The following is a 115,343-nucleotide window of genomic DNA, read 5'->3' on the forward strand; positions in this document are numbered from 1 at the left end:
CTGGCTTGATCGGGTTTGGTAAGACTAGTCCGGGCACGCTCTGTTGCGCCATCAGGCGCCGCATCCAGCCAGCGTTTGGGGTTCGAATAACACTCTGTTGCAACCCGCGCGCCCTTAAGCGTCAAACGACCATGTGCGCCAGGGCCAATTCCTATGTAATCGCCATAACGCCAATAAATCAGATTGTGGCGGGACTGCGCACCATCCCGTGCGTGATTTGATACCTCATAGGCTGGCAGCCCGTATTGATCGCAGACATCCTGCGTCAACGTAAACAAATCGGCCCCTAGATCTTCATCAGGCAAGCCGCTTAACTTCCCAGCATTATACCGATCCCCGAAAGCGGTCCCCTGTTCAATCGTCAATTGGTAAAGGGAGAGGTGATCGAGTTGCAACGATAACGCCTGCTCCAATTCCTGCCGCCATGTTTCAAGAGTTTGCCCCTGACGCGCATAGATAAGGTCAAAACTGACCCGGTCAAATGTCTTGCGGGCAATCTCAAATGCGCGCATCGCCTCATCCGCTGTATGCAGACGCCCCAGACGTTGCAGGTCGGAATCACTTAGCGCTTGAATGCCCATAGAGATCCGGTTGATGCCACCATCCCGGAATGCCCGGAAACGCCCGACTTCGACAGAACTCGGATTCGCTTCCAGCGTGATTTCCAGATCGTTGGCGCAGGGCCAGTTTTTCCGTATTCGCTCAATGATTTGCGCGACCGTGTCCGGGTCCATCAGACTCGGTGTACCGCCACCAAAAAATAAAGAATGCAGCACGCGCCCTGGTGTTTCACCGGCGGCGCGATCCAATTCTTTCAGATAAGCGTTACACCATTCCTGCTGATCAATAGACCGCGACACGTGGCTGTTGAAATCGCAATAAGGGCATTTGGCTTCACAGAATGGCCAGTGCAGATAAAGACCAAACCCACCCTGTTCCCAGTCTTCAGCCAAAGCAACCTGCAATCAATTTGCCAAAAGCATCCGCGCGATGACTAATGCGGTTTTTCTCACTGGGTTCCATTTCCGCGAAAGTTTCATCATACCCATCGGGCTGAAACATCGGATCATATCCATGACCAACCTGGCCGCGAATAGGCCAGACCAATGTTCCGTTCACAGCACCCTCAAAAACCTCGTCATGACCATCCGGCCATGCCAGCACCAGTGTTGCTCGAAACCTTGCCCGGCGTGGATGTCCGGCGTGTTTAGCTTCAAGCATATTGTGGGTCTTTGTCATAGCCATGATGAAATCGCGACCATCCGGAGTTTCTGCCCAATCCGCCGTCAAGACCCCGGGCTGGTTATCAAGTGCCTCAACTTCTATGCCTGAATCGTCGGCCAAAGCGGGCAATCCGGTCGCGTCCACAGCTGCACGGGCTTTGATGCGTGCATTCCCGACGAAAGTTGTTTCGGTCTCTTCTGGTTCCGCCAGATTCAGGGACGCTGCACCGACCACGGCCACACCAAATGGCGCGAACAATTGTTCCATTTCTTCGAGCTTGCCCGCGTTATGGGTCGCGATCAGGATTTGTTTGGCGTCAAACCGTCTGCTCATGCGGTGGCTGCTTTCTGGGCTGCTGCCAGTTCGGACACACCTTTTTCAGCCAGATCCATCAGGGCGTTCATTTGGTCACGGGAAAAGACGGACCCTTCGGCGCTCATCTGAATTTCAATCAGTTGATGTGATCCGGTCATGATGAAATTGCCATCCACGCCTGCCTCGGAATCCTCAGGATAATCAAGATCAAGAACCGGCTGTCCGGCGTAAATACCACAGCTTATCGCCGCGACCGGATCTGGCATCGGATCACTCGTCACGTCTCCCGTCTTGATCAGTTTGTTGACCGCCAGGCGTAAGGCGACCCAACCCCCGGTGATCGACGCACAGCGTGTACCGCCGTCCGCCTGCAAAACATCACAGTCTACTGTGATCTGGCGTTCGCCCAAGGCCACACGATCCACACCGGCCCGCAAAGAACGCCCGATCAAGCGTTGGATTTCAACGGTACGCCCACCCTGTTTTCCAGAGGCTGCTTCACGCCGCATTCTTGTATTTGTGGCGCGGGGCAGCATGCCATATTCAGCAGTGACCCAGCCAAGGCCCGATCCTTTTATAAACGGTGGAACGCGATCCTCGATGGTGGCAGTGCAAAGTACATGCGTGTCACCCATCTTGATCAGGGCACACCCTTCGGCATGTTTCGTGAAATCCGTTTCGATCGAAACAGTTCGCATTTCATCAAGGGCTCGATTTGAAGGGCGCATGAGGTATCCTTTACTATATACTCTCCGATACCTTTCCCACGTACTTGGATGCAACCCCGATTGAATTCTGTTCCTCTTATGCTTTTATGCAACCTCAGTTAGGATGCCACTATGAAAGAAACGCCAAATATTCTGGGAGAGATGAACGACCGCTCGCGTGAGGTGTTTCGCCGCGTTGTCGAAGGGTATCTTGCGGATGGGGCGCCTGTTGGATCGCGTACGCTGACTCGCGATTTCAGCGAAAAAGTCAGCGCCGCCACAATTCGAAATGTGATGCAGGACCTGGAATACCTTGGTTTGCTGGACAGCCCCCACATCAGTGCCGGGCGGATACCGACCCAACAAGGGCTTCGCATGTTTGTTGATGGTTTGTTGGAAATCGGCAATCCTGATGAGACCGACCGCGAAAAAATCGACGCGACACTGGGATCCGACGAGCAGGACGTGAGCGGTCTGTTGGATCGCGTTGGCTCGGCGCTGTCGGGTGTGACACATGGGGCGTCATTGGTTTTGACCCCAAAACGCGAAGCGCCCATCAAACACATCGAGTTTGTGTCTCTGTCTCCTGACCGCGCGTTGGTCGTTTTGGTGTTTGCCGATGGTCACGTCGAAAACCGCTTGTTCACACCACCACCCGGACAAACACCGAGTTCCATGCGGGAGGCGGCGAATTTCCTGAACGCATTAATCGAAGGCAAAACTCTGGGCGAATTGCAAAGCACAATTCAGACCGAAATCAGCTCCCGCCGGCAGGAAATCGATTCGCTTGCTCAGGCATTGGTGAAAAGTGGCTTGGCGGTGTGGGAAGGTGAGGGGGATCAGATAGAGCGGCTGATTGTGCGCGGCCGGTCGAATCTGTTGACCGAAGATGGCGAATCCGAAGATCTCGACCGCATTAGAAGCTTATTTGACGACCTTGAACGCAAGCGTGACATAGCCGAATTCCTCGAACTGGCCGAAGGCGGCGACGGTGTGCGCATTTTTATTGGTTCTGAGAACAAACTTTTTTCACTTTCGGGTTCCTCTCTGGTGGTTTCCCCATATATGAACGCTGATCGTAAGGTTATTGGTGCTGTTGGTGTCATTGGTCCGACGAGACTGAATTATGGACGCATTGTGCCAATTGTGAATTATACGGCGCAGCTGGTTGGAAAGCTGATCTCAGACCGGAGCTAGAGGTAAATTATGGCGGAACCCAAGAACAACGAGTTTCTGGACGACATCGAAGATGCGGAAGCAGAAGCTTTTGCAGAAGAAATGGAAGAGATTGATGATGAGGCGCTAGCGATGGATCAAATCCGCGCGGAGCGTGACGATCTGCGTGACCGGTTCATGCGTGCCTTGGCTGATGCGGAGAATGCCCGCAAGCGTTCAGACCGTGATCGGCGTGAGGCAGAGAATTACGGTGGCTCCAAATTATCTCGCGACATGCTGCCGGTGTATGATAATCTCAAGCGCGCGCTTGAAACCGTCACTGACGAACAAAAGGCCACCAACTCCGCTCTGATCGAAGGGATCGAGTTGACCATGCGTGAGCTGCTGAGTGTGTTCAAGAAACACGGCATAGAAGTGATTGCTCCGGAGGTTGGTGATCGCTTTGATCCGCAACACCATCAGGCGATGTTCGAAGCGCCAGTGCCCGGCACCAATGCGGGTGACATCATTCAAGTTGCTGCCGAAGGTTTCATGCTCCACGATCGGTTGCTGCGACCTGCTCAAGTTGGCGTGTCCTCAACACCCAAGAGCTGAACGAGTCAAAACGAGACGTAGAAGGGGTGGTCAGGATTTGGCCGCCTCTTTCAGTTTATAAAGCATGTCCAGCGCTTGTTTGGGCGTGAGCTCATCAGGATGAACGTCGGCCAGGGCATCCTCAAGTTCGGTTGATTTTGCACGGGCAGGTGGCGTGGTTGCCACAGCAGAAAACAAAGGCAAGTCATCAATCAGGGTCTTTTGCGTCGCGCCACCCTCCCGCTCGCCTTTCTCAAGCGCATCCAACACTACACGTGCGCGGGCAATGACTGTAGCGGGCAGGCCTGCGAGTTGTGCAACTTGCACACCATAGGATCTGTCTGCCGCGCCCTTCTTAACTTCGTGCAGGAAGATAACCTCGCCCTCCCATTCCTTCACAGTCACCGTCGCATTATCAACACCGGACAATTTTCCAGCCAACGCGGTCATCTCATGATAGTGAGTGGCAAATAAAGCACGGCTCCCGTTCACATCATGCAGGTGCTCCAGGGTCGCCCAGGCAATCGACAGCCCATCATAAGTTGCCGTTCCGCGTCCAATTTCGTCCAGAATAACCAATGCACGGTCATCGGCTTGATTCAGGATCGCTGCTGTCTCGACCATTTCAACCATAAAGGTTGATCGACCGCGTGCCAGATCATCGGAGGCACCCACCCTGCTGAAAAGTTGGCTGATCAATCCGATGTGCGCCGTCCGGGCAGGTACGAAACTACCGATCTGTGCCAGCAAAGCGATAATCGCGTTTTGACGAAGGAACGTGGATTTACCGGCCATATTGGGCCCGGTGAGCAGCCAGATGTTTGCACTCTTTTCTTCTGCGCTCAATTTGCAATCATTTGCAATAAACGGCTCCCCTGAACCAGTCTTGAGAGCGTGCTCAACAACAGGATGCCTGCCGCCTTCGATTTCAAAAGCGCGGCTGTCATCAACCTGTGGGGCCACCCAATTTTCTGTAACCGCCAGTTCGGCCAATGCGGTTGCCAAATCAAACTCTGCCAAACCACCCGCAGTTTGTACGATTTTTGCTGCGTCATCCAGAACATGGTTGCGCAGAGTTTCAAACAGTCGCTGCTCAATTTCCAGCGCGCGACCACCTGCATTGAGGATCTTTGTCTCCATTTCGGAGAGTTCAACAGTCGTGAACCTCACCTGATTTGCGGTGGTCTGGCGATGAATAAAGGTCTCGGACAAAGGTGGGGACAGCATTTTATCCGCATGCGTGGCGGGGGTTTCAACGAAGTACCCAAGGACGTTGTTATGTTTGATTTTGAGAGACGAAATACCCGTGTTAGAGACGAATTCGGTTTGCATTTGTGCGATCACACTCCGGCCTTCATCGCGCAGCTTGCGGGCTTCGTCCAGCCCCTCATCAATGCCCGGTGCTATGAAACCACCATCTCTGGCAAGCAGGGGAGGCTCTGCAACCAACGCTGTCTCCAGGTGATCAATTAAAATGCCATGACCCTCCAAGGATCGTTGAGCATATCTCAAGAGATCCGGCAGATCGGATTTTGCCAGATTAGTATGCAGCATTTCCGCCTGCACTAATCCATTTCGAACACTGGCCAGATCCCTCGGGCCGCCACGGTTCAAAGACAGGCGCGAAAGCGCACGATCAAGGTCGGGAACCTTACGAAGTTGCTCACGAATGTCCTGACGTTGCACTTGCGTGTCGCTTACCCAAGCAACGGCGGCCAAGCGGTCACGTACTGTGTCCAAAACACGCGATGGGCTCGAAAGACGCTGTTCCAGAAGGCGCGCGCCCCCGGCCGTGACGGTCTTGTCAATCACTGAGAGCAAAGATCCGGCCCGGCCACCTGACAGGGTTTTTGTCAGTTCAAGGTTGCGTCGTGTTGCGGCATCAATTTGTACGGTGCGGGTTTCTGCCTCTTTTTGCGGGGGACGCAACAGAGGCAGCTTTCCTTTTTGAGTGATTTCCAGATATTGCAGCACGGCGCCCATCGCCGCGACTTCTGATCGCTCAAACGTACCAAATGAGTCTAGCGTTTCGATCTCAAAAAGGTTGCAAAGCCGGTTCTCTCCGCTGGTGCTGTCAAAGGCGGAACGCGCGAGGCCCGTCAGAGCGATGCCGAAGTCATTCGCAATGTCGCGCATGTCCGCTTCTTTGGTCTCGCTCACGATCAATTCAGAAGGCGCCAAACGCGCCAATTCCGGTCCCAGGCGCGGGAAAGCCAAAGGCATTACATGAAACGCGCCCGTGGAAATGTCGACCCATGCGAGGGCCTGTTCGTCTCTAACTTGGGCAAAAGCGGCCAAATAGTTGTGTTTTCGAGCCTCCAGGAGACTTTCTTCGGTCAAGGTTCCGGGGGTCACCAACCGCACCACATCGCGTTTTACGACCGATTTTGAACCCCGCCGTTTTGCTTCTGCCGGGCTTTCCATTTGTTCGCAAACGGCGACACGAAACCCCTTGCGTATCAGGGATAACAAATACCCTTCCGCGGCGTGAACCGGAACACCGCACATCGGAATGTCGGCTCCGTTATGTTTACCGCGTTTGGTCAGCGCGATGTCGAGCGCCTCAGACGCGGCGACCGCATCCTGAAAAAACATCTCATAGAAATCACCCATACGATAAAATAAAAGGGCGTCCGAATATTCGGCCTTCAATTCCAGATATTGTGCCATCATAGGCGTGACGGTCATGCGAAGCCCCCCGGCGGTTTTGCCAGACCTTACAAACGCGGACGCGCAGGTAAAAGCAACAAATGCTGCCTGCTTGAGGCGGCGCGCGCGCTGGGCTAGAGGTTATGGGCTCTGAACATCAACAAAGGCCGCCTTCCTATGTCAAAATCCCGCGTGACCCCCGAAGAGGCACTGGCCTTTCACCTCGAACCCACACCCGGTAAATTTGAGATCACGGCAACCGTGCCAATGACAACGCAGCGTGATTTGAGCCTTGCCTATTCACCCGGTGTTGCGGTGCCTTGTGAAGCGATTGCTGAAAACCCCGAAACGGCCTACGATTATACCAACAAGGGAAACCTTGTCGCGGTCATTTCCAACGGTACGGCGGTTTTGGGTCTGGGCAATCTGGGCGCGCTGGCGTCAAAGCCGGTCATGGAAGGCAAGGCGGTTTTGTTCAAACGCTTTGCTGATGTGAATAGCATCGATATCGAACTCGATACCGAAGATACGGATGCCTTTATCAATGCTGTGAAATTGATGGGCCCGACTTTTGGCGGCATCAACCTTGAAGACATCAAGGCACCGGAATGTTTCATTATCGAACAACGTCTCAAAGAAGAGATGGACATCCCGGTCTTTCACGATGACCAGCACGGTACGGCGGTGATCTGTGCTGCGGGGTTACTGAATGCGCTCAAGATTTCCGGCAAGAAGATAGAAGACGTTCGGATCGTGCTGAATGGTGCGGGTGCGGCGGGCATTGCGTGTCTTGAACTGCTCAAGGCGATGGGCGCGCGCCATCAGAATTGCATCATGTGTGATACCAAGGGCGTGATTTACCAAGGCCGGGCGGAGGGGATGAACCAGTGGAAATCAGGTCACGCTGTCGCCACTGAAATGCGCACACTCAAGGATGCAATGCAGGGCGCAGACGTCTTCCTGGGCGTTTCGGTGAAAGGTGCAGTAACGCAAGAAATGGTCACAAGTATGGGTGAAAACCCGGTGATTTTTGCCATGGCGAACCCTGATCCTGAAATCACGCCTGAGGAAGCGCATGAAGTTCGTCCGGACGCAATTGTCGCCACCGGCCGCAGCGATTATCCCAATCAGGTGAATAACGTTCTGGGGTTTCCATATCTGTTTCGTGGGGCGCTCGATATCAATGCCCGCGCAATTAATGATGAGATGAAGATTGCCTGTGCCCATGCGCTTGCCAACCTCGCGCGCGAGGATGTGCCAGATGAGGTGGCACTTGCCTATGGTAAAAACCTGTCTTTTGGCCGCGATTACATTATCCCCACACCCTTTGATCCGCGTCTGATCCATCGGGTGCCCCCGGCGGTTGCGCAAGCTGGCATGAACACCGGGGCAGCGCGGCGTCCAATCATCGACATGGACGCTTATGAGCTTTCTCTGAAGTCGCGCATGGATCCGACCGCAAGTATTTTGCGCGGGATCAACACACGGGCGCGTGCCAATCAGGCCCGTATGATTTTTGCCGAGGGTGACGATCCACGCGTTTTGCGCGCTGCGGTGATGTATCAACGTGCTGGGCTTGGCAAAGCACTGGTTGTAGGACGTGAAGATGACGTTAAGGCAAAGCTCGAAGCGGCGGGGCTTGAGGGTGCAAACCGTGAGATCGAAATCGTAAATGCGGCCAATACGACCCATTTAGAGACATATAAGCGGTTTCTCTACAATCGACTTCATCGCCGCGGTTTTGATGCACCCGATATTCACCGGCTCGCAGCGCGCGACCGGCACGTGTTTTCTGCGCTTATGCTTGCCCATGGACATGGTGACGGTTTGGTAACGGGCGCGACTCGGAAATCTGCCCATATTCTGGACCGCATCAATCACGTTTTTGACGCGGACAAGGATAACGGGGCAGCGGGTATAACGGCGCTTTTGCACAAGGGCCGGATCGTTTTCATTGCTGACACCATTGTCAATGAATGGCCCGATGAGGAAGACCTTGCCAATATCGCGGAACGTGCCGCCACGGTTGCCCAGAACATGGGGTTGGAGCCGCGCGTTGCGTTTGTCAGCTTTTCGACCTTTGGATACCCGGTGTCAGAACGGGCGGAAAAGATGGCCAAAGCGGCGGATGTGCTGGATCAACGTGGCGTCAGTTTCGAATATGAGGGCGAGATGACCGTGGATGTGGCGATGAACACGCGGGTGCAGGAAAGTTATCCGTTTTCGCGCTTGACTGGTCCCGCCAATATCCTTGTTGTGCCCGCACGTCATTCTGCCAGCATTTCGGTGAAGCTGATGCAGGAAATGGCGGGTGCGACCGTTATTGGTCCAATCCTCGCGGGTGTCGATGGATCGATTCAGATTTGTTCAACCGGGTCGACGGCCAATGACATTCTCAACATGGCTGTATTGGCCGCCTGCAAGGTTGGTTAGGGCCTAGCTTCCCGCGAATGGCGCCGCATTGCCCCAGAGTTCTTTGACACGCGCATCCCTGCCGCAAGCGTTGCGGTAGGCCGTGTAGGCATTGGATTTTCGCTTGGGGCCGAACCTGGTGATGATCAGCTTCGAGCTTTTGTAGTAATCTTGGTGATAGGCATCTGCCGGATAGAATTCTGATGCGCGCAAGATAGGTGTGACAATCGCTTGCCCCAAATCATTCTGGGCCTTGCCGATGGCTGCTTTGGCGACACGTTCTTCTGATGCGGAGCTGACGAAAATGGCGGTGCGATAGCTGTCACCCCGATCGCAAAACTGTCCACCTGCATCGGTTGGATCTACGGAGCGCAAAAACAGATCCAACAGCGCGCGTTGGTTAATCACGCTGGGATCATATGAGATTTGAACTGCCTCATAATGCCCTGTGCCGCCTGATGTTACCTGTTTGTAAGTCGGATTCGGCGTTGTGCCGCCTGCAAAGCCCGACACCGCCTCCGTAACACCTTTGACCTTTTCGAAGTCTGCTTCCACGCACCAGAAACACCCCCCTGCGACGATCAGCGTTTCCAATTCCGCAGCATGAGATTTGTGGGTTTGTGCCACAAGACCAAGTGCAATCATTCCGGCCAAGGCAATGGACTTCAACGTGTCGCGTTTAAGCATTTCGTGTCTCCTTTGTGCTCAGAATGAAACGCCAATGCATTTGTCGCAACTCACGAGCCTGCGATATCACGGGCAGGTGAAATGTGTTTATGTCTTGGCATTTCCTGATCAGCTTTTTAGCGTGTTTTGAAACATCAAAGGTGATCTGGCTTGCCGAATGAAACAAAATACGTTGCTGGAAAGGCCCGGTAATGCGGATCGCCATGTGGTCCGGACCCCGCAATTTGTCCACTGCGATGATGTATAGTTTCGGCGCGCGGGCTGATTTTGCGGTAATGGATGAGCCGTTTTACGCGGCATATCTGGCGCAGTCTGGAGCGGATCACCCGATGCGGGACGAGATTCTAGCGAGCCAGCAAACTGATCCAGAAGCCGTAGCGTCACTGTGTACCCAAACGAAGGGGACGCCGCATCTTTATATGAAGCACATGCCGCACCACATGTTGGACGGGTTTCCACTCGACTGGGCTCTGGATTGCGTCAATATCCATCTGCTGCGTCACCCGGCGCGGGTCATTGCCAGCTATGCGGCAAAACGGGAATCGCCGACGTTGGAGGACATCGGATATGCGCAACAATTGACGCTATTCGAAACCTTGGGCGGCGTGGTCATTGATAGCACCGATATCCGCGCTGATCCCGAGCGCGCACTAGGACGGTTGTGCGATTCAATTGATTTGATGTTTGATCCAGCGATGCTTCGTTGGCCTGCGGGTCCCCGCGCAGAGGATGGGGTTTGGGCGGCGCACTGGTACAATGCGGTTCACAAAAGTACCGGTTTTGCCGGTGCCGAAGCGCCGCTGCCCGATCTAGAGGGGCAGGCAGCAAATGTGTTGGCACAAGCACTTCCGATTTATGAAACGATGAGCGGCCATGCGCTCAAATAATGCGTTTTATTTCAGACGGCGCTCGCGTGCGGCCAAAAGCTTCAGGCGCAGTGCACTCAATTGAATAAAGCCTGCTGCGTCTTTTTGGTCATAAGCACCTGCGTCATCTTCAAATGTCACATGCGCTTCGGAATAGAGGCTGTGATCCGACCAGCGGCCCACAGTCCGGACGTGACCTTTGTACAATTTCAACCGAACGGTTCCACAGACATGGGTTTGTGACGCATCAATAGCGGCTTGCAGCATCGTGCGTTCAGGGCTGTACCAGAAACCATTGTAAATCAGTTCGGCATAGCGCGGCATCAATTCATCCTTGAGGTGCATCGCCCCGCGATCCAGCGTGATCGATTCGATAGCGCGGTGCGCTTCGAGCAGGAGCGTGCCACCCGGCGTTTCATAGATTCCACGCGACTTCATGCCGACAAAGCGGCCCTCAACCAGATCAAGGCGGCCACATCCGTGTTTGCCGCCCAGTTCATTGAGTTTGGTCAGAATGGTCGCGGGGGACATGGCCTCGCCGTTTATGCTGACAGCGTCACCTTTTTCAAATCCAACTTCGACGTATTCGGGCGTATCGGGCGCACTCTCAGGGCTAACCGTGCGTTGGTAAACATATTCGGGCGCATCAACAGCGGGGTCTTCGAGGACTTTGCCCTCTGAAGAGGTGTGCAGCAGGTTGGCATCGACACTAAAGGGCGCCTCACCACGTTTGTCCTTTGCGATCGGGATCTGGTTTTTTTCGGCAAAGTCGATCAGTTTGGTTCGGCTAGAGAGGTCCCATTCCCGCCACGGTGCGATCACTTTGATATCCGGGTTTAACGCATAGGCGGCAAGTTCAAACCGGACCTGATCATTGCCTTTGCCCGTCGCGCCGTGGGCCACCGCATCTGCGCCGGTTTCTTCGGCGATTTCAACGAGGCGTTTGGAAATCAACGGTCGCGCAATTGAGGTACCAAGCAAATACAGGCCTTCATACACTGCATTGGCACGAAACATCGGAAAGACAAAGTCGCGTACGAATTCTTCGCGCACATCTTCGATGTAGATTTGCGAAGCGCCCATCAACTCGGCTTTCTTGCGCGCCGGTTCGAGTTCTTCGCCCTGACCAAGATCAGCCGTGAAGGTCACAACCTCGCAACCGTATTCGGTTTGCAGCCATTTCAGAATGATTGATGTATCCAGGCCGCCGGAATAGGCGAGGACAACTTTTTTGGGCGCAGACATTGAGTTCTTCCTTAGTCACATTTGCAGCAGCCGATACCGGGTTTTATGGATCGCAGCAAGGTTGAACCGCGTTGACCAAATGTGGATGCGCCCCTAGAGATCAAAGACCCAATGGATCAAAAGGAGTGGGCGCATGGCCCCGACTGATTTCGTACAGGCGGCCAAGGCGGCCGAACACGAAATGCGCGCGGTGTTTCCAGCCACGCCACTGCTTCGAAATGATCACCTGTCTGATCGGTTTGAAGCAGACGTCTGGCTCAAGCGCGAAGACCTGAGCCCGGTGCGATCCTATAAACTGCGGGGCGCTTTCAATGCCATGCGCAAGGTCATTCCGGGCCAATCTCTTTTTGTCTGCGCCAGTGCGGGCAATCACGCACAGGGTGTTGCGTTTATGTGTCGGCATTTTGGTGTGCAGGGTGTCATTTTCATGCCAGTCACGACTCCACAGCAGAAAATCCAGAAGACGCGCATATTTGGCGGGGATCAGGTCGAAATTCGCCTTGTTGGAGACTATTTCGACAAAACGCTGTCGGCTGCCCAGACGTATTGTCATGACGCTGGCGCGCATTTTCTGTCACCGTTTGACGATGAGGATGTGATCGAGGGTCAGGCGTCGGTAGCTGTTGAAATTGAGGCGCAATTGGGTCGCGTGCCTGACAGGATTGTTTTGCCGGTTGGTGGCGGTGGTTTGTCCGCCGGTGTGCGTAGCTATTTTGCGGATCAATGCGCCTATACTTTTGTTGAACCGACAGGGGCGCAGAGTCTTGGCTTTGCCTTGAAAGAGGGCGCGCCGGTAGATGTTTCCCCGATCAACAGTTTTGTGGATGGGGCTGCCGTTGCCAAATTGGGCGCGCGCACGTTTGAACGTTTAAAAGGTGTTGTATCGGGTGATGTGATCCATTTGTCCGAGGACCGCATATGCACCACCATTGTTGAGATGTTAAATGTCGAAGGCATCGTTCTGGAACCCGCGGGGGCCTTGGCGATCGAGGCTTTGTCGGATCTCGCCAATGTCATCAAGGGCAAATCGGTCGTTTGCGTTGCGTCGGGCGGTAATTTTGACTTTGAACGCCTGCCTGAGGTCAAAGAACGTGCGCAGCGGTATTCCGGTGTCAAAAAATACTTCATTTTGCGCATGCCGCAACGTCCCGGTGCGTTAAAGGAGTTCTTGAGTATTCTGGGTCCTGATGATGACATTGCCCGGTTTGAATACCTCAAGAAATCTGCGCGCAACTTCGGATCTGTATTGATTGGTATCGAAACAACGCGGCCGGAAAATTTTGCGAGATTTCTGGGTGAATTGGACACCGCCGGGTTCACCTATACCGACATCACCAATGATGAGACGCTGGCACAATTTGTCATTTGAGGAGTGTCGATGCGATTTGAAGACAAAACTGTTGTCATTACTGGCGGGGCCAGCGGTATTGGCGCAGCATTGGCACTATTGTTGTCGCAAAAAGGGGCGCGGGTCGCGATTGCGGATCGCAATGAAGATTTGGTCCAAACGGTTGCATCACGAATTGGCTGTTTGGGGTTCGTGTGCGATGTGTCGCAAGAAGACCAAATCAAACGTCTGGTCCGCGACGCTTCCGATGCGCTGGGCGCGATAGAAGCATTCGTCTCTAATGCGGGCCTTTTTGGTACCCAGTCTGGTCATGCCGCCTCTGCACCGGATGAAGTATGGATGCAAAACTGGTCCGTTCACGTTATGGCTCATGTTTATGCCGCGCGCGCCTTATTACCTGAGATGCTGGCGCAGGGATCAGGTTATTTCATCAACGTCGCCTCTGCCGCCGGTTTGCTCAATCAAATCGAAAACGCCGCCTATTCCGCTACGAAACAAGCTGCCGTGAGTTTCGCGGAGTCGCTTGCTATCACCCATGGCGATGACGGGATCGGTGTTTCGGTGGTTTGTCCGCAATACGTCGCGACGCCTTTGATTGGTCTGGACAACCGAGATGCGATAGAGGCTGATGGGTTGCTTACCGCGCAAGAGGTCGCTGAAGCCATCATCAGCGGTGTTGAGACAGATCGGTTCATGATTTTACCACATCCCGAAATAGCGGAATTTGCGCAATCTCGAGCACGAGATCACGATACATGGATTACTGGGATGCAGCGCCTGAGAGCCAAGTCGCTGGCTCAGTTAGGGCCTGAACGTGCAGCGGAACTTTATCGGCTCGTCTAGCTTGCAAGCTTTAATGACACTTCATTGACAAAAATCGCACGGGACTGATCATACGAGCGTATAATTTCATCCACATCGACATAAGAAGAAGCATCCTTGGATACCGCGGTTTCCCCGGCCTGGCAAAGGCCAGAGAAATGCTGAAATCCCAAACTGAGGGCGCTGCCCTTTAGAAAATGCAATTTCTCTTCGAGGTCGGTTTGGTTTTCCTTTTTTGACAGCTCTGAGATGGCATCGTCGACCTCGTCCAAAAACAATTCGATGACCTCATCAAAATCTTCAGCGCCAACTTCGTCACGCAGCGTTAAAACTCTGTCCCAGTCAATCATCTCGCTCTCCATCATCTGGGGCGGAATGATGCGGCCAACATCCTAAAATCTGGTATCCGTGAATGAATCCTTTTAGCCGAATTTTAGTTTCACCGAGTGTTAATCATGCTGGTTTAATCACCTACATAGATTTGAATAGAGATTTCCGTGTCAGATAGATCACCCATACCCGGCGAAATGGTTTGTTCCGATAATCGGGACGAACCGATGCTGGTTCTGGTTGTGGACGACAGCCGCCTTCAACGGAAAATCCTTTCGAGTTCACTTAAGCGTTGGGGCTATCGCGTAATGGAAGCTGCTTCTGGTGAAGCGGCGATGGAAATTTGCGCCATCCATTCTCCGGAACTGGTTTTGAGTGACTGGATGATGCCGGGCATGTCAGGCATTGAATTTTGCAAGGCATTCCGAGAGACCTCCGGAGAGGGGTACAGTTATTTCATCTTGCTGACCTCCAAGAGTGAAAAAAACGAAGTTGCCGAAGGTTTGGACGCTGGTGCCGATGACTTTCTGACGAAACCGGTGGATGCGCATGAATTGCGCGCGCGTATCACCGCAGGCGAACGCATTTTGGCTATGCAACGGGAACTGACACTCAAGAACTTGATGATCACCGACACTCTGGATGAGTTGCAAAGACTCTACGATTCTCTTGATGGGGACCTTATCGAGGCCAAAAAACTGCAACAGTCGCTTGTCCCAGAACGTTTCAGATCGTTCGATGAAGGTGACTTGTCACTGCATTTGCGCTCTAGCGGTCATGTTGGCGGCGATTTGGTCGGATTTTACCCGGCAGCTGCGGGACATCTTGGTCTCTTTGCAATTGACGTTTCTGGTCATGGCGTAAGCTCCGCATTGATGACGGCGCGGTTGGCCGGCTATCTGTCAGCGACTGCTCTTGATCAAAACGTTGCACTTCAAAAACTGCCTGACGGAAGTTTTTGCTCGCGGCCGCCCTCTGAGGCTATCAAGACGCTGAATGAACTGGTGCTAGGTGAGATGGAGACAGAGCACTATTTCACACTTATGCTGGTCAATATTGATCTGAATACCGGAAAGGTCTTGATCGGTCAGGCCGGCCAGCCCCACCCCGTCATTCAACGAAAATCCGGCGCTATCGAGCAGGATGGATCCGGTGGATTCCCTGTAGGTCTGATCTCGGGGGTGGATTTTTCCCAGTTTGAGCTGCAGCTTCATCCCGGAGACAGGCTTGCGATCCTGTCAGATGGCGTCACCGAGTGCCCCTTGGCAGATGGGACGCTTTTGGGTGAGGAGGGACTCGAGTGGATTTTGATGAAACTCCAGACGACGGCGGGCGCAGCTTTCTTTGATGCTTTGATGGTCTCACTGACCGAGGTATCGGGCCTGCGTGAATTCCCCGATGATGTTTCTGGTTTGCTCTTTGAATATCGCGGGCCCGTTCAGCCAAAATAGCGCGTCACGAACATCCTATCTCCATCATTGCCCATTAAAGCCACTGCCTCTTGCGGCGATACAACCAGCGTTTCATGGTCCGCCTCTATCGGTGCGCTGAGGGGGTAGACCGGGCGCGCAACAAATACGTGACATATCTTTTCCGCCCAAAGATCATAATCTGGCATGAACGCAAATCTACGGAACGTTCCCAGTCTGCGCGGGCTGGAAATACGCCATCCTGTCTCTTCCATGACTTCGCGGTGCAATGCTTGAATGGCGCTCTCGCCTGCGTCAATTCCGCCGCCCGGTAGCTGGATGTCAACGATATCCGCGATCTGTACAGTCAACAGGATACCGCCATCAAGCGGTAAAATTGCATAGGCGCCAGGCCTTCTGGTGTAACGTTGGTTTGCGTGTGGTGCATGTCCGACGCGCATGATCATTCTGGCTCGCCCTCTTTTCATCGCTCGCAAGACGTTTATATGGTGCCGGTATGCCAACCCTTTGGCGATAAGGAAACCCCAATGACACTCGGACATCAGATCGCGTGGGACGATACGGTCCTGCCATTTCAACTCGACGCCAGCGATATTCGGGGACGGATTGCGCGGCTGGACGGGGCGTTGAATGGCATCCTGAAACAGCATGACTATCCACCACAGGTCGAGGCTCTGGTGGCGGAGATGGCTGTCCTGACCGCTTTGATTGGTCAAACCATCAAACTGCGCTGGAAACTGCAATTGCAGGTCCAGTCAAAAGGCGCCGTGCGCATGATTTCTACTGACTATTACGGCCCCGAAAAGGATGGTGATGTGGCGCGTATCAGAGCCTATGCGAGCTATGATGCGGACCGGTTGACCGATGAACCGCCCTTTGATCAGGTTGGTGAGGGTTACTTTGCGATCATGATTGATCAGGGCAAAGGCATGACGCCGTATCAAGGGATCACGCCCCTGGAGGGGGGTTCGCTTGCAGCCTGTGCCGAGACCTATTTTGCACAATCTGAACAGCTGCCAACGCGGTTCGCGTTAAGTTTTGGGAAATCCACGGAACCCGGTGTACCTGAGCACTGGCGGGCCGGGGGTGTTATGTTGCAGCACATTCCCAAAGCCTCGCCTTTTGTCGCGCAGGGCGAAGGGTCGGGTGAATCGCTGTCCGCATCCGATCTGGTACACGACGATGAGGCTGAAAACTGGAACCGGGTTAACATTCTGCTCGATACGGTCGATGATCTCGAACTTATTGGTCCGAGTTTGGGTCCAAATGACTTGTTGTTGCGCTTGTTTCATGAAGAGCAGCCAAGGGTCTACGATGCGCAGGCTGTACAATTTGGATGTACCTGTTCAGAGGATCGTGTACGCCAAAGCTTGTCGATCTATTCGGCGCGCGACATCGAAACCATGACGACCGATGCAGGACGGGTGACCGCGGACTGTCAGTTCTGCGGTGCGCATTACGACCTTGATCCCGCCTCGGTTGGGTTCGAGGCCCAGCAGGATGACGCGTGATCTCCATGCGCTCCGGGCGGCTCTTGAACGTCCGGGGCGTGCATCATCGGATTTTGACCTGAATCCGGAAACGGTTCTGCCTGCTGGGCGGAAATTGCGTCCGGCGGGCGTTCTGGCGCCGATTATACGAAAACATGACGATTTACATCTACTGCTGACCAAACGGTCGTCTGCTTTGAAACACCACCCTGGTCAGATCGCATTTCCTGGCGGCAAACAGGATGAAACTGATGCCGATGTTATTGCCGCAGCGCTCCGGGAAGCACATGAAGAAATTGGCCTGCCCCAGGATAAAGTAGAAGTCCTGGGCAGCCTGCCGGCGCATGAGACGGTGACGGGCTTCCTGGTCACGCCCGTTATTGGTTTTGTAACGTCGCACTTCGACATCACACCCGAAAAAGGCGAGGTGGATGAGGTATTTTCCGTCCCGCTCGCGCATGTGCTGGACGAGGCCAAATACGTTGTTCAATCGCGGCGCTGGCGAGGATCAAATCGATCCTACTATGCGGTTCCCTATGGTCCCTATTACATCTGGGGTGCAACTGCGCGTATGCTGCGCGCATGGACCGATCAGATCTCACGATAATTCCACCAGACACGGCGTGGCTCAAGAATGCGCCCCTGCAATCTGTGTGTCGCGCAATCAGTATTGAGGGCGCAAAGATCTACTTTGTGGGCGGTTGTGTCCGGGATGCGATTTTGGGTGTGCAGGGCTCTGACATTGATCTGGCCACCGACGCGACACCGCATGACGTGACAAGACTGGCACGGGCAGCTGACTTCAAAGTAGTCCCAACCGGGATTGAGCATGGAACGGTCACGGTTATTGCCAACGGAACGGGGTATGAAATCACAACGTTTCGAAAGGACGTGAAGACACATGGCCGTCGCGCCGAAGTGGAATTTTGTGCCGATATCGCATCAGACGCAGCTCGACGGGATTTCACGCTTAACGCATTATACGCAACGCCGCAGGGGGAAATCTTGGATCCATTGGGAACCGGTGTTGAAGACTGTCTGGCAAGGCGCATCAAGTTCATTGAAGATGCCGGCGCGCGTATTCGCGAGGATTACCTGCGCATTCTGAGGTATTTTCGGTTCCATGCCTGGTATGCCGACCGTGAACAAGGGTTTGACGCGGATGCTTTGGATGCCGTCGCGCAGAACGCGCAAGGGTTGGAGAGTCTGTCCGGCGAAAGAATCGGTGCGGAGATGCGCAAACTGCTCTCCGCTCCGGATCCAACGCGGGTCGTCGCGACGATGCAGCAGACAGGCACTTTGCAGCGCATACTGCCGGGAAGTGACAGCGCGATGTTGTTTCCAGTTGTCCATCTAGAGGCGCGTTTGAATGCCCCTCCGGATTGGCGTCTGCGTTTGGCAGCCTTGGATGGCGACGCCGTCAGCACTCGTTTGCGGTTGAGTCGCCGAGACGCAGAGGTGCTGGACAGACTGCGCGCGGCTATGGGCGATATGATGCCTGTTGCCGAAGTTGCCTATCGCTATGGCGTCGAAATTGCCAGCGGCGCGCTTGTCCTGCGGGCCGTTTTGGCAAATCAACCACTGGAGCCGGCAGCACTCATTCCCTTGGAAACAGCAGCACAAGCGCAGTTTCCAGTGAAGGCCAAAGACCTGATGCCGGGTCTCAGTGGTAAGGCGCTGGGCGAGCGTTTGGACGCGCTTGAACGGCATTGGGTGGCCTCGGATTTTCAGCTCACACGAGATGAGTTGATGACACTTGAATGAAACGGTCGACAAATTGCTATTCGTTTTGTAGAAGCGACGTCATGAATACGGAGGAATACGAAATGTATCGCGGGATCTGGTTCGGCTGAAGCCGACATAACCCAGTTCGCTTAGGCTCTGCAGCGCAGCGCCCGATCATTTTGCATATTCCATCGTAAGGCTTCCCGCTATGTTCCGTTTTTTCGAACAACTTGTTGACCCCTATACCGCCTATTCGGACACGGATAATCCGCCGCAAAAATTGTGGCCGTTTCTTTGGCAATTCTCTCAGCCGTTCAAAGCGGTCTTTTTCTGGGCGGGTTTGATGTCCATCATCGTGGCCGCGATTGAGGTTGGTCTGATCTATTACATGGGCCGGGTTGTGGATCTTTTGGAAGGTGATCCGGCGGCTTTTTGGGACGCATACGGACTGGAGCTGGGGCTTGCCGCGCTCTTCATCTTGCTTGTTCGACCGCTGCTGCAAGCACTCGACGTGGCACTCCTCAACAACACCATCTTACCCAATTTCGGGACACTGATCCGGTGGCGCGCGCATCGGCAGGTTTTGCGGCAATCAGTCGGTTGGTTCGAGAATGATTTCGCTGGTCGTGTGGCCAATCGGATCATGCAGACACCGCCAGCAGCGGGTGAAGTTGTGTTTCAGGTCTTCGATGCCATCTCGTTTTCGTTGGCGTATTTGCTGGGGGCAGCGATTTTGCTGTCGACTTCGGATCCGCGGTTGCTGTTGCCGTTGCTTGGGTGGTTCGGTCTGTATCTGCTCCTGTTGCGATGGACAGTGAAACGCGTTGGGCCCGCGTCACAAGCGGCGTCAAATGCGCGCTCGCTGGTGACCGGCCGGGTGGTTGATGCCTACACGAATATTCATTCCGTCAAGATGTTCGCGCATCATGAACAGGAACTCGAGTATGCCAAAGAGGCCATCGAAGAGACACGCGTCACTTTTCAGAAGGAAATGCGCATTTTCACGGTGATGGACGTGACCCTTGTGGCGCTCAACGGGATGCTGATCATTGGCGTGGTGGGTTGGGCAATCCTATTGTGGTCTCAGGGGTCGGCCAGCGTCGGTGTCGTCGCGGCAGCCACGGCTCTCAGTCTGCGCCTGAATGCGATGACGGGGTGGATCATGTGGGCGCTGACCACGTTTTTCCGAGAATTAGGCGTTGTGGCAGAAGGCATGGAGACCATCGCGCAGCCCATCACCCTGACCGATTCTGCTGATGCAAAGCCATTGCATCTGACGCAAGGCACCATTGAGATTAAACAATTGTCTCACCACTATGGGCGTGACTCGGGCGGATTGGATCGGATCAATCTGACGATCCGGCGGGGAGAAAAAATTGGTCTGGTTGGTCGTTCCGGGGCGGGGAAGTCCACGCTTGTTAAACTGTTGTTGCGGTTTTACGACCCCGAAGGCGGTCAGATCCTGATCGATGGGCAAGACATCACAAAGGTCCAGCAGGATAGTCTGCGGTCCGCCATTGGTATGGTGCAACAGGACAGTTCGCTTTTGCACAGATCTGTACGAGACAACATTCGTTATGGTCGAACTGATGCCAGCGAGTCGGATGTTTTTGCGGCTGCGAAACAGGGGCAAGCGCATGAGTTTATCCTGGACCTTGAAGACCCTGAAGGACGCAGAGGATACGAGGCCCAGGTTGGTGAACGTGGCGTGAAACTCTCTGGCGGACAGCGCCAGCGGGTAACGTTGGCGCGGGTGATACTGAAGGACGCACCGATCTTGCTGCTGGATGAGGCGACCAGCGCGCTTGATAGTGAAGTTGAGGCGGCCATTCAGGATACACTCTATGGGATGATGGAGGGAAAAACCGTGATCGCCATCGCGCACCGGCTTTCCACGATCGCACAGATGGACCGGATTCTTGTGCTGGATCAGGGGCGCATCGTTGAAGATGGCAGCCATGACGCGCTTTTGGCCCGGAGTGGACTATATGCTCAGTTCTGGGCCCGGCAGTCGGGCGGATTTTTAACCATCGAGGAGGCGTCGTGAGAATATCTGACTGGATCGACGCTTTTCGTTCCGCAGAAGGCCCGCCGCCTGAGACATTGGGCGGTTTCATGCGCTGGTGTCTTTCCGGATCATGGCCTGCGCTTTGGCTGGCTGCCTCTTTCTCCGCGGCGGCGGGGGCGATGGAGGCCGGCACGGCGCTGATCCTCGGGATGGTCATCGACGCAACTGCGAGAACAGGACCAGAGCAGTTTTTTCAGGGTGAGAATTTGGTCGTCATAGGCGGCGCGATCGGGTTCTTTCTCATCGCGCGGCCCCTGTTGTTTGGACTGTCTGCTTCTGCCAATGCGATCATCGTGCAACCCAACGTAAACCCGCTTGTGTTATCGCGACTGCACCGCTGGACTCTGGGTCAGACCGTTGGATTTTTTGACGATGATTTCGCGGGCCGGATTGCGCAAAAACAGATGCAGGCCGCGCGCGCTGTCACCGATGTCGTATCCGAAGCGATCAATGTGGTGGCCTTCGCCCTCGCGTCGCTGGTTGGATCGGTCCTTTTGTTGTTTGCAATCGATTGGCGGGTTGCGTTGGGTTTTGCGGTCTGGCTGGTGGCCTATTTCGCAATGATCAACTGGTTTTTGCCGCGGATCCGCAAACGGGCAGCCGGACGTGCCGGCGCGCGCGCGCTGGTGTCTGGCCAGGTGGTCGACACAATTACCAACATCAAGACAGTTAAGCTTTTTGCCCATGCCGAACATGAAGACCGCGCGGCACTGGGTGCAATGCAGGCGTTCCGATTCCGTGCTTTGGAATTTGGGTACCTGGCGGCGGGGTTTCGATTCGCATTGATGACCTTGGCGGGTGTGTTACCGGTTTTGCTGTTGGGTGGCACGATCATGCTGTGGCAGGCCGGGCAGGCATCGCAAGGGGATATTGTGGCAGCCGGTGCGGTAGCGATCCGGATCGCTCAAATGACAGGCTGGGTCAGTTTCACACTCATGGCGATTTACTCCAATATCGGTGAGATCGAAGATGGTATTCGTACCCTGACGCCCCGCAACCGTGTCGAGGATGACGCAGACGCCTGCGACCTCATAGTTCCGAATGGTGAGATTCTGCTGCGCAACCTCGGGTTTGCTTACGGGCGGGATAAGGGCGGTGTTCGGGGCATCGATCTGAAAGTCCACGCTGGTGAAAAAATTGGCATTGTCGGCGCGTCTGGTGTTGGTAAGTCCACGTTGGTTGCATTGCTTTTACGGCTTTATGATGCGGAGGAGGGCGCGATAGAGATCGACGGGCAAAACATTACCAAGGTCTCCCAGGAAAGCCTTCGGCGCAATATCGGGATGGTGACGCAGGAGACCGCGATGTTCAACCGATCTGCCAGTGACAACATCATGTATGGTCGTCCGGATGCAACACCTGAGGAGGTCGTGGCTGCTGCTCGGAAAGCCGAGGCCCATGATTTCATCCTTGATCTGGTCGATCATAGAGGCCGCACAGGATATGATGCTCATCTGGGCGAAAGGGGTGTCAAACTGTCGGGTGGGCAACGCCAACGCATCGCCCTGGCGCGTGCCATTCTGAAAGATGCGCCAATTTTAGTGTTGGATGAGGCGACCAGTGCTTTGGACAGCGAGGTCGAGGCATCGATTCAAGCCGCACTTGAGCGTGTCATGGAAGGCAAAACGGTTCTCGCAATTGCGCATCGCCTTTCGACGCTGACCGAGATGGACCGCATCATTGTAATGGATGACGGTCAAATCGTGGAAAACGGCAATCACGATACACTCCTGGCGCAGGGCGGGCGCTATGCACAGTATTGGGAACGCCAGTCGGGTGGCTTCATCAGAACGCAAGCCGCAGAATAAGGGCTGTTGTATCGGCGCGTCCTGCCGTAAGTCCGGCGCCATGACAGAGATAACAATTCAACGACTTGGGCTGCAGGGCGACGGCGTTGCGGACGGGCCGGTCTATGTACCATTGAGCCTTCCGGGCGAAATCGTTGAGGGCACGGTTGTGGGTACAACTCTGCGAGACGCCAAGATCGTTCGGCCGTCTGATCGTCGCGTTACTGCGCCGTGTCGCCATTTCAAATCCTGCGGTGGATGCCAGTTGCAACATGCGGATGACGCGTTTGTTGCGGAATGGAAGGTGGATGTGGTGCGAACCGCCCTGCATGCGCATGGGTTGGATGCTGATTTCCGGCCAATCGTGACGTCCCCGGCTCGATCGCGCAGACGCGCGGGTTTTGCAGCCAGGCGCACGAAAAAGGGCGCGATGGTTGGGTTTCATGGGCGCGCTTCCGACACCATTGTGCCAATCCCGGATTGTACTCTGCTTGATCCGGCGCTCTTGAAGGGTATACCCGCAGTTGAAGCACTCGCGGTGATCGGGGCCAGCCGAAAAACCGCTCTGTCGGTGATGATCACAAACACCACAAACGGCCTTGATGTGGCAATAACCCAGGGCAAGCCTTTGGACGGTCCGCTGCGGCAGCACTTGGCAACGGTGTGTCACCAGTTCCGGTTGGCGCGGTTAACCTGGACTGGCGAGGTGGTTGCGATGCGTGCGCCCCCCGTGCACATGATTGACGGTGTGCCGGTCACTCCGCCGCCGGGAGCATTTTTGCAAGCAACGGCGCATGGTGAAACGGCACTGATCAATGCCGTTTGTGACATCACACAGAACGCCCGCCGCGTCCTTGATCTCTTTTCAGGCTGCGGCACTTTTTCGATACCGATGTCGCGTCATGCAGCAGTCCATGCCATCGAAGGCGATCACGACATGACGGATGCGCTGGATCAAGCATGGCGTAAAGCGCAAGGCCTAAAGACGATAACCAGCGAAACCCGGGACCTTTTTCGGCGCCCGCTCTTGCCCGATGAAATGAGCAAAGTGCAGGCCATCGTGCTAGATCCGCCGCGGGCAGGTGCCGAGGCACAGGTCGCAGAAATCGCAAAATCGCGAGTCCCTAGAATCGCTTATGTCTCGTGTAGTCCGGCGAGTTTTGCGCGCGATGCACAAAAGCTCGTAAACGCTGGGTTTTCCCTCGATTGGATTCAGGTTGTCGACCAATTCCGGTGGTCAGCACATGTGGAACTTGTCGCCAGCTTCACCGCTGCCCATATGCCCGGATAACGGATGAGGAGATTTCGATGACGCTGCGCGAAAAACTGGACGTTTGGCTGGACCAAACCTGGGTGACCAACCTCGTGATGGCGGTCATTATGTTCAACGCGATTATTTTGGGTATGGAAACCTCGCCTGAACTTATGGCGTATGCAGGCGGTTTGATCGTGGCCCTGGACATTGCATGTCTTGGGTTTTTTGTCGCCGAAATCATGCTGAAAATCTTTGCACGCGGGGGGCGGTTTTTCAAAAGCGGCTGGAACCTGTTTGATCTGGCGATTGTCGCTGCGGCTTTGGTGCCGGGTTCACAAACCATGTCCGTGCTGCGAGCCCTGCGTATCCTGCGGGTACTTCGGGTCATTTCGGTGGCCCCGCGTTTGCGCCGCGTGGTCGAGGGATTCGTCACCGCATTGCCGGGCATGGCCAGTGTTTTCGTTTTGATGGCAATCATTTTCTATATCGGCGCGGTGATCGCCACAAAGCTGTTTGCGCAGAGTTTTCCAGAGTGGTTTGGATCCCTGCCGATGAGTGGGTACACGCTGTTTCAAATCATGACCTTGGAAAGCTGGTCCATGGGAATCGTTCGCCCGGTGATGGAGGTCTATCCCTATGCCTGGGCATTTTTCGTTCCCTTCATCATGATCACTACCTTTGCCGTGGTGAACCTCTTGGTGGGTTTGATCGTGAATTCGATGCAGGATGCGCATCAGGAAGAGGCAGGAGCGGTTACGGATGCTTATCGTGACGAAGTATTGACCCGCCTGATTGCGATTGAGAAACAATTGGAAAAAAAATCCAATTCCTGACAAATTTGTGAGGTTGATTAACTGCTCATCCATGATAGCTGTGCGAAAAAAGAGCAGAACGTCGGAAAGACAAACGGGACAGCATAAAATGCGTCGCAGAGACTTGATATTATCCTCCGCAGCCGCCGTTGCGTTGAGCGGATGTTCGGGCAGCTCCAAGTTCCGTCGATATGACGGACCGGAGGTGACTTTTCTGGTGGTCAACAAAGATGCCCGCAAGATGCATTTGCTTCACCATCAATCGCTGCTCAAGAGCTATGATATCCATCTGGGTTTCGCACCAGTGGGGCACAAGCAGTTCGAGGGTGATGGCCGAACACCAGAAGGCGTATATCGGATTGATCGTCGTAACCCAAATTCTGATTTTCATCTCTCGCTGGGCATCTCATATCCAAACGTAAATGATGTTGCGGCTGCTAAGGCCATGGGCAAATCCGCGGGCGGCGACATTTTTATCCACGGCCAGAAGAACCCTTTTAAATCAGATTCAAAAGACTGGACTTGGGGTTGTATTGCAGTTTCCAACGATGAGATCGAAGAGATTTACGCAATGGTGCGTGACAATACACTGATTGCGTTGAACCCTTAAACCGGACCAGTGCTGAAAGCGGAAGCAGGGCGGCCTGTCACGAGTGTCCACCAGATTTTACCGTTTGATTCCTGAAACCAGGCAAATCCCATTTGCGTTGCATCCGGCGACAGGATGACACGCTGGGTGTCGGGTTTCTCCATCCACGCCCCAAGTGTCTCAAGTTCCGATTCGTAGGTTTCGGATATGTTTTCACCTACCAGGCGTCCGTTATATCCAACACGTTGTATCCGGTCGATCGGAGAAGAACCGTCTGAACCAAAGTGCCATGGCCGGTTTTGGACCGACATATCGCGAGAGTGCGTTGCCGCTGCCGCGTTCAGCTTAGAGTCCATTTCCAATGGTGCCTGACCGGACGCACTGCGCAGTGAATTGATGGCATCCAACATCCGGAACTGGATTTTACCTGTGTCACCGCGACCGATTCGGTATATTTTACCCGAGCTGTCGTTGAAGCTGGAAGACGGCGCACAGGCCGCCAGCGCCAGCCCCAATGCGAGAAGAATCGAAAACAGCCGCATTTTGGCACTCCTTTTGCGTTGAGTTAACGCATATATTGCGATGCGTTGTAATTCAAACGCACATCCGCGACCCAGTGCCAGATGACGAGTGTTTGATTTGCGACTGCGGCTTTCGCGCAATAGAATGCGTGCAAATTGAGAATAGCCTATGTTTATGGAGGCATCAGATGTCAGAGAAACCTTTCGAATTAACAAGTCGCCGCACTTTCCTCGCTGGCAGTGCTGCCATGCTTGCAACGCCTGCAATTGCGCAAGATGCGTCATCAGTGAACTCATCCGCAACAACCGAAGGCGAACGCGACCTGAATGAAGTGGTGCCGCGCAATATTTCCAGTTTCCGCTCGTTGGACTGGCAACCCTATTTTTCAGACCTGCGAAACGGCGCTATTCTTGTCGACATAGACAGTCGTGCCCTGCACTATTGGGCGGAAGATGAAAGCTTTTACAAACTATACCCGTCAAGTGTACCGTTGACAGAAGAACTCACGCGACGTGGACGCACCAGAGTGACACAAAAGGTCGAAGGTCCAAGTTGGCGCCCGACACCATCTATGCTCAAGCGCAATCCAGAGTGGCCAGCCTATATTGGGCCAGGGCCAGATAATCCATTGGGAACGCACGCGTTGTACCTGAGCTGGACCTATTATCGTATCCATGGGACGCATGACACACGCAAAATCGGGCGGCAGTCTTCGAATGGCTGCATCGGTCTCTACAATGAGCATATCTCAGAGCTATTCGCGCTTTCGAAGGTCGGAACACAAGTGTTGCTAATTTGACGACATCGCGACCGATCTGAGAATTGATTTCCGAATCCAGTTTGCAATGAGCGAGGTATGATGATTTACAAAGAGTTACGAGGTAAGTCTTGGGTGCGTGCTATCGCTTTGCGTTGCACGCCGTTTCTGGAGGTTATGATATGAAAAAACTCGTTCTCGCAGCTGCACTGACAGCCGCAGCATCGACAGCACACGCAGGTTCGCTTGCTGAGCCAGTTGTTGAAGCACCAGTCATCGTGGAAGAAGCATCAGGTTCGTCCACGGGCGTTCTGCTGCCGATCCTTCTGCTGATCGTGGCTGCTGCAGCACTTTCCTAATAACGGATAGTATTGCAATGAATCAAAAAGGCGGCGCACTGCGCCGCCTTTTTACGTCTGGATCTACCGGCTTTTTATGTGATCCAGCCCTCTAGATTGTCGTCAATTACGTTCGATAACGCCGTGATATGGGCCTCGTCGTCGTTGAGGCAAGCGATATACGTAAAATCCTCACCGCCAGCCTCTTCAAAGCTTTCTTTGATTTCCTCGTTTATCTCTTCGAGTGTTTCAATGCAGTCAGCGGAAAAAGCCGGCGCACAGACCGCAATGTTCTTTTTACCCGCTTCTGCCAAGCGGGCTACTTCCTCCACGGTATAGGGTTGCAGCCACTCTTCAGGTCCGAATTTGGACTGGAAAGTCGTGCATATTTCGGTGTCTTGCCATCCCAGCCGTTCCTTGAGCAGACGCGTCGTTTTCTGGCACTGACAATGGTAGGGATCTCCCTCCATAAGGTATCGAATGGGAACTCCGTGATAGGAACACACTAAGATGTCCGGTCTTTTTTCGGCCCGCGCATAGGCGCGTTCGATGGATTGTGCTAAAGCCTCGATATAGTCGGGACGATCAAAATAGGGTTCTACGGTGCGGGTCACAGGCTGCCACTTTTCGTAAATTAGTGACCGAAAGAACTCGTCATTCGCAGTCGCTGAAGTTGCACCAGCATAGTGCGGATAAAGGGGGAAAAACAATATCTTACGGCATCCCGCAGCGGTCATTTCAGCGACTTTGGAACGTGTCGACGGATTGCCATAACGCATGCAGAAATCGACCATGACACTGTCGCCATGCCGCTTGTGCATCTCACTTTTGATGCTGGCGGTTTGCGCCTTTGTGATGGTCATCAAGGGGCTTTCGCCTTCAGCCTCATTCCAAATGGATTTATAGGCCGCACCGCTGGAAAAAGGCCGTTTGGTCAGAATAATCAACTGCAACAGCGGCTGCCAGATCCAGGGACTGTAATCAATAACGCGGCGGTCTGACAGGAATTCGTTCAGGTAGCGCCGCATCGACCAGTAATCGTAATTGTCAGGGGTCCCGAGGTTCGCCAGCAAGATCCCGATCTTTGGTTTTGCAATTGCCGGATGATCGTCCTTGGCGTGTGCCGGGCGAATGTTCACGGTGGCAGAGGCGCTGCTGTCCAGCATGTTTGATCCTTCTGAAGCGGGTTCTGCCTCAGATAGACGGTTTTCGGCGGGCGTCAATCAGACAAAGGCGTTTCCGGCACCGCCAGCGCATCCGCGAGACGCTGTTTGGCTGATCCCGGTCGCAATGGTTTTTGTTGGCTGTCATCCGGGGCCCAACCCGTCAAAAAAACCATTTCAAACGTCGCCTTGATTCGCTCTTCGGACGCAGCGAAATGCTCAGAATAATGCTGGGAAGCCTGTTCAAAAACCTGTCGGGACGTGTATCGGCGTTGTCTTGCTTGTAACGCGTTACTTTCACCCATCGCCCGCAAATCCCGCATCAAATGCCACATATCATTATATTCGACGGTCAGGCTAAAGACGTCTGCCACCGGCAGGGCAAGGCCCGCACGCTGCAAGAGTGCACCCAGATCACGGATTTCCCCCATCGGTACCACGCGCGGCGACAACCCGCCCGTCAGAGCAATTTCGGCTTGCCCGAGACAGCTGCGCAACTCTTCGAGCGTCTGCCCGCCCAGAGTTGCGACAATCAAAAGTCCGTCAGATTTCAAGGCGTGTCGGCATTGGATCAATTGGCCGACGGGATCGTTCGCCCAATGCAACCCCATGGCATGAATGATCAAGTCATGTGCGTCTGTCGAAAGATCGAGTATGTGGCCATCCGGACAAAATGTCGCGTCGGGCATACGGGAGGCCCAAACCTGTGGAAAAGGCGTCACAATCGCTGGTTTCGTAAACGGCCTGTTAACCAACAATAGACGATCTTGCACTTCGTCTGCCGCGGCTTCCTGCAAAAAGAAAGCAGAGGCGCGCGCGCGATGCAGCCGCAGCATATTTAAATCTGTCAAAGCATTGGGTGTGGTCATATTGGGGAGAATAGGGTGTCAGAACTGAGTTTTCAAACAGCGGTCTCGTTGATTTATCCACCGCGCTGTCTGGGATGCGGTGATAAAGTCATGAGTGACTTTGGTCTATGTGGATCCTGTTGGAGTGACACGCAGTTTATCGGGGGCGCGATCTGTGACTGCTGCAGCGCGCCACTGCCGGGAAATGATACGGATGACACACTAAAATGTGATGACTGCATGAAGACGTCGAGGCCTTGGACAAGTGGGCGATCTGCCTTGCTCTACAGAGGCAATGGGAGGCGGCTTGTTCTGGCGCTCAAGCACGGCGACAGACAAGAAATTGCGAAACCCGCAGCGAAATGGATGGCCCAGGCAATATCAGATATCCCACAGAGCAACATGATCATCGCGCCCGTTCCCCTGCATTGGACACGGATGGCGAAACGTCGTTACAATCAGTCTGCTTTGCTGGCGCAAGCGCTTGCCAGACATACCGGTTTACCGGTTTGCCCGGATCTTTTGGTGCGCAACAAGCGCACGAAACCGATGGAAGATATGACCAAGGAACTCCGGTTTTCATCCGTGAAGGGAGCTATTTCAATCCATCCACGAAGACGGCATCGTTTGGTGGCACGCCCCGTTTTGATCGTAGACGATGTGTTGACGTCGGGTGCGACTTTGGCAGCATCCGCGGACGCCTGTATTGCAGCGGGGTCAGGGCCGGTATACGTCGTGACCCTAGCACGCGCGGTTAAGGATGCCTAAGTCTCCATCCAGCGCATCGCGCACAAAGGAATGGAAGACATGCAAAACGTTGAAATCTACACTTCGCCGCTGTGCGGGTTCTGTCATGCAGCAAAACGCTTACTGAAGCAAAAAGGCGTGGAATTTTCGGAAGTTGACGTGCTGAGAGACCCTGGCCGCAAACCAGAGATGATCCAGCGCGCGAATGGAGGACGCACCGTGCCACAGATTTTTGTGGGAGAGACCCACGTCGGCGGTTGTGATGACCTCTTTGAGTTGGAACGGGCGGGCAAACTCGACAGCTTGCTTGCCGTGCAATGAAAACCGCTCTGCTGCAACTGAACGTGACGGATGACCCGGTTGCCAATTTGGCGGTGACACTGGGATATCTACGCGACGCTGCGGCAGAGGGGGCTGAATTCATCCTTACGCCAGAAGTGACGAACTGCCTCTCGACCAGCCGTGCACATCAGAATGCGGTGCTGCAATATGAAGAAGACGATATCACGCTGGCCGCCTTGTGCCATGAGGCGAAGGCGTTGGGGATATGGCTTTTGATCGGGTCGCTTGGGTTAAAAACGCATGACGCAGATGGCCGGTTTGCGAATCGATCCTTTATGATCACGCCAGAGGGTAAGATTACGGCGCGATACGACAAAATTCATATGTTTGATGTGGATGTTACGCCGGAGGAAACATGGCGCGAATCGGAAGGATACAGGCCCGGGACGCAGGCTGTATTGGCGCACGCGGACTTTGCACCTATCGGCATGACCATTTGCTATGACCTGCGGTTTCCCAAATTGCATGCGTCCTTGGCAAATGCTGGCGCACAGATCCTGACGGTCCCAGCCGCATTTTCTCCGGTCACCGGGGCCGCTCATTGGCATACGCTTTTGCGGGCCCGGGCAATTGAGACGGGGTGTTTTGTGCTCGCCCCGGCGCAGACTGGCGAGCACCAAAGCGAAAATCACAAGACGCGCCGGACATATGGGCATTCGCTCGTTGTAACCCCGTGGGGTGACATTCAATTGGACGCAGGTGATGCGCCGGGCGTTTACATGACGGACCTTGATATGGGAGAAGTGAGGAAGGCGCGGGGCCGCGTGCCCAGCCTTGAGAATGCACGACCTTTTGATGGACCGTAATGAACGAAGACCGAAATGCTTTGGCAATTGCGCTTTTCAGCGAAGTGCTCGCGGCCGATCAGATGGTGCGGGCGCGGCTAAGCCGTGTTTTGCCCAAAGGCATGGAAATATCACATTTTTCGGTTTTGAACCATCTGGCGCGTAATGCGGTGGAGCGCACGCCGGCGCAACTCGCCGAAACCTTTAACGTCACGCGTGGCGCCATGACTAATACGCTGAGCAAACTAGAATGGGCCGGGTATGTGCATATTCGTCCTGATTGGGACGACGCGCGTCGCAAAATGGTGGCGATCAGTCCGGCAGGGCGACATGCGCGTGATCATGCTGTCGGGTCCATCACGCCCGTTATCAATCAGGTCGTCGAAAAGCTCGGGGACGACAAAGTGCGCGAAGCGCTTCCGATTCTGCGTGAGATCAGACTCCAACTGAGCGAAAAACCCTAGTCGGGTTTCACACTGGCGGTTACGTAATTCACACTCAGATCGCGGTCTGACAAACGCCATGACCATGTCAGAGGATTAAAAACAAATCCCTTGCGATCCACCGGATCCAGGCCGGCGTTCCGCATCAGATCGAAGAGTTCGTCGGGCGTGATGAATTTCGACCACTCATGTGTACCCTTCGGCAGCCACCGCATGACATGTTCAGCACCAATTATCGCCATCATGTAGGATTTGGGATTGCGATTAAGCGTTGAGCAAATGTGCAATCCGCCGGGTTTCAGAAGTTGGCGGCAGGCAATCAGATAGTCGATGGGCGATGCGACATGCTCTACCACCTCCATGTTCAGAACCACGTCAAATTGCTCACCCTGCGCTGCCATGTCTTCGGCAGTCGTGTGGCGGTAGTCAATTTTTAACCCGGATTGTTCTGCGTGGATTTGTGCAACAGGGATGTTGCGTTCGGCAGCGTCTGCCCCAACCACATCCGCGCCCAGACGCGCCATGGGTTCAGCCAATAGCCCGCCGCCACATCCGATATCCAAGATTCGCAAGCCGCTGAAAGGGCTGCTCGCCGTGAGATCGCGGTCAAATTCGCCGGCAATCTGCGTGGTGATGTAATCCAGGCGGCAGGGGTTCAACATGTGCAGCGGTTTGAATTTCCCGTTTTCATCCCACCATTCCGCGGCCATTGCCTCAAATTTGGCGATTTCCGACGGGTCAACTGTGGTTTGAGGCGCTTGCATTCTTATCTCCATATGCTCAAGTGCATTTTCGTATTATATAGGCCAGTAATGGACAAATTCTCGGACCAAAAGCGCGCAGTACAATATCTGTATCCGCCGATCGACCCGTTTGATCAGCGGATGTTGGATGTTGGTCAGGGACATAAAGTCTATCTGGAGCAATGCGGCAACCCAAACGGTATCCCGGTTGTGGTTTTGCATGGTGGTCCGGGCGGCGGATGCAGCCCCGCGATGCGCCGTTATTTCGACCCCGAAATTTACCGGGTGATTCTGTTTGATCAGCGTGGATGCGGACGCTCGCGCCCCCACGCCAGCGTGACGCACAACACCACATGGCATCTGGTTGCTGACATTGAAACCATACGTCGTAATCTCGATATCGACTATTGGATCGTGTTTGGTGGCAGTTGGGGCGCGACACTGGCGCTGATTTATTCGCAGGCCCATGCTGACCATGTGCGTCACATCATACTGCGCGGCGTATTCCTGATGACGCAGGCCGAACTGGATTGGTTCTATGGCGGAGGCGCGGGCAAATTTTGGCCCGAAGTCTGGGAACGTTTCACGGCGCTGGTTCCCGAGGATGAACGTGGTGATTTGATCGAGGCGTACAACCGTCGCCTGTTTTCGGGCGATATTCCTTTGGAAACGCGATTTGCCAAAGCATGGTCAGCCTGGGAAAACGCGCTGGCCTCGATACATTCGTCCGGTTCGACTGGCGATAGCCCCGGGGAATATGCACGTGCCTTCGCGCGGCTTGAAAACCACTACTTCTCGAACGCTGGATTTCTTGAGTTTGACGGGCAAATTCTGGCGCATGTGGGACGTATCGCACATATTCCCGGCGTGATCGTACAGGGGCGTTATGATATGATTTGCCCGCCCGACAGCGCGCATGCGCTTGCCAAGGCATGGGGCAACTGCGACCTGAAAATCGTGCGTAACGCTGGTCACGCGTTGTCTGAGCCAGGCATCAGCGCCGAACTTGTGCGCACAATGGATCGGATTGGTGGTCGATGACGACACGCCGATCAAACATTGACAGGCGGGCGCTTTTTGCCTCGGGTGCTGCGGCCGCGCTACTGGCGGCCACCGGTGTTTCTGCGCGGACTTCACCGGTGCAGGGAGGACATCTTCGCATCGCACTGTCCGGGGCGTTGCGTACCGATCGTTTTGATGCGCGCATGGCGCATGGGCTCTTCATGCAAGTCGCCATGGTTGGTGCGGCTTTCGAGACACTGACTGAAGTCTCTGCGGATGGTACATTGCGCGGCGAGCTCGCAACCACTTGGCATGGTAGTACGGATGCTATGGTCTGGGAGTTTGATTTGCGTCAGAACGCAGTGTTTCACAACGCCAAACCCTTTGATGCGGAAGATGTGCTTGCATCATTCGAAATCCATGCGGGGGCTTTGCTGTCCGATATAAAGCAGATCGAAGTCCTGAATCTGCACAAGATCCGGATCACGCTCTCAACGCCGGACACGGGTTTCCCTTACCGTTTGAGTGATCCAAGAACGGTCATCTATCCCGCCGGGCATATTGAGCAAGCAATGGCTGACGGCATCGGAACCGGCATGTACCGTACGCATCGGTTTATTCCTGGCCGCCAGTTTGTTGGTGAGCGTGTTGGCGAGCACTACAAGGACCGAAATGCGGGTTGGTTTGACAAAGTTGAACTCGTATCGCTTCCAGCCGACGCGGTGCGGGCGGAAGCATTGCGCGATCACTTTGTGGATGCAGTTGATCTGACACATTCTGCTGATTTGCGTGGGCTGGATGATATTACGATTCTTCCGGAAGAAAACTTCATGACATGCGCGGTGCGCAAAGAGCTTGCTTTGCCAAACAACGTCGGAACGCGCTGGCCCTTAGACAATTTGCGCGCTGCGCAAAGGTGGTGGATGGCCTGACGCGATCGGGGGTTGCAGACTCCGCGAGGCAAGCGTATATGGATTTAAATAGCGGCATGTTCGGGTCCAAACCAAACATTCCACCGGAACACGATACGGGCCGCGCGCCCGTTTTTTTGTGTCTGAAAGAAAAATGACAAACGATCTGATTGCAAAAGCTGCCATCGACCGCCGCATGGCCGAGATCATCACTCCGGTGATCGAGGATCTGGGGTTTGAGCTCGTGCGCGTGCGTCTGATGTCGGGAAAGTCGACTATTTTGCAGATCATGGCGGATAAACCTGAAGGCGGTATCGAAGTCGATGACTGTGCTGTGATCAGTCAAGCAGTGAGTGCAATTCTGGACGTCGAGGATCCTATTTTGGACGAATACACATTGGAAGTGTCCAGTCCGGGGATAGATCGCCCCCTGACGCGTCTGAAAGACTTTGAGATGTTCGAAGGATATGAAGCAAAGATCGAAACGGGTGAATTGATTGATGGGCGCCGCCGATTCAAAGGCGCACTGGCCGGTATTGAGAACAATGAAGTTCTGATCAACCTTGATGAAGGTACGATTGGCCTGAAATTTGACTGGCTGTCGGATGCCAAACTGGTTCTGACGGACGATCTGATCAAGGAAATGCTACGCCAGCGCAAAGCGTCTGGCGCGATTGATGAAACCAAGTTTGATGAGATAGAGACGGAAACGTCTGCTGAGGGAGACCAATAAATGGCCATTACATCTGCAAACCAACTTGAGTTGTTGCAAACCGCCGAGGCTGTGGCGCGTGAAAAGATGATCGACCCGGTGTTGGTGATCGAGGCGATGGAGGAATCGCTCGCCCGCGCAGCGAAATCTCGTTACGGCGCGGAAATGGATATTCGCGTTGCGATTGACCGCAAGACCGGCCGTGCGACATTCACCCGTGTGCGGACCGTGGTCGAGGAAGAAGAACTGGAGAACTATCAGGCGGAGTTTACCGTCGAACAAGCCAAGCAATACATGGAAAACCCCGAGGTTGGTCAGCAGCTGGTCGAGGAAGTTCCGCCGGTGGAAATGGGTCGGATCGCCGCACAATCCGCCAAGCAAGTGATTCTGCAGAAAGTCCGCGAAGCGGAACGTGATCGTCAGTTCGAAGAGTTCAAAGATCGTGCGGGCACAATTATCAATGGCCTGGTCAAGCGTGAGGAATATGGCAACGTTATCGTGGATGTGGGGGCTGGCGAAGCCATCCTGCGCCGCAACGAAAAAATTGGCCGTGAATCCTATCGCCCGAATGATCGCATTCGTGTTTACATCAAGGACGTGCGCCGCGAGCAGCGCGGGCCGCAGATTTTTTTGAGCCGTACCGCACCTGAGTTCATGGCCGAATTGTTCAAGATGGAAGTGCCGGAGATCTATGACGGCATCATCGAAATCAAGGCGGTTGCCCGTGATCCTGGATCGCGCGCAAAGATTGCGGTGATTTCTTATGACGGGTCGATTGATCCGGTTGGTGCCTGCGTTGGTATGCGCGGCAGCCGTGTTCAGGCGGTGGTGAATGAATTGCAGGGTGAAAAAATCGACATCATCCCCTGGAACGAAGACCAGCCCACATTCCTTGTGAACGCGCTGCAGCCTGCGGAAGTGTCCAAGGTTGTTCTGGATGAAGAAGCCGGAAAAATCGAGGTCGTTGTGCCTGAAGAACAGTTGAGCCTTGCCATCGGCCGTCGTGGACAAAACGTGCGTCTGGCGTCGCAACTGACCGGTCTGGATATCGACATTATGACCGAAGAGCAGGAAAGCGCGCGCCGTCAGGCCGAATTTGAACTGCGTACCAAGCTGTTTATGGACAATCTCGATTTGGACGAGTTCTTCGCGCAACTTCTGGTGTCCGAAGGATTCACCAATCTGGAGGAAGTTGCTTATGTCGAGCTCGAAGAACTTCTGGTGATTGATGGCGTGGATGCGGATACGGCTGCAGAACTGCAAGCGCGTGCGCGTGATGTTCTTGAAGCGCAAAATAAAGCGGCACTGGAAAATGCCCGCGCGTTGGGTGTCGAAGACAGCCTGGTTGAATTTGAGGGGCTGACTCCCCAAATGATTGAAGCATTGGCCAAAGATGATGTCAAAACGCTCGAAGATTTTGCAACCTGCGCGGATTGGGAATTGGCCGGGGGCTGGACGACAACAGATGGTGAGCGCACCAAGGACGATGGTGTTCTGGAGCCCTTTGATTTGTCTTTGGAAGAGGCGCAGAATATGATTATGACGGCGCGTGTTATGTTGGGTTGGGTTGATCCGGCAGAGCTTGAAGCGGCCGCTGAAGAAGAAGTTGAAAGCGAAGAAAACGCGGAGGAAGCCGAGGTCTGATCGCAGGCCTCGGGGTCTCATGATGGGTCGCGGTGGCGCTCCAAAAGACCACGATGATGGTCCCGAACGCAAGTGCATTGCAACGGGCGAGGTGCAGCCGATATTTGGGCTGATCCGCTTTGTGGCCGGACCAGACGGGCAGATTTTTCCGGATATTCTGGGAAAACTGCCGGGACGTGGTATTTATGTTTCGGCGCAACGTACCGCGTTGGAGAAGGCCGTCAAAAAGAGGCTTTTCGCGCGTGGAGCAAAGCAACCGGTGACTGTCCCGGAAAACCTCGTGGCGGAGGTCGAACGGCTGATGGTGCGGCGCGTGGTCGAGTTGATTTCGCTGCAACGCAAGGCAGGCAAGGCGGTTGCAGGATACGAAAAGGTTAAGAACTGGCTTCAAATGGAAGAAGCTGAAGTCTTGATTCAGGCGATCGATGGGTCTGGACGCGGGAAATCAAAACTGAGTACGCCTCACTATGGAACGTACATCGGTTGTTTGACTGCAGATGAATTGGGTTTGGCATTTGGACGCCAAACTGTGATACATGGGGCGCTCGCCTCTGGTGGACTCACTCAACGTGTTGTAGAGGAAGCCCAGCGACTAAAAGGCGTGCGCGAAAACGAGGGTGGCAACGGCCACTCGAAAGGATAGACGAGCTTCATGAGCGATACTGACGGCAAAAAAACATTGGGTCTGCGTGGCGGTGGCGCGCGTCCGGGCAACGTAAAGCAAAGCTTTAGTCACGGACGGACCAAAAACGTCGTGGTGGAGACCAAACGCAAGCGCGTTGTGGTGCCAAAGCCGGGCGTAGGTAAAACTGGATCTGGTGGTGCAGCCGTGGGCGATCCATCTAAACGGCCAGCAGGTATTTCTGACGCGGAGATGGAACGCCGGCTGAAAGCCGTTCAGGCAGCAAAGGCGCGTGAAGTCGAAGAATCTGCGGCACGGGCTGCCGAAGAAAAGGCGCGTGCTGAAGATCGCGAACGCCGCCGGGCTGAGATTGAAGAAAAAGAGCGCGTGGAACGCGAGCGTGAGGAAAGCCTTAAGGCGAAGGCCGAGGAAGACGCACGTCGCAAGGAAGAGGCTGAAGCGGCAGCAAAAGCCGCTGCGGCACCGGCAGAAGAACCCGTGGTTGCACGCCCCGTCAGCACCAAGGCACCGGATAGCGCACCGCGAAAACAGCCGGAGCGTGAACGGGACAACAACAAGCGCGGCAAAGGCGGTGAAGACAATCGCCGTTCGGGTAAACTGACGCTGAACCAGGCTCTGTCTGGCCGCGAAGGTGGACGCCAACGCTCCATGGCGCAAATGAAACGCAAGCAAGAGCGCGCGCGTCTCAAGGCAATGGGTGGCACTGTCGAGCGAGAAAAGGTTGTGCGTGACGTGCAGCTTCCCGAGGCGATTGTTGTATCTGAGTTGGCGGTTCGGATGGCCGAACGTGTTGGCGAAGTGGTCAAGGCGCTGATGAACAACGGCCTGATGGTAACGCAGAACGAGACGATTGACGCAGACACAGCCGAACTCATCATCGAAGAGTTCGGCCACAAAGTGGTGCGCGTGTCGGATGCTGACGTCGAAGATGTGATCAACGAAGTCGAAGACGACGAAAAAGATCTGCAAGCCCGACCTCCGGTCATTACAATCATGGGTCACGTCGATCACGGGAAAACATCACTTCTGGACGCGATCCGAAACGCCAAGGTTGTCGCTGGCGAAGCCGGTGGGATCACTCAGCACATTGGGGCCTATCAGGTCACCACGGATGGCGGTCAGGTACTGAGTTTCCTGGATACACCGGGTCACGCTGCCTTTACGTCCATGCGGTCGCGCGGCGCGCAGGTGACGGATATCGTGGTGTTGGTGGTTGCCGCTGATGATGCGGTGATGCCTCAGACGATCGAGGCGATCAACCATGCCAAGGCTGCTCAGGTGCCAATGATCGTCGCGATCAACAAGATTGACCGTCCGGCAGCCGATCCCACCAAGGTTCGAACTGACCTTCTGCAACACGAAGTAATTGTTGAAGAAATGTCCGGTGAAGTTCAGGACGTTGAGGTCTCAGCCATTACCGGTCAAGGACTCGATAAGCTGCTTGAGGCGATTGCGCTGCAGGCGGAGATTCTCGAACTTAAAGCGAACCCGGATCGGGCAGCACAAGGTGCCGTCATCGAAGCGCAACTTGATGTCGGCCGCGGTCCTGTTGCCACTGTTCTGGTTCAGAATGGTACGCTGCGCCAAGGCGATATCTTTGTTGTTGGCGAGCAATACGGTAAAGTTCGTGCGCTGATCAACGATCAGGGCGAACGCGTGAAAGAGGCCGGACCTTCTGTGCCAGTCGAAGTGCTGGGTCTCAACGGTACACCTGAAGCAGGTGACGTTCTGAACGTGACAGAAACCGAAGCGCAGGCGCGTGAAATTGCATCTTATCGTGCCAATGCCGCCAAAGACAAACGCGCGGCAGCTGGTGCGGCGACAACGCTTGAACAGTTGATGGCAAACGCCAAGGCGGATGAGAATGTCAACGAATTGCCTATTCTGGTGAAGGCGGATGTGCAGGGATCTGCCGAAGCAATCGTCCAGGCGATGGAGAAAATTGGCAACGACGAGGTCCGCGTGCGTGTGCTGCACTCTGGTGTGGGCGCGATCACCGAAACCGACGTTGGGCTTGCCGAAGCATCTGGCGCGCCGATCATGGGCTTCAATGTGCGTGCGAATACCTCTGCGCGCAACACAGCGAATCAAAAAGGCGTGGAGATCCGTTACTATTCGGTCATTTATGATCTTGTGGACGATGTGAAGGCGGCTGCGTCAGGCCTGCTCAGTGCAGAAATTCGCGAGAATTTCATCGGCTATGCGACGATCAAGGAGGTCTTCAAAGTCACGGGTGTTGGTAAGGTTGCCGGGTGTCTGGTCACGGAAGGTGTTGCTCGGAGATCCGCTGGCGTTCGTTTGCTACGTGACAATGTCGTGATTCATGAAGGTACATTGAAAACACTGAAGCGCTTCAAAGATGAAGTAGCTGAGGTTCAATCGGGTCAGGAATGCGGTATGGCTTTTGAGAACTACGATGACATTCGTGCCGATGATGTTATTGAAATCTTCGAACGTGAAGAGATCACGCGCACGCTTAGCTGATCCAAAAACCGATGACGCAAAGAAGAGAGACAGCCACCCGGCTGTCTCTTTTTTATTTCTTCTCAGGAAGTTACGCAGCTTTTATGACGGGCGCGCCAGCAAAACTGGTGTCATCTACCCTAACGACAATACGCCCATCCGGCAACGCACGTACATACGTACCTTGTATGGAAATTGCGCTCCCAAGTGTGATCGTCCTTAACATGCCGTTTCCTCCCCAGGATCATGACATCTAAACTCTACTCAAGAATGACAAAATTACTATTAACAATGTGTTAAAATACACTTAATGGGCGAAAAATTGCAAACTATTTGGCGTCGATTTCTTAAAGTCACAACCAATCGCGCAAAATGGGAATAAGGGGGACGTCGGCCTCGGGCATGGGAAAGTCTTTCAAAGCGCCCGGGCGGACCCATTTCAGCAGCTGGTTTTCTCGGGAGGTAGGGGTTCCTTCCCATTTGCGGCAGGCAAACAAAGGCATCAAAAGATGGAATGTTTCATAGCTGTGGCTCGCGAAGGTCAGTGGGGCCAGGCAAGACGTCCAAGTGTTGATTCCAAGTTCTTCTTCCAGTTCCCGGATGAGCGCAATTTCGGGTGTCTCACCTGCCTCAACTTTGCCACCGGGAAACTCCCATAGCCCCGCCATGGATTTCCCTTCTGGCCTTTGCGCCAGCAGCACGCGACCATCCGGATCAATCAAGGCAACAGCAGACACAAGTACAGTTTTCATCAAAATCAAGACCGATAATCAGCGTTGATATCAATGTAACCATGGGTCAGATCACAGGTCCACACAGTGGCGCGCCCCTCGCCGAGGCCGATGTCTACGCCGATGATCAACTCTTTCTTTTTCATATGGGCTTGGGCTTTAGCTTCGTCATAGCCGGAACTGACCCACCCCTTATCCGCCACAAGAACATCCCCAAATCTGATGGACAAGAGATCGCGATCAGCAGGCGCTCCGGATTTTCCGACGGCCATGACCACTCTACCCCAATTTGCATCTTCACCCGCGATGGCGGTCTTGACCAAAGGCGAGTTTGCGATGGATAAACCGTGCGTTCGTGCATCCGTATCCGTCAAAGCGCCGGAGACTTGAATCTCCACAAATTTGGTAGCGCCCTCACCGTCGCGGACAACCTGATGGGCCAAATCACGCATCACTTGGTGCAATGCTTCAGAAAAAGCAGGCACACCGCTCACATCAACCTCCGACCTGCCGGTAGCTGCCACCAGCAGCGTGTCGGATGTCGATGTATCGCTATCTACAGTGATGCAGTTGAACGTCTTCTGATTGTGCACGGAAACGAGAGTTTGCAGTTCTGACTGAGATATCTTGGCGTCCGTAAAAATATAAACCAGCATCGTCGCCATGTCGGGCGCAATCATCCCTGATCCTTTGGCGATACCGGCAATCTTTACGGTCTTCCCGCCTACATCAACGGTTGTTCCTGCGCCCTTCGGGAAAGTATCCGTTGTCATAATTGCACGCGCCGCATGCTCAATGGACGCCCCATCCAATGCATGCACCAGCGCGTCCAGCTTTGCCGTGATCCGCTCAAAAGGTAAAGGTTCGCCAATAACACCGGTGGATGACGTGAAGACGCGTTCTTGTGGTACACCACATGCTTTGGCCGTTGCCTGGGTGATGCCCTCCACAGCGGCGATGCCGCCGCGCCCGGTGAACGCATTGGCATTGCCAGCGTTTACCAAAATTGCGGCGGCTTTGTCGCAGGGTCCACCGATTTTTTCCTGACAGTCCAATACAGGCGCAGAGCGCGTTGCCGAGCTGGTGAACACGCCCGCAATGGCGGTGCCCTCTACCAAATGCGCCAACATCACATCTGCCCGATCCCGGTATTTCACGCCCGCTGCGATTGTAGCAAAAGCAACTCCGTCAATTGTTGGTAAATCGGGGAACGCTGCAGGCGCCAATGGCGATATGGCAGTGACCTTGGCCATTTCGATTATTCCAATAGACTGATCTGCTTCAGGATGGCCGGATCAAGCTCCAAATCTGCCGGGACCTTGACGTCAGCCTGTTCAGCCGCCTCGTTAATTGCCTTTTGAGCGGTGTTTTGGCGGATTTCATTGGCCAATTCTTCGCGAACGTCTTCAAGGGTTGGGATGTTCGCTTGGCGCACATCATTCAGTCTGATGATGTGCCAGCCAAACTGCGTTTCGACCGGTTCGGATACTTCCCCAACGGTCAGGGAAATTGTTGCCGCCTCAAAGCTCGGCACCATCATACCGGCTCCGAACCAACCAAGCTCGCCACCATTCGGGCCAGACGGTCCTGTAGATTTCTCACGTGCGGTTGTTGCGAAATCGGCACCACCATCAATGGCTTCTTTTACCGCAATGGCTTCTTCTTCCGTTTCAACCAGAATATGCGACGCGTTATATTCTTCTTCCGGATCAATATCCCCGAACTGCCGGTTATAGAGTTCCTGAAGTTCCTCTTCGGTGACCGCGTCGGACATGATATTTTCGACAACCTCAGCCGCCGTCAGGGACCGCAGTTCATTCTCGAGAGATTTGGTGACGCGCCCGGGCAGTTCGTCTTTGTAGCTCTGTGCCAAAGCGCTTTGTTGCACCAGCTGTTCCAGAATACCGTCATAAAGCACTTTATCGTCCAACTGCTGATACTGCTCAGGCAAGGAAGCGCGTGCAGCAATCATATGACCCAGAGTAATCTCAACATCATTGACGGTCGCCACAACGGTATCCGCATTGAGGGGTTCGGCATCGGTTTGTTCCTGCGCCCAGCCTTGCGTGGCGACACTCATCGCCAGCACAGCGCCGGCAAAAAGATTGAGATGTTTTTGCATGGATTGGTCCTATGAATGTGTCACGACAGTGCGCGACATTGACACGGTTTGGCGTGACCCTTACATCGCCCTATGGGCGCCGCAAGAGTACTGCGTTCCCTTTCTATCTATGGGCTGTTTCGCAGACGAGCAAGCAGATCAGCGCCATTCACTAAAACTTCGGCTGGAGAACGCATGCTGGGCATCGGAACTATCGCGAAAAAAGTCTTTGGGACACCAAACGACCGCAAAGTCAAAGCGACCCGCCCGCTGATCGCAAAGATCAACGCACTGGAACCGGAGTTCGAAAAGCTGTCCGATGCAGGCTTGCTGGAAAAAACCGAAGAGTATCGCAAACGGGCAAACGATGGCGAAAGTCTGGACGATTTGCTGCCGGAGGCTTTTGCCAATTGCCGCGAAGCTGCGCGTCGTGCGTTGGGTTTGCGCGCTTTTGATACGCAGTTGATTGGTGCGGTCTTCCTGCATGAAGGCAATATCGCGGAGCAAAAGACGGGTGAGGGTAAAACCCTGACGGCGACCTTCGCAGCCTACCTGAATGCTCTGACGGGCAAGGGTGTCCATATCGTGACGGTGAACGAATATCTGGCAAAACGCGATTCAGCCTGGATGGGTCAGGTGTTTGCTGCATTGGGGCTCACCACGGGTGTTGCCCACGCAGACATGACCGAAGAAGACAAGCGCGACGCCTACGCCTGCGATATCACCTATGCCACGAACAATGAGCTTGGTTTTGATTATCTGCGCGACAATATGAAGTCCGAGCTGAGTCAGATTTTCCAGAAAAATCACAACTATGCGATTGTTGACGAAGTCGATTCGATCTTGATTGATGAGGCGCGTACGCCCTTGATCATTTCTGGCCCGTCACAAGATCGCTCAGAAATGTACAAGGTTATCGATGTGGTCATTCCTGAATTGAAAGATGACCATTTTGAGCTGGATGAGAAAACCCGCAACGTCACATTTAGTGACGAGGGCAATGAGTTTCTCGAAGAACTGCTGCACAGCCGTGACCTCCTTGACGAGGGTCAGACGCTGTACGATCCCGAAAGCACCACCATCGTGCACCATGTCAACCAGGGCTTACGCGCACATAAACTGTTCCAACGCGACAAAGACTACATCGTGCGTGACGATGAAGTCGTTTTGATCGATGAATTCACCGGTCGGATGATGACCGGACGCCGGTTATCCGATGGGTTGCATCAAGCCATCGAGGCCAAGGAAAACGTCACAATCAAGCCGGAGAATGTGACGCTGGCCTCCGTTACCTTCCAAAACTACTTCCGCTTGTATGACAAGCTTGCCGGTATGACGGGAACGGCGCTGACTGAAGCAGAAGAGTTTCAGGAGATTTATGGCTTGGGCGTGCTTGAGGTGCCGACCAACAAGCCGATCGCACGTGTGGATGAAGATGATCAGGTTTACCGCACGGTGCGCGAAAAATATGAAGCGATGCTGGAGCAGATCAAAGAGAGCCACGCCAAAGGCCAGCCCGCCCTCGTGGGGACAACATCGATTGAAAAGTCGGAAACCCTGAGCCAGATGCTGAGCAATGCTGAGATCAAACATAATGTATTGAATGCGCGTCAGCATGAGCAGGAGGCGCAAATCGTCGCCGATGCCGGTAAGTTTGGCGCCGTAACAATCGCGACCAATATGGCCGGGCGTGGTACGGACATTCAATTAGGCGGCAACGTCGATATGCAGGTTTTGAACGCCATCGCGGCCGATCCCGAAGCGGATCCAGAAGCCTTGCGCGCGCAAATCGAAGCTGAACACGCCAGCGAAAAACAAAAAGTCATCGAGGCTGGCGGCCTGTATGTGCTGGCCTCTGAACGTCACGAAAGCCGTCGGATCGACAATCAGTTGCGGGGTCGTTCTGGCCGTCAGGGAGATCCGGGGCGTTCGTCTTTCTATTTGAGCCTCGAAGACGACCTTATGCGTATCTTTGGCTCCGAACGGCTTGAAAAAGTGCTGACAACGCTTGGTTTGAAAGAAGGCGAATCCATCGTCCACCCTTGGGTGAACAAGTCACTGGAACGCGCGCAGGCCAAGGTGGAAGGTCGGAACTTCGATATCCGCAAACAGCTTTTGAAGTTCGACGATGTGATGAATGAGCAGCGTAAGGTCATCTTTACGCAACGGCGCGACATCATGGAGGCGGCTGACCTCTCCGAGATTACCCAAGACATGCGCCTGCAGGTTATTGATGATCTGATTGACCAGTACCTTCCGCCAAATACCTATGCCGATCAGTGGGACTCCGAAGGTCTTTTCGAGGCCACCAGAGAGCAATTGGGCATGGAATTGCCAGTCGCTGATTGGGTGGAGGAAGAAGGCGTTGACGATGATGCCATTCGCGAGCGCATGATCAGTGCAACGAACACGTTCATGTCTGAAAAGGCTGCGCAATTTGGCTCCGAAAACATGCGCAACATCGAAAAGCAGCTGCTGCTTCAGGCGATTGATACCAAGTGGCGCGAACACCTTTTGACGCTGGAACATCTGCGATCGGTTGTCGGATTCCGTGGATATGCGCAGCGTGACCCGTTGAACGAATACAAGAATGAATCGTTCCAGTTGTTTGAAGGAATGCTTGATAGTCTGCGCCAGGATGTAACGCAAAAGCTGTCTCAGATCAGGCCACTAACGGAAGAAGAACAACAGGAAATGCTGCAGCAATTGCGTGCGCAACAGGCTGCTGCCCAAAACGCGACTGCGCCTGACGCTGGCAGTGCTGCTCCCATTGCCCAGGGCAATGCGGCCGAAGGATTCGTGGAGAATGACCCATCTACCTGGGGCAATCCGGGGAGAAATGAAGTGTGTCCTTGCGGATCTGGTAAGAAATTCAAGCATTGTCATGGACGCCTTGTCTAGGCGACTTTCCAACCCAAAACGCTCTCCTACAGACTGAAAAGATCTTACTTGACCGCAAAGTCGCAGATTTCGGCACGCTAAAGCATCGCTTTTCAACCACATGCCTCATCATTTGATGTCCGGGACAACTATGGGGTGTTGAAAATTCTGTTTGCAGACACAACAGTCACAACAATGAACTTCGCCATAGAACCTTCAAGATGATCTTGAGACGTGCCGCGATATACGTTGCGCTCGTCCTGTGTGTACTGGGTCACTCCGTGCAAAGTCAGGACATAACACTGACATCACGCGACGGTCGCGTAGAACTGTCGGGTACGTTGCTTGGGTTTGATGGTGAATTTTATCGGATTGAGACGCTGTATGGCGAGCTGACCGTGGATGGCTCTGGCGTGCTTTGCGATGGACCGGGCTGTCCCAACCTCGAAGACTTTGTAGCTGAGCTGAAGGTATCGGGATCCGCGACAATGGGCGCAGTATTGATGCCTGCGTTGATTGAAGGCTTCGCTTTGAGAAATGGTTACACGGCAGAGCGCGAGGTCGAGGACAAAACTCATTTCACCTACACGCTCACAGATGATCGGACGGAAAAACCAGCTGCCATTTTCTATTTCCGAGTGACAAATACAAACGAAGGTTTTGCCGATCTCTTGGCAAATGAAGCCGATATGGTCATGGCTCTACGCGAAATCAGGCCAGATGAGCAACTGCGCGCCAAAGAGGCGGGCATGGGGGACATGACAGGCGACAATCGCAGCCGTGTTCTGGCGCTTGATGCGATCGTGCCAATTGTTGCCCCGAATAATCCTGTGCGCGACATTTCACCGATCAATTTGGCGCGCGCGTTTGCAGGTCGGATTACCAATTGGACTGAACTCGGCGGCCCTGATGCTCCGATTTCCTTGCATGCGCCGGCGGCCGAAACGGGCTTGGGCCAGGCCATAGAGGATGAAGTGATCGCGCCTGCCGAATTGCAAATGTCGCCGAATGTCATACGGCACGATCGCGGTGTCGAACTTGCACTGTCTGTGGCGTCTGATCCATTTGCCCTGGGCGTTGCAAGTTTTGCTGAAGTGGGGAACGCAGAAGCACTCAGACTTACCGGGCCATGTGGTCGAGCCTTAAGGGCGACGCGGCGTTCGATCAAAATGGAAGACTATCCGTTGACAGCGCCAATGTTTGTCTATCTGCCGGCGCGGCGATTACCAAAAATAGCACGAGAGTTTCTTGCGTTCACCAGCGGCCCAACCGCGCAAATTGTCATCAGGCGGGCTGGTTTTGTCGATCAGGCACCTGAAGAGGTTCCAATTGACGAGCAGGGAAATCGGCTGGCGAATGCGATTGCTGCCGCGGGACCGGAGGTCGGTCTTGTGGAGTTGCAACGCTTGATCAGGACGTTGGCACCAATGAAGCGCCTGACGACGTCATTTCGTTTTGAGTCAGGATCCGTTCGACTTGATGCGCAATCCCGCTCAAACATTCAACAAATGGCGCGCGCGTTGGAGCAGGGTCGATATGACGCGCGGCGTCTTTTGTTTGTGGGATTTAGTGACAGCGAGGGTGCCGCTTACACAAATAAGAAAATAGCATTGAGCCGAGCGGAAGCCGTGCGGCTCGCGATTATCGACGCCGCAGAAATCGCAGATTTGGATCGGGTCCAGCTTGATGTAGATGCCTTTGGGGAGGCCATGCCGATGGCCTGTGATACCAGTGCCTGGGGTCGCCAAGCGAACCGCAGGGTTGAAGTCTGGGTACGATGACTCTCTAAAAACCATTGGTGAAGCCTAATTTCACCCCGGTTTCTAGTGATCTATTGATCATATGGGATAAGGCCTTACCGCTCGTTTCGCAGGCTGGTTTGGTTTCGGTTTGGTGATCTTTGGCACGATGGAATTCGGACGCGTCGACACGCAACCGCCATTTCTGCGAAACTGGCGACCCGTATCGATTCATCGTGCATTTGACCTACAATCACCCCGCATCACTCGCTCCATGGACCTCTGTGGTATTGGTAAGCGCATCGGATGAATTTGAGCGCGGTGGGCGTCAAATGCCACATATTGATCGAGGACAGGTGATGGACTTGCGCTCCAAAATCGGAGGTTACGTCCCTATTCTCGTTGCTCTTGCGTCAGAACTCCCGAATCCTGAACCGGCTCGCCATGCGCAAAAAGATTGAATCGTCCGTTTCCGCCTGATCTTTGGTAGGGAATACGCCTTGCTGTCGATCCCATGGTCGTCGTCTTTTTTCCGCCGACGGGATGCGAGATGAACCTCGACCTGACTTGCGGGATTTACATTTACTTTCGCAGACATGGTTTAATGGCACTCTTTCCCATCGCGGATGTGGACGTGTCATTGCCCGCCGTGGTTTCATCGGTTCTCGACGCCACAATTGCAGGGGTGCCACTGCACGGTTCCGGCCGGTCTGACATGGCGAATGCGTCCTTTTGCATGCTCAGCCTCAGTCACGCCATAACTGGCAAAGGCGTGAGTGCCTTCTTTGCCGCGCAAACAAATCACACCGTGCCGTGGACGACCAGATGCAGGGGTAGAGGTAGCTAAAATCTAATGCGTCATCTCCTGCAGACAGCCAAACTCGCTGGACTCGCCGCACCAAGCCAAGCGATATGATCTGTTTCTGGAATGTTCAGGGTCGACGTCACCGTGTCTCCAGATGGGGGTGAAGCAATGGCAATCGATCCTAAGGTTCCTTCAGACCTTCACCGCGTTGGAACAGAACTTAACGATTTCTGGGAACACTCTGTTGCTCAATACGGGCATGGATCCTCGCCCCGAACACCGGTCATTTGATCGAAATCGCCGAACTGGTGCAACAGCATGCACGCCAACGACTTTGCACCGCACCCGTGTGTGGTACGCAAAAAGTGCAGGGTCAAGCATCGCATCGTCAGGCCGGACGATAATGCTAAACCTTTCAGGATGAACTCTGACGTGCTGGTGAGGAGCTGACAAACAAGAAGGCGCATTGCCGTCGAGAAAGGCGATAGGTTCCAGCGCGTCCATCAAGAGAACAAAACGGCTTCTGTTGGACCAGTTAAGAAAGCCGGACACGTCGCCCGGCTTTCAATCTATCGGCACCCTTACACCAGTTTTTCAACCGGATGTTTCGAGAGAGCGAGTGCTAACAAACATCAGCCCTTCATCGAGTCCCAGAAGCTCTTCACATTTGAGAAAAAGCTCGAGGTTTCCGGGTTGTTATTCTCAGACAGGTCGTCGAATTCGGCCAGCAGCTCTTTCTGTCGGGACGTGAGATTTACAGGTGTTTCCACTGCGAGTTCGATGAACATATCGCCTTCTCCCGCGCCGCGTAAGGCGGGCATTCCCTTGTTACGCAAGCGCATCTGACGCCCGGACTGACTGCCTGCGGGGATTTGAACACGACCTCTTCCGCCATCAATAGTTGGCACTTCGATCGACCCGCCCAACGCTGCCTTTGCCATCGAAACGGGCACGCGGCAAAACAGGCTACCGCCGTCGCGCTGGAATAGTTCATGTTCCGCCACATCGATGAAGATATATAGATCTCCGGAAGGACCACCGCGCATCCCCGCTTCGCCTTCGCCGGCCAACCGGATCCGTGTGCCGGTCTCAACGCCTGCCGGAATGTTTACGCTCAGCGAGCGATCTTTCTCCAGACGGCCCGCACCCTGACAGGATTTGCACGGGTTTTTGATGATCTGACCAAGACCCGAGCACGTCGGACAGGTGCGTTCGACCGTGAAAAACCCTTGTTGCGCGCGCACTTTTCCCATTCCCGAACATGTCGGACAGGATGTAGGTTCCGCGCCACCTTCGGCACCTGAACCGCTACACGCATCGCAACTGACCGATGTGGGGACGTTGATGGTTTTCTGCAGGCCGGAATAGGCCTCTTCAAGGGTGACGCGCAGATTATAGCGCAGATCTGAGCCCCGCGCGGCGCGTCGTCCGCCGCCGCCGCGTTGTTGCCCGCCCATGAAATCGCCAAAAAGATCGTCAAAGACGTCCGAGAACGCCGACCCAAAGTCGCCCTGCCCGCCGCCGCCGCCAAAGCCACCGCCTGGCCGCCCGCCACCCATGCCGCCCTCGAATGCGGCATGACCATAACGATCATATGCAGCCTTCTTGTCCGCGTCCTTCAGAACTTCGTAGGCTTCATTGGCCTCCTTGAACTGCGCTTCTGCTTTTGGGTTGTCAGCGTTGCGATCCGGGTGAAGTTCCTTCGCCTTGGTTCGATAGCCTTTTTTGATCTCATCCGCGCTGGCCCCTTTTGCGATCCCAAGCACATCGTAATAGTCACGTTTTGCCATTCGATAGGTCCCCTTACTGGAACGTGAGAGGCCGACCCGAGGGTCGGCCAATGCAGTGGTTCCGGGTTAGGCGCAAGTTACGCGCGCTTGTCGTCGTCGAGATCTTCGAACTCGGCATCTACGATGTCATCATCGCCATCGCGCGGTTCATCAGCGGCGTGTGGTGCATCTTCACCTTCTTCCTGAGCCGCTTTGTAAATCGCTTCGCCCAGTTTCATGGCGGCCTCTGTAACGTTCTGGATGCCAGATTTGATTTTCTCGGCGTTTTCCGTTTCCAGTTCGTCCTTAAGCGCGGCGATGGCCAACTCAATGGCTTCGACCGTGGTCGGATCGACTTTATCGGAATGCTCCTCGACCGATTTCTCAGTCGAATGAATAAGGCTTTCCGCTTGATTCTTCGCTTCGATCAGCTCGCGGCGCTCTTTGTCCGCTTCTGCATTCTCTTCAGCATCCTTGACCATTTTTTCGATGTCGTCATCCGACAAACCACCAGAAGCCTGGATCGTGATCTTCTGCTCTTTCTGGGTACCTTTATCCATGGCGCCGACAGATACGATACCATTTGCATCAATATCGAATGTTACTTCAATCTGAGGCATGCCACGTGGCGCTGGTGGGATGCTTTCAAGATTGAATGCACCGAGGATCTTATTGTCTGATGCCATCTCGCGCTCACCCTGGAAGACACGAATCGTCACCGCGTTCTGATTGTCTTCAGCGGTGGAGAAGATTTGCGACTTCTTCGTCGGGATCGTTGTGTTGCGGTCGATCAAACGAGTGAACACACCCCCGAGAGTTTCAATGCCCAGCGACAGCGGCGTGACATCCAGCAGAACCACGTCTTTGACGTCACCCTGCAGAACACCGGCCTGAATGGCAGCGCCCATGGCAACGACTTCGTCTGGGTTCACGCCCTTGTGGGGCTCTTTCCCAAAGAACTTGGTCACTTCCTCAACGACCTTTGGCATGCGGGTCATCCCACCAACCAATACAACCTCATCGATGTCGGATGGCGACAGGCCGGCGTCTTTCAAGGCTGCAGCACAGGGTTTCACCGATGCTTTGATCAGATCACTAACAAGGCTTTCCAATTTCGAACGCGTCAGCTTCATGACCATGTGCAATGGCTGACCATTTGCGCCCATGGAAATAAACGGCTGGTTGATCTCTGTCTGGCTTGCGCTGGACAGCTCGATCTTGGCCTTTTCCGCCGCTTCTTTCAGACGCTGAAGCGCCATTTTGTCTTGCGTCAGATCAACTGAGTGCTCTTTCTTGAACGCTTCGGCCAAATGGTTGACGATGCGCATGTCAAAGTCTTCACCACCGAGGAACGTATCGCCGTTGGTCGATTTCACTTCGAACAAGCCGTCGTCGATTTCTAGAATGGTCACGTCAAAGGTACCGCCACCAAGGTCATACACAGCGATGGTTTGTGTTTGTTCTTTGTCCAGACCATAGGCCAGCGCCGCTGCTGTCGGCTCGTTGATAATCCGCAGTACTTCGAGGCCGGCGATTTTGCCCGCGTCCTTGGTAGCCTGACGTTGTGCGTCATTGAAATACGCAGGTACGGTGATAACCGCCTGTGTCACGTCTTCGCCAAGATAGCTCTCAGCGGTTTCTTTCATTTTGCCCAGGATGAACGCGGAAATCTGCGAAGGGGAGTACTTCTCGCCCTTGGCTTCGACCCAAGCGTCGCCGTTGCCGCCATCAATAACGTTGAAGGGCATGTTTTTCTTGTCTTTGGCAAGGTCTGCATCATCAAACCGACGCCCGATCAGACGCTTCACACCAAAGACTGTGTTTTCCGGGTTGGTGACGGCCTGCCGTTTCGCGGGTTGACCCACAAGGCGCTCATCATCGGTGAAAGCAACGATGGACGGTGTCGTCCGTGCGCCCTCAGAGTTCTCGATTACACGTGGCTGGCTGCCGTCCATAATGGAAATGCAGCTGTTGGTCGTTCCCAGGTCGATACCTATAACTTTGGTCATTTTCAGATCCCTCATTTACTCAAGGCGATGACACGGAGCATTCGGCCCATTATGGCGCCGCTGCCCCGATCTCAATTCACATGAAGCGGGTCGCCTCATGCGGTTCGGAGGGTATATAAGGAGGGGTCGCGCGCGCTGCAACCTCTTGAAACCCGTTCAAATAGGATTCTTTTGGCAATTGCGGCGCAATTTTCGGGTTGTGAGGGAACGCATGTCGTATTTGTCGGTATCCGGCTTTAAAATTTACAAATCCTACCTCTCAACAGACGCTCAGAAAAGCCTGCGCGACTCTCTGCGTGATGTTGTCCGCGCCGCGCCGTTTGTGTCACCGGTAACACCAAGCGGAAAGCCCATGTCAGTTCGCATGACAGCAGCGGGACCCTATGGCTGGGTCACTGATCAGAGCGGGTATCGATACGCGCCGCACCATCCGCAGGGGACGGAATGGCCGGATATTCCCCAACCTGTCCTCGATATCTGGCGAGATCTGACGGGCTTGCAGCGCACCCCGGAATGTTGCCTTGTCAATTACTACGGCGAGGGCGCGCGCATGGGTTTGCATCAGGACAAAGATGAAAGCAGTTTTGACTGGCCGGTGGTTTCCATTTCATTGGGGGATGACGGGTTGTTTCGCATGGGGGCGACGACCCGTGGGGGCAAGACACAATCCATTTGGTTGCAATCGGGGGATGTTGTGGTGATGGGCGGCGCCGCAAGATTGGCTTTTCACGGCGTTGACCGTATCAGATTTGGGTCTTCCTCGCTGTTGCCAAAAGGAGGCAGAATCAACCTGACTTTGCGTGTTGTGACATAGATTTCAATGGTTCTTTGTGGCCACAAATGGAAACACCCGCTGCGATGATTTTCAGTTGCCGAGTCGTAGCGATTCGCCAGTGAGACAATGGATTGAGCCCTTCGCGTCTAGGTGCCTGTGTTGGGAGTGTTCGGTTAAGGTCCAATACGGAAGTTGCGCGCGTCAAATAATGTTTCGATGCGCCAGAGCGGTCATGGATTAATCCGACGTGTCGCGCCGGGTTTCGCGGTGCGCAGAGGCTGCGCACCGGATTTTCGACCGTATGTCAGGTTAGCGTTTGGGATCTACTTGCGCTGATGGAATGGAAGCCATTACTGATCGGGATGTATTAGCCTTTGACTCCGCAACGCAGGATGATTCGAACCTCTGGGCATACGGCGTTTCGCTCCGCCCAAGCCCTGAGAAGCCACAATCCGTCTCGCGCCGCTCACAAGCATAATTGAGGTGCCGACTTAGGATCACTTCTTGCGTAGACAACCGCAAGACTTGAAGAGATGTGCCATTCTTCCCTTGGATGATTACAGACTGAAAGACCGGGTATTCGTGGTGCGTCTCTGCACTTCAAATATTACTTGTCGGCGCAAGGATGCGCGCGCGGGATTTGAATTCTAGCGGCAGATCGTTGATCATTGATTGAGCTGCCACAGCGGCGCAATTTTGCTGGTTACGGCAAGGTGGCAGATGTTTCAGGTGCTGAAGGTCTATCCAGTAGACGGTGCTGAAGGCACCTTGACCAAAGCGCCCGGCAAATCCCGGAGCAACAAAATCCAGCGCGAAAGCAAAATTTTTGCAATTGAACACCGAGAATCAAGAGGTCTTTGGTCCAGCCGTCACGGATGAGATGCTGATCGAAATTCACGGGCTTTGAGACAATAACCAAAGTTGCAAGGAATTCTTGCTGTTCTGACAGAGCGGGCGCATAAGGGGCACTGATTTGCACGAAAATAGCGGTAGAACTGGTGATTTATGATTGATTACAACAAGTTGGTTACACTAATGCGCGAGCTTTCGCTGGAAGCCGGAGCACGCATTATGGAAATTTACCATTCAGATGACTTCGATGTGAAACTGAAATCGGACGAAAGCCCGGTAACTGAGGCAGATCAGGCTGCAGATGATTTGATATCGGCGGGACTTCGCGCAGCCTTTCCCGATGTGATGCTGGTTACAGAAGAGCAATCAGCCACACATTCTGCGCGCGGAGATACATTTCTGATCGTTGATCCCCTGGATGGCACCAAAGAGTTTATTCATCGACGTGGCGATTTCACCGTAAATATTGCATTGGTTGAGGCAGGTGTCCCAACCCGCGGTGTCGTTTATGCCCCCGCCAAGGGTCGCATGTTCTATACGGACGCCTCTGGCCAATCGGTTGAGGAAACAGGTGACCTGGCGATAGACGAGGTAGGACCGCTTAAACCTATTTCGGTCGCGGAGTCGGACAATTCCGCGCTGATGGTTGTCGCTTCAAAGTCTCATAGGGATCAGGCGACGGATGACTACATCTCGAAATACAATGTTCAGGATATGAAAAGTGCTGGATCATCTCTGAAGTTCTGTCTTGTGGCAACGGGAGAGGCTGATCTCTATCCACGTGTTGGCCGAACAATGGAATGGGATACTGCCGCGGGTCATGCGGTTCTGACCGGCGCCGGAGGCTCTGTCGTGCGGTTTGATGATCTGACGCCGCTGGTCTATGGCAAGGAAGACTATGCCAATCCCTTCTTTATTGCCCATGCGCCTTCCGTTTCACTGAAACAAGCCTGATGTCTGTCCTCATCGCGATTCCTGCTCGCTTCGCTTCCAATAGATTTCCTGGAAAACCGCTTGCAGAGTTGCGAGGTGCATCCGGGAGATCGCGCAGTTTGATCGAACGCAGCTGGCAAGCTGCCAATGAAGTCAATGGTGTCGATCGCGTTGTCATCGCTACGGATGACAACCGCATCAGAACGGCATCAGAGGCATTTGGTGCCGAGGTGGTCATGACATCGCCTGACTGCGCGAACGGTACTGAACGATGTGCCGAAGCGCACCACAACCTTGGCGGCGGATATGACATCGTCGTGAACCTGCAAGGAGATGCGCCTCTGACGCCACATTGGTTTATCGAGGATTTGATCGCCGGGTTGAAAGACGCAACGGATGCGGAAATCGCGACGCCGGTACTGAGGTGCGACGGGCAAACGCTCAACGGTTTTCTGGCCGATCGAAAGGCAAACCGCGTTGGTGGCACGACAGCGGTATTCGCGCAAAACCAAAAAGCCATGTATTTTTCAAAAGAGGTGATTCCCTTCACGACCCAGAAATACCGCGAAAAGGAGGACACGCCGGTTTTTCACCACGTGGGTGTTTATGCATACCGGCCTGAAGCATTGGCAGCTTACCCGTCCTGGAGTGTGGGACCGCTCGAAAAACTCGAGGGTCTTGAGCAATTGAGATTTATGGAAAACGGGCGCGCCGTGCTCTGCGTCGAGGTTGCATCCAAGGGTCGGCAGTTTTGGGAGCTAAACAACCCTGAAGATGTGCAAAAGATCGAAAAAATGATGGAAGACATGGGTTTGGAGTGACGTGATTTCGAGGTCTTGGACCTTGCAGGTTGCATAAATGACTTAGACACATGCATAGGAACAATGGCCATTTTGAAAATCATACACTTTATGCGGGAAATTTCGGCGGCAGCCCGCCATATTTAGGCAATTTCGTAGATTCGCATGTGAAATTGATTTAATTAGCGGTCTAGTCGTGTTTTTGACGCAATATCAGATTACAAAATAGTGCGTCGATTTTATTAATGCTGAGGTTAGGAATTCCAGATGAAACGTAAAGTGACGAAAGCAATCTTTCCCGTAGCAGGTATGGGAACAAGATTTCTGCCGGCAACCAAGTCGGTGCCCAAGGAAATCATGACTTTGGTTGATCGTCCGTTAATCCAATATGCTATTGATGAGGCTCGCGCGGCTGGCATCAAAGAGTTCATTTTCGTGACATCTCGTGGCAAAGGCGCCTTGGAAGACTATTTTGATCATGCTCCCCAGCTCGAGCAGGAATTGCGCGACAAGGGAAAAACAGAACTCCTTGAAATCCTCAAGAGCACAAACATGGAGAGCGGCGAGATCGCCTATATGCGGCAGCACAAGGCTTTGGGTCTGGGGCACGCGGTTTGGTGCGCACGACGTTTGATTGCAGACGAACCCTTTGCGGTGATTTTGCCAGATGATGTGATCTCATCAGAAAAACCTTGTTTGCAACAGATGGTCGAAGCCTACGCGGAGACTGGCGGAAACATGGTCGCAGCTATGGAAGTGTCGCCTGAAAAGGCCTCTTCTTATGGCGTGCTTGACGTGTCTGAAGATATGGGCTCGATGGTCAAGGTTAAAGGCATGGTGGAAAAACCGAAAGCAGATGAGGCGCCTTCCAACCTCGCCGTGATTGGCCGCTATATTCTTTCGCCGAGCGTTTTGACAAACCTGAACAAAATGAAATCTGGCGCTGGCGGGGAAATTCAACTTACTGACGCGATTGCAACTGAGCTGCAAAAAGACAAGGACGTCTACGGATATCGTTTCCGCGGCCAACGCTTCGATTGCGGGTCGAAGTCCGGGTTCCTGCAGGCCACTGTTGCTTTCGGGCTGCAACGCGAAGAGTTGCGCGACGACTTGTCCGCCTATTTGCACGATATTGTCAGCATGGGCAAAGCCGCTGAATAAAGCCAAATAGGAAGTGTCAGTGAATAACGTATTGGTCACAGGCGGTGCGGGCTATATTGGTTCGCATGCTTGTAAGGCACTAAAGGCAGCTGGTTTCACGCCAGTTACCTTCGACAATCTCGTTACAGGCTGGGAGGACGCTGTAAAATTTGGCCCGTTTGAGCGCGGCGATTTGCTGGATCGGGCCCGGCTTGACGAGGTATTTTCAAAATACAGCCCCGTTGCCGTGATGCATTTCGCAGCCCTAAGCCAGGTCGGCGAAAGCATGCAAGATCCGGGAAGCTATTGGCGTAACAACGTTGCCGGATCGCTTACATTGATTGAGGCGGCTGTGGCGGCGGGATGTCTGAATTTCGTGTTCTCCTCGACCTGCGCAACTTATGGTGACCAGGATAACGTCGTTCTTGATGAGGACAGCTCGCAATATCCGATCAATGCATATGGTGCATCCAAACGGGCGATTGAGGATATTTTGAAAGACTTCGAGCCAGCCCATGGGCTACGCCACGTAATATTTCGATATTTTAACGTGGCGGGTGCCGATCCAGAGGGCGAAGTCGGCGAATACCACAGGCCCGAAACGCATTTGATTCCCGTGTTGCTGGACGCCATTGATGGCAAACGCGATGCTTTGACGATCCATGGCACGGATTATCCGACACCGGACGGGACTTGTATCAGGGATTATGTCCATGTTTGTGACCTCGTGGATGCGCATGTTTTAGGCCTGAAATGGTTGCAAAAAGACAGAGGCAGTTGCGTATTCAATCTCGGAACGGGTTCCGGGTTTTCCGTGCGTGAAGTGATGGATCACTCTCACGACGTTACCAATCGCGAGGTGCCGTTCACCGAAGGTCCGCGCCGTCCTGGGGATTGTACCAAGCTCGTGTCCGGATCAACGCGTGCTGAAGCAGAACTGGGCTGGCGGCCCGCACGATCAACGTTGAAAGACATGATTACGGACGCGTGGCGTTGGCATCAAAACGGCCACTACGAAAAATAAGAGAAGTGTTCCTTTTCAAATATGGTCAAAAGACGACCGTGTCCTAAAGGCTTTCAAACCTTGAACGCACGAACCCTCCACAACATGTCCTAAGGAATTCGGAGCAAGTCTTCTTCTTGCAGGGATGAAATGTGCGTTGAACGGGCGTTTGTAGGGGAAAACAGCGGTGACCGGTCAATGGATCGCGGCGAACTTCACTTATCCAGCCGCGTTGATCTTGCGAGCAGATGTTTTAGTAGCGCAATTGCCTGACATTCAGATCGGGAGATGCCAGTTGGGCGCAATGAACAGGCTGTTCGAAAATTGCGCGCAAGGTTTTTAGGCGGCCTGTTCTGATTCTGCCGATGTCAGAATGGTATGCAGCGTCGCCGGCATTGGGTTTGCACGCAATTTGGTGCAAATGCTGGCATCCCTCAGCGTCCGGGAGACCATCGCAAGTGCTTTCAAATGTTCAACGCCTGCATCTTCGGGTGCAAAAAGCGCGAATGCAATGTCTACCGGCTGACGGTCAACCGAATTGAAATCAATCGGTTTGTCCAGAAGAACGAAAGCGCCAACAACCGCATCCAGTCCGTTCAATCGCGCATGTGGCAACGCCACACCATGACCGACGCCTGTGGGGCCAAGCGCCTCACGCGACAGCAAAGCCTCCAACACGTCATCGGATTTCAACCCGTAGGCATGTTCTGCAAGGTCGCCTAAGTCCTGCATCAATCGCTTTTTGCTGGAAGCGGAGGTCAAAACCTTCACCGCCTCCGGCTTGAGGAGTTTACTAAAGTCCATTCATCTCGCACATTTCAGGAGGCTTTTTTTGCCCCTCAGGGATCCTATTTCGGGTCTATCCAACCAATGTTTCCATCGTCGCGACGGTAAACAACGTTTAAGTCCTCTTTTCCTTCGTTTCTAAAGATCAGAACAGGCGCTCCCGCCAATTCCATCTGCATTACCGCTTCACCCACTGAAAGCAATGGAATCTCTGTTTCCATCTCCGCAATGATGATCGGCTGAAGTGTTTCTGGCTCCTGCGATTCCGTATCCGCATCTGATGCGAGGATATATGAGGACGCGCCGTAGATTTCAACCGGTTCTACCCGATCTTTGTGATGATCTTTCAACCTGCGCTTGTAGCGCCTGAGTTGTTTTTCCATCTTTGCGCTGCACGCGTCAAATGCAGCGTATATTTCTGTTTGATGTGCCTTTGCTTGCGCGGTCAGTCCGGTTGAAAGATGCACGGTCGCTTCGCAAACATATTCATGGGCCGACTTTGAAAACACTACCACTGCTTCTGTCGGGCGCTCGGCGTATTTCTTAACAGCTACACTCAGTTCTTCTTTCACATGGGTCTGCAAGGCTTCGCCGATGTCGATCTGTTTGCCGCTGATTTGATAACGCATAGTGTCTCCTTCAATTGTTTGATTCAAAAAACCGTTACCACCGGATGCCGGGGCATATGGGTCGAGATTCAGAATCACGGAATTGGCACTCCATTACTTTATGATCTGCGGGACTCAGGAAATGAGGCCAATGCGTGTTCAGACAGAAACTGGTACGTGCCATGTGATCATTGAGCCCGAAAACCGGACCCGGAGTCAAACAAAAGCAAGCTGCATCGGCGGAAAAAATGGTTAACGCAGCGTCGTAACGTTTACAAAATTTTAAAGTTTTCGCCGAGGTATACGCGTCGCACATTTTCATTCTGTACCACTTCATCAGGGGTGCCCGACATCAGTACCCTCCCCTCATGCAGAATATATGCCCGGTCAACAATTTCGAGGGTTTCTCGCACGTTGTGATCCGTTATCAACACGCCAATCCCCCGCTTTTTGAGATCCGCAACCAGATGGCGAATGTCCCCAACCGAAATCGGATCAACCCCGGCAAACGGTTCATCCAGCAACAAGTACTTCGGTTTCGCGGCGAGGCATCGTGCGATTTCCACACGTCGACGCTCTCCACCTGACAAAGCAAGGGCCGGTGCACGGCGCAGGTGCTCTATTGAAAACTCGCTTAGTAGCTCCTCAAGTCGTTCGCGACGTTTGTGGCGGTCCGGCTCGGTGATATCCAGGATCGCGCTGATGTTGTCTTGTACAGATAAGCCTTTGAAAATACTCATTTCCTGAGGCAGGTATCCAATGCCCAACCGCGCGCGCCGATACATTGGTAAATTAGTTACGTCCTGTCCATCGATGCGCACGCTACCACCTTCAGGTGTCACCAGCCCAGCAACAGCATAAAAAGTTGTTGTTTTCCCAGATCCATTGGGACCCAACAATGCAACCACTTCTCCGCGTTCCAGATACATCGAGAAGTCACGAATAACGGTCTTTTTCCGATACGATTTACGCAGGTGATCGACATAAAGCCCTGCCGAGCCCTGTTCGACTGTAAGATCGGGGCGGGCCACTACCTATCGCCGGTTTGAAGGATTGTCTTCACGGAACCCGCCATCTGAGCAGTTCCACTGTCCAATTGCACGGTCATCTTGTCGGCCGTCAAGGCGGAAGGTCCCTGTGTCAGCAGTACGTTGCCAAGCATAACGATGATGCCATCATCAATGTTGTAATCCGCGCGTTCTGATTCTGCTGCATCCGGTCCTGACACGAGTACAACATCACCAGTGGCCTCCATGCGTTCAATGCCTTCGGTATCTTCACGATAGACAACCACCAAACGTTTCGAGGAAAGCCGCATTTCGCCCTGCGCTGCCACTACATTTCCAGTAAAAACTGCCATCCCAGTATTCTGGTCCACTGACAGATTTTCCGCTGTTACTTCTACCGGCAAGGTCGTGTCTTGCTGCAGTGCGCCAAAAGCAACTTGCGTCCCCTGAGCCAAGGACTGCGTTGCCAAGGTCATCAAAAAGACCTGTATTACTAGTGTTTTTAACAGTTTCACGGATTAGTCTTTCACCTGTTTCGGAAGGTATATCAGCTTCACGCCGTTTGTGAAATTCAATTGGGCCGGCGCGTTTGGCTCTGGTGTGAAAAGATGCATGGCACCTGCGACCAACTCCCCGGCTGGTGTATCGGCAAAAACGGTATCCGGAGATCTGACGTCGAGTTCCGTTACCCGCGCAGTTATCGCCTCGCTTGTTACAACGTATCCTGAAGAGGTGGTGATGACCACATTGCCTGTCAAGTCGCTGATGTCTTTGGCAACATCAATGGATGCCGCGTTTGAAGTCACATTTACGGTGCCGCCATCTGCAAGATCAATTTTGACAAATACATCATCCGCGTCACTGGCACCGGTGAAGCCATTTGGTGTGACGACGGAGTTCGCGATGAAGGCGATCTGATCCCCGTCAGCGGTTATTCCGGAATAATAGGGTCCCGAAACACGTTGGTTCAAAAGCCGGTCTTGTACTTCCGTGTCGGCAAAAGGTATGGACTGCGTCGGGTCCACAACACGGGACAATAAAAACAGGGTGGACAGGATTCCGAGGGCGGCAAGCGGCAGAACGACTTTAAGCCATGCCACCGCGCGCGAATACCGATCCACTTTCATCTTTGCCTATCCCAATCCCACACGCAGGCAATCATGAATCCGGATCAGGCCAAGCGGTTTCAGCGGGCTGTTTTGGTCGATCACGAACAGACTGGTAATTTTGCGCGCTTGCATCATGGCAACGGCTTTTTCCGCAAGAGCGCCTGGCTCTATGGTGACCGGATCTCGGGTCATGACGTCTTTTGCCAAAAGTGACAAAAGCCCATCCATGTGCCGCCGAAGATCGCCATCTGTGATAATCCCGACAAGACTTCCCGCTTCATCAGTAACGCCGACAACGCCGAAACTCTTTTGGCTGATCTCGATCAGAGCATCCGACATTGGCGTGTTGAGGGCGACCAATGGCATATCTGTGCCGCTGTGCATCAGATCGGATACGCGGCTGAGCTGCGCGCCCAGTTTGCCGCCCGGATGAAAATTGCGAAAGTTTTCAGGGGTAAAGTCTCGGTGTTCCATAAGGGCGATCGCCAAAGCATCGCCCACAGCAAGTGTCATGGTAGTGGATGTGGAGGGCACAACGCCCGTGCCGCAAGCCTCGCCAAGTCGGGGCAACAGCAATACCACGTCGCATTCACGGCCCAGACTGGAGGTTTCAACACTTGTGATTCCGAGCAGCGGGATATTGAATCGACGCGAATAGACAATAAGGTTAGCCAGTTCGGGGGCTTCGCCAGAATTGGAAATGGCAAGCACCACGTCGTCATTCGTGATCATTCCCAAATCGCCATGACTCGCCTCTGCCGGGTGCACAAATTGCGCAGGCGTTCCCGTACTCGCCAAGGTGGCGGCAATTTTGCGCGCGATGTGCCCGGACTTGCCAATGCCCGTAACGATCACACGTCCTTTGCTATCAAGTAACAAATCCACTGCTTCGCGAAACCGGGAGTCTAGCCTATTTGCCAAGACCTCCAGTGCTTCCGCTTCCGCGCGGATCACCCGCCGGGCAGTCTCAAGAAAGGGCATGCTCATGAATGTGCAAAAATGTCCGTATCCGGCCAGCCTGTGAGATCAAGGCGAGCGCGCATGGGCAGAAAATCAAAACAAGCCTGCGCGATTTCCGTCCGGCCTTCACGTTCCAGCATTGTGTTCAACGCATCGCGCAACTGGTGCAGATACAAAACATCCGACGCCGCATATTCAATCTGCGCCTCGGTCAACGTATCAGCGCCCCAGTCACTGGACTGTTGTTGTTTCGAAATGTCGATGCCCAAGAGTTCTTGCAACAACTTGGCCAATCCATGACGGTCGGTATAAGTGCGCACAAGGCGACTGGCGATTTTGGTGCAATAAACCGGTGCTGTCGTCGCGCCAAACATGTTCAGCATCGCGGCGATATCAAAACGCCCAAAATGAAAAAGTTTCACGACATTGGGGTCTTCCAAAAGGGCGCAGAGGTTTGGCGCGCTCGTCTGACCTTTTGCAATCTGCACGAGATGGGCGTTCCCATCCCCCCCTGAAAGCTGAACCACGCACAGGCGATCCCTGTGTGGGTTAAGGCCCATGGTTTCGCAGTCAATCGCCACAACTGGCCCGAGATCAAGGCCGTCCGGCAGGTCATTTTTGTAAACTGTATGTGTCATTCGGTTCCTATATCCTGCCTTTCAGACATGTGGAAGCGTGCGCTTATTCCGAAAGGTCCTCAAGAGCAGGTTGTGGATAGTGCAACAGGATTTTGTGGACCAATGCACGGCAGTCGTGTCCTTTCCAGTCGCTGGTGTAAAGCGTTCGCGGCAAGGCAGGATGTTTCAGTACCAGTCGCCGCCAATCGTGCACAATCAGACAGCGCAATACCGCCACCTCAAGGGATGATAAAGCCACGTTTGCCTGAACAAGAGTCTCGTCGATCTGTTGCAGTATGATGTGGAGGTTTCGGTAGTCCTCTGTAAGGCCAGCAGGCATCAGCAGTGCTTTGAGCCAGTTGGGTGCATTGTCGGCCTGCGTCACGAGCGCGTCTTCCGCTATCGACCCTTGCCCGGTTCCAATAAAAACGCATGGTGCGACCAGCGCATATCCAAGCGCAATCATTCGGTCTCGCTGGCCGTTATCTGTTCCGGCAGTTACAGCCACATGCCAATCTACTGGCATATCCGCGGGCGCGCCGTAAATGAGCCGCGTCGCCTCAAGCGTTTCGCCAAGACCATATCGGGTCAGGCTGTGACAGCTCATGCGCCCGGATTTCTGAGAGATGATCCAACCATCGTTGCGCAACCGGTGCAAAGCCACACGGACAGCTTCCGGTTTCACGTTCATTCTGGCCATAAGGGCGGACAAAACCGGACCCTCTATAGAAGAACCTTCCGACTGTACCAGCTCGCCAAATACACTGATGATCAATGACCAGACGCGATGTCGGCCGGGCCTCGTCAGCGCTGTTGTAATATGGTCAAATGCTTCAGACGGCATTCATCGTCAGCAATTCATATTCCGCCACGCTCGCGCCTTCCTGGTTTGTCAGCGTTACATGCCAGCGGACCTCTCCGTATTCCTGATTGCGCGGCGTCTTTGCTTTTACTGTCAGGCGCACATCAATGCTGTCGCCGGGTTGAACAGGGGTCATGAACCGCAGGCTGTCCAGACCGGTATTGGCCAGAACCGGACCAGGCTCAGGGTGCACGAACATTCCCGCTGCAAAACTCAAAAGCAAATAGCCATGCGCGACCCGGCCCGGAAAGAAAGGGTTTGCTGCTGCGGCATCTTCATCCATATGAGCGTAAAATGTGTCGCCCGTGAAATGCGCAAATGTCTCGATGTCCTGCGTCGTGATCTGCCGTGGACCGGCATAGAGCGTGTCGCCGAGCTGCAATTCCTCAAACCTGCGGGTGAAAGGGTGGGCCGCCTCTGATGACTCCTGCGAACCCGGCACCCATTGCTGCCCGATCACGCTCAGAATATCCGGACTGCCCTGAACTGCGGTGCGTTGCATATAGTGCAGCACCCCTCGGATGCCGCCCAATTCCTCGCCCCCGCCGGCGCGCCCCGGTCCGCCATGAACCATATGAGGCAGTGGCGCGCCGTGGCCTGTGGCCTCGCTCATGGAGGTATGGTTGTTGAAATAGAGCCGCCCGTGAAATGCAGCCGAGCCCATGGTGAAGTGTCGTGCCACATCGCCGTCATTTGTGATCACTGAAGCAACCAAGGACCCCATGCCGCGATTGAGCAATGTCATCGCATGGTCCAGATCGCGGTACCCCATAAGTGTTGAAACCGGACCGAAGGCCTCTGTGTCATGGACGCGTTGCGCCGTATCCGGGTCTGAGCAGTGGAAAAGCATGGGAGGCAGGAACGCGCCCTCAGCTGGTGCGTCTCTTGCTTTAAAATTATCCGGATCGCCAGAGACTCGCTCCGACTCTTTGGCTATGAGTGCAGCCTTGGCCAAAACGTCATCTTTTTGCTGATTGGACACCAGGGCACCCATTTGCGTCGTTTCCGATCTGGGATCGCCTACTCGGGTTTTGGTCAATCGTTCCCGGAGGCGGACAAGGACCGCGTCGAGCTGCGCTTGCGGCACCATCATACGGCGAACGGCGGTACATTTTTGCCCGGCCTTCACCGTCATTTCGCGGTGCACTTCGCTGATGAACAACTCAAATTCAGGTGTGTCCGGTGTTGCATCGGGTCCAAGCACTGAAGCGTTGAGGCTGTCCTGTTCGGCCGTGAAACGTGTTGAACGTTCCAGTAACAGCGCATTCGCGCGCAACTTTAGCGCGGTGTCAGCGGACCCGGTGAAACTGACGATATCCTGACAATCAAGGTGGTCCAGCATATCACCCAAACCGCCTGTGACCAGTTGCAATGCACCCGCGGGCAGGAGCCCGCTGTCCAGCATAATCCGAACGCAAGCCTCAGTTACATAGCAGGTGGTGGTGGCGGGTTTGACAATCGCCGGAACGCCCGCCAGCAAAGCAGGCGCCAGTTTTTCGAGCATGCCCCAGACCGGAAAGTTGAACGCGTTGATATGCACCGCGGCCCCTTGCAGAGGCACCGCGATATGACGGCCCATAAATTTACCTTGCCGGCCCAGTTGCTCAACGGGCCCATCGAGATAGACGTGACAGTCCGGCATTTCCCGCCGCCCCTTTGAAGCGTAAACGAGCATGGTTCCGATACCGCCATCGATGTCGATCAGGTGGTCAGCTTGAGTGGCGCCTGTATCAAAACTCAGATCATACAGAGCTTGGCGGTGATCTTTCAGGTGTAGCGCCAAAGCCTTCAGTAAACGCGCGCGGTCATGAAAAGTGAGGCTGCGCAGCGCGGGACCTCCGACTTCGCGGGCATATCCCAGCATCGCCTGCACATCGAGTGCGTCGTTGCCGGCTGTGGCGATGAGATTGCCCGTTACGGCACTGGCGATCATTCGGGCGCCTTCGCCGGGACCAATCCAATGCCCGGCAGCGAAACTGTGCACATCGCGAAGGCTTGTGTCCTTTGGCATGATCCGTCCTTAATGCGTGTCGTATTCGACAGTAATTGTATCACTGAGTGGATAGCATTGGCAGGTCAGCACCATCCCCTGTTCGACCTCATAGTCCTCAAGGGCGTGGTTGGTGATCATTTCATATTCGCCCTCGAGAACGCGCGCTTTGCAGGTGGAACAAACACCTGCCTTGCAGGCAAAAGGTGCATCCAGTGCATTGTCCAGCGCAGCCTCCAGAACCGATTGATCTTTGGACATGTTAAATGCCCGCGTGACACCTTCGACCGTAACCCGTGCTTCGGTGCCCTTTTGATTGCTGGCCTTAGCGCTGATGGCCTGTCGTGCCAGACGTCCCTGCTGACTCTCCGTAAAGAGTTCGAATTTGATCTGATGTGGCTGTAACCCGTGGGTCTTGAGGCTCTGCGCGATCGCCAGCATCATTGGTTCCGGTCCACAGATGAAGGCCGTATCAACCGTTTCCACGTTGATCCAATTGTTAAAAAGCTTCTCGCATTTTGCCTCGTCAACACGCCCCGCGAACAGGTCTATATCTTGCCCCGACTCCAGAATGTGGATGATCGTCAACCGTCCCATGTAGGTGTTCTTCAGGCCTTCGAGCTCTTCGCGAAACATGATCGTGTTTACCGCACGATTAGCATAGACCAGCGTGAACGTGGCATGCGGTTCGCGGGTCAAAATGGTTTTGAGGATAGATAAGACTGGCGTGATACCTGATCCACCGGCGAACCCAAGATAGGATTTCGACTTATGCGGCTCTAATTCGGTGAAAAAGCTGCCTGAAGGGGGCATGGCTTGCAGGGTGTCGCCGACATTTACACCACTATTTGCAAAAGTGGAAAATGCACCACCATCCACGCGCTTGATACCCACTTGCAGAACGCCATCGTCAAGACCGGCGCAGATCGAATAGTTGCGGCGCACTTCGATGCCGTCAAAATCCTGCCTGAAAGTCAGAAATTGGCCTTGCTTAAAGGCAAACACCTCAGGGTTTTCAGGTTTCAATGTCAAGACAACCGCGTCGCGGATTGTGTGGTGAATGTCGGTCACGGTCAGAGGGTGAAATTTGCTCATTTAAATGCACTTGAAATAATCGAAAGGTTCCAGACATGCGGTGCAACGCCATTGTGCCTTGCAGGGAGTCGATCCGAACTGGCTGATCTTTTCGACATCGCGCGATTTGCACAATGGGCAATGCTGTGGCCCGCCGGCGTTTCTGGGCGGCGCGATACCGTAGTCTTCAAGGCGTTGCTTGCCGCGCTCAGACAACCAATCCGTGCTCCACGCCGGTGAAAGCTGCGTTTTGAGCTTGATGTTATTGATCCCTTTGTCCCGCAGTGCCGTTTCAATGTCGATGTTGATGATCCGTGTCGCAGGGCAGCCGGAATAGGTCGGTGTTACCGTGACCTCAAGAGTTTCATCATCCCACTGCACATCGCGGATCACGCCCAGATCCAGCAGGCTGATGACAGGGATTTCGGGATCAGGCACCGTATCGAGCCAATTCCAGATCGTTTGCAGATCAGGTTTTTCGATCACCATGTCGCGTCCGGATAGGCGTGCTGCAACCATTGCATCTGCGTCAATATATGCCCGAGATGCTCGGAATGGCGTTGTCCCGATTTACCACCCTTATGCGTAAACTCCCCATCCGGCTTTGACAGCGTCGCTTCAGTGAGAACTGCATTGAGAACCATATCAAAAGTGGGACGCACAGAAATGGGGTCGGGCGCGATACCGACCGCAACCATTGCGTCATCCACGGGATCTTTGACGAAAAATTCACCTACGTAAGGATAGAGCCTATTCAGGGCTTTTTGCATATATTGGTGGCTTTCTTCTGTGCCGTCTCCCAGACCGATGACCGTGTCTGTGGTGCGTTCCAGATGATAAGTCACCTCTTTGAGTGACTTTTCTGCAATCGCTGCAACTTGATCATGACTGCTGTTCATCAGCGCGCCCAAACAAGCCTTGTGCCAGGTATCAAACAGAAACTGGCGCATCATCGTTTGGCCAAAATCGCCGTTGGGTTGCTCCACCAGCAGTACGTTTCGGAAATCCCAAACATCGCGGCGAAAGGCGAGCGCGTCGGCGTCCCGACCCTTGCCCTCGATTTCACCTGCAAGGTTGAGCCAAAGCGTCGTCTGCCCGATAAGATCAAGCGCGGTGTTGGCCAGCGCGATGTCCTCTTCCAGCACAGGCGCTATACCGCACCATTCTGACACGCGGTGGCCAAGCACCAGAGTATTGTCACCCATGCGGCAAAGAAATTCGAACAGCGGATCGGTCACATCGCCCCCACATCGTCAGGGATTTTGAAAAACGTCGGATGGCGGTAGACTTTGTCATTCGAAGGCTCATACAGAGGGCCTTTTTCTTCGGGTGAAGATGCCGCGATGGCGCTGGCCTCGACCACCCAGATGCTGACACCTTCGTTGCGACGGGTGTAAACATCACGGGCGTTTTTGATCGCGCCTTCCGCGTCTGCAGCGTGCAGGGATCCAACATGTCTGTGGCTCAATCCGTGTTGCCCGCGGATGAAAACCTCCCACAATGGCCATTCGTTTGTCTGCGTTGTTTCTTGGGGTTCTGAGGTCGCCATTTCTTACTCCGCCGCCACTTTGCGAGCACGTTTCTTATCCGCATGCGCCAGCAGCCCTTGGCGCACCCACGCACCATCATCCCAGGCTTTGTTGCGCGCTTCCATCCGATCTGCTGAACAAGGCCCGTTTCCTTGCAGCACATCGAAGAACTCGTCCCAATCTGGCTCGGAAAAATCGTAATGGCCACGCTCCTCATTCCATTTCAGATGTTCATCCGGGACGGTCAGGCCGAGGTATGACGCTTGCGGGGCCGTCTGATCGACAAACTTCTGGCGCAACTCATCGTTCGAGTTCATCTTGATTTTCCAGGCCATGTTTTGCGCGGAGTGCACCGAATTTTCGTCTGAGGGCCCGAACATCATCAAAGACGGGTACCAGAAACGGTTCAGCGCATCCTGCGCCATCTTGCGCTGCGCGTCGGTCCCGTTCGCCATTTTCATCATGATGTCGAAACCCTGACGCTGGTGAAAAGATTCTTCCTTGCAGATGCGGACCATCGCACGAGCATAAGGACCGTAGGATGTGCGTTGCAGCGGCACCTGGTTCATGATTGCGGCACCATCAACCAGCCAGCCGACCGCCCCCATGTCCGCCCATGTTAAGGTCGGATAATTGAAAATCGAGGAATACTTCATCTTGCCTGACAGCAAGTCCCGGGTCAGTTGGTCCCGGCTGACCCCCAGCGTTTCGGCTGCACAGTAAAGATAAAGCCCATGTCCCGCCTCATCCTGAACCTTGGCCAAAAGGATTGCCTTGCGCTCCAGGGTCGGGGCGCGGGTGATCCAGTTGCCTTCCGGCAGTTGGCCGACGATCTCGGAATGGGCGTGTTGCGCGATCTGGCGGATCAGGGTCTTGCGATATCCTTCCGGCATCCAGTCCTTGGGCTCGATTTTGCCGCCTGCGTTGATACGCTCCTGAAACGCGCGCTCGTCCGGTTCCATTTCATCAAGGGTTTTGACCCCCTTGCCTGTGGATTTGATCATCTGTGCATACATGGTTCAGATCCTTTCAGATTTGCGCGGATATCAATCCACGCGTTCCAGAATAAGCGCGACGCCTTGCCCCACACCCACGCACATCGTGCAAAGCGCATAGCGCCCGCCAGTACGTTTGAGCTGATAGGTTGCCGTCATCACCAGTCGAGCGCCGGACATCCCAAGCGGATGGCCAATTGCGATCGCGCCGCCATTGGGGTTCACATGCGGCGCATCATCAGCAACGCCAAGGGCTCGCAATGTGGCCAGGCCCTGCGCCGCAAAGGCTTCGTTCAATTCGATTACATCCATCTGTTCAATGGTGAGATTGGCTCTTGCCAGGACCTTTTGACAAGCGGGCACCGGACCGATGCCCATCACGCGCGGAGCCACGCCCGCCGATGACATCGCTACAATGCGTGCTATCGGTCTTAGTCCATGATCCTCTGCGGCTTGTTCGGATGCAATCAACAAGGCTGCGGCACCGTCGTTCACACCGGATGCATTTCCAGCCGTTACCGAAAGATCGGGTTCGTTGATGCCACGCAGTTTTGCAAGTTTTTCAATCGTGGTGCCCGGCCTTGGATGTTCATCCTTGTCAATCGTTACAGGATCTCCGCGTCGCTGCGGGATCGAGATCGGCGTGATTTCATCGCCAAAAACTCCGGCGGCATCGGCTGCAGCCCATCTCGCTTGACTGCGGGCTGCAAACGCATCCTGATCTTTGCGACTGATGCCATAATCTTCTGCTACATTGTCCGCAGTTTGGGGCATCGAGTCAGTACCATAGGTTTCGTGCATCTTCGGGTTCACAAATCGCCAGCCGATTGTGGTATCAAACACCTGATTGGCGCGCGAAAACGCAGCATCAGCCTTGGGCATCACGAAGGGCGCGCGGCTCATGCTTTCCACCCCACCTGCGATTGCCAGATCTTGATCCCCAGCACGGATAGCGCGCGCCACAGCGCCAATCGCATCCATCCCAGACGCGCACAATCGATTGATTGTTACACCCGGTACCTCAACCGGCAGCCCGGCCAGCAAGCCAGCCATGCGCGCTACGTTTCGATTGTCCTCCCCGGCTTGATTGGCGCACCCCAAAACGACGTCATCCGTACGCGACCAATCAACAGAAGGGTTCCGAGCGATCAAGGCCGCGATCGGTGCTGCGGCAAGATCATCCGTGCGTATGCTGGACAAGCTGCCGCCGTAGCGACCTATAGGCGTGCGCTGCGCGTCACAAATGAATGCCTGCATTAACCTCTCCGAATTGCCCTCAGCTTAAGCCCGTAAGGGATTCGGTTCAATCTTTATGTTACAAAAATACCAAAGTCATAAAAATCCGTAACGTTTATCCAAAGCGACGAGGCTATTCTACGCGCCTTGAAGGAGAGAAATCGCGGCTTCAGAAGTGGCAGGGCGCTACTCCCGTCATCCGACGCCTTTGGAATCAACACTGCAATCCTTCTAAGTTTTGGAGTGGCAATGGCGTGGATGCGGGTTGAGAAATCCTCTGCGCCGAAGCCTTTTTTGGATTGGGCCGTGCCTATGCTGTCTTGGGTGACGGAAACGACCCCTCCTCCAAAGCGCGAGCGATTTGACAACGCCGTCGATGGCAAAGGCACGGCAAATCGACCGAGGGCGCTCGACAGCACTGTGGGCAAGATCTTAAACCCGTTCTTGCAGCTAAACGAGCCCAGACTTCCGGTCCATCAAGGCATACGGCCTCAGTCAGTATTTTGTTTCAGTCCGGTAAAGTCACCCATGCTGCGTTTCGCTCAGATGAACGAACACAGGCATCTACAAATTGCATACCGCGCAGACCATCCTGAAGCGTTGGATACACCACATTTGCCGCGACAGGCGTACCCGAACGATGTGCTACAATGGCTTCTGCGGCTTCGCTGTAGATATTGGCAAACCCTTCAAGATACCCTTCGGGATGACCCGGCGGGATACGGCTCATGCGCGCGGCGGCTTCTCCTGCGCCCGACCCGTTGCGGGTTATCATTTGTTTTGGAGCGCCAAAGGGAGAAAACCACAGCCTGTTGGGATTTTCCTGTTCCCATTCCAACCCGCCTTTCTCGCCGTAAATCCGCAAGCGCAGAGCGTTTTCATTGCCCGGTGCGACCTGACTGGACCACAGCATCCCGCGTGCGCCGCCCTGAAAACGCAATAGAACATGGGCGTTGTCATCCAATTGCCGCCCGGACACAAATGCCTGTAAATCTGCGGCAAGGCTTTCAACCGTGAGGCCGCTGACGAAACACGCAAGGTTATGCGCATGCGTGCCGATATCACCGGTTGAGCCACCCGCACCTGATCTCGCCGGATCCGTGCGCCACGCAGCTTGTTTGAAATCCTCGTGTTTGGTCAACCAGTCCTGCGGGTATTCCACCTGAACCACGCGGATGGCGCCCAGATCCCCGTTTGCCACCATCTCGCGGGCCTGACGGACCATCGGGTAGCCGGTATAGTTGTGCGTCAGGATGAACAGGGCGTCAGAATTCTCAACCGCCTTTGCCATTTTGCGCGCGTCCCCCATAGTGGAGGTCAGAGGCTTGTCGCAAATGACATGAATTCCACGTTTCAAGAACTCGCGCGCTGCTGCAAAATGCATGTGATTTGGGGTCACAATGGAAACCGCCTCAATGCCGTTTTTCAACCGGGCTTCGCGTATCGCCATTTGTCTGAAATCATCATATATGCGGTCCTCAGGCAGGCCAAGCGCTACCCCCGATGCACGGGCTTTTTCCGGCGTTGATGACAGCGCTCCTGCAACCAATTCATAGCGATCATCCAACCGCGCCGCGATGCGGTGTACGCCGCCGATAAAGGCGTCATTGCCGCCCCCGACCATGCCCAAGCGAATACGATCCGCCATTATGAAATCCCCAGCATACTGCGATTTGCCGCTTCATCTGTGCCACCATCTGCGAAATCATCAAAGGCGCGTTCTGTAACGCGAATAATATGATCCTTGACGAATTCAGCGCCTTCTCGCGCGCCGTCCTCTGGGTGCTTAAGACAACATTCCCATTCAACCACAGCCCATCCGTCAAAATCATTGGCGGCCATTTTGGAAAAGATCGCCGCAAAATCGACCTGACCGTCCCCCAAGGAGCGGAACCGTCCCGCGCGATCCACCCAAGGCTGATACCCGGAATAGACGCCTTGGCGTCCGGTCGGATTGAATTCTGCGTCCTTGACGTGAAACATTTTGATCCGGTCTTTGTAAATGTCGATGTGGTCCAGATAGTCGAGACATTGCAGCACGAAATGCGACGGATCATAGAGCATGTTGCAGCGGGCGTGATTGTCCACACGCTCCAGGAACATTTCAAAGGTCACACCGTCATGCAGGTCCTCGCCGGGGTGGATTTCGTAGCATATGTTGACGTCATTTTCATCCGCATGATCAAGAATGGGCCGCCAGCGCGCCGCCAGTTCATCAAACGCGGTCTCGATCAATCCCGCAGGTCGTTGTGGCCAGGGATAGATGTAGGGCCAAGCCAGAGCACCGGAAAAGGACGCGTGGTTTTTGATGCCCATATTGGCGGAGGCGCTGATGGCCTTCATGACCTGATCCACGGCCCATTCCTGTCGGGCCTTGGGATTGCCATGCACGGAGGGATCGGCAAACCCGTCAAACGCGCTGTCATAAGCTGGATGCACCGCCACCAACTGACCCTGCAAATGCGTCGATAATTCCGTGACCTCGACACCATTTGCGGCGGCTTGTCCTTTGAACTCGTCACAGTAGGTTTTGCTACTGGCCGCCTTTTCCAGATCAAACAAGCGCGCATCCCAACTGGGGACTTGCACGCCTTTGTAACCGCAATCAGCGGCCCATTTTGTGATCGCGTTCCATGAATTAAAGGGCGCGTCGTCCCCTGCGAATTGCGCCAGAAACAGAGCTGGTCCTTTGATGGTTTTCATATCATCCTCCCTTGGTGCCTCCGGGGTCCGGCGGCAGGTTTTCTTTCAAATAGATGTCAATGCGGATCCGTTCCTGTGCCAGGTTGATCGGCGCGCGGTCGCTGTGCGCGCGCAAAATCCTTACCGCGCTGCGCACCAAGTGGCCCGCGTCCTGGCTGATGACCGCATCAAACATGCCTGACCCAAGTGCACTGCGTGAAAGAGCGGTCAGCTCATGCGCGATCACAACGGGTTGTACACTGCCTGATTGGCTTTCAAAATGCCGTATCAGACCAGCATTGCCAGCAGCGGAAGAATATATGCCGAGGACGTCTCTCGTTCCGACCAGTGCTTGGGGGAGCAACCGTTCGATCAGGTCAGGATCATCGCGACCTTCGAGCGAAGCAAGCACAGTCAAGTTGGGAAAGTCCCTTGCGATAACCTCGTCAAATCCCAAACGTCTTTCCAGATGATCACGGGCAAGCATAGAGCCGGTCACGACAAGTATATTGCCCCGAACAGGCCCAAGGAAACGTCCCATCAATTGTGCTGCAGTGCGTCCGGCTGCAATATTGTCGATGCCCACATAGCTGTTGCGCTCGGAACTTGGGATATCTGCCACCAGCGACACGACGAACACACCATTTGTACGCAGATGGGAAATGCTATCGCGGACAGAAGGTGTTTCCGGCCCAAAGATCGCAACGCCATCAACTTGCGTCGGGTCCAATGCGTTGATCGCCTCAGCCAACGCCATTGGGTCAAAGGCAGGTACACGCAGACACGTGATTTGAGTGCGTTCACGCCTCAAGCCAGCCGACAGATCCGCGATCTGCTGCGCGATCAGGTCGACAAATTCATTGTTGGTGGCAGGCAGGATAAAAAGAAAGCGATATGCGCGCCCGCGTGCCAGATTGGCTGCGGCCGTGTCGCGGACATAACCCAGATCCGCGATGGCGCGATTGACCCTGTCGACAGTAATTTTGCGCACGCCCGGACGTTCATTCAGCACACGATCAACTGTCGCAAGACTAACTTTGGCGACACGCGCAATGTCGTTTACGGTCGGATTTGAATGGGTGTCGCGGCTGGTCTTCATTCTGTTTCTGGTTACTCTTTCAACGCAACCGCCAGTCCTTCAAACAGGCGGGCGACAGCCTCGGCACCTGGATCATTATGACCGATCAAATTCTCCTCAGGTACATATGAGGCCCGCCCGGCGTTGGCTCTGCCCATCGCGGCAGTTCCATTCGCACCCGTACGTGCTGCAACTGCGGCGGCGCCAAATCCTTGTGTCAATGCATCGAGTGCGGGCTTCAGGGCATCAATCATCGTGCGATCGCCCTGATGTGCGCCACCTACCTGACTGATCCGTTCCAAAGCAATCAAAAGGGCTTCTGACGTAGGGTGTCCACTTGCGCACGCGTCACCGGCTGCACCAAAAAAGATGGCAAGTATGACGCCGGATGATCCGCCCATCGTCTGGCTCAATTCATTACCGATTGCCCGGAAAAGCTGCGTCAGATCAGCCAAGGGCATCCGGTCCAACGATCCCTTCAAAGCGCGCGCTGCAGTGGATAGCGTGCTCCCTGTGTCACCATCGCCTGATTTGGCATCCAGCGTATTCAGGTCTGTTTCAGCGTCGATCAGCAGATCACAACAGGTCTCTATGAGGCGCCGGGTTTTGGGGTTTTCAGACGGGATCGGCTGGATTGGACTGAGCCCGTCGGGCAAAGGTTTGACGGCAACAGGCGCCAACATCGTCATCCCTGGCCAGTCGCGCGAGGCGACACGTCGATGAAGGGCAGCGCGTCGATCAGGCGAAAGAGGCAGAACAGATACGGAAAACCCATGCATATCCAAAGATGTCATCATTGGCGCTGGACCAATGACAGCCGTGATCCACTTCGCCTTTGACGAGGTTGCCAATGCATGTGACAAAACCGCCATTTCCAATGGTGTGGTGGAGCCGAGATTGTTCAACAACGCGACACATTCCTGACCCGCGGCATGCGGCGCCAGTTTATCCAACACCATGTCCATTGCTGAAATCGCGCCCTCGAAAGCGACCTGCTGAACACCGGCCTCACCATGGATCCCAAGGCCAAGTTCTGCCATTCCAACGGCAATACGATCCTCTTTTGAGGATCCCGGTACGGTGCAGGTGTCGAGCGATTTACCGATTGAAGCCATATCGTCTATCGCTTCTTGAGCCGCTGCGGTTACGGCATCCAGATTGCTACCGTCTTCTGCAAGACTACCGGCAATCTTGTGGACAAAGAGAGTGCCTGCCACGCCACGCGCCTGGGGCAGGTCAGGCAGTGCGATGTCGTCATCAACGATCACCATCGATACCTTGAGACCATACGCACGCGCACGTTCGGCTGCGAGGCCAAAATTCAATCGATCGCCAGTGTAATTTTTGACGATTAGCAAGCAGCCCGCTTCGCCGGTAACAGCCAGAATGCCGGCAAGCACAGCCTCCACTGATGGTGAGGCAAAGACTTCCCCGCAGACCGCTGCAGTGAGCATACCCTCTCCGACAAATCCTGCATGTGCCGGTTCGTGACCCGATCCGCCACCTGAGATCAGGGCAACGCGAGATTTGTCCCAGTCACCCCGGCAGACCACCTTGATGTGTGGGTAGCCATCCAACCGGTAAAGGCTGCCGCCGGAGGTCGCCAACAGGCCATCAATGGCGTCGGTGACCAATGTTTCCTTGCCGTTGATGAATTGTGCCATGTCTTTCCCCCTCTAATAAATCCTGTCGCCTGCGGCATCAAAGCAAAGCGGATCGCGCGGCGTTATCTTTATTTCACCGCCAGGCGTATAGGCCGCATGCGGATCTGCCAGCGTTGTGATGTCATGCCCGTCAAGGCGCAGATGCAGCCGGGTGTGATCCCCCAATCGCTCCACGCGACCGATTTCTGCAACCCGACCTTCGCCCTGCGTGACGTGTTCTGGACGCAGCCCGATTCGATGTGCGCCCTTGGGAGCTGTTCCGAATAAATCGGCAGGCAAAATATTGATGCGCGGTTGCCCAAGACGGGAGGCTACATAAACCGAGTTCGGGTTTTCATAAATCTCGCGGGGGGTGCCGAATTGCACCAATTGGCCTTCGTCAAGGACACCGACATGTGTGGCCATGGTCATGGCTTCAATCTGGTCGTGGGTCACATAAAGGATCGTTGCGCCGAGGCTGGCTTGAATGCGTTTAAGTTCGATCCGCAAATCGGTTCGCAACTTGGCATCCAGCGAGCTGAGCGGTTCATCCATCAGGTATACTTGGGGCTCCCGCACCAATGCGCGACCAATGGAAACGCGCTGCATTTCGCCCCCCGAAAGCGCCGTAGCTTTGTTGTCGAGCTTATGGGAGATCTGCAGAACGGACGCGACCTCATCAACCTTTCGTTTGATTTCTTCCGCCGAGGTTTTGAGGATGGGTGATTTCAACGGGAACTCGAGGTTTTCACGCACAGTCAAATGCGGATAGAGCGAGTATTGTTGAAATACCATCGCAACATCCCGCTGTGCCGGGGTTTCGGTGTTTACGATGCGCCCGCCAATGCTGATGTCGCCCCCATCCAGCTTTTCAAGGCCGGAGATCAATCGCAAAGTCGTGGTCTTTCCAGCCCCTGTCGGGCCCAGCAAAACCACAAAAGCACCGTCCGGAATGGTCATATCAATGCCTGCCACGCCAATCGTTTTGCCAAAGGATTTGGAAACGCCTTTGAGGATCACTTCAGCCATGGGACAACACCTGATTGTTCAACTCAGAGCGTAAGGCATTGCCAGTAATGTTGTCGAAAAGCGTCACAGTTTCGGGTTTGAAACCGAGACCGATTTTTTCACCGACAGTGGCAATTTGCCCGGAAGGAACGCGCGCCTTGAGATCACCGTTGGCCGTATCAAGCGTAATGATTTGTGTCGTTCCAAGGTATTCGGTGGCCAGCACTTCCCCGCGATACCCTCCACTGTCGCTGAGCATGACATGTTCCGGACGTATGCCAAAAACCAGTTTCCCACTGGACCCTTCCATCTGGTGAGGGACCGCTAAGGTTTGACCATTCATCTCGACGCTTTGCGCTCCCGGTGTCACGGACCCTTCAAAATGCAGAAAATTCATTGAGGGTGAGCCAATGAAATCAGCAACGAACATTGTAGCCGGCTTGTCATAGATCTCTTGTGGAGTTCCAAATTGCTCGACTACTGCATTGTTCATGACAACGATCTTGTCGCCCATCTGCATGGCCTCTAACTGGTCGTGGGTTACATAAACTGTCGTGGCTCCCATGCGGTCGTGAAGGCTGCGCAATTCTTCCGACATATGTTCGCGGAATTCTGCATCCAGCGCACCCAATGGTTCGTCCATCATGAAGGCTTTGGGATCCCGTACAATAGCGCGGCCAAGGGCGACGCGTTGACGATCCCCCCCTGACAGGCCGCCAACCGGTTTGTTGAGAATGTCTCGGATGCCGAGAATACCGGCAACTTCCTCGACTTTGGCTTTCACATCCCGCCGCGCCATGCCTTGAGACACGAGCGGATAGCTGAGGTTCTTACGCACATTCATATGCGGATAGAGCGCGAACATCTGGAACACAAAAGCAATGTCGCGCTGGCTGGGAGGTTTTTGGCTGATCTCTTCTCCATCAAGGTAGATCTCGCCAGACGTCGGGAGTTCCAGCCCGGCAATCATACGCAGTGTGGTGGTTTTACCGCAGCCGGAGGGGCCAAGCAGCATGAAAAACTCGCCATCCTCAATGGTAAAACTGGATTCCTTTACGGCCGTGAAGTCGCCAAATTCCTTGCGGACGTTTTTTATGATGATCTGTGCCACGCGGGATTACTCCGGAAAATGGCTGACGATGATGAACATCACCGTGCCAATGAGGGTGGTGATGAAGGAGTAGGTATAGGCCCACATCACAAAGGGTTGCATCAGCATGAAGACGCCAAGCGCGATGAGGATGGTTGCAACCATTTCCCATGGGCCGCGTTTGAATTGGATCAGGCCAGTGATGAAATTGCTCATTTGCGAACCGCTCCGAATGTGATCCCACGCAACAGGTGTTTGCGCAGAGCGACAGTGAAGATCATCACTGGCAGCAGGAAGATCGTGGCTCCTGCGGCGACAGCAGGCCAATCAAGACCACCGACACCGATAATGGTCGGAATGAAAGGGGGGGCCGTTTGCGCCGTTCCGGAGGTCAGAAGGACGGCAAAGGCGTATTCGTTCCAAGCGAAGATCAGGCAGAAAATGGCGGTGGAGGCGATGCCTGTTGCGGCTTGAGGCAGCACGACTTTGTAGAAGGCTTGGAACCTTGTGTACCCGTCGATCAGTGCTGCCTCCTCATACTCACGCGGGATTTCGTCGATGAAGCCTTTGAGGAGCCAGACCGCGAGAGAAATATTCACCGCTGTATAAAGCAAAATCATACCCAGATGCGTATCTGACAGCCCAAGTTGGCGATACATCAGGAAGATCGGAATCGCGACCGCGATGGGTGGCATCATCCGCGTACTGAGAATGAAGAACAGCAGATCATCCGCGAGTGGTATTTTGAACCGACTGAAGGCATAGGCGGCCAGCGTTCCCAGGAAAATACTGAGGAAAGTCGACCCAAAGCCGATGATCACAGAATTCAGGAAACGTTCGCCAAATTTTGACGGGCCCGCGATCACCATATCATATTGGCGCACGATCTCTTCGTACCAGTTTTCCGGCGGGTTTGCGGCGAGGAATTCATCTGTTTGCCGGGTGCGGGTGGTGAAAAGGTTCACGTAGCCCTCAAGCGTCGGTTCAAAGAAAACCTTTGGGGGGTAGCTAATTGCGTCGCTGGGTGACTTGAACCCGGTGAGCATGATCCAAGCCAGAGGGATCATTGTGATCAGCGCGTAGGTGATGACCAGAGTACCGGCAAACCACTTGGACCGTTTGGTGGGTTCTGTGACTGAAAAACTGCTCATCTTTCTTTCACCTTATTCAGGGCTTTGACGTAGATGCTGGCCAGTCCAAAAACGGTAACGAACAGAATGATCGCATAAGCTGACGCGTATCCGGTGCGCCATTTCTCAAAGGCCTCGCGTTTTAGGTTGATCGACGTCAGTTCCGTGGTGGAGCCCGGTCCGCCCCCGGTAAGTTGAACCACCAGATCGAACATTTTGAAGTTCTCAATCCCGCGGAACAGGATGGCCAGCATCAGGAAGGGCAGGATCATAGGAATGGTGATCGTGAAGAATTGGCGGAGCTTTGACGCGCGATCCACCTCAGCAGCCTCGTAGATGTAGTCCGGAATGGATCGTAGCCCCGCCAGACAAATCAGCATCACAAAGGGCGTCCACATCCAAGTGTCGACAATAACGATCGACCATGGTGCCAAATCGACCGAGCCTAGCATTTCGAAGCTCGAAGGCTCTTTGCCGGTGAAAAAAGTGATAATGTAGTTGAAAAGTCCGATTTGCGGTTGATATAGAAATTTCCAGAAATTCCCGACAACCGCAGGCGATAGCATCATGGGGAGCACGATAATCGTGGTCCACAGGTCATTGCCTTTGAACTTCTTGTTGATCAGGTAGGCCAGTGTAAAGCCAATCACGACCTGAAAAAAGATGGTCCAGAACAGAAAATGTGCGGTGGCCTGCATGTTCAGCCAGATGTCGCTGTCCGTCAGAATGCGCTCGTAGTTGCGAAACCCGACATATTCAACTTCACGGTTCAGGCGATTGGCACGGAAATTTGTGAAGCTGAGATTGATTGTCCAAATCAAAGGGAAAATGTTGACCGCAAGCAATAGGAATATCGTTGGTCCGACGAAAATCCAAGCAATAGCGCGGTCGCTCAGACCTTTGATCTTGCGAGCCACATTTGCAGGTGTGGCGTTGGCAGCGCGCGAAATGGGAGTGTCGGACATTGGTCACAGCTTTCCAGTAATAAGGTGGCCTGAAAGCCCACCTTACCGGTTGCGAGGAGTTGTAAGGTAGGCTTTCAGGCCACCTTACTTTGGGACTTTTAGAGCTTACCTTCGTCTTCGAAAGTTTCTGTCCAGTCCTCGATCAGTTTGTCCAATGCTTCCTGCGCGGTACCCTGATCGGCAACGACATAGTCATGAATGCGCTTTTGCATCGCTAAAAGCAGTTCAGCGTATGCTGGTTCTTGCCAGAAGTCCTGAACGGCTCCCATGGCTTCGAGAAAGTCGCCTGCAAAAGGTGCACTGTCGACAAAGTCAGGGTTTTCAAGAACGGCTTTATGCGCAGAATACCCCCCCAGATCCCACCATTTCTGTTGAACCTCGGGATTTGCGAACCACTTGATGTATTCAAGTGCCGCGGCTTGTTTGTCTGAATAGGCTACCACCGAAATACCCTGACCACCCAGCGTCGAACCTGCCTGGTTTTGTGGGGGATTGACGAAAAAATCGATCTTGTCGCCACCGGTATTCGGATCGGCATAGAGACCCGGGAAGAAGGCAAACCAGTTCATTGCCATGGCAACCTGACCAGATTTAAAGGCGTCCAAGCTTTCTCCCATATAGGAATTCGTATAGCCGGGGGGAGTAGCAGTTTTGTAAAACTCTTTGTAGAATTCCAACGCTTCCACAGCTTCAGCGGAATTTACAGCGCCTTCCATGTCGTATTGGCCAGGCGTGTTTTCATATTTGAAACCCCATGGATACAATGCGGATGTCACACCCATTGTGATCCCCTCTGATCCACGCTCGGTAAAGATCGCGGCACCATAGACGGTCTGCCCGTCAATTTCCCGGCCTTGGAAGAATTGAGCAATTTCGAGCATTTCTTTTTGTGTTTTTGGTTCAGCCAATTCGCGCCCGGTTGCTTCTTGAAATGCGGCCTTAATGTCATCGCGCTCAAACCAGTCTTTGCGGTAAAACCAACCATTGGCATCGCCCATCGCAGGTAACGCGTAATAATTCTCCGAGCCCTTTGGCCATGTAGAATAAGCGTAGACCGTGGCGTCAGCAAAGTCGCCCATGGAGATATTTTCCGCGTCGAAAAAGTCGTTCAATTTGACGTAATGGCCGTTCTCTGCGCCCCCACCGATCCATTGACTGTCACCAATCAGAAGGTCACAGAGTTTGCCGCCCGAGTTCAACTCGTTGAGCATCCGGTCCGCAAAATTTGGCCACGGAATAAACTCAAAACTCATTGAGTGGCCTGACTGGGCCTCAAACTCTTTGCTGAGCTCTACCAGCGCATTCGCGGGGTCCCATGCTGCCCAGCATAACGTTAGATCTTCGGCTTGTGCTGATGCACCCAGGCTTGCGACGACGAGGCTGAGCGCGCTGGCTGAAGCCAGCTGTGAATGTTTCATGTGTTTCCTCCCTATAGTCCTTCCCCACCAATCAATACTGATTCGGCGTTTGAACTTGTTCAGGCTAAATGAGGGGCGTACCTCATGTCGATACACTTTTTGAGGGACGTACCTCAAAAATAATTAAGTAACTGACAAGAATGTAAAAAAAATATGAAAAACTGGTTTGGATTGTCGTACATCAGTATGCACAAGCCCGGCGCGGAGTGACAACCTACTCTGAGCTCTGTCTTCCAAAATCGACCAAGTCGCTTCCTATGGTAGTCGAGCATAGGAAGGGAAATTAGACAGCAACTGGTGATTGACCCGTGAAATTGGCATCAGCGCGACACGTGTTTCTGCATGGCAAAAAGCTTCAATGGCCCAATTGAGGAAAGTACACCCAAAGTATCGCCTGATTAGAGCATGTACTCGAAGTACCTTATGTAGATACAAAACTTTTTCATGAAAATTGCCGTGTCTAAAGATCAGGCAAAATTGCGCTTGGCACAAGTCCGACTAACAAAAGAGCAGAATGCATAAGACTGAAGAGTGTACTGAAACTCTGCCTATGAGGGTCAAGGAGCCTCGTCATGCAAACTGCGATAGCAGTTCGATTGTCGTGGCTAACCTGTGCCTCAAACCCTGATGTTCTGAGTTTTCTATCGGTAACTGCAAGTAAAGATTTTTTGCCGGAAGATCATAAGCTGGCGCTTGGACCTCCTTATGTATCAGGGTCCACGCGACCACGCAGGGCTTTGACATCGCCGCGCGTTTTCTTGGCCTTCAGACGTCGCTTTTTGGAGCCGAGCGTGGGTTTGGTGGCGATGCGCCGTTTCGGCGCGACCAGCGCTTTGCGGATCAGATCACCGAGGCGCGCGCGCGCCAGATCGCGGTTGCGGGCCTGACTGCGGGTTTCGTCACATTGGATGATCAGCGCACCGTCATTGGTCCAGCGCCGCCCGGCGAGCCGCTTGAGCCGCGTCTTCACCGGACCGGGCAGGTTGGGCGAGCGTGCAGCTTCAAAGCGCAATTCCACGGCGGTGGCGACCTTGTTGACGTTCTGCCCGCCGGGACCGGAGGCGCGCACGAAATTCTCGGTCAGTTCCCAGTCCTGAATTGTGATGTCCTTGCTGATCTCAAGCACGTTCTCACCTTTAGCCCTTGGCCAGACGTCCCGACACGCTGACGGAATTGCCGGACGGGTCCTTGGCGTTGGCAAAAACATACCCCTGCGCGCGGTGCAAGGTGCCGAAGCTCAAACCCTGCTCTGCCGCCTGTGCGCAAAAACCCGGCACATCCACCACGGTGAAAACCAGCTTCACCGACGCCTGCCCTTGCCGCGCGCCCTTTGCCGCCGCATGCAATAACAAGGTAATGCCATCAGATGAGGGACGTAACTCGACGATCCGGTCGCCCGGTTGGTCGTGTCGTATGTAGCCGAAATGCGCGGTATAAAACGCTGCCATCTCCTCCATTTTGCGGGTGTAGAGAATAAGGCTGTCGAGGACGGGCATGGAGGTCTCCGGGTTGATCAACGTAAAAGGGCCACACCGATGAAGTGTGGCCCGATCGAATGGTTTCAGGAGGGGGATCGGTTAGACCGATGTCCACTCAAGTGGTCTGCCCGTCAAGGGCTGCCTCAGCAGGCGACCTCCAAAGCTGTTCCGACACCTCGCTCCAATACCTTTCTTGACACTGGATCACCTCCTTTACCTATCTGTTGACGTTGGTAGAATCGTCGCACAGGTTTTGAGAATTACCAAGTCTTTTTTTGTTAACGAAACCCTAATGGGCGGGGCTAAGCCGGGCGGTAATCAACCGGAATGGTATGAGAGCAAAAAGCGCCAGCGCCAACTTCACCGACCAATCTGCAATCGCCAGTGACACCCATAAAGGCATTGCGGGGCCGAAACCCAGTATCGGCAGGACTTCCGCCGCCCAACTGACATCATTTGTGGGCTCAAGAAAGATCAGTGAGGCGGAAAACGCGATGGTGAAGAACAAAGCCGTATCGACAGTACTTCCCAGCAGCGTTGACGCAAGAGGTGCCCGCCACCAACGACCTTCGCGCAATGCCGAGAAGATGGCGACGTCCAACAGTTGAGCTGTCAGGAAGGCAATGCCGGATCCCAGCGCAATGCGTAGCGTGACAAGAGGTCCGAACTCGCCAACGACCTGGGTGCCAATCAACGAACAGATCAATCCAACGCCGAACCCCACCAGCACGACGCGACGCGCGGCCTGCGCGCCGTAGACGCGGTTCATGATGTCAGTCACCAGAAAGGCGAGGGGGTAGGTGAATGCCCCCCACGTCAGCCACTGGCCGAAAAGAAACTGAACGAGGATATTGGAGGCAACCACAATGGCGGCCATGGCAAATATGCCGGGAAGATGAGCGCGTGTCATTTGATAGTCCGTTTTGGCAAGGGTGCGGCACTTGGTCTGACGCGGCCAGACGGGCGCTGTTTAGGTCCATTTCGGGATCAGCGCAAGTCACTCATTGACGATATACTCAATGATATCCGTAGGCAGTATCGGAAGAAAGTTATCGTCGCTGATCATTGTCAGCCGGATCTTGCCGCCTCCGTCTTTCCAAACGGCCAGCCCTTCGATGTTGCCGTGTTGCCGCACCGGCGTCTGAAGAATTGTTTCAGTGTTTTCAAAACCGTTGGCCGTTACATCCATCCGACGGACCTGACTTTGAAAACCATAGGGCGTGAAGTGACGCTCCAAGACATATAACTTTTCATCGGGCCCAAAATCTCCACCGACAGGCACAAATCCACCTTCCAGGGCTAACGTAAAAGGTTGGTCCCATTTTTCGTCGGGAAGTCGCCTGTAAACCAAGGCCTCGTGAATGTCCGGTTCAACACCTTCAGATATCGAGAAAATGGTTCCATCTGCCTGTACAGCAACCGTTTCCAGCCCTGTGTTTGCTACCAGCGCGCGCCATTCCGGCGTGTAAGAAGGCCAAATTGCCGGGCTGTCCCACGTGTCATATCTAAGGATGCGGTGGGCATGTTCAAACGAAACGAATAGTCGGCCTTGTTGATCACGTGCAAGGCCTTCCGCGTCTGTATGAGGGAAGTTGCGTTTTTGCCCCTCCATGTCGACAAGCGGTTGGCGCTCCATCATTTCGACGCCGGTGATGGCGTCACCTTCGCGGATCAATTCTCCGCGCACTATGCTGCCACGATCGGTTATCGTGAAAAACGCATTTCCATCCTCTGTGATCTCGAAACCGGAAAAACCGCCGAACCAGTCACCTTCTTGATGCCAGTTGAAAGTAGAGAGATGTTGTGCAGGTTGATCGCGAGGTGCCGTAGCTGGCGGTGGTGGCATGAGGCTAAAGGCAACCACGGGAGCCACAACCATCATGCAAACACCCGCTATTGCAAGACTGCGGCGCATTGAGCAGGCAGATCAGCGAGCAAAATCTCGCGCTTGGGTTTGCGCTTTGGCGCATTTGGATTGGGCGGCGGGGGATTTAGAATGTTGTTGACCCATGCCTGCGCATCTGCACAACCGTCGCCCGACGGCGGTGGGGCCTGATCGACGCACCCGCGCGTACCACTTGGACAGGCAAGTCGAACGTGAAAGTGATAGTGATGACCATACCAGGGTCTGATCTTTCGCAGCCAACTGCGGTCTCCCGTGGCGTCCTTGCACATTTGCACCTTGGCACCGGGGAAAATGAAAATACGGGCAACACGTGGATCTGATGCAGCGGCTTTTAAGATTTCGTGATGCGCAGGGGTCCAGTTGCTGTTGACGAATGCGCCTCTGTCACGTCGCATCGAAATCGAAGAGATGTTTTCACGCGTGCTTGCAGACAAATTCATATTGTCTGCGGGTCGTAACCATATGTCGGCGTCCAGACCGATCTGATGGCTTGCATGACCGGACAACATCGGACCTCCGCGTGGCTGGCTGAGATCGCCAACGTAAAGTCCGTTCCAGCCGGGTTGTTGTGCTGCTTTTTTGCTGAGTTGTTGCACATAGTTTACGGTTTCGGGGTGCGCCCAATTGCGATTTCTCGACAGGCGCATCGCCTGCCACGTCGGTCCAGTCTCGGCCAGTCTGGCGGACCCCGCCAAACAGCCCTTGGCATAACTTCCAAAGGCTGCCGGGGTTGCCGGTGATCCGACCTTTTCCGCCCCAAACAGTTGCTTCGCAGGTTGACTTGCCTGTGAATGTCCTGAGGTGCCAATGGTCGGCAAAATAACGGAAGCGGTCTGTTGCGATTGCGGTGTTCCATCCGAACAGGCCGAAACAAATACGCTGAAAACGGTAAGAGTTGCGAAAGTGCGCAGGTTCATGTCTCAAAATCCCCTTTTGGCTTGACCCATGCTAACAGAATGAGGCCCAGAATGAACAGCCCTGCAATGGGAGTTACCCCCAAACGTTGGCTGCCGCTAAGATCGCTGGCCAGCGCGATAAGCGCGGGTGCGATGAAGGACGTGGCTTTACCGGAAAGTGCATAGAGACCAAAGGCTTCGGTCATGCGCTCGGGATTTGCCTGATGTGTGAGCATGTTGCGGGAAGAGGCCTGCAAAACCCCGCCGGCCGCGCCGATCAAGGCTCCAGCGATGTAAAACATGACATTTGGTAAGGAGGATCCCTCATTCAGCCTGATGCCCAGAACAGAATTGGGTGTGAGCGATATGATCAATGCCGATGTCAAGATCAGGATGATGCAACAGGCAACGATGATGGGCTTGGGGCCAATCCCGCGATCCAGACGCCCACCAACCCAGCAAAAAACCGCTCCGCTGATCGCAGCAAGGATGCCGAAGACGCCAATTTCGGTAATGGACCAATTCAGCACACCCAGTGCGTAAATCCCGCCAAACGTATAGAGCCCGTTGAGGGCGTCGCGGTAAAACATGGACGATCCAAGATAGGCAAGCAGGGAGGGATGCTGTGGGAGTTCCTTCAAAGTGCGCCCCAAATCGCTCAACCCACTTCCCAACCTGAATGACGGTGCATTGGTCGTTACTCGATCACGCGTGTACATAAAGAAGGGGATCATGAAAAATACAAACCACAATGCAGTCAACGGCCCCACGATGCGCGTGCTTGCGCCTGTTTCGGGATCAAGACCAAAAATGGGTTTCAGTCCAGCGATGGTCCGTCCCGTATCGCCTGCTTGGAAAAGTGCGAGCATCAGGATCAATGCAATGACACCGCCCAGATAGCCGAATGCCCAACCTGATCCAGAAATACGACCACGTTCCCCGGTGTCCTCATGCAGTTCAGGCAGATAGGAGTTTGTGAAGATCGTTGCGAATTCCATGCCAATCAGGCCGAGCCCAAAGAAAAACAATGCCCAAATGACCGAAAAATCAGCCGGTGCTGTCCACCAGAGCGCACCTGAGCCAACCACGTAAAGCGCCGAAAAAAACCATATCCATGGCAGCCGCTTGCCGGAACTGTCCGCAATAGCGCCAAGAATCGGGGCAAGAACGGCGATGCAGATGCCTGCAAAAGTCAAACCATATCCCCAATAGGCCTGCGCCTGTGCCCTGGCTGCACCGGCCTCCATGCCTCCTGCAACAAGCGATGCCGTCGCTGTTTGTGCAAAATAGGGCCCGAAAATGAAGGTCAGCAAAAGGGTGTTATAGGGCTGGCTGGCCCAGTCAAAGAAATACCACCCCCAGATGCGTTTGCGCGCGCTGATCATCAATATGCCTGCGTTGTTGTCACGCCAAGATAGAGCAGGCCTGCCAGGTTCAGGCAAGCAAAGGTTTGGGCTCTGTAAACCATGACGCGTTGGGTGCTCTTGCTTATTTACAAAGCCTTCCCTATTTGAAACGCACGCAAAGAGAGGTCTGCCGATGCAATCCCTGTTTCAAATCCTGATGCTGCTCTTGGATGTGGTGTGGTTCTTTATCATCGCCCATGTGATTATGAGCTGGTTGATCAACTTTCAGGTGCTGAACACGCAGCAACAACTGGTTGCGCAGATCTGGTACATGTTGAACCGCATTCTGGAACCAATCTATGGCCCCGTACGTCGCATTCTACCCAACATGGGGGGCATTGATCTGGCACCGCTGGCCGTTTTGATCGGTGTGATGATCCTGCGCATCGTGCTGACCAACAATGCGGCGCTGTTTTTCTAAATTTCAGCTGTAGATCATGTAATTTTTGGTACCTGAGAAGCGCTAGGGCTTGTCCGTGAATCCCGAGTGTGGGAGTCTGCCCAAAAGAGCAGATAACGATAGGGTTCCCACATGACAGGCGCTTCCGGGCTGTTAAAGGACGTGTTTGGTTTTGATGATTTCCGCCCAGGTCAGGGAGAGATCGTTGATGCAGTTACAGCGGGCGACAACGTCCTCGCGATTATGCCAACGGGTGGTGGTAAATCGTTATGTTTTCAGCTCCCGGCGTTGATGCGCGATGGTGTCACAGTCGTGATCTCACCGCTGATCGCTCTGATGCGGGATCAGGTGCGCGCGTTGCAGGAGGCAGGTGTTTGCGCCGGGGCGCTCACGTCCGGAAACACTCCCGAAGAAACAGATGCCGTATTTGAAGCATTGGAAAAGGGTCGCCTCAAACTCCTCTACATGGCGCCGGAACGATTGTCGGCGGGATCGGCACTTGGGTTGTTGCGCCGTGTGGGTGTGTCGCTGATCGCGGTGGATGAGGCGCATTGTGTTAGCCAATGGGGTCATGATTTTCGGCCTGATTACCTGCGCATCGGGGAGTTGCGTCGCGATTTGAATGTTCCGCTCGCCGCATTTACAGCGACCGCGGACGCCGAGACGCAGGCGGAAATTGTACAAAAGTTGTTTGATGGTCATCAACCCCGCGCTTTTCTGCGTGGTTTTGACCGTCCCAACATTCATCTCGCCTTTGCATCAAAGGACAGCCCACGCCGCCAGATTCTTGACTTTGCTGCGGCCCGGAAGGGACAGTCGGGTATCGTCTACTGCGGCACCCGTGCGAAGACCGAAGGATTGGCAAGCGCCCTGCGGGATGCTGGCCACATGGCCTTGCATTACCACGGCGGAATGGAAGCTGAAGATCGCCGGATGGCAGAAACCCGTTTCCAACAAGAGGATGGTCTGATCGTTGTGGCGACTGTTGCTTTTGGCATGGGTGTCGACAAACCTGATATTCGCTGGGTGGCACATGCGGATCTGCCCAAGTCCATCGAGGCATATTATCAGGAAATCGGCCGGGCTGGCCGGGACGGCGCGCCTGCCGAAACGCTGACTCTTTTTGGTCCCGAAGACATTCGTTTGCGCCGGTCGCAGATTGATGAAGGTCTTGGATCACCTGAACGCCGTGCTGCAGACCACGGACGCCTGAATGCTCTGCTGGGTTTAGCCGAAGCATTGACATGTCGGCGAAAAAACCTGTTGGAGTATTTCGGTGAAACAGAGGTGACCTGCGATAATTGTGACCTGTGTGATCAGCCCGCAGATGTTTTTGATGGCACAACCGCTGTTCGCAAAGCGCTTTCTGCGATTTTAAGGACCGAAGAATGGTTTGGCGCAGGGCATTTGATCGACATCCTGATCGGGAATGAAACCGACAAAGTTCGCCAGCGGGGGCATCAGAGCTTGCCCACCTATGGCGTAGGCACGGAATATGACCGGCGGCAATGGCAGGCGATTTTCCGGCAAATGATGGGTCACGATCTTGTGCGGCCGGATCCAGAGCGACATGGAGCGTTGCGGATGACGGATGCTGCTCTGCCAATTCTGCGTGATCTGGCCAGGATTGAGCTGCGCCGAGACAGCATACGTGCTGCGGCGTCCAGCAGACGTCCGGCTGTCAAGGCCATGGTGTCCGACGAAGACGCACCGCTCTTATCCGCACTCAAAGCGAAACGCCGATCATTTGCCGAAGCCGCGAAAGCCCCCGCTTACGTTATTTTCAATGACCGCACGCTTGTTGAAATGGCCGAAACGCGTCCGCAGTCACTGGATGAAATGGCGCGGATTGGTGGTGTGGGTGCCAAGAAACTGGAACGCTATGGCGCGGCTTTTCTAAAAGTCATCATTGGAGAAACACAGCAGATGCATCCTTTGCGACGTAAACTGGCCGGGCGTGAGGCAGGTTCGGTATATGATCGGCTGCTCGCGGTGCAGGCAGACTTGGCACGCGGTGTTGAGGGCGTGGACAAGCCACTGAGTTGTTCTGCCTCGTTGCTTGCGAAGGTTGCGCAAATGCGTGACGCGGATCATGCCACATTGGAACGGGTACTTGGGGGGCGACGCGCCGAAAGGTTTGGCCCTGCTTTTCTGGATGTCCTTCGGGAATAAAGATCTCGAACATCACGGAACCGCGTGAGCAATCCAACTCGAACTGATATCGGTCGAACGCGCAATTCCAAGCCCAAGCATGGCGGTGTAGATCCACCGAACTATATCTCACTTGCAACAAGATCTGCCGACAAGGAAGCGAACGCCCGATATGCTCATTCTACTTTCACCTGCCAAGAACCTGAACGAAACGCGTGCGGCGGGGCATGCCGAAACTGCGCCCCGATTTCTTGATGAGGCGGAAGAATTAATCCGCATCATGCGTGACTGGTCAGAGGCTGAAATCGCGGATCTGATGCAAGTGTCAACCAAGATTGCACGTCTGAACGTTGGACGCGTATCAACTTGGTCGCGCCAGTCAGGTGCAGCTCAGGCTGCGGCGGACATGTTCGATGGTGACGTCTACAAGACGCTCGAAATGGCGACATTGGAAAATGGGGTACGACACGAAGCGGCAGCGCGGCTCAGAATCCTCTCCGGGCTCTATGGTATTTTGCGTCCAACTGATGATGTATGCGCTTACAGGCTGGAAATGGGTCGAAAACTGCCCGGACATCAAGCGGGAACGCTTTACAAGTTTTGGGGTAGGAAAATCGCGGATGCTTTGGTCGCGGACGCCCGAGAAATCCGGACAGAAACGGTTCTGAACCTCGCGTCGGAGGAATACGCAAAATCAGTTGATCGGACGGCTCTGAAAGAATTGAATTTCATTTCGCCACGTTTTGAAGAAGATCGGAACGGACTCCGAAAGATGATCTCTTTTTCGGCCAAGCGGGCGAGAGGTGCCATGGCGCGATGGGTCCTGGAAAAGGGTTACACAGATCCGCATCAATTGGTTCATTTTGATGTTGGCGGATATGCATTTGACCGGGAAGCGTCAACGGATGCACGTCCTGTCTTCGTTAGGGTGGCAAGTTGATTGCCTGATGTATCAGGGCTTTTGATTGAACACCCCTAGTTACTGAAATATCGGGCGACGCAAAGACCGATATATCGGACCCAGGGTTCATCTGTGTGATCCTTTGCCGAGGAAAACACAGGTATCTGTGAATGACCTAGTGATTCATTCGCAAGAAAAATGGTTGCATACCCAATGCATGACGCAGAGTGTCAGGATCCGTTTCTATAAACATGCGGCGGGCTGCTGCGAAGAATTTGGTCTTTCTTAACCGTTCGCCTGATCGGGAAGATCCGGTTTCGGATTGATGGCATCCGACGGGCAATACTCCAAAATGCGCGCATGCATCTCGGTTTTACGGACTGGTTTGGACATGTAGTGATCAAGGCCTGCCGCCAGAATGTCGGCACTGTCACCTTCCATCGCATGGGCTGTTAGTGCGATAATCGGGATGTGGCGTTTAGTGCCTTCTTCCTCTTTCCGAATGGTTTGGGTCGCTTCTTTACCGTCCATACGCGGCATAGAAATATCCATGAAAATAAGATCCGGGTCGAACGTCTTGTATGCTTCAACGGCTTCGAGACCATCGTTCGCAAACTTCAGATCGACATCAAAATCCTTAAGCATTTTGCGGAACACCAATTGATTGGTTTTATTGTCTTCAGCTGCCAGCACGCGCATGCGGCGCTCTATCTGGCGCGTGTTTTCAGTATCGAGTGTATCAGGGCTTTCCGCCGCTGCCTCGCATGCGCCTGTTCCTCCTTTTGTCAGTGCGGAAGACGCAGCCTCGGAGCCTGGTTTGTCAGTATTTTCAGGTGGTCGGTCCTTTACATGAGAGAGCCAGTTCAGCAATTCACGGCGTGGAAACGGCCGCGGGACAATCGACGTCACTTCGATTTTCCCCGCGTCTGCCTGTGCATGGCCCACATTGGAACTGATTAGAATGATCGGCATTCCGTGACCAGCCATGCGTGCGGTTTGCGAGAACTCAAGACCGTTCATTTCGGGCATGATGTGATCGACCAGTACGATATCAACGCTCCGGTCCAAAAGTCCCAACGCACTTGCGCCGTCCCTGCAAGTGGTCGCTTTTAAGCCAAGCGCTTCAATTTGATTGCTCAGGATCTGTAGGTTTGGTTCGAAATCGTCAATGACCATCACGTGACGCAGTGAGTTCGCCAACGCCGGTGATGCTTTGTTCTCCTCCTGTTCCGCTTCGAAAGTCAGTTGGAAACCGAAGCAAGACCCAATGCCTTCCTCAGATGTCAGCCAAATCTTGCCGCCCATCATTTTTATCAAATGCTTTGTGATGGTCAGCCCAAGCCCGGTGCCATCAAATTGACGATTCCGTTCGTTTTCGACCTGGGTGAATTCGCCGAAGACATGGTCAATCATATCTTCCGGAATCCCAATGCCGGTGTCCTCAACAGTAACGCTGAGTATAAATTTCTTGCCACTATTGTCTGGTTCGCCACGCACTTTGACGAGAACATGACCATTTTGGGTAAACTTGACGGCGTTGCCCATCAGGTTGGTCAAAACCTGTCTCAATCTCCCTGGATCGCCAATGAAATGAGACGGCAAAAGCATCCCGTAGTCCAGAGCAAGAACCAAGCCCTTATCCTGTGCAGAAGACTGGAGCAACATAATGACTTCGAGTATGGACTGTTCAAGGTCGAAAGGTTCGGGATGCAATTGAAGCCGTTCGGCTTCGATTTTTGAGTAGTCCAAAACATCATTGATAATCACGAGCAGCGCTTCGCCCGAGTTTTTGATCGTGTCGACGTAAAGTCGCTGCTCTTCCGTGAGGGGCGTATCGACCAACACGTCGGCCATGCCAACAACCCCATTCATAGGAGTTCTGATTTCATGGCTCATGTTCGCAAGAAACGCGGATTTTGCGCGGTTCGCTGACTCCGCACTCTGGCGGGCGGCCTTGAGGTTCTTCTCGTATTTTACCGTCTCGGTGATGTTGAGACCAAGGGAAATAATGTCGCCGTCAGGACCACGTTGATCGATCATTTTGATGTATTCACCATTCCATAGGCGAATGACGACGGATTCCGGCTCAGGGTTTTGCACCCTCTCGATCATTTTTTGACGCCAGGCGGCCGGGGCTAAATCGCCTGTGTTGACAATCCCTTCATCGGTGAGAACCTGCAAAATGGTGACATAGCTGACGCCGGGCGCAATGTCCTCAAGCTTATCAAAAACGGCAAGATAAGACCGATTTGCCATGATCATCTGCAGGTCAGGTGTGAAAAAAGCAAACCCGTCGTTGATGGTTTCAATCGAATGCCACAGACGGCGCTCCACCAATTCGATTTTTTCATGCGCCGCCGACAAGTCCGATTTTACGCGCTGGTTTTCATTCCGGACGGTGGCAACTTCCGCGCGCGTTTCCACGATTTCATGGGAGAGTGCTTTTGCGTGTTCGCCAAGCTTTCTATTGGCGGCAAAAAGCTCCGCCTGCTTGAGTTCAAGCAGGCGTTCTGCGGCCAATCTGCCGCGGCGTTCCTCCGCCAATTTGTTGGCAAGACTCATCCAAACACCGGGTTTCGATTCCTTTTTCGAAGATTGCCGCGATCAAGGTGAATATCTGTTTAATTGAGGTGCTCCGAGGACGCGATATGCTGGTCTCGCCAAACTTGCTGGAAGCTTCAACGGCGTCCTTCTCTCAGCCAGGCGGCTGTGATCAAGCCCGCGGACAGAAGAAGTACAAGCCAACCGGGCAACAAGTTCGTCTGACGAATATCCCGGGTTTCAAAAGCTGCACGCGGTGTCAGACCAATCCATCCTCTTCCCGCAGCGGGCCGCCCACTGCGGATGTTTCTAAGTCTCGGCAGACCTTCTTCGAGGGCAATAACGCCGCCGCGCAGGCTGGCAATGACAGGTGTCATGACATCGGCAGTTGCAATAGTTTTCTCAAATTCGCGGGGTGCTGCGGGCCCCAACCCTATCACGGCTGTTTCGTCATCGTTGTCCAGTCGATAAAGACCGATTTCCGGTCCTTCGATACTTCCCTCGAAAACGCCTGGACTGGATTCAGACAGCGACAACTCGGATGTATTGCCAGAGGGGTCGGTGATGGTAAGCGGTGGGACCGTATCAGAAAGAGTGCGTCGTTTTATGCGCATTGTCTGACCTGTAGCTTCGGCGGTCAGGGCTTCTTCTTCGAGTTCCGGTTCCTTCATCATCCAATGTGCCAGTCTGCGCAGCAATTCCAGCTGCGGACCGCCGCCTTCATAACCACGGTTCCATAGCCATGCATGATCTGATGCAAGTAACGCCACGCGCCCTTCGCCAACCCGGTCCAATAACAATAGCGGTCTGTCATCGACACCTGACATGACGACATTGCCTGCCGTTTCAGACACATCAATCTGTCGCAGCCATCTGCCCCATTCGCCGACGCCGGGCAATTGGGTCGTTACAGGATGGCGCTCCCCCAGATCGGTCACTATCGGACGATAAGGCTCATCCAGAACTCGCGCGGTCGGCGCGGCAGGCAAAACAGCCCCCAAGGGCGAGCGGTAAATACTGTCAGCGCCAGCAAAATCCGCGCCGGCAGCCACCAGAACCGCACCGCCCTCGCGAATGTAATTGGCGACGTTGTCGAGATAGAGGGCGGGCAAGATGCCACGCCGTTTGTAGCGGTCAAAGATGATCAGGTCGAAATCGTCAATCTTTTCCAAAAACAACTCGCGCGTTGGAAACGCGATGAGGGACAATTCACTGACGGGCACACCGTCTTGTTTTTCCGGTGGGCGTAGAATTGTGAAATGGACCAGATCGACAGAGCTGTCGGATTTCAGAAGATTGCGCCAGGTGCGTCCGCCGGGATGCGGTTCGCCACTGACCAGCAAGACGCGCAAACGATCCCGTACGCCATTCATCTGAATGAGGGCTGTGTTATTGCGGTCTGTCAGCTCACCTTCAGCCATCGGAACGGTAAATTGGATCACGTTGCGCCCGCCGTGTGGCAGCGTCACGGGCAATTCGATGTCCTCCCCCAGAGGCACCTGAAAGGTTTGTGGTGTTGCGCCGTCCACTGAGATTTCCAAGGGCGCCACGCCAGAACCGCTGGGGGCGGCACCCATGTCTTCAATTCGCAACGTCAGTGTCACAGGTTCGCCAATGATGGCAAACGCGGGTGCGTTGCGGATGCTCAGGCGCCGGTCCCAATCCGTGGATTTTCCTGTCAGTAGAACATGCATTGGGGCGGGCAGCACAACAGGTAAATCTGCATCATGTACGCGCCCATCGCTCAGGGCGATGATGCCTGCGATCCGGGCGCGGGGCTCTTCGGCCAGTGCGTTTGACAGGGTCGTCATCAGCTCGGTACCTGCGTCGCCATCACCGTCAGGGACGGTGATGCGCCGCACTTCCGTGTTTGGCCGTGCACCGATCTGTGCTGCGAGACTGTCGGCAGCGCTGGCCATTTGGGTCGGTCTGTCAGAAAGGTTCTGGCTGGCGCTCTTGTCCTCCAGAAGCATTACGATATCGGTCAGTGGAGCGCGATCTTCCTGTTGATAAGAGGGGCCCGTCAATGCAGCAAGCACCACGGCTGCGGCCAGTGCGCGCAGCGCCCACCCGTTCAACCCACGCACAACCGCGAGCATCACGCCGATCAGTGCGATCACCACAACCATAAAAAGAAGCGTCCACGGGATCAGCGGGTCAAAAATGATGCTTCCGGTCATTGGCCCAACCGATCCAGCAGAGCAGGTACATGCACCTGATCTGATTTATAATTGCCGGTCAGTACATGCATCACGAGATTGACGCCAAACCGGAACGCGAGTTCTCTTTGCCGCTCACCGGTGAATCCCCTGCCAATCGGTACCATCGGCGCTCCGGACGCACCGACGGCCCAGGCCGATGCCCAGTCGTTGCCGCCGATGACCACGGGCGTGACGCCGTCATTCAGGTTTCGAAAGGGCATCCCTTCAACCTGCTCGGCGTCCGGTGGCGCAGCTTCGACCCAGACGTCGCGGCTGGTATGACGGCCCGGGAAATCCTGTAGCAGGTAAAATGTGCGGGTCAGAACGTGATCTGAGGGCAGCGGCTCAAGCGGTGGAATATCTAGGGGAGCCGCCAGATCCTGAAGTTTTCGCCCGTTCGGGCTGGCCGCACCAAACCTTGCGATATCTGCATCTCGCGTATCAAAAAGGATCAGCCCACCAGAGCGCAAATAGGCGTTCAGCTTCGCATAGGCTTCTGACGAGGGCCGGGGTTGATCCGTTGTTATCGGCCAATACAAAACCGGAAAAAAGGCCAGTTCATCCATTTCCAGATCCACGCCGACAGGATCAGCGGGCTCAACGGAAGTCCGAAAGAACAGCGTGTTCGAGAGCCCTCGAAGCCCCGCATCGGACAATTCATCCACTCGGGTGTTGCTGGTGCGTACATAAGCCAACGCCAGCTCAGTCGTGGCGTTCAACGCGAAAGCATCTTCCTGTGTGACCTGTGCGTCGACCTGTTGAGCGTATATAGCGGGCCAAATCGCCATCACCGCGACGGCAGTAGCCCGGTTGATATTGCCCAAAAGACGCCCAGACAGGGAAAGCGACGCCACAACATCGGCCAGTAACAGTAAAATGGAGAGACTCAACAGCCAGCCTGCTACAGGTTGTTCAGGTGGCACCGCGAAGCCTTTTACCGGGATGCGTGCGGGCCAGCTCACCGGCGTCAATACCGTGTCTGCGGTCAAGACATTTCGGGCCAGACGGCGGTCACCCGAAGCGTAAATGCCGGGTTGCATATCTGGTCCGGAGGGCGCGTTCAGCAGATCGGGTCCTGGTACGCCGGGCAAAGTACCCGCATCGCTCAATGTGGCGAAGCCATCCATAACCAGTTCAGGTGTCCAAGTGGTTCCATCGAGTTGTGTCGCATCTGGCTGTGCGGCAGAGGTCGAAATCGCCAAACGTTCCATCATTTGCACAAAAAGGCCCGAAAGCGGTAGTGTCGACCAATCTGCTGTGGCCGTCACATGGAATAAAACGATCTGACCCTGTTCGCGCGCCTTGCGGGTGACCAGCGGGGTGCCATCGGTCAATTCTGCAATCACCCGTTCTGCAAGTGTGGGATCAGGCTGTGCCATCACCTGCGAGGTGATTTGTACATCGTCGGGAATTGACAGGCCAAAGAAAGGTGAAGTTTCACGAAAGGGTGCCAGGGATTTTGGCGCGCCCCAACTCATCGCCCCGCCAACCGTGCGCCCGCCCGTGCGCAGGCGCACCGGCATCATCGGGTCTTCGTCAATGCGGCTGACATCGCTGGCGGCCACACGGGGTCCGGCAAACCGGACCAGCATTCCGCCCTGGTCAACCCATGCGCCGATGCCTTCCAATTCTGATGCCGACAGAGTGGCAATATCGGCCAGAACGATAACATCCGGGTTTGCCGGCAGGACATCGCTGATCGCACCACGGATCAGATCTGCATTGGGTGCGAGTGCTTGCTCAATATAGTGCAAAGGCGACAGCAACTGCAGTCCCTCGCGGTTTTCCCGACCGGCGATCAGCGCAATTTCGCGGCGTCGCAGCCCGTCATCCGCCAGTGTGGTTGCACCGGCCGAACGTTGTCCCTGCAGATCAAAACGCGTGATCCTTGCGCGCAATTCTGACGGTAAAGCCAAGGCCGCTTCGGCACTGGTTTCTCCATCCGCAAAGATCGCGTTGGCGGTGGCAAGGATGCTTGGGTTGCCGGCAGGGTCCCGGCCCTGCGCCTGTATGACAACTTCGCGTTCTGGCCCGGGTGCTGCGCGCACGGCGGACAGTTGCACGGCACCGTCCTCAAACCCTGCGGGTTGCAACGCGACAACATTGGCTGCAGTTTGATACACTTCTACTGCACCCTTGGCTTCGAATGCCGCCAATACGTCTGATCGACCCGGAAACTCAAGGCCATCACTGAACCAAAGGGTGTCGAACCCTGCGGCAGCGTTGGCGAAAGAAACCGCCTGTGCGGAACGCGCGGCGTCTGCTTGCCAGGGTGCTGGTCTGAAGCCGGGTAACCTTGACCGCCAGGCGTCAGCGGATTGGAAGACGGGCGGCTGTGGCCGTGCAAGATCAAGGAAGGCGACGGTGCGCTCGGCACGGCTTGCTCGGGTCAGTTGCGCTGCGATGGCCTCTTCCTGTTCCGCCCATCTCGTCGCACCTGCCCAACTGCCATCCAAAACAATCAACAGCGGCCCGGTGCCCTGTGCCTGATCCTCGTTGGGGTTCAAAACCGGACCGGCCAACCCCAAAATAATCGCGGCTATGGCCAGCATGCGCAGCAACAAGAGCCACCAAGGCGTGCGATCAGAAACCGTTTCATCGTCTTTGAGCCCCAAAAGCAGGGCCACACCGGGAAACCGGCGGCGCATGGGCGCGGGTGGGACCGCGCGCAGGATCAACCAGAGTATGGGGAGCGCAAGCAGCGCCATGAGCAACCACGGCGCGGTGAAACCTATGCCTCCTAAGACGGTCATCTGATGCCCCCAGTATCCAACGCTCGATAGAGCCAGAGCAATGCAGACTGCGCCGAGGCATCGGTATGATGCAACCCATATTGCCAGCCTGTCACTGCACAGAGTTTTTGCAACTCGGCCTTGCGCTCGGCCAAACGTTCCAGATAGCGGTCCTTGAGGTCGTTCGCTTTCAGCGTTTCATGCCTCAGGCTGCCACCAACGCTTTCAAATATCGTGCGACCACGGAAGGGAAACGCTTCTTCGCTCGGATCAAGCGTGTGCAGCAGGACGCCACGGACGCCTCGATCGGCTGCTTTGGTAAGCGCCAGTTTGACCTCGGCGATATCCCCCATGAAGTCGGATATGAAAACTGCGCGGGCAGACGGGATCATCGCGCGGTGTTCCGGCGGGGCATAGTCGTCCGCAGCATCTGTCGTAAACGCTTCGGCCAGTCGAAGCACCTGAGCGTTACCACGGCGGGGCGGCAGGGTTGTTCCGGTCAGCCCCACACGTTCACCGCCGCGTACAAGCAGGATGGCTATGGCCAGTCCCAGAAGACGCGCGCGGTCCGCTTTGAGCGGCAGCTCGCCATCGCTGGTGAACCGCATGGACGCGCCCTGATCGACCCATAACATCACTGACTGGGCGATTTGCCATTCGCGTTCACGCACAAATTCCTGATCGCCGCGCGCGGAACGGCGGTGATCGATCAGGCGACGGCTGTCCCCGATTTGCGCGGGTCTGTATTGCCAGAAATCATCACCCATTCCTGCACGGCGGCGTCCGTGATCTCCCAACAGTACCGCACCGGCCAAATGCTTCGCCCGCGCCAGAAGTGCCGGGAGGGACGCGGCCTGTTCCTCAGCACCTGTCCGAAGCGCAGTGGGCTGGGACGACATCTGAATGGGTGATGCGCTCACGCGGCGGCCTTCGTGCCGGCGAGCTCCATGGCTGTGGTGTCAATCAAACCGGCCAAGCTGTCGCCTCGTGCCCGTGCCGCAAAATTGAGGGCCATACGGTGACTGAGAACGGGTCGCGCCATATCAAGAACGTCCTCTGCAGAAGGTGCAAGGCGCCCTTGCAGCAATGCCCGCGCCCTTACGGTCAGCATCAAGGCCTGCGCGGCGCGTGGTCCCGGACCCCATGCAACGGTTTCCCGCACTTGTTGGGAAACGCCCTCTTCATCAGGACGAAAGGCGCGGACCAGATCGAGTATCATTTCGACAACGCTTTCGCCGACCGGCATCCGACGCAATAGCTGCTGCGCCTTCAATAGTTCGCTGGCGGTGAATATCTCTGTAGATGCAGCTTCTGTATCTCCGGTCGTCGCCAACAAGATGTCGCGTTCGGTATCTCGATTGGGGTATTCCACATCAATTTGCACCAGAAACCTGTCGAGTTGCGCCTCGGGAAGAGGATAAGTCCCTTCCTGCTCAATCGGGTTCTGGGTCGCAAGCACATGGAAGGGCACACCGAGTACGCGGTTTTCGCCCGCTACAGTGACAGTTTTTTCTTGCATCGCCTGCAAAAGCGCGGATTGGGTCCGGGGGCTGGCGCGGTTGATCTCATCCGCCATCAGCAACTGGCAGAAGATCGGGCCCTCAATAAAGCGAAAAGCGCGGCTGCCGTCCGGTGCGGTGTCCAGGACTTCAGAACCCAGAATATCGGCAGGCATCAGATCGGGTGTAAACTGCACCCTGTTGCCATGCAGCCCCATGACAGTTGAGAGCGTTTCCACCAAACGCGTTTTGCCCAGACCTGGCAATCCGATCAACAAGCCATGCCCACCACAAAGCAGCGCGGTCAAAGTCAGTTCGACGACACGTTCCTGACCGATGAACCTTTGCGTGATCGATTGTTTGGCCGCCATCAGCTTTTCGCCGAGCGCTTCGATATCTGCGACCATGTCTTCTGCTTCACTCATGACAACGTGCTCCAAAGGATTATATGCTTGATGTAACTCTATCGTGCTCAAGGGAAATGGCAAAAGCAATGAGTGGACAAAAAACCGTGACTCCCTCGGCGGAAGGCCTTGCAGCTTCATTAACTGCTGTAAAAACACGCGGTTTGCCGCCCGTGCACCTGTGGAACCCGCCTTTTTGCGGTGATCTTGACATGCGCATCGCGCGGGATGGCACCTGGTTTTATCAAGGAACACCGATTGGACGGCCCGGATTGGTCAAGTTATTTTCATCGATTCTTAAACGAGAGGATGAAAAATACTTCTTGGTAACGCCGGTTGAAAAAGTCGGAATCACGGTGGATGACGCGCCATTTGTGGCGGTGGACTTTGAAGCAACGGGCGATGGCGAGGATCAGGTTCTGACCTTTAGTACCCATGTTGGCGATGAAGTCGTCGCGGGCAGGGAGCTGCCGATTCGCGTCGTGAAGGATGCTGAAACGGGTGAACCGTCGCCTTATGTGCTGGTGCGTGCCAACCTCGAAGCTTTGATTGATCGAAAGAGTTTCTATCGATTGGTCGACCTTGGAGAGCATCATGAAGGGTGGTTCGGGGTTTGGTCCGGTGGCACGTTTTTTCAGATTATCCCAAGTGCGGAATTGCCCTGATAACTGGAGGCCACTTAGGGGCATCGCTATTTGTAACCTCTGAGGCGTGACGCTGCGAGTGACCTATCTGCAACGGATTATGCCGCTTTTTCTCACCTTAGAACGAAATCATGGCACACTCTTGGGTCTGAGCGACCTCAACCTTAAGGTTTGAGGAGCAGTATCGTTGAGGTCGTATGTTCAAAATCGCCGCCAACCTGAGCCACTTATGGCCCGAAATCCCCTATCTCGACCGTTTTGATGCCGCTGCGGAGGCCGGATTTGAAGGTGTGGAGGTTCTGTTTCCATATGACATGCCGGCCAAAGACACTCAGCGCGCCTTGCTCAAATCTGGCCTGCCGATGGTTTTGATCAACGCACCCCCACCCAATTATACCGGTGGTGCGCGTGGTTTTGCGGCCGTACCGGAACTGGACGACCGTTTCCGTTTCGATTTGCGCCGCGCACTTCGGTATTGTGAGGCTTTGCGCGTGCCCATGTTGCACGTCATGACCGGTGCGGCGGAGGGTACGGAGGCACGGGAAACTCTGATCGCAAACCTGCGCTGGGCATCGGAACAAGTCCCTGAGAATATGACGCTCTTGCTGGAACCGCTCAATACCGTAAGCATGCCGGGTTATTATCTGAATGACTATGAATTAGCCGCGGATATTCTGAACGAACTCGGGATTTCGAACATTGCTTTGCAGTTTGACACCTTTCACGCGCAAACCATCCACGGCGACGCGCTCGAAGTTTACGAAAAACACAAATTGCTGGTGCGACACATCCAAATCGGTGACGCACCGGATCGTACAACACCAGGACAGGGCGACGTCAATTTCAATGCATTTTTCGACCGCTTGAAGGCGGATGGTTATGCGGGCTGGGTCAGCGCAGAATATACTCCGGGGCCGCAGACCGAAGACAGCCTGTCATGGCTGCATGCGCTGCGACCCTGATGCCGTTCGCCTAAGCTGCGGGTGATATGTGCGTTAACGCGCATGTAATCCCCTTTCTGGCATCTTATGTTTGCGCCGATGCCAAAGGAGGCTTGCGATGATTCCCGCTCGATACCAACATTTTGTCTATGGTTTCATCCTGTCGGGTTTGATGTCTTTCATGGTGTCTGGGATCGCGACCTATCGAAGTCTCGGCCTGATTGATGATTTTTTCATGGTTTGGATTTCCAACTGGTTGCCCAGCTGGTCCGTCGCCTATCCAACTTTGTTATGCGTGTCGCCAATTGCCCGCCGGATCGTATCCAAACTGGTGCGGCAAGAAGCGTAGATACCCACCTTACTAATGCGCGACAGCCCAGTTTGGCCCTTGTCCTGCGTCAACACTGAGTGTGACATCTAATTTGACAACCGGGTCGGCAGCACCTTCCATGACCGTGCGCGCAGCGGTGATCAGATCGTTCTGGGCCCCATTCTCCACCTCAAAAAGCAGCTCGTCATGCACCTGTAACAGCATCTTGGCGGGCAAGTCAGCGATGGCCGCAGGCATCCGGATCATGGCGCGGCGAATAACATCAGCTGCCGTCCCCTGAATGGGCGCATTAATCGCCGCGCGGGCTGCAAAACCGGCGTGCGGCCCTTTGGCCCCGATGTTGGGCGTATGAATGCGACGCCCAAAAAGCGTTTGAACATATCCATGTTCTTTGGCAAAGGCTTTGGTGTCGTCCATATAAGTCCGGATGCCGGGGAAACGTTCAAAATACCGGTCGATGAAACCCTGCGCCTCACTGCGCGGAATCCGTAGATTGCGCGCCAGCCCAAAACCGGAAATGCCATAGATCACCCCAAAATTGATCGCCTTCGCGCGGCGCCGGATGTCGGGGGTCATTTGGTCCATCGGCACATCAAACATTTCGGAAGCGGTCATTGCATGAATGTCCTGACCGTCTCTGAAGGCCTGCTTTAGAGCCTCAATATCTGCAATATGAGCCAGAATACGCAGCTCGATCTGGCTGTAATCCAGCGCGACCAGCGTCTTGCCCTCCTCGGCCACAAAGGCTTCGCGAATGCGGCGTCCTTCCTCGGTTCGGATCGGGATATTTTGCAGATTTGGATCGGTGGAGGCGAGCCGCCCCGTAGATGCACCGGCAATGGAATAGGACGTATGTACGCGCCCGGTATCGGGGTTGATATGGTCCTGCAACGCGTCCGTGTAGGTGGATTTCAGCTTGGACAGCTGCCGCCAGTCAAGCACGCGAGCTGGCAATTTATGTTCTGTAGCAAGGTCTTCCAGAACATCAGCACCGGTCGCATAGGCCCCGGTTTTGCCCTTTTTACCGCCCTCCAGACTCATTTCGTCAAACAGGATTTCGCCCAGCTGCTTGGGAGAACCTACATTGAATTTGCGTCCGGCAAGTGTGTAGATCTCGTCTTCCAGACCGGCCATTTTCTGACTGAACGCATTGGACATGCGCGACAGCGTATCGCGATCGACCTTGATGCCAGTTTGTTCCATCTGCGCCAACACCGGCACCAAAGGACGCTCCAGCGTTTCATAGACCCGCGTAACCTGCGCCCGGTGCAGCATTGGTTTGAACCTTTGCCACAGGCGCAGGGTAATATCCGCGTCTTCTGCCGCATAGGGCACAGCGTCCTCCAGTGGCACCTTGTCGAAGGTGATCGCGGACTTACCAGAGCCTAACAGGGGTTTTATTGGGATCGGCGTATGCCCGAGATATCGGTCCGACAGCGCATCCATGCCGTGATTGTGTAGCCCGCCGTGCATCGCGTAAGACATCAGCATGGTGTCGTCGATGGGCGCAACATTGATCCCGATTTGGGCGAAAATCTTGGCGTCATACTTCATGTTTTGCCCGATCTTCAGGATCGATTGATCCTCCAGCACAGGTTTGAGCATGTCTATGGCGTCAGACAGGGCCATCTGATCCTCGGCCAGATCATCTGACCCAAATAGATCATCGCCGCGATGCACCTTGTGGATCAGTGGGATGTAACACGCCTGTCCCGCCTCCACACAGAGCGACACACCCACCAGATCGGCAGTCATTTCATTCAGGCCCGTGGTTTCTGTATCCACAGCCACACAACCGCGTTCATATATGCGGTCGATCCAATCCTGAAGTTCCGCACCCGAACTCACTTTGGAATACCCGCTTTTGTCGAATGGAATATCCGCCACTTCGGGCGCTTCCGGCGCATGTTTGGGCGTGTCATCAATAGCCGGGGGTTCGACGCCCAGTTGATCCGCGATCCGCTTTGTCAGAGTGCGGAACTCCATCTCCGCAAGGAATGGCATCAGCAGATCCGCATCCGGTTCCCGCACTTCGAGATCATCCAACGTAAAATCGAGCGGAGTGTTTTCATCCAGCAGCACAAGGCGGCGTGACAGCCGGATTTGTTCCGCATGATTGATCAGAGTCTCGCGGCGTTTGGGCTGTTTGATTTCTTCTGCGCGCTCCAATAGCGCATCCAGATCACCGTATTCATTGATCAACAAAGCCGCTGTCTTGATCCCGATCCCTGGCGCGCCTGGGACGTTGTCAACACTGTCACCGGCGAGCGCCTGCACATCCACAACCCGCTCAGGATAAACGCCGAATTTCTCGAACACGCCATCCCGGTCAATGCGCTTGTTTTTCATCGCGTCCAGCATTTCGACGCCGTCGCCGACCAATTGCATCAAGTCTTTATCTGAGCTGATAATCGTACACCGCCCGCCTGCCGCGCGGGCCTGAACCGCCAAAGTTGCAATGATGTCGTCAGCCTCAAAGCCCTCTTTTTCCTCGCAGGCAATGTTGAAGGCAATTGTTGCTTGGCGGGTCAAAGGGATCTGTGGGCGCAAGTCTTCAGGCATGGCCTCGCGGTTGGCTTTGTATTGATCGTACATGTCATTGCGAAAAGTATGGCTGCCCTTGTCAAAAATCACGGCTACATGTGTCGGCGCATCTGGACCGGTGTTGGTCTCGACATAGCGTTGCAGCATATTGCAGAATCCCGAAACCGCACCAATCGGCAACCCGTCTGACTTACGCGTCAGGGGGGGCAAGGCGTGATAGGCGCGAAAGATGAACGCGGAGCCGTCGATCAGATGAAGGTGATGGCCTTTCCCGAATGTCGTGTTCATATTAGGATACCCTCATCATCGGTTTATGGAACGTCACAGATGTTATCCCGTATCGCGGCAGGCGCTGCAATCACCCTTTGTGCCACAAGTGTTTTTGCTTAAGTTCCAACCGGATTTGGTTGCCAGACTGATGTGGATGTTTCCGAGATTTGCGTGCGTTTGTTGGGTGCGTCGGTGAACAGGTCTGTTTTTTCACTGGGCGCGCTTCGGGGGCGGACCGAAGGAACGCTGAGTGTTCGAACAAATGCTGGCAATTTGTGTTCCGGGCGCCCGGTCCTTCGAAACTTTTTGGCTGTCGGTCAGTCGAATTTTTCTTGTGGCGATTGCCGCAAGGGGATCGCCTATTTCACCTATAGGGATCCCAAACCAGGCGCAACCACGAGCAGCGGTCTCTTGACAGGCGGATCAAAGCCGGAGGCAAGGACGGGCAACAAGATCAAACAGTCTCTGGCGATTGATCCGGAAAAGCCAGACGGAAACCTGACCTGCGCAAATTCAGTGCTAGCGATAACTCAGACTTTGTCCGCATAATCCTTGTGGACGTATTTGCAATCGCAATAGCCACATTCTACCCACCCGGTGTCTTTCGGGATTTGCAGCCAAACGCGCGGATGACCGAGCGCGCCCTCGCCGCCGTCACAGGCAATGCGGAAACTGTCGACAATTCTGGTCTCTGGCGGTTGCTGCATGATGGGCGAGTCCTATGGCTTTGCGCTGCCCGTTATGACCAAAGCGCAAGGTTGGAGCAAGCCCATCCGGCAGCGATCTTATCAATCTCTTTCAATACGGGCCTGGTAACAGTTGTTTCGCGCCGATCGAACATGGATGAAAGCAACATCAGGATTCTTGAAAACCTCGGCGACTTTGTCTTGTATTGCCTTGGTCGCGACGACCTCGCCTGTTCCATATACAATGCGTTCGTCCGTGGAGTATCCTTTGAGCAGATAATCCGGCGAAGTCGTCAAGATTTCAGGCAAATCGTCTGAGCCGCCCCCCCGTGTACAAGGTTTGGCGCAGAGGAAAATAGGGCCTGTCTCGGCATAGGCGTGCACGCCCTCAAACGGGCGGTGCGCGAGAATCAGCATCGCTTCGCCCTCTGGCACGTCTTTCAGGCAATGACGACAGGGTGTGCCGGGCCCGGTTGAGATCTTGCGCTCTGGCTTTTGGCCGTGAATATCGGTGCCACCGTTTTGCCAATGGCGGACCATTTCAGTCTCTAATGCAATGAAAAGTGACATTTTTCTCTCCTATAGGTTCAGGTTTTTCATGGGGAGAGTGACCTTTTTTGCGGCGATGAATCGACCCGAATGATGCGCTTTCGAAAAGGACTCCAAATTAGAACAAAAGGTGAATATGGTATGTGCTTATCATGTTTACCGAGATCAATATCACCTCGAACTTCTCTTTCCTGAAAGGGGCTTCGCATCCAGAGGAATACATGTCCCGCGCGGCGGCCTTGGGCATGCAGGCCATTGCGATTGCGGATGAGAATTCTGTTGCGGGAATCGTGCGGGCACATGCACGGGCGCGGGAAATTTGCAGGCAGGTAGGAGAGCGTCAGGCCTGGGAGGCGAAAAACGGAATGATCGGCCCGCCGATCCCCAAAGGATTCAGTGCCTCTGAAAGCCTGCTTTATGTCCGGCCCCGATTGATCCCTGCTGCCCGGCTTGTTTTTTCAGACGCCTGTCCGGTTACCGCCTTACCTGAAACACGTGCAGGATGGGGCGCGTTGTGCCGCTTGCTTTCCAAAGGACGGTTGCGGGCTAAGAAAGGCAGCTGTGATTTGCAACTTGACGACCTTCTGGAGGAGGGCGAGGCGTTGCAATTGGTGCTCTGGCCACAGACGCAAACATCACCGCGCGGCGCAGGTGGATGGGTCCAAACAGCGCAAGCGTTGGCGCGCCGCTTTGCTGGCAAAGTACACATCGGTTTGGTGCCGCATTATGATGGCCGCGATTCTGAACGTTTTATGGCGCTAAGTGATCAGGCGACCCGGCTTAATCTGCCGACCCTGGCAAGTGCGGCACCTCTGATGCACCACGGTGCGCGGCGCAAACTGGCGGATGTTGTTGCGGCCATCCGATTGGGCCGTCGCATCGATGATCTTGGCCGAAACGCGCTACCCAACAGCGAGGCACGCCTGCGCTCAGAGACAGAGATGCGAAGATTCTTCAAAGGCTTCGAAGAGGCTGTGGATCGTACGGTTGCTCTCTCCCAAAACCTGACGTTTTCGCTGGACGAGCTACGCTATGAATATCCTTCCGAAGGCACCCGGACAGAGACCCCTGCTGAACGTTTGCGCCGCCTGGCCTATGAAGGTCTGAAATGGCGCTATCCGAATGGTGCCTCCGAAAAGGTGCACAAACTCCTCGAACACGAGCTGAACCTCATCGGTAAACTCAAATACGAACCCTATTTCCTGACGGTGCGCGATATCGTGGCCTTTGCGCGCTCCCGCGATATCCTGTGTCAGGGACGCGGGTCCGCGGCGAACTCGGTGGTGTGTTATTGCATGGGCGTCACCTCCGTCAGCCCTGAAATAGGCACGATGGTGTTCGAGCGTTTCGTCTCGGAGGCCCGCGACGAGCCTCCCGACATCGACGTGGATTTTGAACACGAGCGCCGTGAAGAGGTAATTCAGCACATCTATGAACGTTACGGGCGTCACCGCGCCGGGCTGTGCGCCACTGTCGTGCATTATCGTGGCAAACGCGCAATCCGCGAGGTCGGTCGTGCCATGGGGCTCACGGAGGACACCATTTCAGCGCTGTCTTCCCAGTTGTGGGGTTTCTTTTCCACCAAGGGGATCGAGGCTGAACGCATGGCCGAGATCGGGTTGGATGCAAGCGATAAACGTCTGCAACAGACACTGGCGTTGGTCTATGAAATCAACGGTTTCCCTCGGCATCTCTCCCAACATGTCGGGGGGTTCGTCATCACCGAAGGGCGCCTAGATGAGTTGGTGCCAATCGAAAACGCCACGATGGAGGATCGCACAGTCATCTGTTGGGACAAGGATGATATCGAGGCTCTGGGCATTTTAAAGGTTGATGTGCTCAGCCTTGGTATGTTGACCTGTATCCGCAAGGCCTTTGACTTGCTGAAAACGCACCACAACGCCAGCCATACCCTTGCAAGCCTGCCACCTGAGGATCCGGTCGTTTACGATATGCTCTGCGCCGCAGACAGCATCGGTGTGTTTCAGGTCGAATCGCGCGCGCAGATGAATTTTCTGCCCCGCATGCGCCCACGGTGTTTCTATGATCTGGTGATCGAGGTTGCGATTATCCGGCCCGGCCCCATTCAGGGCGACATGGTGCATCCGTTCATCCGTCGTCGGAACGGAGAGGAGGAGGTGTCCTTCCCTTCGGACGAATTGGGCGCGGTGCTGGGCAAGACACTGGGTGTGCCGCTGTTTCAGGAACAGGCGATGCAGATCGCGATTGTCGGGGCAGGCTTTACCCCGGATCAGGCCGACCGCCTGCGCCGTTCGCTTGCGACCTTTAAAAAACATGGGAACGTCAGCGAATTCCGCACACTTTTTCTTCGGGGTATGGCGCGCAAAGGCTATGACGCTGATTTCTCGGAACGTTGCTTTTCCCAGATCGAAGGGTTTGGATCCTACGGGTTTCCCGAAAGCCATGCGGCGAGTTTTGCATTATTGGTATATGCGTCCAGCTGGATCAAATGCCATCATCCGGGCATCTTTGCCTGCGCTCTGCTAAACTCCCAGCCCATGGGCTTTTACGCCCCAGCGCAGATTGTACGGGACGCCCGTGAACACGGCGTCGAGGTGCGCCCCATCTGCATTAACGCCAGTTTTTGGGACAATACGATGGAACCGGATGGGCAGGGTGGTTTGGTGCTGCGGCTGGGCTTCCGTCAGATCAAAGGCATCAGCGAGGAGGATTCCACATGGCTGACTGCTGCGCGTGGCAACGGGTACCGCAGCGTGCGGGATGTCTGGCGTCGGTCCGGTGTTGCGCCAGGCATTGTGGTGCGTCTGGCGGAGGCGGATGTTTTTGCAGGGATCGAGCTTAACCGTCGCGACGCCCTGTGGGAGTCCAAGGCGCTGGTGCCCGGTGTGCCTTTGCCGCTTTTTTCCAATGACATTGACGGGGAAGCGATTGATGAACCCGCAGCCCTGCTGCCCGAAATGACATTGGGTGAAGAAGTGGTGGAGGATTATGTCGCAATGCGCCTGACGCTCAAGGCCCATCCGTTGGCGCTTTTACGGCCGCTGCTAACAACTGCCCCTTAGGAGGGGGCCACGTTTGTAGATCAAAAACTGGGACGTGCTGTAAAAGAGGTTCACCCTTTAGGCGCAAACGGCTAAAAGATCGCAAACCCGTCAGAGGAGAAGAGCAGATGAGAACGCGTAGACCTGTGGTGTTATGCATTCTGGATGGGTGGGGTATCGGCAAAAGCAGTGCGGGAAATGCGCCTTTCCTTGCTAATACACCAACCATGGACCGGCTCATGGATAGCTGTCCCCACGCGACGCTCACAACTTTTGGTCCTGACGTAGGTCTGCCGAAAGGGCAGATGGGCAATTCCGAAGTGGGCCACACAAATATCGGTGCAGGTCGTGTTGTGGCCATGGACTTGGGACAAATTGACCTGGCGATCGAAGAAGGCAGCTTTACACAAAACGAGCGTTTGCGTGCCTTTATCGAAACATTGCGGGAAACCGGCGGTACAGCGCATTTGATGGGTGTCGTCTCTGATGGGGGTGTGCATGGGCATCTTACTCACATGATCGCGGCCGCCAAGGCGCTGGATGAAGCTGATGTACCTGTACTCATTCATGCGCTTACGGATGGTCGCGATGTGAACCCTAAATCGTCGCTCAACTATCTTGAAACGCTTGAGGCGGAATTACCAAACACCGTGCGCATCGTTTCAGTGACGGGTCGTTATTATGCGATGGATCGCGACAACCGCTGGGACCGCGTTAGCAAGGCGTATGGAGCAATTGTAAGGGCCGAGGGAAATCACGAAGGCACCGCGCGGGAGGCAGTTCAGGCCGCCTATGATCGTGGTGAAACCGATGAGTTCATCGCACCAACTGTTCTGGAGGGATTTGAGGGCGCGCAGGATGGCGATGGGTTGTTTTGCCTGAATTTTCGGGCGGACCGTGCGCGCGAAATCATGGCAGCCATCGGGGATCCGGCGTTCGACGCCTTCGATACCGGTGCACGACCCACCTGGGCGGCTTTGATGGGAATGGCGCAATATTCTGAAGAACACTCGAAATACATGTCTGTCGTTTATCCAAAACCCGAGATCGTCAACACATTGGGCGATTGGGTTGCACAGAAGGGTTTGCGCCAGTTCAGGTTGGCAGAGACGGAAAAATACCCCCATGTGACGTTCTTTTTGAACGGCGGTGAAGAAGTGTCCTTTGCTGGTGAAGATCGCAAGATGCCCAAATCACCCAATGTTGCCACCTATGATCTGCAACCGGAAATGTCTGCAGATCAGGTCACCGAGGCGTTGGTTTCTGCGATCAAAGCGCAGTACGACCTGATCGTGGTGAATTTCGCCAACCCGGATATGGTAGGTCACACAGGCGATCTAGCAGCAGCCAAGAAGGCTTGTGAGGCAGTGGATCAAGGGCTTGGTCAGGCATTGCGCGCGCTGGATGCTGTGGGCGGGGCCATGATCGTGACGGCAGATCATGGCAATTGCGACATGATGATTGATCCTGAAACGGGCGGCCCTCATACAGCTCATACCTTGAACCCGGTTCCGGTCGTGGTGATCGGCGGCCCAAAAGGCGCAAAGGTTTCCGACGGAAGGTTAGCCGATTTGGCCCCGACCGTTCTGTTCCTGATGGGGCTTGATGTGCCGACGGAAATGACTGGAAAATGCCTGCTGTCATGAAGTGGCTTATTCTCATTGCCGCGTTTTTTGTTCCTTCTGCAATTTCGGCGCAGCAGGACAATGCTGAACGCGCCCGTGCCGCGCTGGAGATGTTGGAAACGGCTTCCACGCAATTGGACGAGGCTGGGTCAGCGCGTGACCGCATTCGTGCGCTGACCAGCACGATTCAGGCTTTTGAAGAAGGGTTGAGTGCTTTGCGCAGTGGTTTGCGTCATGCAGCGGTGCGCGAACAGCAACTCAGTGCGAAATTACATTCCCGGGACGCCGAAATAGCGGACTTGCTTGTTGTGCTGCTACAGATGGGGGCACGGCCATCTCCCGTCGCCTTGCTCCATCCTGGCGGTCCGACAGGAACTGCAAGGGCTGGAATGCTGTTGGCAGAGATCACACCGGCACTGAATGCGCAGGCCGCTGATCTGCGACGGGACCTGAATGACTTGAAGACTTTGCGTGCGATCCAAACTGATGCTGAGGACCGTCTTCTTGCAGGCCTGAGCGAGGTTCAGCAAGCGCGCACGGCGCTCAATCAGGCCATTGCCGAACGCACCGAACTGCCGAAACGCTTCACAAATGACCCTGTGCGAGAGGCGATCCTGATCGCATCAGCTGAAACTCTCGAAAACTTTGCCGAGGGGCTGGACCAGATTGTGCTGGACGGAGAGACCATTGCGCCCGCGTCGATGGAGAGCAACAAAGGGGAACTCCCGCTTCCCGTGCATGGCATTTTGTTGCGCGCGGCGGGTGAGGTCGATGCCGCCGGAATTGCGCGTCCGGGGATTATAATGGCGACTTTGCCTCGTGCCATTGTCACAACACCAGTAAGCGCAACAATTCGCTACACCGGGCCGCTGCTGGATCTGGATCAGGTGGTGATTCTTGAACCTCAGGCAGGTGTGCTTTTTGTGCTCGCAGGGCTAGATACCGTTTACGTTGTGGCAGGAGAGGTCATTGACGCGGGCGCGCCATTGGGGCTTATGGGCGACTCTGCGGCAAAAAACCGGCCAGAACTTTCAACAGATGGTGATGACACTGGCGTCGAGCGTTCAGAAACGCTCTATATAGAGGTAAGACAGGACAACTCACCCGAGGACCCGAGCCTCTGGTTCCGAACCGATAAGGATGGATAGAGAGAAATGAAAAAATTTGCCATGGCGGCAGCAGGCGGCATTGTCGCGGGTGTCATCGCCACAACACAGATCGCAGGCCCGTTGCTTGCGCAGGAATCGGCAAAGTCGAGTAGTGTCTATGAACAGCTGGATCTGTTCGGTGATATATTTGAGCGTATCCGTGCGCAATACGTCGAAGAGGTCGAAGCTGGCGAGCTGATCGAAGCGGCCATTGATGGCATGCTGACATCGCTTGATCCCCACTCCAGCTACCTTTCTCCGGATGACGCGGCCCAGATGCGCGTGCAGACACGTGGCGAGTTCGGTGGTTTGGGCATTGAGGTGACGCAAGAAGAAGGCTTTGTGAAAGTTGTCTCGCCAATTGACGGCACACCCGCGGATGAGGCGGGCGTCGAAGCGGGTGATTTCATCACTCATGTCGACGGCGATTCCGTCTTGGGTCTGACTTTGGACGAAGCCGTGGATATGATGCGCGGACCGGTGGGGTCAGAAATTTTGATCACAATTGTGCGTGAGGGTGAAACAGAGCCCTTTGACGTATCGATCATCCGCGACACTATTAAACTGACGGCGGTACGAACAAGAACCCAAGGCGAGACGGTTGTTTTGCGAGTAACGACTTTCAACGACCAGACGTATACCAATCTGCAATCGGGTCTCAAAGAACAGTTCGAAACTGCAGGCGGGATCGACAATATCAATGGGATCGTGGTGGATTTACGCAATAATCCCGGCGGTTTGTTGACCCAGGCGATCCGGGTCTCCGATGCTTTCCTCGAAGAGGGCGAAATTGTCAGCACACGGGGTCGCAACATCCAGGACGGAGAGCGGTTCAACGCGACTGCAGGTGATCTGGCCGAAGGCAAACCGATTGTGGTGCTGATCAACGGGGGTTCTGCCTCCGCATCGGAAATTGTCGCGGGTGCTTTGCAGGATCATCGCCGCGCAATTGTCGTTGGTACGAAAAGCTTTGGTAAGGGGTCGGTCCAAACGGTCATGCCACTGCGCGGAGATGGTGCCATGCGCCTGACGACCGCGCGGTACTACACGCCTTCCGGCCGTTCCATCCAGTCACTTGGTGTGTCCCCTGACATTGTGGTGGAGCAACCGCGCCGCGCGCCAGACACTGAAGAAGAGGAAGAGAATTCACCGCGTTCCTTGCGTTCGGAGGCGGATTTGCGCGGCAGCTTGAACAACGACAGCCTGACGGAAGACGAGATCAAGCAAATCGAGGCAGATCGTGCCAAAGCAGAGGCGGCAGCCGCTTTGCGCGAAGAGGATTACCAACTGGCCTACGCCATTGATATCCTTAAGGGTCTCAACGCTTTGGTGCCGGTCGACTAAGAGCAACGTTCATATGCGCTATCAGGGAGCCCTGCCAGTTTTCTGGCGGGGCTTTTTTTGGCCCTGGACAGACATATGCTTCAATGTTGATATAATTTTCACGCATAGATTTATCGTAAAGATCAAATGCTTTGACGAGAAATATGCCTTCTGCTTGCTGCGTCGTTGTGCGTGGTTCTGAACGGCTGGAAGGAGTCTGGCTGACTGACCAGCCACGGCTCATGTTTTAATCTTGACCCGTCGGACTATTCTCTTTGCTCTCACGTTGGTTTGGAACGACGGCAGGTAGGCCCATTGCTAAAAGCAGTCGCTCAACGTGGACTCCCTGCGAGTTTTTCGTTGATGACAAAAAACAAAACAGGATTGTGCCGACCACCGTCAGTCCAAAATTCAAACACGCGTGATGGGTTTCAAACCGCGAGGACCCTGCGAAGTGACGGGAGACAAGCAGGACTGAGATGTACGATTATTCACGGCAAATCGATAAATCGACGCCGGTTTTAAAATAACACGCAAGGTCGCTTTGGCGCCCGGCACTTCACTCAAGAAGCGCAGAGCGTCAGCCTTTTAGAGGTCCATATACTCATGGCCTTCTTCCTTGGCGCCGGGGTGCGTGACCGCGCCCATATAGGTTGGACCAACCAGCTTTGCATATTTCCAGAGTGCGCCGGCACCATATATGGTTGGACGTGGTCCTTCCCATTCGGCTTTGCGTGCGGCCATGTCTTCATCAGAAACGGCAACCGAAATCGAGCCTTCGATGGCATTCAGTGTGATCATGTCACCGTCTTTCAACAGGGCGATGGGCCCGCCATGCGCGGCCTCCGGCCCCACGTGTCCCACGCAGAATCCGCGTGTCGCACCGGAAAAACGCCCATCCGTAATCAGCGCAACCTTTTTGCCCATACCCTGACCAGAGAGGGCCGCCGTGGTGGCAAGCATTTCCCGCATGCCTGGTCCGCCTGCCGGGCCTTCGTTGCGGATGACAAAAACGTCACCTTCCTCGTAAGAACGATTCTGGACGGCATCAAACGCATCCTGTTCACATTCAAAAACGCGCGCGGGACCGGTGAACAACTGATGCTGCGGTTCCATACCTGCGATTTTCACAATGGCGCCTTCGGGGGCGAGATTCCCCTTGAGGCCCACCACGCCGCCGGTTTTCGATAGCGGGGTCTCAACGGAGTAAATGACGCGGCCATCTGCTTCGAGCGAGACTTTGTCGATCTCTTCGCCAATAGAATATCCGGTGGCCGTGATGCAGTCTTCATGGATCAGACCAGCCTTGCGCAATTCTTTCATCACAACCGGCACACCACCCGCTTCATAGAGGTCTTTGGCGACATAAGTGCCGCCCGGTTTCAGGTCTACGAAATAGGGGGTGTCACGGAAGATCTCGCAAACGTCTTCCAGGAAGAAATCAATACCCGCCTCATGCGCCATCGCGGGCAGGTGCAGACCTGCGTTGGTAGACCCCCCAGTGCACGCAACGATACGTGCGGCATTCTCCAGCGATTGGCGGGTTACAATATCGCGCGCGCGAATGTTCTTTTCAATCAGGTTCATCACTGCGGCACCGGAGGCTTCCGCATAGGCATCGCGGCTCTCATAAGGCGCGGGCGCACCAGCAGAATTGGGCAATGCCAGGCCAATTGCCTCGGATACACAGGCCATAGTGTTGGCCGTAAATTGTCCACCACAGGCACCGGCCGACGGACAGGCCACACGCTCCAGTATTTCCAATTCGGCCTCGGTCAGAGATCCGCTTTGCTGGCGTCCCACGGCCTCGAACATATCCTGTACCGTGAGATCGCGGTTGGCGAATTCCGCTGGAACGGCGGCCCCGGTGGGCGCGCGACCTGGTAGGATTGACCCGCCATAAAGGAACACCGACGGCACATTGAGGCGGATCATTGCCATCATCATGCCCGGAAGGGATTTGTCGCAGCCTGCCAAGCCCACAATCGCGTCATAGCAATGTCCACGCATGGTCAGTTCAACCGTATCCGCAATGGCCTCGCGCGAGGCCAGTGATGACCGCATGCCCTCGTGACCCATCGCGATGCCGTCGGTTACGGTGATGGTGGTAAATTCGCGTGGCGTGCCGCTTTCACGTTTCACACCCATTTTAACGGCCTGTGCCTGGCGGTTGAGTGCGATGTTGCAGGGCGCGGCTTCGTTCCAGCATGTCGCGACACCTACCAGCGGCTGGTGAATTTCCGCGTCCGTCATACCCATGGCATAGTAATAGGACCGGTGGGGCGCGCGCGCGGGCCCTTCGGTCACATGACGACTTGGCAGGCGGGATTTATCAATGCGCTGGCTGGACATGGAGCATTCCTTCAAGATTTCTTGCATCCGGAATATCCAACAGCCCATGGGGCTGCAAGGCTCTAGGGTTCAGATGTGCACATCCTTTGACCATTTGCGCGCTTGTATTGGTAATTCCGCGGCCTTAAGTTGAGTGAAGCCGCACGACAGTGCGCTTTGGCGACCCGCCGTGGCTTCTATTCCAGCCCCATACCGAAAGCCGTACAATGGAATCCTCTCTTTTCGCGTTTATTTGGAAGTTTTCCAAACGGGAACAACTGTTTCTGTTGTTCTTTACGCTGTTCACATTTCCATTTCTCTACGCGACGTTGGAACTGCCCAAGCGCATTATCAACGACGCCATTGGTGCGCAGGACAACAGCATTGACATGTTGGGGTACACGCTGACCCAAACGGAATTTCTGATGGCGCTGTGTTTTCTCTATCTGGGCGCAGTTTTGTTGCACGGGTTGCTCAAAATGCGTCTGAATACGATGAAAGGCGTGTTGGCGGAAC

103 protein-coding genes (2 of these 103 running past the window's edge) are annotated in these 115,343 nt (G+C 54.5%); 46 read left to right on the forward strand and 57 right to left on the reverse strand.

What is annotated here, in order from left to right; genetic code table 11:
- The 3 genes in view from hemW to rph are tightly spaced (each overlapping or abutting the next) and all read right to left on the reverse strand, a layout consistent with a single transcriptional unit that may run on beyond the window.
- A protein-coding gene (gene hemW, locus R8G34_12575) for a radical SAM family heme chaperone HemW (protein MDW3223698.1) crosses the window boundary here: on the reverse strand, window positions 1–953 show its 5' portion. The gene continues 205 nt to the left of window position 1, outside the view; only the first 953 of its 1,158 coding nucleotides appear in the window; its start codon is at window positions 951–953; the stop codon falls past the left edge of the window.
- Window positions 946–1,557 (reverse strand): RdgB/HAM1 family non-canonical purine NTP pyrophosphatase, encoded by a 612-nt coding sequence (gene rdgB / locus R8G34_12580; GenBank protein ID MDW3223699.1) that lies wholly within the window; start codon window positions 1,555–1,557, stop codon window positions 946–948. Before rdgB ends, hemW begins: the two co-directional genes overlap by 8 nt.
- Entirely contained in the window at window positions 1,554–2,267 is a 714-nt protein-coding gene (rph, locus tag R8G34_12585) for a ribonuclease PH (GenBank protein ID MDW3223700.1), read from the reverse strand. Before rph ends, rdgB begins: the two co-directional genes overlap by 4 nt.
- A 111-nt stretch (window positions 2,268–2,378) precedes the next feature.
- On the opposite strand from rph, the gene hrcA reads away from it, so the two are divergent.
- Window positions 2,379–3,443, forward strand: a complete 1,065-nt coding sequence (hrcA, locus tag R8G34_12590; protein MDW3223701.1) for a heat-inducible transcriptional repressor HrcA — start codon at window positions 2,379–2,381, stop codon at window positions 3,441–3,443.
- 9 nt (window positions 3,444–3,452) lie between these two features.
- The gene (locus R8G34_12595; protein MDW3223702.1) at window positions 3,453–4,016 is read left to right on the forward strand and encodes a nucleotide exchange factor GrpE; all 564 of its coding nucleotides are present in this window, start codon (window positions 3,453–3,455) and stop codon (window positions 4,014–4,016) included.
- Between the two features lie 30 nt (window positions 4,017–4,046).
- Here R8G34_12595 and mutS read toward each other — a convergent pair whose 3' ends face one another.
- Complete coding sequence (mutS, locus tag R8G34_12600) at window positions 4,047–6,683, reverse strand: DNA mismatch repair protein MutS (GenBank protein MDW3223703.1); 2,637 nt, start codon at window positions 6,681–6,683, stop codon at window positions 4,047–4,049.
- Between the two features lie 138 nt (window positions 6,684–6,821).
- Between mutS and R8G34_12605 the strand changes: the two genes are divergently transcribed.
- Complete coding sequence (locus tag R8G34_12605) at window positions 6,822–9,077, forward strand: NADP-dependent malic enzyme (GenBank protein ID MDW3223704.1); 2,256 nt, start codon at window positions 6,822–6,824, stop codon at window positions 9,075–9,077.
- A gap of 3 nt (window positions 9,078–9,080) precedes the next feature.
- Here the strand turns inward: R8G34_12605 and msrA are convergent, their stop codons facing one another.
- On the reverse strand, window positions 9,081–9,701 hold the full coding sequence (gene msrA, locus R8G34_12610) for a peptide-methionine (S)-S-oxide reductase MsrA (GenBank protein ID MDW3223705.1): 621 nt from the start codon (window positions 9,699–9,701) through the stop codon (window positions 9,081–9,083).
- A 233-nt stretch (window positions 9,702–9,934) separates the two neighbouring features.
- On the opposite strand from msrA, the gene R8G34_12615 reads away from it, so the two are divergent.
- On the forward strand, window positions 9,935–10,630 hold the full coding sequence (locus R8G34_12615; protein ID MDW3223706.1) for an HAD family hydrolase: 696 nt from the start codon (window positions 9,935–9,937) through the stop codon (window positions 10,628–10,630).
- A gap of 6 nt (window positions 10,631–10,636) precedes the next feature.
- On the opposite strand, the gene R8G34_12620 is transcribed toward R8G34_12615, so the two are convergent.
- A complete protein-coding gene (locus R8G34_12620) occupies window positions 10,637–11,854 on the reverse strand; it encodes an argininosuccinate synthase (protein ID MDW3223707.1) in 1,218 nt (405 codons plus the stop codon).
- A gap of 133 nt (window positions 11,855–11,987) precedes the next feature.
- On the opposite strand from R8G34_12620, the gene ilvA reads away from it, so the two are divergent.
- On the forward strand, window positions 11,988–13,223 hold the full coding sequence (gene ilvA, locus R8G34_12625) for a threonine ammonia-lyase IlvA (GenBank protein MDW3223708.1): 1,236 nt from the start codon (window positions 11,988–11,990) through the stop codon (window positions 13,221–13,223).
- Between the two features lie 9 nt (window positions 13,224–13,232).
- Complete coding sequence (locus R8G34_12630) at window positions 13,233–14,045, forward strand: SDR family oxidoreductase (GenBank protein MDW3223709.1); 813 nt, start codon at window positions 13,233–13,235, stop codon at window positions 14,043–14,045.
- On the opposite strand, the gene R8G34_12635 is transcribed toward R8G34_12630, so the two are convergent.
- Entirely contained in the window at window positions 14,042–14,374 is a 333-nt protein-coding gene (locus R8G34_12635) for an Hpt domain-containing protein (GenBank protein MDW3223710.1), read from the reverse strand. The genes R8G34_12630 and R8G34_12635 overlap by 4 nt on opposite strands.
- Before the next feature lie 147 nt (window positions 14,375–14,521).
- On the opposite strand from R8G34_12635, the gene R8G34_12640 reads away from it, so the two are divergent.
- Window positions 14,522–15,805 carry a fused response regulator/phosphatase gene (locus R8G34_12640; protein ID MDW3223711.1) on the forward strand — a complete coding sequence of 428 codons (1,284 nt, stop codon included), beginning with the start codon at window positions 14,522–14,524 and terminating at the stop codon, window positions 15,803–15,805.
- Here the strand turns inward: R8G34_12640 and R8G34_12645 are convergent.
- Complete coding sequence (locus tag R8G34_12645; protein ID MDW3223712.1) at window positions 15,793–16,230, reverse strand: NUDIX hydrolase; 438 nt, start codon at window positions 16,228–16,230, stop codon at window positions 15,793–15,795. The genes R8G34_12640 and R8G34_12645 overlap by 13 nt on opposite strands.
- 81 nt (window positions 16,231–16,311) lie before the next feature.
- Between R8G34_12645 and R8G34_12650 the strand changes: the two genes are divergently transcribed.
- The 8 genes from R8G34_12650 (at window position 16,312) to R8G34_12685 (ending at window position 25,531) form a co-directional block, all read left to right on the forward strand.
- Window positions 16,312–17,295 (forward strand): Hsp33 family molecular chaperone HslO, encoded by a 984-nt coding sequence (locus R8G34_12650; GenBank protein ID MDW3223713.1) that lies wholly within the window; start codon window positions 16,312–16,314, stop codon window positions 17,293–17,295.
- On the forward strand, window positions 17,285–17,881 hold the full coding sequence (locus tag R8G34_12655; protein ID MDW3223714.1) for a CoA pyrophosphatase: 597 nt from the start codon (window positions 17,285–17,287) through the stop codon (window positions 17,879–17,881). Before R8G34_12650 ends, R8G34_12655 begins: the two co-directional genes overlap by 11 nt.
- Window positions 17,857–19,038 carry a CCA tRNA nucleotidyltransferase gene (locus tag R8G34_12660; GenBank protein ID MDW3223715.1) on the forward strand — a complete coding sequence of 394 codons (1,182 nt, stop codon included), beginning with the start codon at window positions 17,857–17,859 and terminating at the stop codon, window positions 19,036–19,038. The genes R8G34_12655 and R8G34_12660 overlap by 25 nt, the downstream gene beginning before the upstream one ends.
- 169 nt (window positions 19,039–19,207) lie before the next feature.
- A complete protein-coding gene (locus R8G34_12665) occupies window positions 19,208–21,046 on the forward strand; it encodes an ABC transporter ATP-binding protein (protein MDW3223716.1) in 1,839 nt (612 codons plus the stop codon).
- The gene (locus R8G34_12670) at window positions 21,043–22,875 is read left to right on the forward strand and encodes an ABC transporter ATP-binding protein (GenBank protein ID MDW3223717.1); all 1,833 of its coding nucleotides are present in this window, start codon (window positions 21,043–21,045) and stop codon (window positions 22,873–22,875) included. Before R8G34_12665 ends, R8G34_12670 begins: the two co-directional genes overlap by 4 nt.
- Window positions 22,876–22,915: 40 nt before the next feature.
- On the forward strand, window positions 22,916–24,145 hold the full coding sequence (locus tag R8G34_12675) for a class I SAM-dependent RNA methyltransferase (GenBank protein MDW3223718.1): 1,230 nt from the start codon (window positions 22,916–22,918) through the stop codon (window positions 24,143–24,145).
- Between the two features lie 17 nt (window positions 24,146–24,162).
- Window positions 24,163–24,942: an ion transporter gene (locus R8G34_12680; GenBank protein ID MDW3223719.1), complete on the forward strand. Its 780-nt coding sequence runs from the start codon at window positions 24,163–24,165 to the stop codon at window positions 24,940–24,942.
- 88 nt (window positions 24,943–25,030) lie between these two features.
- On the forward strand, window positions 25,031–25,531 hold the full coding sequence (locus tag R8G34_12685) for a L,D-transpeptidase family protein (GenBank protein MDW3223720.1): 501 nt from the start codon (window positions 25,031–25,033) through the stop codon (window positions 25,529–25,531).
- Here R8G34_12685 and R8G34_12690 read toward each other — a convergent pair.
- Entirely contained in the window at window positions 25,528–26,052 is a 525-nt protein-coding gene (locus R8G34_12690) for a CAP domain-containing protein (GenBank protein ID MDW3223721.1), read from the reverse strand. The genes R8G34_12685 and R8G34_12690 overlap by 4 nt on opposite strands.
- A 167-nt stretch (window positions 26,053–26,219) precedes the next feature.
- On the opposite strand from R8G34_12690, the gene R8G34_12695 reads away from it, so the two are divergent.
- Together R8G34_12695 and R8G34_12700 are read left to right on the forward strand one after the other, a co-directional pair.
- Window positions 26,220–26,831, forward strand: coding sequence for a L,D-transpeptidase (locus R8G34_12695; GenBank protein MDW3223722.1), 612 nt, complete (start codon window positions 26,220–26,222; stop codon window positions 26,829–26,831).
- A gap of 140 nt (window positions 26,832–26,971) precedes the next feature.
- The gene (locus R8G34_12700) at window positions 26,972–27,148 is read left to right on the forward strand and encodes a hypothetical protein (protein MDW3223723.1); all 177 of its coding nucleotides are present in this window, start codon (window positions 26,972–26,974) and stop codon (window positions 27,146–27,148) included.
- 74 nt (window positions 27,149–27,222) lie between these two features.
- Here the strand turns inward: R8G34_12700 and hemH are convergent, their stop codons facing one another.
- Window positions 27,223–28,293: a ferrochelatase gene (gene hemH / locus R8G34_12705; protein ID MDW3223724.1), complete on the reverse strand. Its 1,071-nt coding sequence runs from the start codon at window positions 28,291–28,293 to the stop codon at window positions 27,223–27,225.
- 53 nt (window positions 28,294–28,346) lie between these two features.
- Complete coding sequence (locus R8G34_12710; protein ID MDW3223725.1) at window positions 28,347–29,159, reverse strand: SAM-dependent methyltransferase; 813 nt, start codon at window positions 29,157–29,159, stop codon at window positions 28,347–28,349.
- Window positions 29,160–29,183: 24 nt separating this feature from the next.
- On the opposite strand from R8G34_12710, the gene R8G34_12715 reads away from it, so the two are divergent.
- The 4 genes from R8G34_12715 to R8G34_12730 are packed head-to-tail and all read left to right on the forward strand — an operon-like array spanning window position 29,184 to window position 31,476.
- Window positions 29,184–29,906, forward strand: coding sequence for a ComF family protein (locus R8G34_12715; protein MDW3223726.1), 723 nt, complete (start codon window positions 29,184–29,186; stop codon window positions 29,904–29,906).
- A gap of 39 nt (window positions 29,907–29,945) precedes the next feature.
- A complete protein-coding gene (grxC, locus tag R8G34_12720) occupies window positions 29,946–30,206 on the forward strand; it encodes a glutaredoxin 3 (protein ID MDW3223727.1) in 261 nt (86 codons plus the stop codon).
- Window positions 30,203–31,033 carry a carbon-nitrogen hydrolase family protein gene (locus R8G34_12725; GenBank protein ID MDW3223728.1) on the forward strand — a complete coding sequence of 277 codons (831 nt, stop codon included), beginning with the start codon at window positions 30,203–30,205 and terminating at the stop codon, window positions 31,031–31,033. The genes grxC and R8G34_12725 overlap by 4 nt, the downstream gene beginning before the upstream one ends.
- Window positions 31,033–31,476, forward strand: a complete 444-nt coding sequence (locus R8G34_12730) for a MarR family winged helix-turn-helix transcriptional regulator (protein ID MDW3223729.1) — start codon at window positions 31,033–31,035, stop codon at window positions 31,474–31,476. Before R8G34_12725 ends, R8G34_12730 begins: the two co-directional genes overlap by 1 nt.
- On the opposite strand, the gene ubiG is transcribed toward R8G34_12730, so the two are convergent.
- A complete protein-coding gene (gene ubiG / locus R8G34_12735; GenBank protein MDW3223730.1) occupies window positions 31,473–32,219 on the reverse strand; it encodes a bifunctional 2-polyprenyl-6-hydroxyphenol methylase/3-demethylubiquinol 3-O-methyltransferase UbiG in 747 nt (248 codons plus the stop codon). The genes R8G34_12730 and ubiG overlap by 4 nt on opposite strands.
- 48 nt (window positions 32,220–32,267) lie before the next feature.
- On the opposite strand from ubiG, the gene pip reads away from it, so the two are divergent.
- From pip to infB, 6 genes are all read left to right on the forward strand, one after another.
- Entirely contained in the window at window positions 32,268–33,239 is a 972-nt protein-coding gene (gene pip, locus R8G34_12740) for a prolyl aminopeptidase (GenBank protein MDW3223731.1), read from the forward strand.
- Window positions 33,236–34,132, forward strand: coding sequence for an ABC transporter substrate-binding protein (locus R8G34_12745; GenBank protein MDW3223732.1), 897 nt, complete (start codon window positions 33,236–33,238; stop codon window positions 34,130–34,132). Before pip ends, R8G34_12745 begins: the two co-directional genes overlap by 4 nt.
- 133 nt (window positions 34,133–34,265) lie before the next feature.
- Window positions 34,266–34,844, forward strand: a complete 579-nt coding sequence (rimP, locus tag R8G34_12750; protein MDW3223733.1) for a ribosome maturation factor RimP — start codon at window positions 34,266–34,268, stop codon at window positions 34,842–34,844.
- A complete protein-coding gene (nusA, locus tag R8G34_12755) occupies window positions 34,845–36,467 on the forward strand; it encodes a transcription termination factor NusA (GenBank protein MDW3223734.1) in 1,623 nt (540 codons plus the stop codon).
- Between the two features lie 22 nt (window positions 36,468–36,489).
- A complete protein-coding gene (locus R8G34_12760; protein MDW3223735.1) occupies window positions 36,490–37,110 on the forward strand; it encodes an RNA-binding protein in 621 nt (206 codons plus the stop codon).
- 9 nt (window positions 37,111–37,119) lie between these two features.
- Window positions 37,120–39,594, forward strand: coding sequence for a translation initiation factor IF-2 (gene infB, locus R8G34_12765; GenBank protein ID MDW3223736.1), 2,475 nt, complete (start codon window positions 37,120–37,122; stop codon window positions 39,592–39,594).
- Window positions 39,595–39,926: 332 nt separating this feature from the next.
- Here the strand turns inward: infB and R8G34_12770 are convergent, their stop codons facing one another.
- The 3 genes from R8G34_12770 to R8G34_12780 are packed head-to-tail and all read right to left on the reverse strand — an operon-like array spanning window position 39,927 to window position 42,426.
- Window positions 39,927–40,325, reverse strand: a complete 399-nt coding sequence (locus R8G34_12770; GenBank protein MDW3223737.1) for a (deoxy)nucleoside triphosphate pyrophosphohydrolase — start codon at window positions 40,323–40,325, stop codon at window positions 39,927–39,929.
- A gap of 5 nt (window positions 40,326–40,330) precedes the next feature.
- Window positions 40,331–41,557, reverse strand: coding sequence for a bifunctional glutamate N-acetyltransferase/amino-acid acetyltransferase ArgJ (gene argJ, locus R8G34_12775; protein MDW3223738.1), 1,227 nt, complete (start codon window positions 41,555–41,557; stop codon window positions 40,331–40,333).
- A 5-nt stretch (window positions 41,558–41,562) separates the two neighbouring features.
- Complete coding sequence (locus tag R8G34_12780) at window positions 41,563–42,426, reverse strand: peptidylprolyl isomerase (GenBank protein ID MDW3223739.1); 864 nt, start codon at window positions 42,424–42,426, stop codon at window positions 41,563–41,565.
- Window positions 42,427–42,600: 174 nt separating this feature from the next.
- On the opposite strand from R8G34_12780, the gene secA reads away from it, so the two are divergent.
- The 3 genes from secA (at window position 42,601) to R8G34_12795 (ending at window position 47,871) form a co-directional block, all read left to right on the forward strand.
- Window positions 42,601–45,306 carry a preprotein translocase subunit SecA gene (gene secA, locus R8G34_12785; GenBank protein MDW3223740.1) on the forward strand — a complete coding sequence of 902 codons (2,706 nt, stop codon included), beginning with the start codon at window positions 42,601–42,603 and terminating at the stop codon, window positions 45,304–45,306.
- Between the two features lie 200 nt (window positions 45,307–45,506).
- Window positions 45,507–47,066, forward strand: a complete 1,560-nt coding sequence (locus tag R8G34_12790; GenBank protein ID MDW3223741.1) for a phosphate ABC transporter substrate-binding/OmpA family protein — start codon at window positions 45,507–45,509, stop codon at window positions 47,064–47,066.
- Window positions 47,067–47,628: 562 nt separating this feature from the next.
- A complete protein-coding gene (locus tag R8G34_12795) occupies window positions 47,629–47,871 on the forward strand; it encodes a hypothetical protein (GenBank protein MDW3223742.1) in 243 nt (80 codons plus the stop codon).
- Between the two features lie 590 nt (window positions 47,872–48,461).
- Here R8G34_12795 and dnaJ read toward each other — a convergent pair.
- Window positions 48,462–49,619: a molecular chaperone DnaJ gene (gene dnaJ / locus R8G34_12800; GenBank protein MDW3223743.1), complete on the reverse strand. Its 1,158-nt coding sequence runs from the start codon at window positions 49,617–49,619 to the stop codon at window positions 48,462–48,464.
- A gap of 77 nt (window positions 49,620–49,696) precedes the next feature.
- Complete coding sequence (gene dnaK / locus R8G34_12805) at window positions 49,697–51,607, reverse strand: molecular chaperone DnaK (protein MDW3223744.1); 1,911 nt, start codon at window positions 51,605–51,607, stop codon at window positions 49,697–49,699.
- Between the two features lie 211 nt (window positions 51,608–51,818).
- On the opposite strand from dnaK, the gene R8G34_12810 reads away from it, so the two are divergent.
- From R8G34_12810 to galE, 5 genes are all read left to right on the forward strand, one after another.
- Window positions 51,819–52,421: an alpha-ketoglutarate-dependent dioxygenase AlkB gene (locus R8G34_12810; protein MDW3223745.1), complete on the forward strand. Its 603-nt coding sequence runs from the start codon at window positions 51,819–51,821 to the stop codon at window positions 52,419–52,421.
- Window positions 52,422–53,390: 969 nt separating this feature from the next.
- A complete protein-coding gene (gene cysQ / locus R8G34_12815) occupies window positions 53,391–54,188 on the forward strand; it encodes a 3'(2'),5'-bisphosphate nucleotidase CysQ (protein MDW3223746.1) in 798 nt (265 codons plus the stop codon).
- Window positions 54,188–54,988 (forward strand): manno-octulosonate cytidylyltransferase, encoded by an 801-nt coding sequence (locus R8G34_12820; protein ID MDW3223747.1) that lies wholly within the window; start codon window positions 54,188–54,190, stop codon window positions 54,986–54,988. The genes cysQ and R8G34_12820 overlap by 1 nt, the downstream gene beginning before the upstream one ends.
- Window positions 54,989–55,234: 246 nt before the next feature.
- On the forward strand, window positions 55,235–56,128 hold the full coding sequence (galU, locus tag R8G34_12825; GenBank protein MDW3223748.1) for a UTP--glucose-1-phosphate uridylyltransferase GalU: 894 nt from the start codon (window positions 55,235–55,237) through the stop codon (window positions 56,126–56,128).
- Between the two features lie 19 nt (window positions 56,129–56,147).
- Complete coding sequence (gene galE, locus R8G34_12830) at window positions 56,148–57,131, forward strand: UDP-glucose 4-epimerase GalE (GenBank protein ID MDW3223749.1); 984 nt, start codon at window positions 56,148–56,150, stop codon at window positions 57,129–57,131.
- A gap of 318 nt (window positions 57,132–57,449) precedes the next feature.
- Here the strand turns inward: galE and R8G34_12835 are convergent, their stop codons facing one another.
- From R8G34_12835 to R8G34_12985, 31 genes are all read right to left on the reverse strand, one after another.
- Window positions 57,450–57,914 (reverse strand): PTS sugar transporter subunit IIA, encoded by a 465-nt coding sequence (locus tag R8G34_12835; GenBank protein MDW3223750.1) that lies wholly within the window; start codon window positions 57,912–57,914, stop codon window positions 57,450–57,452.
- A 44-nt stretch (window positions 57,915–57,958) separates the two neighbouring features.
- Window positions 57,959–58,525, reverse strand: a complete 567-nt coding sequence (gene raiA, locus R8G34_12840; GenBank protein ID MDW3223751.1) for a ribosome-associated translation inhibitor RaiA — start codon at window positions 58,523–58,525, stop codon at window positions 57,959–57,961.
- A 251-nt stretch (window positions 58,526–58,776) separates the two neighbouring features.
- Entirely contained in the window at window positions 58,777–59,535 is a 759-nt protein-coding gene (gene lptB / locus R8G34_12845) for an LPS export ABC transporter ATP-binding protein (GenBank protein ID MDW3223752.1), read from the reverse strand.
- Entirely contained in the window at window positions 59,535–59,987 is a 453-nt protein-coding gene (lptA, locus tag R8G34_12850; GenBank protein MDW3223753.1) for a lipopolysaccharide transport periplasmic protein LptA, read from the reverse strand. The genes lptB and lptA overlap by 1 nt, the downstream gene beginning before the upstream one ends.
- Before the next feature lie 42 nt (window positions 59,988–60,029).
- Complete coding sequence (locus R8G34_12855) at window positions 60,030–60,638, reverse strand: hypothetical protein (GenBank protein ID MDW3223754.1); 609 nt, start codon at window positions 60,636–60,638, stop codon at window positions 60,030–60,032.
- Between the two features lie 6 nt (window positions 60,639–60,644).
- Window positions 60,645–61,607: a KpsF/GutQ family sugar-phosphate isomerase gene (locus R8G34_12860; protein MDW3223755.1), complete on the reverse strand. Its 963-nt coding sequence runs from the start codon at window positions 61,605–61,607 to the stop codon at window positions 60,645–60,647.
- Window positions 61,604–62,218, reverse strand: a complete 615-nt coding sequence (locus R8G34_12865; GenBank protein MDW3223756.1) for a ribonuclease D — start codon at window positions 62,216–62,218, stop codon at window positions 61,604–61,606. Before R8G34_12865 ends, R8G34_12860 begins: the two co-directional genes overlap by 4 nt.
- 43 nt (window positions 62,219–62,261) lie before the next feature.
- Entirely contained in the window at window positions 62,262–63,041 is a 780-nt protein-coding gene (locus tag R8G34_12870) for a PaaX family transcriptional regulator C-terminal domain-containing protein (GenBank protein MDW3223757.1), read from the reverse strand.
- Window positions 63,031–65,070: a phenylacetic acid degradation bifunctional protein PaaZ gene (gene paaZ / locus R8G34_12875; GenBank protein ID MDW3223758.1), complete on the reverse strand. Its 2,040-nt coding sequence runs from the start codon at window positions 65,068–65,070 to the stop codon at window positions 63,031–63,033. Before paaZ ends, R8G34_12870 begins: the two co-directional genes overlap by 11 nt.
- A 9-nt stretch (window positions 65,071–65,079) precedes the next feature.
- Window positions 65,080–66,144, reverse strand: a complete 1,065-nt coding sequence (locus R8G34_12880) for a 2Fe-2S iron-sulfur cluster-binding protein (GenBank protein ID MDW3223759.1) — start codon at window positions 66,142–66,144, stop codon at window positions 65,080–65,082.
- Window positions 66,145–66,642 (reverse strand): 1,2-phenylacetyl-CoA epoxidase subunit PaaD, encoded by a 498-nt coding sequence (gene paaD, locus R8G34_12885; GenBank protein MDW3223760.1) that lies wholly within the window; start codon window positions 66,640–66,642, stop codon window positions 66,145–66,147. It abuts the gene before it with no gap.
- Window positions 66,606–67,328, reverse strand: a complete 723-nt coding sequence (gene paaC, locus R8G34_12890; protein MDW3223761.1) for a 1,2-phenylacetyl-CoA epoxidase subunit PaaC — start codon at window positions 67,326–67,328, stop codon at window positions 66,606–66,608. The genes paaD and paaC overlap by 37 nt, the downstream gene beginning before the upstream one ends.
- A gap of 29 nt (window positions 67,329–67,357) precedes the next feature.
- Complete coding sequence (paaB, locus tag R8G34_12895; protein MDW3223762.1) at window positions 67,358–67,672, reverse strand: 1,2-phenylacetyl-CoA epoxidase subunit PaaB; 315 nt, start codon at window positions 67,670–67,672, stop codon at window positions 67,358–67,360.
- Window positions 67,673–67,675: 3 nt separating this feature from the next.
- Complete coding sequence (gene paaA, locus R8G34_12900) at window positions 67,676–68,668, reverse strand: 1,2-phenylacetyl-CoA epoxidase subunit PaaA (protein ID MDW3223763.1); 993 nt, start codon at window positions 68,666–68,668, stop codon at window positions 67,676–67,678.
- A gap of 30 nt (window positions 68,669–68,698) precedes the next feature.
- Window positions 68,699–69,904: a 3-oxoadipyl-CoA thiolase gene (gene pcaF / locus R8G34_12905; protein ID MDW3223764.1), complete on the reverse strand. Its 1,206-nt coding sequence runs from the start codon at window positions 69,902–69,904 to the stop codon at window positions 68,699–68,701.
- Window positions 69,905–70,391: 487 nt separating this feature from the next.
- Window positions 70,392–71,531, reverse strand: a complete 1,140-nt coding sequence (locus R8G34_12910; protein MDW3223765.1) for a Gfo/Idh/MocA family oxidoreductase — start codon at window positions 71,529–71,531, stop codon at window positions 70,392–70,394.
- A complete protein-coding gene (locus R8G34_12915) occupies window positions 71,531–72,586 on the reverse strand; it encodes a sugar phosphate isomerase/epimerase family protein (protein MDW3223766.1) in 1,056 nt (351 codons plus the stop codon). The genes R8G34_12910 and R8G34_12915 overlap by 1 nt, the downstream gene beginning before the upstream one ends.
- Window position 72,587: 1 nt before the next feature.
- Window positions 72,588–73,664 carry a LacI family DNA-binding transcriptional regulator gene (locus R8G34_12920; protein ID MDW3223767.1) on the reverse strand — a complete coding sequence of 359 codons (1,077 nt, stop codon included), beginning with the start codon at window positions 73,662–73,664 and terminating at the stop codon, window positions 72,588–72,590.
- An 11-nt stretch (window positions 73,665–73,675) separates the two neighbouring features.
- Window positions 73,676–75,307: a dihydroxyacetone kinase subunit DhaK gene (locus R8G34_12925; GenBank protein ID MDW3223768.1), complete on the reverse strand. Its 1,632-nt coding sequence runs from the start codon at window positions 75,305–75,307 to the stop codon at window positions 73,676–73,678.
- Window positions 75,308–75,319: 12 nt separating this feature from the next.
- Window positions 75,320–76,315, reverse strand: a complete 996-nt coding sequence (locus tag R8G34_12930; GenBank protein ID MDW3223769.1) for an ABC transporter ATP-binding protein — start codon at window positions 76,313–76,315, stop codon at window positions 75,320–75,322.
- Window positions 76,308–77,405, reverse strand: a complete 1,098-nt coding sequence (locus R8G34_12935; protein MDW3223770.1) for an ABC transporter ATP-binding protein — start codon at window positions 77,403–77,405, stop codon at window positions 76,308–76,310. Before R8G34_12935 ends, R8G34_12930 begins: the two co-directional genes overlap by 8 nt.
- Before the next feature lie 6 nt (window positions 77,406–77,411).
- A complete protein-coding gene (locus R8G34_12940; protein ID MDW3223771.1) occupies window positions 77,412–77,600 on the reverse strand; it encodes a hypothetical protein in 189 nt (62 codons plus the stop codon).
- Window positions 77,597–78,535, reverse strand: a complete 939-nt coding sequence (locus R8G34_12945) for a carbohydrate ABC transporter permease (GenBank protein MDW3223772.1) — start codon at window positions 78,533–78,535, stop codon at window positions 77,597–77,599. The genes R8G34_12940 and R8G34_12945 overlap by 4 nt, the downstream gene beginning before the upstream one ends.
- A complete protein-coding gene (locus R8G34_12950; protein MDW3223773.1) occupies window positions 78,532–79,479 on the reverse strand; it encodes a sugar ABC transporter permease in 948 nt (315 codons plus the stop codon). Before R8G34_12950 ends, R8G34_12945 begins: the two co-directional genes overlap by 4 nt.
- Before the next feature lie 98 nt (window positions 79,480–79,577).
- Window positions 79,578–80,897 (reverse strand): extracellular solute-binding protein, encoded by a 1,320-nt coding sequence (locus R8G34_12955; protein ID MDW3223774.1) that lies wholly within the window; start codon window positions 80,895–80,897, stop codon window positions 79,578–79,580.
- A 703-nt stretch (window positions 80,898–81,600) separates the two neighbouring features.
- A complete protein-coding gene (gene arfB / locus R8G34_12960) occupies window positions 81,601–82,023 on the reverse strand; it encodes an alternative ribosome rescue aminoacyl-tRNA hydrolase ArfB (GenBank protein MDW3223775.1) in 423 nt (140 codons plus the stop codon).
- A gap of 10 nt (window positions 82,024–82,033) precedes the next feature.
- Window positions 82,034–82,393 carry a VOC family protein gene (locus R8G34_12965; GenBank protein ID MDW3223776.1) on the reverse strand — a complete coding sequence of 120 codons (360 nt, stop codon included), beginning with the start codon at window positions 82,391–82,393 and terminating at the stop codon, window positions 82,034–82,036.
- Between the two features lie 271 nt (window positions 82,394–82,664).
- Entirely contained in the window at window positions 82,665–83,285 is a 621-nt protein-coding gene (locus R8G34_12970; GenBank protein ID MDW3223777.1) for a queuosine precursor transporter, read from the reverse strand.
- An 87-nt stretch (window positions 83,286–83,372) separates the two neighbouring features.
- Window positions 83,373–84,257 carry an esterase-like activity of phytase family protein gene (locus R8G34_12975; GenBank protein MDW3223778.1) on the reverse strand — a complete coding sequence of 295 codons (885 nt, stop codon included), beginning with the start codon at window positions 84,255–84,257 and terminating at the stop codon, window positions 83,373–83,375.
- Between the two features lie 11 nt (window positions 84,258–84,268).
- Window positions 84,269–85,198 (reverse strand): penicillin-insensitive murein endopeptidase, encoded by a 930-nt coding sequence (gene mepA, locus R8G34_12980; protein ID MDW3223779.1) that lies wholly within the window; start codon window positions 85,196–85,198, stop codon window positions 84,269–84,271.
- Window positions 85,195–86,562 (reverse strand): MFS transporter, encoded by a 1,368-nt coding sequence (locus tag R8G34_12985; GenBank protein MDW3223780.1) that lies wholly within the window; start codon window positions 86,560–86,562, stop codon window positions 85,195–85,197. Before R8G34_12985 ends, mepA begins: the two co-directional genes overlap by 4 nt.
- A gap of 154 nt (window positions 86,563–86,716) precedes the next feature.
- On the opposite strand from R8G34_12985, the gene R8G34_12990 reads away from it, so the two are divergent.
- The 3 genes from R8G34_12990 to R8G34_13000 all read left to right on the forward strand — a co-directional run bounded on the left by R8G34_12990 (window position 86,717) and on the right by R8G34_13000 (window position 90,074).
- Window positions 86,717–87,004: a YggT family protein gene (locus tag R8G34_12990; GenBank protein MDW3223781.1), complete on the forward strand. Its 288-nt coding sequence runs from the start codon at window positions 86,717–86,719 to the stop codon at window positions 87,002–87,004.
- Between the two features lie 111 nt (window positions 87,005–87,115).
- On the forward strand, window positions 87,116–89,155 hold the full coding sequence (gene recQ, locus R8G34_12995) for a DNA helicase RecQ (GenBank protein MDW3223782.1): 2,040 nt from the start codon (window positions 87,116–87,118) through the stop codon (window positions 89,153–89,155).
- Window positions 89,156–89,306: 151 nt separating this feature from the next.
- Window positions 89,307–90,074 carry a peroxide stress protein YaaA gene (locus tag R8G34_13000; protein ID MDW3223783.1) on the forward strand — a complete coding sequence of 256 codons (768 nt, stop codon included), beginning with the start codon at window positions 89,307–89,309 and terminating at the stop codon, window positions 90,072–90,074.
- Between the two features lie 246 nt (window positions 90,075–90,320).
- On the opposite strand, the gene R8G34_13005 is transcribed toward R8G34_13000, so the two are convergent.
- The 5 genes from R8G34_13005 to R8G34_13025 all read right to left on the reverse strand — a co-directional run bounded on the left by R8G34_13005 (window position 90,321) and on the right by R8G34_13025 (window position 99,433).
- Entirely contained in the window at window positions 90,321–92,597 is a 2,277-nt protein-coding gene (locus R8G34_13005) for a response regulator (protein MDW3223784.1), read from the reverse strand.
- Window positions 92,598–92,713: 116 nt separating this feature from the next.
- Entirely contained in the window at window positions 92,714–94,756 is a 2,043-nt protein-coding gene (locus tag R8G34_13010) for a hypothetical protein (protein MDW3223785.1), read from the reverse strand.
- The gene (locus R8G34_13015; GenBank protein ID MDW3223786.1) at window positions 94,753–97,530 is read right to left on the reverse strand and encodes a DUF4159 domain-containing protein; all 2,778 of its coding nucleotides are present in this window, start codon (window positions 97,528–97,530) and stop codon (window positions 94,753–94,755) included. The genes R8G34_13010 and R8G34_13015 overlap by 4 nt, the downstream gene beginning before the upstream one ends.
- Complete coding sequence (locus R8G34_13020; protein ID MDW3223787.1) at window positions 97,527–98,408, reverse strand: DUF58 domain-containing protein; 882 nt, start codon at window positions 98,406–98,408, stop codon at window positions 97,527–97,529. Before R8G34_13020 ends, R8G34_13015 begins: the two co-directional genes overlap by 4 nt.
- Window positions 98,409–98,425: 17 nt before the next feature.
- Window positions 98,426–99,433 carry a MoxR family ATPase gene (locus tag R8G34_13025; GenBank protein MDW3223788.1) on the reverse strand — a complete coding sequence of 336 codons (1,008 nt, stop codon included), beginning with the start codon at window positions 99,431–99,433 and terminating at the stop codon, window positions 98,426–98,428.
- Window positions 99,434–99,501: 68 nt separating this feature from the next.
- Here R8G34_13025 and R8G34_13030 point away from each other — a divergent pair, with 68 nt between their 5' ends.
- From R8G34_13030 to R8G34_13040, 3 genes are all read left to right on the forward strand, one after another.
- Window positions 99,502–100,077, forward strand: a complete 576-nt coding sequence (locus tag R8G34_13030) for a DUF1285 domain-containing protein (GenBank protein ID MDW3223789.1) — start codon at window positions 99,502–99,504, stop codon at window positions 100,075–100,077.
- Between the two features lie 176 nt (window positions 100,078–100,253).
- Window positions 100,254–101,018, forward strand: a complete 765-nt coding sequence (locus R8G34_13035; protein ID MDW3223790.1) for a TIM barrel protein — start codon at window positions 100,254–100,256, stop codon at window positions 101,016–101,018.
- Window positions 101,019–101,115: 97 nt separating this feature from the next.
- Window positions 101,116–101,346: a DUF2798 domain-containing protein gene (locus R8G34_13040; protein MDW3223791.1), complete on the forward strand. Its 231-nt coding sequence runs from the start codon at window positions 101,116–101,118 to the stop codon at window positions 101,344–101,346.
- Between the two features lie 12 nt (window positions 101,347–101,358).
- On the opposite strand, the gene polA is transcribed toward R8G34_13040, so the two are convergent.
- From polA to R8G34_13055, 3 genes are all read right to left on the reverse strand, one after another.
- Complete coding sequence (gene polA / locus R8G34_13045) at window positions 101,359–104,160, reverse strand: DNA polymerase I (protein MDW3223792.1); 2,802 nt, start codon at window positions 104,158–104,160, stop codon at window positions 101,359–101,361.
- Window positions 104,161–104,672: 512 nt separating this feature from the next.
- On the reverse strand, window positions 104,673–104,852 hold the full coding sequence (locus R8G34_13050; protein ID MDW3223793.1) for a zinc-finger domain-containing protein: 180 nt from the start codon (window positions 104,850–104,852) through the stop codon (window positions 104,673–104,675).
- 78 nt (window positions 104,853–104,930) lie between these two features.
- Window positions 104,931–105,398, reverse strand: a complete 468-nt coding sequence (locus R8G34_13055) for a DUF1203 domain-containing protein (protein ID MDW3223794.1) — start codon at window positions 105,396–105,398, stop codon at window positions 104,931–104,933.
- 131 nt (window positions 105,399–105,529) lie between these two features.
- Here R8G34_13055 and R8G34_13060 point away from each other — a divergent pair, with 131 nt between their 5' ends.
- The 4 genes from R8G34_13060 (at window position 105,530) to R8G34_13075 (ending at window position 112,517) form a co-directional block, all read left to right on the forward strand.
- Window positions 105,530–108,421, forward strand: a complete 2,892-nt coding sequence (locus R8G34_13060; GenBank protein ID MDW3223795.1) for an error-prone DNA polymerase — start codon at window positions 105,530–105,532, stop codon at window positions 108,419–108,421.
- Window positions 108,422–108,528: 107 nt separating this feature from the next.
- Window positions 108,529–110,046 (forward strand): 2,3-bisphosphoglycerate-independent phosphoglycerate mutase, encoded by a 1,518-nt coding sequence (gene gpmI / locus R8G34_13065; GenBank protein MDW3223796.1) that lies wholly within the window; start codon window positions 108,529–108,531, stop codon window positions 110,044–110,046.
- Window positions 110,043–111,173: a peptidoglycan DD-metalloendopeptidase family protein gene (locus R8G34_13070; protein ID MDW3223797.1), complete on the forward strand. Its 1,131-nt coding sequence runs from the start codon at window positions 110,043–110,045 to the stop codon at window positions 111,171–111,173. The genes gpmI and R8G34_13070 overlap by 4 nt, the downstream gene beginning before the upstream one ends.
- A gap of 6 nt (window positions 111,174–111,179) precedes the next feature.
- Window positions 111,180–112,517, forward strand: a complete 1,338-nt coding sequence (locus R8G34_13075) for a S41 family peptidase (protein ID MDW3223798.1) — start codon at window positions 111,180–111,182, stop codon at window positions 112,515–112,517.
- 567 nt (window positions 112,518–113,084) lie between these two features.
- Here the strand turns inward: R8G34_13075 and ilvD are convergent.
- Complete coding sequence (gene ilvD, locus R8G34_13080) at window positions 113,085–114,848, reverse strand: dihydroxy-acid dehydratase (protein MDW3223799.1); 1,764 nt, start codon at window positions 114,846–114,848, stop codon at window positions 113,085–113,087.
- A 206-nt stretch (window positions 114,849–115,054) separates the two neighbouring features.
- Here ilvD and R8G34_13085 point away from each other — a divergent pair, with 206 nt between their 5' ends.
- Window positions 115,055–115,343: the 5' end (the start) of an ABC transporter transmembrane domain-containing protein gene (locus tag R8G34_13085; protein MDW3223800.1), read on the forward strand. It continues 2,801 nt past the right edge of the window; only the first 289 of its 3,090 coding nucleotides appear in the window; it begins with the start codon at window positions 115,055–115,057; the stop codon falls past the right edge of the window.

The organism is Paracoccaceae bacterium (genome assembly GCA_033344815.1).
In the GTDB taxonomy this organism is placed as follows: domain Bacteria; phylum Pseudomonadota; class Alphaproteobacteria; order Rhodobacterales; family Rhodobacteraceae; genus Roseobacter.

What these genes read in the sequence shown, in the direction of transcription:
- rdgB (MDW3223699.1), bottom strand. Translation starts at nt 1,557, where the DNA reads ATGAGCAGACGGTTTGACGCCAAACAAATCCTGATCGCGACCCATAAC.
- rph (MDW3223700.1), bottom strand. Translation starts at nt 2,267, where the DNA reads ATGCGCCCTTCAAATCGAGCCCTTGATGAAATGCGAACTGTTTCGATC.
- hrcA (MDW3223701.1), top strand. Translation starts at nt 2,379, where the DNA reads ATGAAAGAAACGCCAAATATTCTGGGAGAGATGAACGACCGCTCGCGT.
- R8G34_12595 (MDW3223702.1), top strand. Translation starts at nt 3,453, where the DNA reads ATGGCGGAACCCAAGAACAACGAGTTTCTGGACGACATCGAAGATGCG.
- mutS (MDW3223703.1), bottom strand. Translation starts at nt 6,683, where the DNA reads ATGACCGTCACGCCTATGATGGCACAATATCTGGAATTGAAGGCCGAA.
- R8G34_12605 (MDW3223704.1), top strand. Translation starts at nt 6,822, where the DNA reads ATGTCAAAATCCCGCGTGACCCCCGAAGAGGCACTGGCCTTTCACCTC.
- msrA (MDW3223705.1), bottom strand. Translation starts at nt 9,701, where the DNA reads ATGATTGCACTTGGTCTTGTGGCACAAACCCACAAATCTCATGCTGCG.
- R8G34_12615 (MDW3223706.1), top strand. Translation starts at nt 9,935, where the DNA reads ATGCGGATCGCCATGTGGTCCGGACCCCGCAATTTGTCCACTGCGATG.
- R8G34_12620 (MDW3223707.1), bottom strand. Translation starts at nt 11,854, where the DNA reads ATGTCTGCGCCCAAAAAAGTTGTCCTCGCCTATTCCGGCGGCCTGGAT.
- ilvA (MDW3223708.1), top strand. Translation starts at nt 11,988, where the DNA reads ATGGCCCCGACTGATTTCGTACAGGCGGCCAAGGCGGCCGAACACGAA.
- R8G34_12630 (MDW3223709.1), top strand. Translation starts at nt 13,233, where the DNA reads ATGCGATTTGAAGACAAAACTGTTGTCATTACTGGCGGGGCCAGCGGT.
- R8G34_12635 (MDW3223710.1), bottom strand. Translation starts at nt 14,374, where the DNA reads ATGATTGACTGGGACAGAGTTTTAACGCTGCGTGACGAAGTTGGCGCT.
- R8G34_12645 (MDW3223712.1), bottom strand. Translation starts at nt 16,230, where the DNA reads ATGATCATGCGCGTCGGACATGCACCACACGCAAACCAACGTTACACC.
- R8G34_12650 (MDW3223713.1), top strand. Translation starts at nt 16,312, where the DNA reads ATGACACTCGGACATCAGATCGCGTGGGACGATACGGTCCTGCCATTT.
- R8G34_12655 (MDW3223714.1), top strand. Translation starts at nt 17,285, where the DNA reads ATGACGCGTGATCTCCATGCGCTCCGGGCGGCTCTTGAACGTCCGGGG.
- R8G34_12660 (MDW3223715.1), top strand. Translation starts at nt 17,857, where the DNA reads ATGGACCGATCAGATCTCACGATAATTCCACCAGACACGGCGTGGCTC.
- R8G34_12665 (MDW3223716.1), top strand. Translation starts at nt 19,208, where the DNA reads ATGTTCCGTTTTTTCGAACAACTTGTTGACCCCTATACCGCCTATTCG.
- R8G34_12675 (MDW3223718.1), top strand. Translation starts at nt 22,916, where the DNA reads ATGACAGAGATAACAATTCAACGACTTGGGCTGCAGGGCGACGGCGTT.
- R8G34_12680 (MDW3223719.1), top strand. Translation starts at nt 24,163, where the DNA reads ATGACGCTGCGCGAAAAACTGGACGTTTGGCTGGACCAAACCTGGGTG.
- R8G34_12685 (MDW3223720.1), top strand. Translation starts at nt 25,031, where the DNA reads ATGCGTCGCAGAGACTTGATATTATCCTCCGCAGCCGCCGTTGCGTTG.
- R8G34_12690 (MDW3223721.1), bottom strand. Translation starts at nt 26,052, where the DNA reads ATGCGGCTGTTTTCGATTCTTCTCGCATTGGGGCTGGCGCTGGCGGCC.
- R8G34_12695 (MDW3223722.1), top strand. Translation starts at nt 26,220, where the DNA reads ATGTCAGAGAAACCTTTCGAATTAACAAGTCGCCGCACTTTCCTCGCT.
- R8G34_12700 (MDW3223723.1), top strand. Translation starts at nt 26,972, where the DNA reads ATGAAAAAACTCGTTCTCGCAGCTGCACTGACAGCCGCAGCATCGACA.
- hemH (MDW3223724.1), bottom strand. Translation starts at nt 28,293, where the DNA reads ATGCTGGACAGCAGCGCCTCTGCCACCGTGAACATTCGCCCGGCACAC.
- R8G34_12710 (MDW3223725.1), bottom strand. Translation starts at nt 29,159, where the DNA reads ATGACCACACCCAATGCTTTGACAGATTTAAATATGCTGCGGCTGCAT.
- grxC (MDW3223727.1), top strand. Translation starts at nt 29,946, where the DNA reads ATGCAAAACGTTGAAATCTACACTTCGCCGCTGTGCGGGTTCTGTCAT.
- R8G34_12725 (MDW3223728.1), top strand. Translation starts at nt 30,203, where the DNA reads ATGAAAACCGCTCTGCTGCAACTGAACGTGACGGATGACCCGGTTGCC.
- R8G34_12730 (MDW3223729.1), top strand. Translation starts at nt 31,033, where the DNA reads ATGAACGAAGACCGAAATGCTTTGGCAATTGCGCTTTTCAGCGAAGTG.
- ubiG (MDW3223730.1), bottom strand. Translation starts at nt 32,219, where the DNA reads ATGCAAGCGCCTCAAACCACAGTTGACCCGTCGGAAATCGCCAAATTT.
- pip (MDW3223731.1), top strand. Translation starts at nt 32,268, where the DNA reads ATGGACAAATTCTCGGACCAAAAGCGCGCAGTACAATATCTGTATCCG.
- R8G34_12745 (MDW3223732.1), top strand. Translation starts at nt 33,236, where the DNA reads ATGACGACACGCCGATCAAACATTGACAGGCGGGCGCTTTTTGCCTCG.
- rimP (MDW3223733.1), top strand. Translation starts at nt 34,266, where the DNA reads ATGACAAACGATCTGATTGCAAAAGCTGCCATCGACCGCCGCATGGCC.
- nusA (MDW3223734.1), top strand. Translation starts at nt 34,845, where the DNA reads ATGGCCATTACATCTGCAAACCAACTTGAGTTGTTGCAAACCGCCGAG.
- R8G34_12760 (MDW3223735.1), top strand. Translation starts at nt 36,490, where the DNA reads ATGGGTCGCGGTGGCGCTCCAAAAGACCACGATGATGGTCCCGAACGC.
- infB (MDW3223736.1), top strand. Translation starts at nt 37,120, where the DNA reads ATGAGCGATACTGACGGCAAAAAAACATTGGGTCTGCGTGGCGGTGGC.
- R8G34_12770 (MDW3223737.1), bottom strand. Translation starts at nt 40,325, where the DNA reads ATGAAAACTGTACTTGTGTCTGCTGTTGCCTTGATTGATCCGGATGGT.
- argJ (MDW3223738.1), bottom strand. Translation starts at nt 41,557, where the DNA reads ATGGCCAAGGTCACTGCCATATCGCCATTGGCGCCTGCAGCGTTCCCC.
- R8G34_12780 (MDW3223739.1), bottom strand. Translation starts at nt 42,426, where the DNA reads ATGCAAAAACATCTCAATCTTTTTGCCGGCGCTGTGCTGGCGATGAGT.
- secA (MDW3223740.1), top strand. Translation starts at nt 42,601, where the DNA reads ATGCTGGGCATCGGAACTATCGCGAAAAAAGTCTTTGGGACACCAAAC.
- R8G34_12790 (MDW3223741.1), top strand. Translation starts at nt 45,507, where the DNA reads ATGATCTTGAGACGTGCCGCGATATACGTTGCGCTCGTCCTGTGTGTA.
- R8G34_12795 (MDW3223742.1), top strand. Translation starts at nt 47,629, where the DNA reads ATGGCACTCTTTCCCATCGCGGATGTGGACGTGTCATTGCCCGCCGTG.
- dnaJ (MDW3223743.1), bottom strand. Translation starts at nt 49,619, where the DNA reads ATGGCAAAACGTGACTATTACGATGTGCTTGGGATCGCAAAAGGGGCC.
- dnaK (MDW3223744.1), bottom strand. Translation starts at nt 51,607, where the DNA reads ATGACCAAAGTTATAGGTATCGACCTGGGAACGACCAACAGCTGCATT.
- R8G34_12810 (MDW3223745.1), top strand. Translation starts at nt 51,819, where the DNA reads ATGTCGTATTTGTCGGTATCCGGCTTTAAAATTTACAAATCCTACCTC.
- R8G34_12820 (MDW3223747.1), top strand. Translation starts at nt 54,188, where the DNA reads ATGTCTGTCCTCATCGCGATTCCTGCTCGCTTCGCTTCCAATAGATTT.
- galU (MDW3223748.1), top strand. Translation starts at nt 55,235, where the DNA reads ATGAAACGTAAAGTGACGAAAGCAATCTTTCCCGTAGCAGGTATGGGA.
- R8G34_12835 (MDW3223750.1), bottom strand. Translation starts at nt 57,914, where the DNA reads ATGGACTTTAGTAAACTCCTCAAGCCGGAGGCGGTGAAGGTTTTGACC.
- raiA (MDW3223751.1), bottom strand. Translation starts at nt 58,525, where the DNA reads ATGCGTTATCAAATCAGCGGCAAACAGATCGACATCGGCGAAGCCTTG.
- lptA (MDW3223753.1), bottom strand. Translation starts at nt 59,987, where the DNA reads ATGACCTTGGCAACGCAGTCCTTGGCTCAGGGGACGCAAGTTGCTTTT.
- R8G34_12855 (MDW3223754.1), bottom strand. Translation starts at nt 60,638, where the DNA reads ATGAAAGTGGATCGGTATTCGCGCGCGGTGGCATGGCTTAAAGTCGTT.
- R8G34_12860 (MDW3223755.1), bottom strand. Translation starts at nt 61,607, where the DNA reads ATGAGCATGCCCTTTCTTGAGACTGCCCGGCGGGTGATCCGCGCGGAA.
- R8G34_12865 (MDW3223756.1), bottom strand. Translation starts at nt 62,218, where the DNA reads ATGACACATACAGTTTACAAAAATGACCTGCCGGACGGCCTTGATCTC.
- R8G34_12870 (MDW3223757.1), bottom strand. Translation starts at nt 63,041, where the DNA reads ATGCCGTCTGAAGCATTTGACCATATTACAACAGCGCTGACGAGGCCC.
- paaZ (MDW3223758.1), bottom strand. Translation starts at nt 65,070, where the DNA reads ATGCCAAAGGACACAAGCCTTCGCGATGTGCACAGTTTCGCTGCCGGG.
- R8G34_12880 (MDW3223759.1), bottom strand. Translation starts at nt 66,144, where the DNA reads ATGAGCAAATTTCACCCTCTGACCGTGACCGACATTCACCACACAATC.
- paaD (MDW3223760.1), bottom strand. Translation starts at nt 66,642, where the DNA reads ATGGTTGCAGCACGCCTATCCGGACGCGACATGGTGATCGAAAAACCT.
- paaC (MDW3223761.1), bottom strand. Translation starts at nt 67,328, where the DNA reads ATGGGTGACAATACTCTGGTGCTTGGCCACCGCGTGTCAGAATGGTGC.
- paaB (MDW3223762.1), bottom strand. Translation starts at nt 67,672, where the DNA reads ATGGCGACCTCAGAACCCCAAGAAACAACGCAGACAAACGAATGGCCA.
- paaA (MDW3223763.1), bottom strand. Translation starts at nt 68,668, where the DNA reads ATGTATGCACAGATGATCAAATCCACAGGCAAGGGGGTCAAAACCCTT.
- pcaF (MDW3223764.1), bottom strand. Translation starts at nt 69,904, where the DNA reads ATGCAGGCATTCATTTGTGACGCGCAGCGCACGCCTATAGGTCGCTAC.
- R8G34_12910 (MDW3223765.1), bottom strand. Translation starts at nt 71,531, where the DNA reads ATGGCGGATCGTATTCGCTTGGGCATGGTCGGGGGCGGCAATGACGCC.
- R8G34_12915 (MDW3223766.1), bottom strand. Translation starts at nt 72,586, where the DNA reads ATGAAAACCATCAAAGGACCAGCTCTGTTTCTGGCGCAATTCGCAGGG.
- R8G34_12920 (MDW3223767.1), bottom strand. Translation starts at nt 73,664, where the DNA reads ATGAAGACCAGCCGCGACACCCATTCAAATCCGACCGTAAACGACATT.
- R8G34_12925 (MDW3223768.1), bottom strand. Translation starts at nt 75,307, where the DNA reads ATGGCACAATTCATCAACGGCAAGGAAACATTGGTCACCGACGCCATT.
- R8G34_12930 (MDW3223769.1), bottom strand. Translation starts at nt 76,315, where the DNA reads ATGGCTGAAGTGATCCTCAAAGGCGTTTCCAAATCCTTTGGCAAAACG.
- R8G34_12940 (MDW3223771.1), bottom strand. Translation starts at nt 77,600, where the DNA reads ATGAGCAATTTCATCACTGGCCTGATCCAATTCAAACGCGGCCCATGG.
- R8G34_12945 (MDW3223772.1), bottom strand. Translation starts at nt 78,535, where the DNA reads ATGAGCAGTTTTTCAGTCACAGAACCCACCAAACGGTCCAAGTGGTTT.
- R8G34_12950 (MDW3223773.1), bottom strand. Translation starts at nt 79,479, where the DNA reads ATGTCCGACACTCCCATTTCGCGCGCTGCCAACGCCACACCTGCAAAT.
- R8G34_12955 (MDW3223774.1), bottom strand. Translation starts at nt 80,897, where the DNA reads ATGAAACATTCACAGCTGGCTTCAGCCAGCGCGCTCAGCCTCGTCGTC.
- R8G34_12965 (MDW3223776.1), bottom strand. Translation starts at nt 82,393, where the DNA reads ATGCCCGTCCTCGACAGCCTTATTCTCTACACCCGCAAAATGGAGGAG.
- R8G34_12970 (MDW3223777.1), bottom strand. Translation starts at nt 83,285, where the DNA reads ATGACACGCGCTCATCTTCCCGGCATATTTGCCATGGCCGCCATTGTG.
- R8G34_12975 (MDW3223778.1), bottom strand. Translation starts at nt 84,257, where the DNA reads ATGATGGTTGTGGCTCCCGTGGTTGCCTTTAGCCTCATGCCACCACCG.
- mepA (MDW3223779.1), bottom strand. Translation starts at nt 85,198, where the DNA reads ATGAACCTGCGCACTTTCGCAACTCTTACCGTTTTCAGCGTATTTGTT.
- R8G34_12985 (MDW3223780.1), bottom strand. Translation starts at nt 86,562, where the DNA reads ATGATCAGCGCGCGCAAACGCATCTGGGGGTGGTATTTCTTTGACTGG.
- R8G34_12990 (MDW3223781.1), top strand. Translation starts at nt 86,717, where the DNA reads ATGCAATCCCTGTTTCAAATCCTGATGCTGCTCTTGGATGTGGTGTGG.
- recQ (MDW3223782.1), top strand. Translation starts at nt 87,116, where the DNA reads ATGACAGGCGCTTCCGGGCTGTTAAAGGACGTGTTTGGTTTTGATGAT.
- R8G34_13000 (MDW3223783.1), top strand. Translation starts at nt 89,307, where the DNA reads ATGCTCATTCTACTTTCACCTGCCAAGAACCTGAACGAAACGCGTGCG.
- R8G34_13005 (MDW3223784.1), bottom strand. Translation starts at nt 92,597, where the DNA reads ATGAGTCTTGCCAACAAATTGGCGGAGGAACGCCGCGGCAGATTGGCC.
- R8G34_13010 (MDW3223785.1), bottom strand. Translation starts at nt 94,756, where the DNA reads ATGACCGGAAGCATCATTTTTGACCCGCTGATCCCGTGGACGCTTCTT.
- R8G34_13015 (MDW3223786.1), bottom strand. Translation starts at nt 97,530, where the DNA reads ATGACCGTCTTAGGAGGCATAGGTTTCACCGCGCCGTGGTTGCTCATG.
- R8G34_13020 (MDW3223787.1), bottom strand. Translation starts at nt 98,408, where the DNA reads ATGTCGTCCCAGCCCACTGCGCTTCGGACAGGTGCTGAGGAACAGGCC.
- R8G34_13025 (MDW3223788.1), bottom strand. Translation starts at nt 99,433, where the DNA reads ATGAGTGAAGCAGAAGACATGGTCGCAGATATCGAAGCGCTCGGCGAA.
- R8G34_13030 (MDW3223789.1), top strand. Translation starts at nt 99,502, where the DNA reads ATGAGTGGACAAAAAACCGTGACTCCCTCGGCGGAAGGCCTTGCAGCT.
- R8G34_13035 (MDW3223790.1), top strand. Translation starts at nt 100,254, where the DNA reads ATGTTCAAAATCGCCGCCAACCTGAGCCACTTATGGCCCGAAATCCCC.
- R8G34_13040 (MDW3223791.1), top strand. Translation starts at nt 101,116, where the DNA reads ATGATTCCCGCTCGATACCAACATTTTGTCTATGGTTTCATCCTGTCG.
- polA (MDW3223792.1), bottom strand. Translation starts at nt 104,160, where the DNA reads ATGAACACGACATTCGGGAAAGGCCATCACCTTCATCTGATCGACGGC.
- R8G34_13055 (MDW3223794.1), bottom strand. Translation starts at nt 105,398, where the DNA reads ATGTCACTTTTCATTGCATTAGAGACTGAAATGGTCCGCCATTGGCAA.
- R8G34_13060 (MDW3223795.1), top strand. Translation starts at nt 105,530, where the DNA reads ATGTTTACCGAGATCAATATCACCTCGAACTTCTCTTTCCTGAAAGGG.
- gpmI (MDW3223796.1), top strand. Translation starts at nt 108,529, where the DNA reads ATGAGAACGCGTAGACCTGTGGTGTTATGCATTCTGGATGGGTGGGGT.
- R8G34_13070 (MDW3223797.1), top strand. Translation starts at nt 110,043, where the DNA reads ATGAAGTGGCTTATTCTCATTGCCGCGTTTTTTGTTCCTTCTGCAATT.
- R8G34_13075 (MDW3223798.1), top strand. Translation starts at nt 111,180, where the DNA reads ATGAAAAAATTTGCCATGGCGGCAGCAGGCGGCATTGTCGCGGGTGTC.
- ilvD (MDW3223799.1), bottom strand. Translation starts at nt 114,848, where the DNA reads ATGTCCAGCCAGCGCATTGATAAATCCCGCCTGCCAAGTCGTCATGTG.